Origin of the sequence: Streptomyces sp. NPDC004610, from assembly GCF_040609715.1 — a bacterium.
GTDB lineage: Bacteria > Actinomycetota > Actinomycetes > Streptomycetales > Streptomycetaceae > Streptomyces.
In genome coordinates this window covers 168789-283081 of sequence record NZ_JBEXLA010000004.1, presented here as the reverse complement: position 1 = coordinate 283081, position 114293 = coordinate 168789, and the positions used below count along the sequence as shown (strand labels likewise).

The 114293-nt window shown below is 71.4% G+C and carries 102 protein-coding genes (2 of these 102 cut by a window edge); 44 read left to right on the top strand and 58 right to left on the bottom strand.

Features of this window, described 5'->3' with window-relative positions; genetic code table 11:
* Positions 1-385, top strand: partial view of an enoyl-CoA hydratase-related protein gene (locus tag ABZX40_RS06655; RefSeq protein WP_355748225.1) — the 3' portion only. Its footprint begins 419 nt before the window's first position; 385 of the gene's 804 nt are visible here — the last part of the coding sequence; its start codon lies beyond the left edge, outside the window; the stop codon is at positions 383-385.
* 18 nt (positions 386-403) lie between these two features.
* On the opposite strand, the gene ABZX40_RS06650 is transcribed toward ABZX40_RS06655, so the two are convergent.
* The gene (locus ABZX40_RS06650; RefSeq protein ID WP_355748222.1) at positions 404-991 is read right to left on the bottom strand and encodes a DNA-3-methyladenine glycosylase I; all 588 of its coding nucleotides are present in this window, start codon (positions 989-991) and stop codon (positions 404-406) included.
* Positions 988-1344 carry a DivIVA domain-containing protein gene (locus ABZX40_RS06645; RefSeq protein ID WP_355748249.1) on the bottom strand — a complete coding sequence of 119 codons (357 nt, stop codon included), beginning with the start codon at positions 1342-1344 and terminating at the stop codon, positions 988-990. Before ABZX40_RS06645 ends, ABZX40_RS06650 begins: the two co-directional genes overlap by 4 nt.
* 200 nt (positions 1345-1544) lie before the next feature.
* On the opposite strand from ABZX40_RS06645, the gene folP reads away from it, so the two are divergent.
* Positions 1545-2405, top strand: coding sequence for a dihydropteroate synthase (folP, locus tag ABZX40_RS06640; protein ID WP_355748219.1), 861 nt, complete (start codon positions 1545-1547; stop codon positions 2403-2405).
* A 195-nt stretch (positions 2406-2600) separates the two neighbouring features.
* Here folP and ABZX40_RS06635 read toward each other — a convergent pair whose 3' ends face one another.
* On the bottom strand, positions 2601-3359 hold the full coding sequence (locus tag ABZX40_RS06635) for a TIGR00730 family Rossman fold protein (RefSeq protein ID WP_355748216.1): 759 nt from the start codon (positions 3357-3359) through the stop codon (positions 2601-2603).
* A 177-nt stretch (positions 3360-3536) separates the two neighbouring features.
* Positions 3537-4649 carry a succinyl-diaminopimelate desuccinylase gene (dapE, locus tag ABZX40_RS06630; protein WP_355748213.1) on the bottom strand — a complete coding sequence of 371 codons (1113 nt, stop codon included), beginning with the start codon at positions 4647-4649 and terminating at the stop codon, positions 3537-3539.
* Positions 4650-4776: 127 nt separating this feature from the next.
* Here dapE and ABZX40_RS06625 point away from each other — a divergent pair, with 127 nt between their 5' ends.
* Together ABZX40_RS06625 and ABZX40_RS06620 are read left to right on the top strand one after the other, a co-directional pair.
* A complete protein-coding gene (locus tag ABZX40_RS06625; protein WP_355748210.1) occupies positions 4777-5745 on the top strand; it encodes a heavy metal transporter in 969 nt (322 codons plus the stop codon).
* Between the two features lie 404 nt (positions 5746-6149).
* Positions 6150-6581, top strand: coding sequence for an ATP-binding protein (locus ABZX40_RS06620; RefSeq protein WP_355748207.1), 432 nt, complete (start codon positions 6150-6152; stop codon positions 6579-6581).
* 122 nt (positions 6582-6703) lie between these two features.
* Here ABZX40_RS06620 and ABZX40_RS06615 read toward each other — a convergent pair whose 3' ends face one another.
* Both ABZX40_RS06615 and fdxA read right to left on the bottom strand, forming a co-directional pair.
* Complete coding sequence (locus ABZX40_RS06615) at positions 6704-7798, bottom strand: bifunctional succinyldiaminopimelate transaminase/glutamate-prephenate aminotransferase (RefSeq protein WP_355748204.1); 1095 nt, start codon at positions 7796-7798, stop codon at positions 6704-6706.
* Between the two features lie 90 nt (positions 7799-7888).
* Positions 7889-8209: a ferredoxin gene (gene fdxA, locus ABZX40_RS06610; protein ID WP_003985062.1), complete on the bottom strand. Its 321-nt coding sequence runs from the start codon at positions 8207-8209 to the stop codon at positions 7889-7891.
* A 141-nt stretch (positions 8210-8350) separates the two neighbouring features.
* On the opposite strand from fdxA, the gene ABZX40_RS06605 reads away from it, so the two are divergent.
* Together ABZX40_RS06605 and ABZX40_RS06600 are read left to right on the top strand one after the other, a co-directional pair.
* Positions 8351-9364 (top strand): GNAT family N-acetyltransferase, encoded by a 1014-nt coding sequence (locus tag ABZX40_RS06605; protein WP_355748201.1) that lies wholly within the window; start codon positions 8351-8353, stop codon positions 9362-9364.
* Between the two features lie 5 nt (positions 9365-9369).
* Positions 9370-10284 carry a transglutaminase-like domain-containing protein gene (locus tag ABZX40_RS06600; RefSeq protein ID WP_355748198.1) on the top strand — a complete coding sequence of 305 codons (915 nt, stop codon included), beginning with the start codon at positions 9370-9372 and terminating at the stop codon, positions 10282-10284.
* Between the two features lie 207 nt (positions 10285-10491).
* Here the strand turns inward: ABZX40_RS06600 and ABZX40_RS06595 are convergent, their stop codons facing one another.
* The 4 genes from ABZX40_RS06595 to ABZX40_RS06580 form a co-directional block, all read right to left on the bottom strand.
* On the bottom strand, positions 10492-12609 hold the full coding sequence (locus ABZX40_RS06595; RefSeq protein WP_355748195.1) for a hypothetical protein: 2118 nt from the start codon (positions 12607-12609) through the stop codon (positions 10492-10494).
* Positions 12610-12807: 198 nt separating this feature from the next.
* Positions 12808-13221, bottom strand: a complete 414-nt coding sequence (locus ABZX40_RS06590) for a DUF6113 family protein (protein WP_355748192.1) — start codon at positions 13219-13221, stop codon at positions 12808-12810.
* Positions 13218-14135: an N-acetyl-1-D-myo-inositol-2-amino-2-deoxy-alpha-D-glucopyranoside deacetylase gene (mshB, locus tag ABZX40_RS06585; protein WP_355748190.1), complete on the bottom strand. Its 918-nt coding sequence runs from the start codon at positions 14133-14135 to the stop codon at positions 13218-13220. The genes ABZX40_RS06590 and mshB overlap by 4 nt, the downstream gene beginning before the upstream one ends.
* Before the next feature lie 31 nt (positions 14136-14166).
* Positions 14167-14361: a hypothetical protein gene (locus tag ABZX40_RS06580; RefSeq protein WP_355748187.1), complete on the bottom strand. Its 195-nt coding sequence runs from the start codon at positions 14359-14361 to the stop codon at positions 14167-14169.
* Between the two features lie 191 nt (positions 14362-14552).
* On the opposite strand from ABZX40_RS06580, the gene ABZX40_RS06575 reads away from it, so the two are divergent.
* A complete protein-coding gene (locus tag ABZX40_RS06575; RefSeq protein WP_355748184.1) occupies positions 14553-16673 on the top strand; it encodes a prolyl oligopeptidase family serine peptidase in 2121 nt (706 codons plus the stop codon).
* A 249-nt stretch (positions 16674-16922) separates the two neighbouring features.
* Here the strand turns inward: ABZX40_RS06575 and ABZX40_RS06570 are convergent, their stop codons facing one another.
* The 12 genes from ABZX40_RS06570 to ABZX40_RS06515 form a co-directional block, all read right to left on the bottom strand.
* On the bottom strand, positions 16923-18008 hold the full coding sequence (locus ABZX40_RS06570; protein WP_355748181.1) for a dipeptide ABC transporter ATP-binding protein: 1086 nt from the start codon (positions 18006-18008) through the stop codon (positions 16923-16925).
* Entirely contained in the window at positions 17992-18975 is a 984-nt protein-coding gene (locus ABZX40_RS06565) for an ABC transporter ATP-binding protein (protein ID WP_355748178.1), read from the bottom strand. The genes ABZX40_RS06570 and ABZX40_RS06565 overlap by 17 nt, the downstream gene beginning before the upstream one ends.
* Before the next feature lie 6 nt (positions 18976-18981).
* Positions 18982-19983 carry an ABC transporter permease gene (locus ABZX40_RS06560; protein WP_355748175.1) on the bottom strand — a complete coding sequence of 334 codons (1002 nt, stop codon included), beginning with the start codon at positions 19981-19983 and terminating at the stop codon, positions 18982-18984.
* Positions 19976-20899, bottom strand: a complete 924-nt coding sequence (locus ABZX40_RS06555; RefSeq protein ID WP_355748172.1) for an ABC transporter permease — start codon at positions 20897-20899, stop codon at positions 19976-19978. The genes ABZX40_RS06560 and ABZX40_RS06555 overlap by 8 nt, the downstream gene beginning before the upstream one ends.
* A 6-nt stretch (positions 20900-20905) precedes the next feature.
* Entirely contained in the window at positions 20906-22531 is a 1626-nt protein-coding gene (locus tag ABZX40_RS06550) for an ABC transporter substrate-binding protein (RefSeq protein WP_355748169.1), read from the bottom strand.
* Positions 22532-23083: 552 nt separating this feature from the next.
* Positions 23084-24220, bottom strand: coding sequence for a dipeptide ABC transporter ATP-binding protein (locus ABZX40_RS06545; protein WP_355748166.1), 1137 nt, complete (start codon positions 24218-24220; stop codon positions 23084-23086).
* A 14-nt stretch (positions 24221-24234) separates the two neighbouring features.
* Entirely contained in the window at positions 24235-25296 is a 1062-nt protein-coding gene (locus ABZX40_RS06540) for an ABC transporter ATP-binding protein (RefSeq protein WP_355748163.1), read from the bottom strand.
* A gap of 16 nt (positions 25297-25312) precedes the next feature.
* The gene (locus tag ABZX40_RS06535) at positions 25313-26290 is read right to left on the bottom strand and encodes an ABC transporter permease (RefSeq protein ID WP_355748160.1); all 978 of its coding nucleotides are present in this window, start codon (positions 26288-26290) and stop codon (positions 25313-25315) included.
* A 99-nt stretch (positions 26291-26389) separates the two neighbouring features.
* Positions 26390-28183: an ABC transporter substrate-binding protein gene (locus ABZX40_RS06530; RefSeq protein WP_355748157.1), complete on the bottom strand. Its 1794-nt coding sequence runs from the start codon at positions 28181-28183 to the stop codon at positions 26390-26392.
* Positions 28184-28285: 102 nt separating this feature from the next.
* Positions 28286-29332, bottom strand: coding sequence for an ABC transporter permease (locus tag ABZX40_RS06525; protein WP_355748154.1), 1047 nt, complete (start codon positions 29330-29332; stop codon positions 28286-28288).
* Positions 29333-29866: 534 nt separating this feature from the next.
* On the bottom strand, positions 29867-31783 hold the full coding sequence (gene typA, locus ABZX40_RS06520; RefSeq protein ID WP_355748151.1) for a translational GTPase TypA: 1917 nt from the start codon (positions 31781-31783) through the stop codon (positions 29867-29869).
* Positions 31784-32075: 292 nt separating this feature from the next.
* Entirely contained in the window at positions 32076-34178 is a 2103-nt protein-coding gene (locus ABZX40_RS06515) for an ABC transporter family substrate-binding protein (protein WP_355748148.1), read from the bottom strand.
* 448 nt (positions 34179-34626) lie between these two features.
* Between ABZX40_RS06515 and ABZX40_RS06510 the strand changes: the two genes are divergently transcribed.
* The 5 genes from ABZX40_RS06510 (at position 34627) to ABZX40_RS06490 (ending at position 40051) form a co-directional block, all read left to right on the top strand.
* The gene (locus ABZX40_RS06510) at positions 34627-34914 is read left to right on the top strand and encodes a hypothetical protein (RefSeq protein WP_355748145.1); all 288 of its coding nucleotides are present in this window, start codon (positions 34627-34629) and stop codon (positions 34912-34914) included.
* A 129-nt stretch (positions 34915-35043) separates the two neighbouring features.
* Positions 35044-35802 (top strand): hypothetical protein, encoded by a 759-nt coding sequence (locus tag ABZX40_RS06505; RefSeq protein ID WP_355748246.1) that lies wholly within the window; start codon positions 35044-35046, stop codon positions 35800-35802.
* Between the two features lie 19 nt (positions 35803-35821).
* Positions 35822-37897, top strand: a complete 2076-nt coding sequence (locus ABZX40_RS06500; RefSeq protein ID WP_355748142.1) for a fumarate reductase/succinate dehydrogenase flavoprotein subunit — start codon at positions 35822-35824, stop codon at positions 37895-37897.
* A complete protein-coding gene (locus ABZX40_RS06495) occupies positions 37894-38667 on the top strand; it encodes a succinate dehydrogenase/fumarate reductase iron-sulfur subunit (RefSeq protein WP_355748139.1) in 774 nt (257 codons plus the stop codon). Before ABZX40_RS06500 ends, ABZX40_RS06495 begins: the two co-directional genes overlap by 4 nt.
* Positions 38668-38719: 52 nt before the next feature.
* On the top strand, positions 38720-40051 hold the full coding sequence (locus ABZX40_RS06490) for a hypothetical protein (RefSeq protein ID WP_355748244.1): 1332 nt from the start codon (positions 38720-38722) through the stop codon (positions 40049-40051).
* 131 nt (positions 40052-40182) lie between these two features.
* On the opposite strand, the gene ABZX40_RS06485 is transcribed toward ABZX40_RS06490, so the two are convergent.
* The 8 genes from ABZX40_RS06485 to ABZX40_RS06450 form a co-directional block, all read right to left on the bottom strand.
* Entirely contained in the window at positions 40183-42819 is a 2637-nt protein-coding gene (locus tag ABZX40_RS06485; protein WP_355748136.1) for a SpoIIE family protein phosphatase, read from the bottom strand.
* Positions 42820-43070: 251 nt separating this feature from the next.
* Positions 43071-43478, bottom strand: coding sequence for an ATP-binding protein (locus ABZX40_RS06480; RefSeq protein ID WP_355748133.1), 408 nt, complete (start codon positions 43476-43478; stop codon positions 43071-43073).
* 272 nt (positions 43479-43750) lie between these two features.
* Positions 43751-44161, bottom strand: a complete 411-nt coding sequence (locus ABZX40_RS06475) for a (deoxy)nucleoside triphosphate pyrophosphohydrolase (RefSeq protein ID WP_355748130.1) — start codon at positions 44159-44161, stop codon at positions 43751-43753.
* 1141 nt (positions 44162-45302) lie between these two features.
* Positions 45303-45500 (bottom strand): SPOR domain-containing protein, encoded by a 198-nt coding sequence (locus ABZX40_RS06470; RefSeq protein ID WP_355748127.1) that lies wholly within the window; start codon positions 45498-45500, stop codon positions 45303-45305.
* 401 nt (positions 45501-45901) lie between these two features.
* The gene (locus ABZX40_RS06465) at positions 45902-46654 is read right to left on the bottom strand and encodes a GntR family transcriptional regulator (protein WP_355748124.1); all 753 of its coding nucleotides are present in this window, start codon (positions 46652-46654) and stop codon (positions 45902-45904) included.
* A 146-nt stretch (positions 46655-46800) separates the two neighbouring features.
* Positions 46801-47988, bottom strand: a complete 1188-nt coding sequence (locus ABZX40_RS06460; protein WP_355748121.1) for a DUF4190 domain-containing protein — start codon at positions 47986-47988, stop codon at positions 46801-46803.
* Positions 47989-48201: 213 nt separating this feature from the next.
* Positions 48202-49836 carry a S8 family peptidase gene (locus ABZX40_RS06455; protein ID WP_355748118.1) on the bottom strand — a complete coding sequence of 545 codons (1635 nt, stop codon included), beginning with the start codon at positions 49834-49836 and terminating at the stop codon, positions 48202-48204.
* Between the two features lie 276 nt (positions 49837-50112).
* On the bottom strand, positions 50113-50943 hold the full coding sequence (locus tag ABZX40_RS06450) for an oxidoreductase (protein ID WP_355748115.1): 831 nt from the start codon (positions 50941-50943) through the stop codon (positions 50113-50115).
* A gap of 146 nt (positions 50944-51089) precedes the next feature.
* On the opposite strand from ABZX40_RS06450, the gene ABZX40_RS06445 reads away from it, so the two are divergent.
* Both ABZX40_RS06445 and ABZX40_RS06440 read left to right on the top strand, forming a co-directional pair.
* Positions 51090-52001: a LysR family transcriptional regulator gene (locus ABZX40_RS06445; RefSeq protein WP_355748113.1), complete on the top strand. Its 912-nt coding sequence runs from the start codon at positions 51090-51092 to the stop codon at positions 51999-52001.
* A gap of 282 nt (positions 52002-52283) precedes the next feature.
* Complete coding sequence (locus ABZX40_RS06440) at positions 52284-52778, top strand: NUDIX hydrolase (RefSeq protein WP_355748110.1); 495 nt, start codon at positions 52284-52286, stop codon at positions 52776-52778.
* A gap of 129 nt (positions 52779-52907) precedes the next feature.
* On the opposite strand, the gene ABZX40_RS06435 is transcribed toward ABZX40_RS06440, so the two are convergent.
* Entirely contained in the window at positions 52908-53156 is a 249-nt protein-coding gene (locus ABZX40_RS06435; protein WP_355748107.1) for a hypothetical protein, read from the bottom strand.
* 322 nt (positions 53157-53478) lie between these two features.
* On the opposite strand from ABZX40_RS06435, the gene ABZX40_RS06430 reads away from it, so the two are divergent.
* The 3 genes from ABZX40_RS06430 to ABZX40_RS06420 all read left to right on the top strand — a co-directional run bounded on the left by ABZX40_RS06430 (position 53479) and on the right by ABZX40_RS06420 (position 54935).
* Positions 53479-54087: an SUKH-4 family immunity protein gene (locus ABZX40_RS06430; protein ID WP_355748104.1), complete on the top strand. Its 609-nt coding sequence runs from the start codon at positions 53479-53481 to the stop codon at positions 54085-54087.
* A gap of 322 nt (positions 54088-54409) precedes the next feature.
* Positions 54410-54679 carry a type II toxin-antitoxin system Phd/YefM family antitoxin gene (locus ABZX40_RS06425; RefSeq protein ID WP_019434848.1) on the top strand — a complete coding sequence of 90 codons (270 nt, stop codon included), beginning with the start codon at positions 54410-54412 and terminating at the stop codon, positions 54677-54679.
* Complete coding sequence (locus tag ABZX40_RS06420) at positions 54672-54935, top strand: type II toxin-antitoxin system RelE/ParE family toxin (protein ID WP_099130288.1); 264 nt, start codon at positions 54672-54674, stop codon at positions 54933-54935. The genes ABZX40_RS06425 and ABZX40_RS06420 overlap by 8 nt, the downstream gene beginning before the upstream one ends.
* Before the next feature lie 134 nt (positions 54936-55069).
* On the opposite strand, the gene ychF is transcribed toward ABZX40_RS06420, so the two are convergent.
* Positions 55070-56158: a redox-regulated ATPase YchF gene (gene ychF, locus ABZX40_RS06415; RefSeq protein WP_355748099.1), complete on the bottom strand. Its 1089-nt coding sequence runs from the start codon at positions 56156-56158 to the stop codon at positions 55070-55072.
* A 435-nt stretch (positions 56159-56593) separates the two neighbouring features.
* Between ychF and ABZX40_RS06410 the strand changes: the two genes are divergently transcribed.
* Positions 56594-57046, top strand: a complete 453-nt coding sequence (locus ABZX40_RS06410) for a DUF6542 domain-containing protein (protein ID WP_355748096.1) — start codon at positions 56594-56596, stop codon at positions 57044-57046.
* Positions 57047-57072: 26 nt separating this feature from the next.
* On the opposite strand, the gene ppgK is transcribed toward ABZX40_RS06410, so the two are convergent.
* Both ppgK and ABZX40_RS06400 read right to left on the bottom strand, forming a co-directional pair.
* On the bottom strand, positions 57073-57819 hold the full coding sequence (ppgK, locus tag ABZX40_RS06405; RefSeq protein WP_355748093.1) for a polyphosphate--glucose phosphotransferase: 747 nt from the start codon (positions 57817-57819) through the stop codon (positions 57073-57075).
* A 257-nt stretch (positions 57820-58076) separates the two neighbouring features.
* Entirely contained in the window at positions 58077-59090 is a 1014-nt protein-coding gene (locus ABZX40_RS06400; RefSeq protein WP_355748090.1) for a 4-hydroxy-3-methylbut-2-enyl diphosphate reductase, read from the bottom strand.
* Positions 59091-59199: 109 nt separating this feature from the next.
* Here ABZX40_RS06400 and ABZX40_RS06395 point away from each other — a divergent pair, with 109 nt between their 5' ends.
* The 4 genes from ABZX40_RS06395 (at position 59200) to ABZX40_RS06380 (ending at position 63075) form a co-directional block, all read left to right on the top strand.
* On the top strand, positions 59200-60561 hold the full coding sequence (locus ABZX40_RS06395; protein ID WP_355748087.1) for an APC family permease: 1362 nt from the start codon (positions 59200-59202) through the stop codon (positions 60559-60561).
* Between the two features lie 66 nt (positions 60562-60627).
* Positions 60628-61962, top strand: coding sequence for an exodeoxyribonuclease VII large subunit (xseA, locus tag ABZX40_RS06390; RefSeq protein ID WP_355748084.1), 1335 nt, complete (start codon positions 60628-60630; stop codon positions 61960-61962).
* 10 nt (positions 61963-61972) lie between these two features.
* On the top strand, positions 61973-62215 hold the full coding sequence (locus ABZX40_RS06385) for an exodeoxyribonuclease VII small subunit (RefSeq protein WP_355748081.1): 243 nt from the start codon (positions 61973-61975) through the stop codon (positions 62213-62215).
* Positions 62216-62484: 269 nt separating this feature from the next.
* Entirely contained in the window at positions 62485-63075 is a 591-nt protein-coding gene (locus ABZX40_RS06380; protein WP_355748078.1) for a malonic semialdehyde reductase, read from the top strand.
* 132 nt (positions 63076-63207) lie between these two features.
* Here ABZX40_RS06380 and ABZX40_RS06375 read toward each other — a convergent pair whose 3' ends face one another.
* Positions 63208-63741 carry a DUF4245 domain-containing protein gene (locus tag ABZX40_RS06375; RefSeq protein WP_355748075.1) on the bottom strand — a complete coding sequence of 178 codons (534 nt, stop codon included), beginning with the start codon at positions 63739-63741 and terminating at the stop codon, positions 63208-63210.
* 155 nt (positions 63742-63896) lie between these two features.
* Between ABZX40_RS06375 and glpX the strand changes: the two genes are divergently transcribed.
* Positions 63897-64931 carry a class II fructose-bisphosphatase gene (gene glpX, locus ABZX40_RS06370; RefSeq protein WP_355748072.1) on the top strand — a complete coding sequence of 345 codons (1035 nt, stop codon included), beginning with the start codon at positions 63897-63899 and terminating at the stop codon, positions 64929-64931.
* 356 nt (positions 64932-65287) lie between these two features.
* On the opposite strand, the gene ABZX40_RS06365 is transcribed toward glpX, so the two are convergent.
* Together ABZX40_RS06365 and ABZX40_RS06360 are read right to left on the bottom strand one after the other, a co-directional pair.
* Positions 65288-65665, bottom strand: a complete 378-nt coding sequence (locus ABZX40_RS06365; protein ID WP_355748069.1) for a WhiB family transcriptional regulator — start codon at positions 65663-65665, stop codon at positions 65288-65290.
* Between the two features lie 238 nt (positions 65666-65903).
* Positions 65904-66551, bottom strand: a complete 648-nt coding sequence (locus ABZX40_RS06360; protein WP_355748241.1) for a DUF1707 domain-containing protein — start codon at positions 66549-66551, stop codon at positions 65904-65906.
* Between the two features lie 360 nt (positions 66552-66911).
* On the opposite strand from ABZX40_RS06360, the gene ABZX40_RS06355 reads away from it, so the two are divergent.
* From ABZX40_RS06355 to ABZX40_RS06300, 12 genes are all read left to right on the top strand, one after another.
* Positions 66912-68594 carry a fumarate hydratase gene (locus tag ABZX40_RS06355; protein ID WP_355748066.1) on the top strand — a complete coding sequence of 561 codons (1683 nt, stop codon included), beginning with the start codon at positions 66912-66914 and terminating at the stop codon, positions 68592-68594.
* Positions 68595-69159: 565 nt separating this feature from the next.
* Positions 69160-70098: a hypothetical protein gene (locus ABZX40_RS06350; RefSeq protein WP_355748064.1), complete on the top strand. Its 939-nt coding sequence runs from the start codon at positions 69160-69162 to the stop codon at positions 70096-70098.
* Between the two features lie 232 nt (positions 70099-70330).
* Positions 70331-71479: an FAD-binding oxidoreductase gene (locus tag ABZX40_RS06345; RefSeq protein WP_355737372.1), complete on the top strand. Its 1149-nt coding sequence runs from the start codon at positions 70331-70333 to the stop codon at positions 71477-71479.
* Positions 71480-71607: 128 nt separating this feature from the next.
* Entirely contained in the window at positions 71608-71940 is a 333-nt protein-coding gene (locus ABZX40_RS06340; protein WP_355737374.1) for a (2Fe-2S)-binding protein, read from the top strand.
* Positions 71933-73303 carry an FAD-dependent oxidoreductase gene (locus ABZX40_RS06335; RefSeq protein ID WP_355737376.1) on the top strand — a complete coding sequence of 457 codons (1371 nt, stop codon included), beginning with the start codon at positions 71933-71935 and terminating at the stop codon, positions 73301-73303. The genes ABZX40_RS06340 and ABZX40_RS06335 overlap by 8 nt, the downstream gene beginning before the upstream one ends.
* A gap of 72 nt (positions 73304-73375) precedes the next feature.
* The gene (locus tag ABZX40_RS06330) at positions 73376-74278 is read left to right on the top strand and encodes a dihydrodipicolinate synthase family protein (RefSeq protein WP_355737379.1); all 903 of its coding nucleotides are present in this window, start codon (positions 73376-73378) and stop codon (positions 74276-74278) included.
* Positions 74279-74328: 50 nt separating this feature from the next.
* Positions 74329-75333, top strand: coding sequence for a proline racemase family protein (locus ABZX40_RS06325; protein ID WP_355737381.1), 1005 nt, complete (start codon positions 74329-74331; stop codon positions 75331-75333).
* A gap of 109 nt (positions 75334-75442) precedes the next feature.
* Positions 75443-76147 (top strand): GntR family transcriptional regulator, encoded by a 705-nt coding sequence (locus tag ABZX40_RS06320; protein ID WP_355737384.1) that lies wholly within the window; start codon positions 75443-75445, stop codon positions 76145-76147.
* 253 nt (positions 76148-76400) lie between these two features.
* The gene (locus tag ABZX40_RS06315) at positions 76401-77894 is read left to right on the top strand and encodes a class II fumarate hydratase (RefSeq protein ID WP_355737387.1); all 1494 of its coding nucleotides are present in this window, start codon (positions 76401-76403) and stop codon (positions 77892-77894) included.
* An 86-nt stretch (positions 77895-77980) separates the two neighbouring features.
* The gene (locus tag ABZX40_RS06310; RefSeq protein ID WP_355737835.1) at positions 77981-78691 is read left to right on the top strand and encodes a DUF402 domain-containing protein; all 711 of its coding nucleotides are present in this window, start codon (positions 77981-77983) and stop codon (positions 78689-78691) included.
* A gap of 317 nt (positions 78692-79008) precedes the next feature.
* Positions 79009-81099, top strand: coding sequence for a SpoIIE family protein phosphatase (locus ABZX40_RS06305; protein WP_355737390.1), 2091 nt, complete (start codon positions 79009-79011; stop codon positions 81097-81099).
* Positions 81100-81204: 105 nt separating this feature from the next.
* Positions 81205-82668, top strand: coding sequence for a catalase (locus ABZX40_RS06300; RefSeq protein WP_355737393.1), 1464 nt, complete (start codon positions 81205-81207; stop codon positions 82666-82668).
* Between the two features lie 68 nt (positions 82669-82736).
* Here the strand turns inward: ABZX40_RS06300 and ABZX40_RS06295 are convergent, their stop codons facing one another.
* From ABZX40_RS06295 to ABZX40_RS06280, 4 genes are all read right to left on the bottom strand, one after another.
* Positions 82737-83396: a twin-arginine translocation signal domain-containing protein gene (locus ABZX40_RS06295; RefSeq protein WP_355737395.1), complete on the bottom strand. Its 660-nt coding sequence runs from the start codon at positions 83394-83396 to the stop codon at positions 82737-82739.
* A complete protein-coding gene (locus ABZX40_RS06290; RefSeq protein ID WP_355737398.1) occupies positions 83386-83823 on the bottom strand; it encodes a hypothetical protein in 438 nt (145 codons plus the stop codon). The genes ABZX40_RS06295 and ABZX40_RS06290 overlap by 11 nt, the downstream gene beginning before the upstream one ends.
* 14 nt (positions 83824-83837) lie before the next feature.
* A complete protein-coding gene (locus ABZX40_RS06285; RefSeq protein ID WP_355737401.1) occupies positions 83838-86063 on the bottom strand; it encodes a glycoside hydrolase domain-containing protein in 2226 nt (741 codons plus the stop codon).
* A gap of 216 nt (positions 86064-86279) precedes the next feature.
* Positions 86280-88586, bottom strand: coding sequence for a transglycosylase domain-containing protein (locus tag ABZX40_RS06280; protein ID WP_355737403.1), 2307 nt, complete (start codon positions 88584-88586; stop codon positions 86280-86282).
* Between the two features lie 266 nt (positions 88587-88852).
* Between ABZX40_RS06280 and ABZX40_RS06275 the strand changes: the two genes are divergently transcribed.
* The 5 genes from ABZX40_RS06275 to ABZX40_RS06255 all read left to right on the top strand — a co-directional run bounded on the left by ABZX40_RS06275 (position 88853) and on the right by ABZX40_RS06255 (position 93750).
* Complete coding sequence (locus tag ABZX40_RS06275) at positions 88853-89788, top strand: SPFH domain-containing protein (protein ID WP_355737406.1); 936 nt, start codon at positions 88853-88855, stop codon at positions 89786-89788.
* Positions 89785-90063, top strand: coding sequence for a hypothetical protein (locus tag ABZX40_RS06270; protein WP_355737409.1), 279 nt, complete (start codon positions 89785-89787; stop codon positions 90061-90063). Before ABZX40_RS06275 ends, ABZX40_RS06270 begins: the two co-directional genes overlap by 4 nt.
* Positions 90064-90185: 122 nt before the next feature.
* On the top strand, positions 90186-90710 hold the full coding sequence (locus tag ABZX40_RS06265; protein WP_355737412.1) for a PadR family transcriptional regulator: 525 nt from the start codon (positions 90186-90188) through the stop codon (positions 90708-90710).
* 26 nt (positions 90711-90736) lie between these two features.
* On the top strand, positions 90737-91435 hold the full coding sequence (locus ABZX40_RS06260) for an ABC transporter ATP-binding protein (RefSeq protein WP_355737838.1): 699 nt from the start codon (positions 90737-90739) through the stop codon (positions 91433-91435).
* A complete protein-coding gene (locus ABZX40_RS06255; RefSeq protein ID WP_355737414.1) occupies positions 91432-93750 on the top strand; it encodes an FtsX-like permease family protein in 2319 nt (772 codons plus the stop codon). Before ABZX40_RS06260 ends, ABZX40_RS06255 begins: the two co-directional genes overlap by 4 nt.
* A gap of 829 nt (positions 93751-94579) precedes the next feature.
* Here ABZX40_RS06255 and ABZX40_RS06250 read toward each other — a convergent pair.
* The gene (locus ABZX40_RS06250) at positions 94580-95527 is read right to left on the bottom strand and encodes a LysR substrate-binding domain-containing protein (protein ID WP_355737417.1); all 948 of its coding nucleotides are present in this window, start codon (positions 95525-95527) and stop codon (positions 94580-94582) included.
* A gap of 133 nt (positions 95528-95660) precedes the next feature.
* Between ABZX40_RS06250 and ABZX40_RS06245 the strand changes: the two genes are divergently transcribed.
* Together ABZX40_RS06245 and ABZX40_RS06240 are read left to right on the top strand one after the other, a co-directional pair.
* The gene (locus ABZX40_RS06245) at positions 95661-96215 is read left to right on the top strand and encodes a peroxiredoxin (protein WP_355737420.1); all 555 of its coding nucleotides are present in this window, start codon (positions 95661-95663) and stop codon (positions 96213-96215) included.
* 5 nt (positions 96216-96220) lie between these two features.
* A complete protein-coding gene (locus tag ABZX40_RS06240; protein WP_355737423.1) occupies positions 96221-96754 on the top strand; it encodes an alkyl hydroperoxide reductase in 534 nt (177 codons plus the stop codon).
* A gap of 24 nt (positions 96755-96778) precedes the next feature.
* Here the strand turns inward: ABZX40_RS06240 and ABZX40_RS06235 are convergent, their stop codons facing one another.
* From ABZX40_RS06235 to ABZX40_RS06220, 4 genes are all read right to left on the bottom strand, one after another.
* Positions 96779-98170 (bottom strand): AI-2E family transporter, encoded by a 1392-nt coding sequence (locus tag ABZX40_RS06235; RefSeq protein ID WP_355737426.1) that lies wholly within the window; start codon positions 98168-98170, stop codon positions 96779-96781.
* Between the two features lie 146 nt (positions 98171-98316).
* Entirely contained in the window at positions 98317-99030 is a 714-nt protein-coding gene (locus tag ABZX40_RS06230) for a transglycosylase SLT domain-containing protein (RefSeq protein WP_355737429.1), read from the bottom strand.
* Positions 99031-99449: 419 nt separating this feature from the next.
* Positions 99450-100775, bottom strand: coding sequence for a PhoH family protein (locus ABZX40_RS06225; RefSeq protein ID WP_355737432.1), 1326 nt, complete (start codon positions 100773-100775; stop codon positions 99450-99452).
* Between the two features lie 418 nt (positions 100776-101193).
* Positions 101194-101967, bottom strand: a complete 774-nt coding sequence (locus tag ABZX40_RS06220) for an isoprenyl transferase (protein WP_355737435.1) — start codon at positions 101965-101967, stop codon at positions 101194-101196.
* Between the two features lie 791 nt (positions 101968-102758).
* Between ABZX40_RS06220 and ABZX40_RS06215 the strand changes: the two genes are divergently transcribed.
* On the top strand, positions 102759-103937 hold the full coding sequence (locus tag ABZX40_RS06215) for a winged helix DNA-binding domain-containing protein (RefSeq protein WP_355737438.1): 1179 nt from the start codon (positions 102759-102761) through the stop codon (positions 103935-103937).
* A 16-nt stretch (positions 103938-103953) separates the two neighbouring features.
* Here the strand turns inward: ABZX40_RS06215 and ABZX40_RS06210 are convergent, their stop codons facing one another.
* Positions 103954-104838, bottom strand: coding sequence for a class I SAM-dependent methyltransferase (locus ABZX40_RS06210; RefSeq protein WP_355737440.1), 885 nt, complete (start codon positions 104836-104838; stop codon positions 103954-103956).
* 10 nt (positions 104839-104848) lie between these two features.
* Positions 104849-105724 carry an LLM class flavin-dependent oxidoreductase gene (locus ABZX40_RS06205; protein WP_355737443.1) on the bottom strand — a complete coding sequence of 292 codons (876 nt, stop codon included), beginning with the start codon at positions 105722-105724 and terminating at the stop codon, positions 104849-104851.
* 107 nt (positions 105725-105831) lie between these two features.
* Here ABZX40_RS06205 and ABZX40_RS06200 point away from each other — a divergent pair, with 107 nt between their 5' ends.
* Entirely contained in the window at positions 105832-106242 is a 411-nt protein-coding gene (locus ABZX40_RS06200; RefSeq protein WP_355737447.1) for a DUF192 domain-containing protein, read from the top strand.
* Between the two features lie 9 nt (positions 106243-106251).
* Here ABZX40_RS06200 and ABZX40_RS06195 read toward each other — a convergent pair whose 3' ends face one another.
* The 10 genes from ABZX40_RS06195 to ABZX40_RS06150 form a co-directional block, all read right to left on the bottom strand.
* Entirely contained in the window at positions 106252-106899 is a 648-nt protein-coding gene (locus ABZX40_RS06195; protein ID WP_355737450.1) for an OmpA family protein, read from the bottom strand.
* A 10-nt stretch (positions 106900-106909) separates the two neighbouring features.
* Positions 106910-107488, bottom strand: a complete 579-nt coding sequence (locus tag ABZX40_RS06190; RefSeq protein WP_355737452.1) for a hypothetical protein — start codon at positions 107486-107488, stop codon at positions 106910-106912.
* A 34-nt stretch (positions 107489-107522) separates the two neighbouring features.
* Positions 107523-108119 carry a pilus assembly protein TadG-related protein gene (locus tag ABZX40_RS06185; RefSeq protein WP_355737840.1) on the bottom strand — a complete coding sequence of 199 codons (597 nt, stop codon included), beginning with the start codon at positions 108117-108119 and terminating at the stop codon, positions 107523-107525.
* Positions 108116-108319, bottom strand: a complete 204-nt coding sequence (locus ABZX40_RS06180; RefSeq protein WP_355737843.1) for a hypothetical protein — start codon at positions 108317-108319, stop codon at positions 108116-108118. The genes ABZX40_RS06185 and ABZX40_RS06180 overlap by 4 nt, the downstream gene beginning before the upstream one ends.
* Before the next feature lie 120 nt (positions 108320-108439).
* Positions 108440-109258, bottom strand: coding sequence for a response regulator transcription factor (locus tag ABZX40_RS06175; protein WP_355737455.1), 819 nt, complete (start codon positions 109256-109258; stop codon positions 108440-108442).
* Complete coding sequence (locus ABZX40_RS06170) at positions 109255-110589, bottom strand: histidine kinase (protein ID WP_355737458.1); 1335 nt, start codon at positions 110587-110589, stop codon at positions 109255-109257. Before ABZX40_RS06170 ends, ABZX40_RS06175 begins: the two co-directional genes overlap by 4 nt.
* Positions 110590-110631: 42 nt before the next feature.
* The gene (locus tag ABZX40_RS06165) at positions 110632-111519 is read right to left on the bottom strand and encodes a DUF5936 domain-containing protein (protein ID WP_355737461.1); all 888 of its coding nucleotides are present in this window, start codon (positions 111517-111519) and stop codon (positions 110632-110634) included.
* Between the two features lie 17 nt (positions 111520-111536).
* A complete protein-coding gene (locus tag ABZX40_RS06160; protein ID WP_355737845.1) occupies positions 111537-112481 on the bottom strand; it encodes a type II secretion system F family protein in 945 nt (314 codons plus the stop codon).
* Between the two features lie 68 nt (positions 112482-112549).
* On the bottom strand, positions 112550-113887 hold the full coding sequence (locus tag ABZX40_RS06155; protein ID WP_355737464.1) for a CpaF family protein: 1338 nt from the start codon (positions 113885-113887) through the stop codon (positions 112550-112552).
* A gap of 39 nt (positions 113888-113926) precedes the next feature.
* Positions 113927-114293, bottom strand: partial view of a TadE/TadG family type IV pilus assembly protein gene (locus ABZX40_RS06150; protein ID WP_355737467.1) — the 3' portion only. 11 nt of this gene lie beyond the right edge of the window; only the last 367 of its 378 coding nucleotides appear in the window; its start codon lies off the right edge, out of view; its stop codon occupies positions 113927-113929.

Sequence of the window (114293 nt, the reverse complement as noted above, 5' to 3'; positions counted from 1 at the left end):
GTTCGCGGGTGTCGCCCTGACCGCCGACTCCGGGATCTCCTGGACCCTGCCCAAGGTGGTCGGCCCCGGCCGGGCCGCCGATCTGCTGCTGTTCCCGCGCGGGATCAAGGCACAGGAGGCGTCCGAGCTGGGGATCGCCAACCGGGTGGTGCCCGCCGCCGAGCTGCGCGCCGAGGCGGAGAAGGTGGCCCGCGCGCTGGCCGAGGGCCCGACCGTGGCCTACGCGGCGCTCAAGGAGTCCCTCGCCTACGGCTACTCCCACTCCTTCACTCAGACGCTGGAGAAGGAGGACGAACTCCAGACCCGGGCGGGCGCCTCCGAGGACCACGCCATCGCGGTCCAGGCGTTCGTCAACAAGGAGAAGCCGAAGTACCTGGGCCGCTGAGACCCGTAGGAGGCGCCCCTAGCCCGCGCCCCGGGCGAGGCAGCCCTCCAGATGGTCGTCCACCAGGCCGCACGCCTGCATCAGCGCGTACGCGGTCGTGGGGCCGACGAAGCGCAGGCCCTGCTTCTTCAGGGCCTTGGACAGGGCCGTCGACTCGGGGGTGACCGCCGGGACCTCCCCGACGGTTCTGGGGACCGGGCGGGTGGCCGGGTCGGGGGCGTGGGACCAGATCAGGGCGTCCAGGTCACCCGGCGCCCAGCCGGTGAGCACGCGCGCGTTGGCCATCGTCGCGTCGACCTTGGCGCGGTTGCGGATGATGCCGGGGTCGGCGAGGAGCCGTTCGCGGTCGGCGTCGGTGAAGGCGGCGACCTCGGCGATCCGGAAGTCCGCGAAGGCGGCCCGGAAGCCGGGGCGGCGGCGCAGGATGGTGATCCAGGACAGACCGGACTGGAACGCCTCCAGGCTGAGCCGCTCGAACAGCGCCTCGTCGCCGTGGACCGGGCGGCCCCACTCCTCGTCGTGGTAGGCCACGTAGTCCGGGGTGGACAGCGCCCAGGGGCAGCGCAGCGCGCCGTCCTCCCCCGGGACGGCGGCTCCGTCGCTCACTGGTGGTCCCCGTCGCCGTGCTTGGCCAGGTCGACCTCGGCTCCGCCGGGGCGGGCGCCCGCGAGGGCGGACTCCAGGTCGGCGATCCGGGCGTCCCGCTCGGCCAGCTCGGCGCCGAGCCGGTTCAGGGCGTCGTCCACCTCCGCCATCCGGTAGCCGCGGACGGCCAGCGGGAAGCGCAGGGCGTCGACATCGCCGCGGCCCAGGGGGCGGTCCGGGGGCAGCGGGTCGTGCAGCCGCTCGGGCGGCGCCTCGGGCAGCGGACCGCCGCCGTCGCCGCCGCCGACCACCAGCAGGGTGACCGCGGCGACCACGACGGCGAGCGCGACGACGAGGAAGAGGAACATGACCATCGGGTGAGCCCCCACGCTGGGTGTGGTCGATCTGGGATGTCATCCGCGATGTCATTCGGGATGACATCTGGGGTGTCTGCTCCGATCGTGCCATGCGAGTCTGACAGTTAGGGTCACAGACGGCCGGAAAGGGCCGCGGACCAGGATGAACGCACTCGGCAGCCGGTCGGTGCGAGTCGGCACGAGGAGGGGCGCAGCAGATGCTGAGGCTGGGCGGACGGGAGTTCGCCGCGCACGAGCCGGTGATCATGGCGATCGTGAACCGGACCCCGGACTCCTTCTACGACCAGGGGGCGACCTTCCAGGACGAGGCGGCCCTCGCGCGCGTGGAGCGGGCCGTCGCCGAGGGGGCCGCCATCATCGACATCGGCGGGGTGAAGGCCGGGCCGGGCGAGGAGGTCACGGCCGAGGAGGAGGCGCGGCGCACGGTCGGCTTCGTGGCGGAGGTGCGGCGGCGCCACCCGGACGTGGTGATCAGCGTGGACACCTGGCGGGCGGAGGTCGGCGCCGCGGTCTGCGAGGCCGGCGCGGATGTCCTGAACGACGCCTGGGGCGGGGTCGACCCCGGGCTGGCGGAGGTCGCCGCGCGGTACGGGGCCGGACTGGTGTGCACCCACGCCGGGGGCGCCGAGCCCCGGACCCGGCCGCACCGGGTGGCGTACGACGATGTCGTCGCCGACATCCTGCGGGTGACCGTGGGGCTGGCGGAGCGGGCGGTGGCGCTCGGGGTGCCGCGCGAGTCGGTGCTGATCGACCCGGGGCACGACTTCGGGAAGAACACCCGGCACAGCCTGGAGGCCACCCGGCGGCTCGGGGAGCTGGTGGAGACGGGGTGGCCGGTGCTGGTGTCGCTGTCCAACAAGGACTTCGTCGGGGAGACGCTGGACCGGCCGGTGAAGGAGCGGGTGCTCGGGACGCTGGCGACGACGGCGGTGTCGGCGTGGCTGGGGGCGCGGGTGTACCGGGTGCACGAGGTGGCGGAGACGCGGGAGGTGCTGGAGATGGTGGGGGCGATCGCGGGGCACCGGGCACCTGCGGTGGCTCGGCGGGGGTTGGCGTAGGGGGGTGAGGGGGCGGGCGGGTGAGTGAGCGCCGGTGGGGGCGGCGGCGGGGGGTGTTTCTCGCCCCCGCCGCCCCTACCCGTCCCCTCCCCGTCCCCTCACCGGGGGCTCCGCCCCCGGACCCCCGGGTCGGCCCCGAAAGGGCCTCGTCCTCAAACGCCGGACGGGCTGGTGGGACGGGCTGAACGGGCCGCCCTACCGCCCCGCCTCCTTCGACACCAGCGCGACCGCCTCCTCCACATCGTCCGTGACATGGAACAGCAGGAGATCCTTCTCCGCCGCCTTGCCCTGGGCGATGAGGGTGTTGCGGAGCCAGTCGATCAGGCCGCCCCAGTACTCCGTGCCGAACAGGACGATCGGGAAGCGGGTGACCTTCTGGGTCTGGACCAGGGTGAGGGCCTCGAAGAGTTCATCGAGGGTGCCGAGGCCGCCGGGCAGGACCACGAACCCCTGGGCGTACTTGACGAACATCATCTTCCGGACGAAGAAGTAGCGGAAGTTGAGGCCGATGTCGACATAGGGGTTCAGCCCTTGCTCGAAGGGCAGTTCGATGCCCAGGCCGACCGAGACACCGCCCGCCTCCAGGGCGCCCTTGTTGGCGGCCTCCATGGCGCCGGGTCCGCCCCCGGTGATGACCGCCCACCCGGCCTCGACCAGACCGGTGCCGAGGCGGACGCCCGCCTCGTACTCCGGGGAGTCGGGCCGGGTGCGGGCGGAGCCGAAGACGCTGATCGCGGGCGGGAGTTCGGCGAGGGTGCCGAAGCCCTCGATGAACTCCGACTGGATGCGCAGCACCCGCCAGGGGTCGGTGTGGACCCAGTCGGAGGGGCCGCCCGCGTCCAGCAGCCGCTGGTCCGTCGTGCTGGCCGTCACCTGGCCGCGCCGCCGCAGGACCGGTCCGAGACGCTGCTCCCGAGGCGGCTGCTTCTTGTCCTCAGGGTTGCCGGTGGCCATATGCGCTCCCTCCGATCGGGTCCCGCCCCGGTCGGCGCGGCCGGGGCCGCGGGTCCGGGAAGGGACGTCTTTCCACCTCAGCGTAGATCTACGCCGGTTACGCGCGGGGGACGTCGGCGTGTCCGGGCCGGAGCGGGCGGCCCACGGCCTCCCCGGCGGTCGGCGGGTAACCGACGGTCAGGGGGCGAGCCAGGACCTCAGCCGCTCCTCCGCCGCCAGGATCTTCGCGGTTTCCACCCTTTCGTCCCGCTTGTGCGCCAAGTGCGGATTGCCGGGGCCGTAGTTCACCGCCGGGACGCCCAGCGCGCTGAACCGGGAGACGTCCGTCCAGCCGTACTTGGGCTGCGGGGTGCCGCCGACCGCCTCGATGAACGCCGCCGCGGCCGGATGGGACAGCCCCGGCATCGCCGCGCCACTGTGGTCCACGACCTGGAAGTCCGTCACCCCGCAGTCCGCGAAGACCTCATGGACATGGGCGACCGCCTCGTCCTCCGTACGGTCCGGGGCGTAGCGGAAATTGACCGTGACCACGCACTCGTCGGGGATGACATTGCCCGCCACCCCGCCCGTGATCCCGACCGCGTTCAGGCCCTCGCGGTACTCCAGGCCGTCGATCACCGGGTAGCGGGGCTCGTAGGCGGCGAGGCGGGCGAGGATCGGGGCGGCGGCGTGGATCGCGTTGGAGCCCATCCAGGAGCGCGCCGAGTGCGCGCGCTCCCCCTTGGTGGTGAGCAGTACCCGCAGGGTGCCCTGGCAGCCGCCCTCGACCTGGCCGTCGGAGGGTTCGAGGAGCACCGCGAAATCGGCGGCCAGCCACTCCGGGTAGGCGGCGGCGAGATGGCGCAGTCCGTTGCGCTCGGCGGCGACCTCTTCATTGTCGTAGAAGATGAAGGTCAGATCGCGGTTGGGGGCCGGGACGGTGGCCGCGATGCGGAGCTGGACGGCCACGCCGGACTTCATGTCGCAGGTGCCGCAGCCCCACAGCACGCCCTCGTCGTCCAGGCGGGAGGGGACGTTGTCGGCGATGGGGACGGTGTCGATGTGCCCGGCGAGCACCACCCGCTCGGCGTGCCCCAGGTCCGTCCGGGCGACGACATTGTTGCCGAGGCGGTCGACGGTGAGGTGCGGCAGGGCGCGCAGGGCCTGCTCGATCGCGTCGGCGAGCGGCTTCTCGGAGCCGCTGACGGACGGGAAGTCGACCAGCCGCGCGGTCAGCAGGGCGGCGTCCAGACCGAGGTCCAGGGCGGCGGCCTGCGGGGCGTCGGGGGCGATGTCGGGCGTGTCGGGCATGGTGACGACACTATCGCCGGTCGGGCCACCGCCCCGCCCCCTCCCGGCCCCGCTCTCCCGTCGCCCTTCCGTACATGTTTTCGTCACCCCTCCGAGACCCGCCGGAAGGCTCCAGTACCGTGGACGCGTGTCAGAGCCGTCCCCCTCCCCCAAGCGTCACGGCCGTCTCCTGCGTCTCGGCGCGGCCCTGGTGGTCATGCTCGCCATCGCGGGCTATCTGGTCGTGCAGTACGTCACCGGCGCCTCCGGTTCGCACTGCAAGGTGGTCGCGGGCGACGGACGGGGCGGGACCTACGACTTCACCCCGGAGCAGGCGGTGAACGCGGCGGCCATCTCCGCCGTCGGCACCGCGCGCGGGCTGCCCGAACGGGCCGTCACCATCGCGCTGGCGACCGCGATGCAGGAGTCGGCGCTGCGCAACCTCGACCACGGCGACCGTGATTCGCTCGGCCTCTTCCAGCAGCGGCCCTCGCAGGGCTGGGGCGGCGAGCGCGAGATCATGGACCCGATCTACGCGGCCAACGCGTTCTACGACCATCTGGAGACGGTGGACGGCTACACCGAACTGCCGCTCACCGTCGCCGCCCAGCGCGTCCAGCGCAGCGGCTTCCCCACCGCGTACGCCAAGCACGAGCCGGACGCGCAGCTTCTCGCCGACGCCTTCACCGGCCGGGCCGCGGCCACCCTGACCTGCGGTGGCCGCCCCGACGCCAGCCAGTCACCGGCCCCCGGGCAGACCCGGGCCGCCGGGCCCGACGCGGTGCGCTCCGCCCTGGTGCGGGACTTCGGGCAACTGGAGCAGACCGGCGCCGAGGTGGGCACGCGGGGCGCCCCCGCGCCGGGCCCGAGCGGGGTCACGGCTCAGGCGGTGGGGCGGACGGTGACGGTACCGGTGAGCGCCGACGGCACCGACGGGGGTCCGGTCGGGGAGCAGGGCTGGCGGATCGCGCACTGGGCCGTCGCCAACGCCGCCGACCTGGGCATCGAGAGCGTCTCGTACGCCGGGCGGGAGTGGACCGCCGGGTCCTCCGAGAAGCCCTGGCGGACGACGGACAGCGGCACCGCGGACGCGGTGCGGATCATCACCGTGCGCTAGTGCGAACGTTCCCTCGCGGGGAGTAGCCCGCGGGGCTCGCGGCGCCCGGGGGTGCGGGTTCTTCGCGCGACCACCCGGCCGATCGGCAATTCCCTTGGGAACACAGGGGCGTAAGGATTCAGCAGCGCTTCTCCGACCCTTCCCCACGGGCACCCTTTGCCCACTTTTATCCGCAACCGATAATGCGACGCATTACCAACTCTTTACGTTGGCGCTCCGCAACCTCGATGGGGGGTCGAGCGGTAGTCACTGCGTCCGAGCCCGGACGGTCCACCGCCGAGTCGCCTCGGCCACGTGGTTCTTGGCCACACGGTCAACTCCCGGGCCCGGCAGGACAGTTCACTTCACTGTCCGGTTCGGATCATCAGTCTCTGCCGTACTTTTTCTTCCGTCGAAGGAGCATCATGTCCCTCCCCCTGACCCGCCGGATCGCCCGTGCCGCGCTGCTCGTCGCTGCGGGAGCGGCTGCCGGGGTCGGTGCGGCCGGCTCCGCCAGCGCCGCGCCCGAACTGCCGGCCACCCCGAACCTCGGTGGGCTGACCGCGCTGGACGCCGCGAGCACGGGCAGCACCGTGGACAGCGCCGCGCGCACCACCACCGGGCTGGCCGGTGAGACCGGCGGCAACGCGGTGAAGACGGCGGTTCCGGCCGCGGGCAAGACCACGGGTGCGGCGGCGAAGAAGGCGACGCCGGCCGCGCAGAAGGCGGCGGGGGATGTCGCCGGGGCCGCGGGGGATGTCGTGGGTGAGACCGCGAAGTCGGCGACGAAGGGTGGGCTGCCGACGGAGGGGCTGACCAAGGGCGGGCTGCCGGTGCAGGGGCTTCCGCTGGGCTGAGGTTGCCGTACGGAGTGAGAAGGGGCCCGGGGTTGAACCCCGGGCCCCTTCTTCTTTGGTGATCGGGTGGGGGTAGGTGGGGGGGGCGGTCGCGCAGTTCCTCGCGCCCCCAGAAAAGCGTCCTACCTGAGGCGGTTCACCGCTGCGGCGATGCGTTCGTCCGTGGCTGTCAGGGCCACGCGGATGAAGTGGTCGCCCGCTTCGCCGTAGAAGTCGCCGGGGGCCACCAGGATGCCCAGGTCGGCCAGGTGGGCGACCGTGGTCCAGCAGGGTTCGTCGCGGGTGGCCCACAGGTAGAGGCTGGCCTCGCTGTGTTCGATGCGGAAGCCGTGGGACTCCAGGGCCGTGCGGAGCGCCGCGCGGCGGGTGGCGTAGCGCTCACGCTGGACGCGGACATGGTCGTCGTCGTGCAGGGCCGCCGCCGCTGCCGCCTGGGTCGGGGCCGGGGTCATCATGCCGCCGTGCTTGCGGATCTCCAGCAGCGGGCCCAGGACCGCCGGGTCACCGGCCAGGAAGGCCGCGCGGTAACCGGCGAGGTTGGAGCGCTTGGAGAGGGAGTGGACGGCCACGATGCCCTCGTACGAGCCGCCGTTCACGTCCGGGTGGAGGACCGAGACGGGGTCGGCCTCCCAGCCCAGTTCGAGATAGCACTCGTCGGAGAAGACCAGGATGCCGTGGGAGCGGGCCCAGGCGACGATCCGGGTCAGCTCCTCCTTGGGCAGGACCCGGCCCGTCGGGTTGGACGGGGAGTTCAGCCAGAGCAGCCTCAGGCCCTCCGGGTCGAGGGTGGTCGGGTCGTCGTAGACCTCGTGGTCCGCGCGGGCCAGGCGGGCGCCCACCTCGTAGGTGGGGTAGGCGAGGCGGGGGACGGCGACCCGGTCCCCCGGGCCCAGGCCCAGCTGGGTGGGGAGCCAGGCGACCAGCTCCTTGGAGCCGACGACCGGCAGGACATGGCGGTGGGTGACGGCCCGCGCGCCGAGGCGGCGGGTGAGCCAGCCGGTGATCGCGTCACGCAGTTCGGGCGTGCCCCAGACCGTCGGATAGCCCGGCGAGTCGGCCGCCTCGACCAGCGCCTTCTGGATCACCTCGGGGACCGGGTCGACCGGCGTGCCGACCGAGAGGTCGACGATGCCGTCCGGGTGGGCCGCGGCGGTCTGCTTGAAGGGGGTCAGCTTGTCCCAGGGGAAGACCGGAAGCCGGTCGGTGACTGCGGACACGGGTTCGTGCTCACTTTCGGTTGCGCGCTGGTACGGCGAACGCCCCGGTCCCTGGGGGAACGGGGCGGCGCGAGTGGGTCGCGGGCGCGCTCAGCCGTTCTGCGGCGGCAGCGCGGCGATGAAGGGGTGGTCCCGCTCGATCAGGCCGAGCTTGCTGGCACCGCCGGGCGAGCCCAGCTCGTCGAAGAACTCGACGTTCGCCTTGTAGTAGTCCTTCCACTCCTCCGGAGTGTCGTCCTCGTAGAAGATCGCCTCGACCGGGCAGACCGGCTCACAGGCGCCGCAGTCGACGCATTCGTCCGGGTGGATGTACAAGGACCGGGAGCCCTCGTAGATGCAGTCGACCGGGCACTCCTCGATGCACGCCTTGTCCTTGACGTCGACACAAGGCTGCGCGATGACGTAGGTCACGCTGTCGTTCCTCCTCGATACGGGCGCTGGCGGGCCACCTGGGCTCCGCCGGTCTGGCGCGCGAGAGCGCGGCGTCGTCGATGCCCGCACCTAGTATCTCCGTTCTTGGGCATGATCCGAACAGGAGGGGTGGATTGACCTGTGGAAATCTCGGCGACCGGACGTCTCGTCGTCCGAATCACCGCTGCTGACGTGGGCAAACGGGTGTCGGTGCGGCAGCGTCTCGATCCGCGGGACACCGGGGGTGAATTCACCGACACGGTGGGTGTTCTCACATCCTGGGACAACGGTGTGCTGGCGATCACCCGCCGGGACGGGGAAACCGTCCGGGTTCCGGAATCCGCCCTGGTCGCGGGCAAAGTGGTGCCGACCGCTCCGGCCCGCCGCCGGGGCCCCTCGGCCTCGTACGAGGAACTCGCGCGGGTCGCCGCGCGGGCCTGGCGGCCGGTGGAGAGCGAGCGGCTCGGGGAGTGGGAGCTGCGGGCCGCCGCCGGGTTCACCCGCCGGGCCAATTCGGTGCTGCCGCTGGGCGATCCGGGGCTGCCGCTGGACGAGGCGCTGATGGCGGTCCGGGACTGGTACGGGGAGCGGGGGCTGCCCGCCTATGTGCAGACCGCGACCGGTGCCGAGGGCACGGAGGAGCTGCTGGGCGCGGAGCTGGCGGCGCGGGGGTGGGTGCGGGAGGTCAGTGCCGAGCTGTGGACCGGGGCGCTGGCGCCGGTCGCGGATCGGGCGGAGGGTGCGGGGGTTGTGCTCTCGCGGGGGGTGGATGCCGGGTGGCTGGCGCGGTATCAGCGGCGGGGGGTGAGCGAGGTCGCGCTGCGGGTGCTGGGGAGCGGGGCCTCGGTGTGGTTCGCGAGCGTTCCCGGTGCGGGCGGGGTGCCCGGCGCGATCGGGCGGTGTGTGGTGGACGGGCGGTGGGCCGGGTTCGCGGCGGTGGAGGTCGATCCGGGGCTGCGGCGGCGGGGGCTGGCGACCGAGGTCATGGCCGCGCTCGCCCGGCGGGCGCTGGAGGAGGGCGCGTCGGCGGCCTGGCTCCAGGTCGAGACGGACAACGCGGGGGCGCGGGCGCTGTACGGGCGGCTGGGGTTCGCCGCGCATCACGCCTATCACCATCTCCGGTTCGTGGCCGACCGTGTGACGGACGGGGGGTGAGGGGCGTGCCGTCATCGGCTTTCGGGCCCTCGCCGGGGCCGCGGTCGCCGTCGCCGGAGCGGGTCGCCGAGGTGCGGCGGCGGTTCGCCGAGGAGGCGCGGGCCGAGTCGCCCGATCTGGCCACGCTGTGCCTGCTGATCGGGGCGCAGGCGGACGCGGCGCTGGACGACGCCGGGATCGACGCGGGGCAGCTCGCGCTGGACGAGCTGGCGGGGATGCTGCCGTTCCGTCCCGGTGGGCCGGGGGCGTGGGCGGCTGCCCTGCGGGAGGTGCTCGGGGCGCGGCTGGGGTTCCACGGTTCCCCGGCGGAGTACGGGCGGCTGGAGGCGTCCCTGCTGCACCGGGTGCTGGAGCGGCGGCGGGGGCTGCCGATCCTGTTGTCGGTGGTGTGGGTGGAGGTCGCCCGGCGGGCGGGGGCGCCGGTGCACGGGGTGGCGCTGCCGGGGCATTTCGTGGTCGGGCTCGGTCCGGTGGGGCGGCGGCCGGTGCTGGTGGATCCGTTCGATGGGGGGCGGGTGTTGTCGGAGGGGGAGGTGGAGCGGTTGGTGGCGGGGGCGACGGATGTGGGGGCGACGGGAGTGGGTGCGGGGGCGGTGGGGGGTGGGCTGGGGCCGGGGGTGCTGGCGCCGGCCGGGGTGGTGCAGGTGGTGCGGAGGGTGTTGAACAACGTGGGGGTGTGGGCGCGGGGGCGGCCCGAGCGGGTGGAGGTGGCGTTGTGGGCGGTGGAGTTGGGGTTGTTGTTGCCCTCGCATGCGGCGCGGTTGCGGTATGAGCGGGGGCGGTTGCTGGTGGAGCGGGGGGATTTTGTGGGTGGGGCGGTGGAGTTGGAGGGGTATGCGGAGGTGGTGGAGGGGGTGGATGCGGGGGCTGCGGAGGTTGTTCGGGGGGAGGCTCGGGCGGCTCGGGCGCGGTTGAATTAGGGCGGGGGGTGGGGGGCAGAGGGTTGGGGGCGGGTGCGGGTGTGTGGTCGCTTTTCGCGCAGTTCCCCGCGCCCCTGAGATGGTCGTCCCTGCCCGGTCGGGTGCGGGTTGTGGTCGGTTTTTGCGCAGTTCCCCGCGCCCCTGACAGCAAAAGCCCTGGGGGGCACCCCCCATGTGTGGGTGCCCCCCAGATGACATTCCCCGGGTCTAGCTCGGGTTGGTTTCGATGGTGGCGATTCTGTTGTCCGGGCTCTTCAGGGCGGGGCGTAGGGCGCTGATGACGTCCTGGACCGTTACCGGGGTTTTCTCGCCGGTGCCGCGGGTGATCAGGACGTCGGCGAAGGTGCTGCCGTACAGCTCCTGGAGGGCGGCCTCGTCGTAGGAGTCGACCAGTTTGCCGTCGACGGCCTTGACCTGGAGGAACTTCCAGAGGCTGTTCTCGGGGCTGAAGTCGATGGAGTGACCGGCGTCGGTGCGTACGGTGACCAGGTCGGACATCGCCGGTTCGGCGAACTCCTTCATCATGCGGTCCACCTCGGCGTCGGACACCGTCGGCTCGACCGAGGTCGTCGGCAGTTGGAGCGGGGTCTCGGAGCCGGTCTCGACCTGGGTGCGGTACGCCTCCTCGACGGCGCCCGCGGCCCGGCCGGCGTCGATGCCCTGGCCCTTCTTGCCGTAGACCGGGACGGCCTTGCCCGACTCGAAGGTGATCGTGCCGTCCCCGGCGCCGGTCGCGCCGCCCGCCGCGTCCGTCAGGGCGGCGCGCAGCTTCTCCTCGTCGACCGGCATGACCGGCTCGATGATCCGCTTCTCGCCGAAGAGGGAGCCGATGACGGAGACCGGGTGGTAGTCGCTCTTCGCGGCGGCGGCGACCGTGGCGTCCGCGTCGAACTGGAGGCCCGCCTGGTCCGGCGGGAGGGAGACGGTCTCGCCGTCGACGGAGAGCTTCAGCGGGGTCGCGGTGCGCTCGCCGAGCGCCGCGTCCAGCTTCTTGACGGCGTCGTCGCGAGTGCCGCCGCCGATGTCGACGCCGAGCACGGTGGTGCCCTTGGGGACGTCGGAGTGGTTCATGAGGAGCCCGGCGCCATAGGCGACACCGCCGATGAAGACCAGTCCGCCGACCAGGAGGACCAGCTTGCTGCGGCCCTTCTTCTTGCGGGGGGTGGGGGTGGGGGTGCTCTGCCGCGGCGCCGGGGCCGGGGCGGGTTCGGTGCGCTGGGGCGGGGTCTGGGGGCCGCCGGGGGCGGTGCGGTCGGCGGACGGGACGACGGGGATGCCGCCGGAGAGGGTGTCGCCGGAGACCTTCCCCGCCGGGGGCGGGTAGATGCCGCCGGGGGGCTCGGGGACCTGCACCTGGGGGGTGAGGATCGCCGTGTCGTCGCTGAGGCCGCCGCCGGGGGCCATGGAGACGCCGCCGGGGGCCAGGGGCGGGACGAGGGGGCCGTCGCCGGTGACGGGGCCGCCGGTGGGGCCCGCGGGGCCCTGGGGGCCGCCGTAGCCGTACGGGCCGCCCTGGCCGTTCTGGCCGCCGGGTCCGCCGGGGGCTCCAGCGCCGGGGGCGTGGACCGCGGGGTGGGCGCCCTCGGCGTAGCCGTTCCCGGGGGCGGCGTACGGCAGGTCGTCGCGGTGGGCGGTGCCGCCGTTGCCGTTCTGGGCGCGCTGGCCCGCCGCGAGGGCCTCGGTGACGTCGAAGGAGCCGGTGCCGCCGCCGTGGCCGGGGGCGACCGGGCCGCCGGTCGCGCCGGGCAGGGCGGTGCCGTTGCCGGTGCCCGCGCCGGGGCGGGTGCCGGGTGCCGGGCGGGCGGCCGGTGCCGTACCCGCGACCGGGGTACCGGCCGCCGGGGTGGCGCCCGCACCGGGGCTCTGGGGACCGCCGTTGGCCGCGGCGGGACCGGTGCGAGGGCCGGGGCCCGGCTGGCCGGGCTTGCGCGGCGCGAACCAGTCGCTGGTCTTCTCCCCCGCCGGTCCGCCCGGTCCGCCCGGTCCGGTCGGGGCGCCCGGGGGCGCGGCGGTGTCCGCGCGGCCCTGGGCCGGGGACGGGGGCCGGGGCGGCTCGGTGGCCGTCCGGTCGCCGTCGCCCTCGCCGTCGGCGACGGGTGTGCGCACCACGACCGGCGGGATCGGCCGGGATCCGGGGATGTTGATCCGGACCCGGGTCGTCAGTGTGGTCTCGGTCTTGCGTTCCTCCGGCTGCGCGGCCGAACGGCCCGCGTCCGCACCGCCGTCGGTGGCCGCCGGCGTACCGTACGGCGGCGTCCCCGAGGGGTATGCGGCTCCGCCGTGGCCGGTGGGCCCGGAGGACGGACTGTCAGTTTCACGACTCAAGGCAGGTTCTCCCGGTTGGCTCCGCCGCCCGTTGCGACCTCACTCTGCTTGGGGGTCCCCCCGGGCCCGAACCGAGTCGAGCGGATGGGGAGGATCGGCGGCGCGCACCACCATACTGGCCACTTGACACACGGATCCCCGGACCACTGGGGAAACCCGTACGGGACGCGCACGCGCCGGGGGCGCAGAAGTGGTACGTCACTTGCCAAGTCGGGCGGAGCGGTCGTGCGGTTGCCGCCCGGGGCCAAGGGTGGCGCAGATCACAGCCACGGCCATGCCGCCGAGCAGGAAGAGGTAGGAGCCCGCGCCCGCGGCGAACACGAAGTCCCCTTCCGGGCGGCTGGTGGTGAGCAGGATGACGGTGAGCATCCAGCCCGCCGCGACCGCCACACCCCCGCCGCGGGTTCCGGTGGCGCGGGCCCCGCCGAGGATCGCCCCGGCCGACCCGGCGAGCGCCAGCAGCAGCCCGCCGGGGAACCAGGCGCCCTCCATCAGCGCCCCCGCGATCCCGGTGAGCAACCCGAGGGCGAACAGCCCCAGATACGCGGCGATCCGCCCGGCGGAGGGGCGGGGCAGCGGCTGGGCCAGCAGGGAGCCGCGGTTCTCGCTCACCGGGTGCCCCCGTTCCCCGCGGAGTCCGCAGCGGAGTTCCCGGGCGAGTCGGAGATCCCGGCGGAGTCGGAGATCCCGGCGAACAGATCCCGTTCCACGCCGGGCGCGCGCTCCCCGCGCACCAACTCGTAGGACTCGGCGGTCAGCAGCGGCTGGACGAGGTCGTTGGAGAGCACGAAGTACGGGGGCAGGACGGTGATCTGGGTGGCGTGCGCGGCCATCGCGGCGGCCTTCGCGGTGGCGAATCCGGTGCCGTCGACGGTGGTGGTGATCCGGTCGTCGTCGATCACACCGGGGAGGTCGTCGACGCGGCCGGCCTTCTCGTAGGGCAGGTCGGGCAGATCGGTGGCGAGGCGGGCGAAGGCGGCCTCGGCGGTGGAGCGCGGAATGCGGTTCCAGAAGATCCGGTCGACGCCGATGCCCTCGGCGGTGGCGAGTTCGGCGGCGCGCATCGCGACCCGGTGGGCCTGGATGTGGTCGGGGTGGCCGTAGCCGCCGTCGGGGTCGTAGGTGATCAGGACCTGGGGGCGGACCTCGCGGATCACGGCGAGCAGGGCGGTGGCCGCCCGGTCGACATCGGCCTGCCAGAAGCAGTCCGGGTCGGTGTTGTCGGGCAGGCCCATCATCCCGGAGTCGGTGTAGCGGCCGGCGCCGCCGAGCTGACGGACATCGGTGACACCGAGGGCGCGCATGGCGGCGGCCAGCTCACCGAGCCGGTGCGCGCCGAGGGCGGCACCGGTCAGATGGGCCAGCTCCGGCGGGATGACCTCGCCGCGCTCGCCGAGCGTGCAGGTGACCAGCGTCACCCGCGCGCCCTGTGCGGCGTACGCGGCCATGGTCGCGCCGTTGTTGATCGACTCGTCGTCCGGGTGCGCGTGCACCAGCAGCAGACGACGGGCGGGGTGGTCCGTCATGGCCCCCAGAGTACGGGGGCCAGGACGGACGTCAGAAGTTGATGCTGCCGATCATCCCCGCGATATTGCTCGTCAGCTCGCTGATCGTGGGCGCGATCGTCGAGGACGACAAATAGAACCCCAGCAACATACAGACCACCGCGTGTCCCGCTTTGAGCCCGGACTTCTTGATCAGCAGGAAGACGATGATCGCCAGCAGCACCACCGCCGAGATCGAGAGTGCCATGGCGGTTCACCTCCAAGCAGAGCGGGCGGACTTGCCCATCCGTACAGACCGGTCAATCCATAAGACGCGTAAATCCATGCAGGAGCCAGCAGGTTCATACCCACACAGCGCTAGTGATCATAACTATCCGTGCGCGCGCATCTGTCGGCGCACGGCCGCACAAGGGGGCGCATGGCCAATATCGTCGTGGCATGACGACCGAGCCCGAGTCCTTCCCCCGCCGGCACGCCCGCACCCAGCGATTCACGCTCGGCGCGCCGCGTTCGTTCTCCATCGCTCCGGACGGCTCGCGTGTCGCGTTTCTGCGCGCGCGTTCCGGCCAGCATCGCGCGGGTGCCCTCTGGGTGCTCGATCTGCCGGACGGCGGGGAGCGGGTGGCGGCCGATCCCGGGGTGCTGCTGGGCGGCGCCGGGGAGCGGCTGTCGCCCGAGGAGCGGGCCCGCCGGGAGCGCAGCCGGGAGGGCGGCGCGGGGATCGTCGGCTATGCCACGGACGGGGCGGTGGAGCTGGCCGCGTTCGCCCTGTCGGGGCGGCTGTTCACGGCCGAGTTGCGCGCCGGGACCGCCCGTGAGCTGCCGGTTCCCGGTCCGGTGATCGATCCCCGGCCCTCGCCCGACGGGCGGCACATCGCCTATGTGGCGGCCGGTGCGCTGCGGGTGGTGGGGGCGGAGGGGGCGGACGACCGGGCGCTGGCGGAGCCCGACACGCCGGAAGTGACCTATGGGCTGGCGGAGTTCATCGCGGCCGAGGAGATGGACCGTACGCGGGGGTTCTGGTGGGCGCCGGAGTCGGACCGGCTGCTGGTGGCGCGGGTGGACGACACGCCGGTGCGGCGCTGGTGGATCGCCGATCCCTCGCAGCCGGAACGTGATCCACAACACGTCCCGTATCCGGCGGCGGGGACGCCGAACGCGCTGGTCCGGCTGTTCGTGACGGACCTCGGCGGGGCCCGCACCGAGGTGGCCTGGGACCGGGTGCGGTATCCGTATCTGGCGCGTGTGCACTGGTCAGACGCGGGGGCGCCGCTGATTCTGGTCCAGGCGCGCGATCAGCGCAGCCAGCTGTATCTGGCGGTGGATCCGGACACCGGTGCGACCCGGATGGTGCATGCCGACGAGGACCCGATTTGGCTTGATCTTTTCGGCGGGGTGCCCTGCTGGTCGCCGTCCGGGCAACTGGTGCGGATCGCCGACGAGGGCGGCGCGCGGGTGCTCGCGGTGGGTGAACGGCCTTTGACCGGACCGCAGTTGCAGGTGCGGGCGGTGCTCGATGTCGGGGCCTCGGACGTGCTGGTCACGGCGTCGGCGGGCGAGGAGGCGGGGGCGCCGGAGATCGGCGAGACGCATGTCTACCGGGTGAACGAACTGGGCGTGGCGCGGGTCTCCGAGGAGCCCGGGGTGCATGCGGCGGTCCGGCGTGGCGCGGTGACGGTGCTGCTGTCGGCGACGCCGGGGCGCCCGGGGACGGTGGCACGGGTGCTGCGCGACGGCACTCCCGTGGCGGTGGTCAGGTCGTACGCGGAAACTCCCGGTTTCTCCCCCAACGTGGCCTTGGTCGAGGGGGGCGCACGACGGATCCCGTGCGCCGTGCTTATGCCGCAGGACTACCCCGGTGACACTCCCCTGCCGGTGCTGCTCGATCCCTACGGAGGCCCGCACGGGGCGCGGGTGAGCGCCGCGCACCACGCCCTTCTGACCTCGCAGTGGTTCGCCGACCAGGGATTCGCCGTGGTCGTGGCCGATGGGCGGGGTACCCCGGGCCGCTCCCCGGCCTGGGAGAAGGCGATCCACGGGGACTTCACCCGCACCCTGGACGATCAGATCGAGGCGCTCCAGGATTTGGCGAAGACTCATCCGCTCGATCTCGGCCGAGTGGCCATTCGTGGCTGGTCCTACGGCGGATATCTGGCAGCACTGGCCGTGCTGCGCCGCCCGGACGTCTTCCACGCGGCCGTCGCCGGCGCCCCGGTGACGGACTGGCGGCTCTACGACACCCACTACACCGAGCGCTATCTCGGCGACCCGGCCGCCGCCCCGGCGGCGTACGCGCACAGCTCGCTGGTCACGGACGAGGGGCTGTCGGCCGCCGTTGCCGGACCGCGCCGCCCGCTGATGATCGTCCACGGGCTCGCCGACGACAACGTCGTGGTCGCCCACTCGCTGCGGCTGTCCTCGGCGCTGCTGGCGGCCGGGCACCCGCACGAGGTGCTGCCGCTGTCGGGGGTGACCCATATGACCCCGCAGGAGCAGGTCGCCGAGAATCTGCTGCTGCTCCAGGTGGACTTCCTCCGCCGGGCCCTCGATCTGCCCTGACAGCAAGGCTTCTGCACGAGAGCACCGCAACCATCGATTGAGGAACCACGACGATGCGCCGGCCACGTCCGCGAGAGCGGCGCCGGTTCAGGCGCAAAAAACAGACCGGGGTGACATGGCTCACCCCGGTCTGTTCACGGCACCCGCACGGCCGTACGTTCCTCAGCTTCGCCCGGCCGTATATCGGAGGGGGGTCCGGGGAGTTGCTTGTTTGTTACTGCGATTTCCGGGGCCCCGGTCCGGCCCCGCTCAGCCGGTGGCGTCCTCGGGCGGGACGACCTGTTTCTCCTCCGCGAAATGGCACGCCGAGTCATGGGCGGTGGGTCCGCCGAGCGCGCGGAAGTGCGGCGGGACGGCGAGCAGCGGATCCTCGTCGGTACAGCGCTGCCGGGCCTTCCAGCAGCGGGTGCGGAAGCGGCAGCCGGAGGGGACGGCGGTCGGCGAGGGCACATCGCCCGAGAGGATGATCCGCTCGCGGTGCTCCCGGGCCCCCGGGTCGGGCACGGGGACAGCGGACAGCAGCGCCTGGGTGTACGGGTGGGTGGGGTGGTCGTAGATCTCGGTGTCCTGGCCGGTCTCCACGATCCGGCCCAGGTACATCACCGCGACCCGGTCGCAGATGTGCCGGACGATCGACAGATCGTGGGCGATGAAGAGATAGGAGAGGTCGAACTCGGCCTGGAGCCGTTCCATCAGATTGATGACCTGCGCCTGGACGGAGACGTCCAGGGCGGAGACGGGTTCGTCGGCGACGATGATCTCGGGGCGCAGGGCGAGGCCCCGGGCGATGCCGATGCGCTGGCGCTGGCCGCCGGAGAACTGGTGGGGGTAGCGGTTGAGGTACTCGGGGTTGAGGCCGACGACGTCCAGGAGTTCCCGGACCCGGCGGCGGCGGTCGCCCTTGGGGGCCACCTCGGGGTGGATGTCGTAGGGCTCGCCGATGATGTCGCCGACGGTCATCCGGGGGTTGAGGGAGGTGTAGGGGTCCTGGAAGACCATCTGGATGTTGCGGCGGACGGCTTTGAGCGCGCGGCCGGACAGCCGGGTGATGTCCTCGCCCCGGTAGCGGATGGTGCCGGCCGTCGGGCGTTCCAGGTTGACCAGCATCCGGGCGACCGTGGACTTGCCGCAGCCGGACTCGCCGACGATGCCGAGGGTCTCGCCGCGGGCCAGGACGAAGTCGACGCCGTCGACCGCCTTGACCGCGCCGACCTGCTTCTTGAAGAGGATGCCGGTGGTCAGCGGGTAGTGCTTGACCAGGCCGCTGACCTCCAGGACGGGTTCGGGGGCGGGCGCGGGCGCCGGTACGGGCAGCGGTTCAGCGGCCTGGGCCATCGAGGCACTCCCTCCAGAAGTGGCAGGCGCTCGTCCGGTGGGCGGAGACCTCGTACAGCGGGGGCGGGTCGGTGCGGCAGAGGTCCTGGGCGAGCGGGCAGCGGGGGTGGAAGGCGCAGCCGGACGGGATCGCCAGGAGGTTCGGCGGCAGGCCCTTGATGGCGTACAGCTCCTGGCCCTTCTGGTCCAGGCGGGGGATGGAGTCCAGCAGGCCGCGGGTGTAGGGGTGGGCCGGGGCTTTGTAGATGTCGTGGACGGGGGCGTGTTCGACGATCCGCCCGGCGTACATCACCGCGATCCGGTCGGCGACATCGGCGACCACTCCGAGGTCGTGGGTGATGAGGACGAGGCCCATCCGCAGTTCCCGCTGGAGATCGGCGAGGAGTTCCATGACCTGGGCCTGGACGGTGACATCGAGGGCGGTGGTGGGCTCGTCGGCGATGATCAGGGCGGGTTCCAGGGCGAGCGCCATGGCGATCATGATCCGCTGGCGCATCCCGCCGGAGAACTGGTGGGGGTACTGCCGCACCCGCTCCCGGGCGGCGGGGATCCGTACCCGGTCCATCAGCTCGACGGCCCTGGCCCGCGCGTCCTTCTTCGACATGCCCCGGTGGACGACGAACATCTCGCCGAGCTGGTCGCCGACGGTGAGCACCGGGTTGAGGGAGGACAGCGCGTCCTGGAAGATCATCGCCATCTCGGCGCCGCGCACCTTGCGCCGCTCCTCCTCCTTGAGTTTGAGCAGGTCGCGGCCCTGGAAGAGGATCTCGCCGCCGGTGATCCGGCCGGGCGGCATATCGAGGATGCCCATCACGGCCTGTGCGGTGACCGACTTGCCGGAGCCGGACTCGCCGAGCACGGCCAGGGTCTCGCCCGCGTCGACGGCGTAGCTGACACCGTTGACGGCCTTGGCGATGCCGTCCCGGGTCCTGAACTCCACGTGCAGATCGCGTACTTCGAGCAGCACGGCGGCTCACCTCAGCTTCGGGTCGAGGGCGTCGCGCACCGCGTCGCCGAGCATGATGAACGCCAGGACGGTCAGGGCGAGGGCGCCGGAGGGCCAGAGCAGGGCGTGCGGGGCGTTGCGGATGTAGGGCGAGGCCGCGGAGATGTCGATGCCCCAGGAGACGGTGGGCGGCTTCAGTCCGACGCCGAGGTAGGACAGGGTGGCCTCCAGGGCGATGTAGGTGCCGAGCGCGATGGTGGCGACGACGATCACCGGGGCGACGGCGTTGGGCGCGATGTGCCGCAGCAGCAGCCGGGAGTGGGAGGCGCCGAGGGCGCGGGCGGCCTGGACGTAGTCGTTCTGCTTGGCGGTGATGACCGCGCCGCGGGCGATCCGGGAGATCTGCGGCCAGCCCAGCAGCACCATGAAGCCGATCACGGGCCAGATGGTGTTGCTGGTGACGACGGAGAGCAGGACCAGCCCGCCGAGGACGACCGGGATGGCGAAGAAGATGTCGGTGATCCGGGACAGCACCGCGTCCGATCCCCCGCCGAAGAACCCGGCGAGCCCGCCGAGCACCGCGCCGAGCAGCGCGACCCCGAGGGTGGCGAGGACACCGACGGCGACGGAGGTGCGGGCCCCGTAGACGGTCCGGGTGTAGACATCGCAGCCCTGGCCGTCGAAGCCGAAGGGGTGGCCGGGCTGGGAGCCCTCCTGGGCCTTGGCGAGGTTGCACTGGAGGGGGTTGCCGGAGGCGATCAGGCCGGGCCACAGGGAGATGACGACCAGGAAGAGGATCACCAGACCGGAGACGAGGAAGACGGGGTTGCGGCGCAGGTCGTGCCAGGCGTCGGACCACAGACTGCGGGCCCGCTCCTGGGGTCCGGGTCCGCCGCCGGGCAGCGCTTGCAGGGTCTCGCCCTCGCTGGTCGCCAGGTCCATGGCACCGCCCATGCCGGTCGCCGCGATGGCCCCGTTCACGGGGGTGCGGCCACCACCCGGGGGGCGGGGCGGCTGGGGCTCAGGCATAGCGGATCCTCGGGTCGAGTACGGCGTACAGCAGGTCGACCAGAAGGTTGGCGACCAGGAAGACCAGCACGAGAACGGTCACGAAGCCGACGACGGTCTGGGTGTTCTGGCGCAGGATGCCCTGGTAGAGCTGGTAGCCGACGCCATGGATGTTGAAGATCCGCTCGGTGACGATGGCGCCGCCCATCAGGGCGCCGATGTCGGTGCCGATGAAGGTGACGACCGGGATGAGGGAGTTGCGCAGCAGATGCCGGGTGACGACCCGGTGGCGGGGCAGGCCCTTGGCGACGGCGGTGCGGACGTAGTCGGAGCGGCGGTTCTCGGCGATGGAGGTGCGGGTGAGCCGGGTGACATAGGCGAGGGAGACGGAGGCGAGGACCAGGCCGGGCACGATCAGCTCGTCGAAGGGGGCCTCGGGGGAGACCGAGGGGCGGATCCAGCCCCATTCGACGCCGAGCAGCAGTTGCAGCAGCAGACCGGTGACGAAGGTGGGCACGGAGATCACCACCAGGGTGAGCAGCAGCACGGAGGTGTCGACGGGGCGTCCGCGCTTGAGGCCGGTGATCACCCCGAGGGTGATGCCGATGACGATCTCGAAGAGGATCGCGACGAGGGTGAGCCGGATGGTGACGGGGAAGGCGGAGGCCATCAGCTCGGTGACCGGCTGCCCGTTGAAGGCGGTGCCGAAGTCACCGGTGAAGACATTGCCCATATAGGTCAGGTATTGCTGCCAGACCGGCTTGTCGAGGCCGAACTCCTTGCGGAGCTGGGCGGCCGTCGCCGGGTCGCACTGCCGGTCGCCGCAGAGCCCGGCGATGGGGTCGCCCATCACATTGACCATCAGGAAGATCAGCAGCGTCGCCCCGATGAAGACCGGGATCATCTGGAGCAGACGCCGGACGACATACCGTCCCATGCCGGGTCAGCTCACCTTGATCTGGTCGTACACCGGGACGCTGAACGGATTGAGCTTCACGTCGGAGAGCCGCTCGGAGTAGCCGGCGCTGCCGTTCTGGTACCAGAGCGGGATGGCCGCCATATTGTCCCGGACCACGCCCTCGGCCTGCTGGAACAGCCCGATCGCCTTGGCGGTGTCCGACTCGGCGTTGGCCTGGTCGACCAGGCCGTCGAACTGCCGGTTGGACCACTTGCCGTCGTTGGAGGAGGCGTTGGTGTAGTAGAGCGGCTGGAGGAAGTTCTGGATGAGCGGGTAGTCCATCTGCCAGCCCGCGCGGAAGGGGCCGCTCATCTTGCGCCCGGTGATCTGGTTGCGGAAGTCGGCGAAGGTGCCGACCGGGTTGGCGAGACAGGCGCGGTCGTTGCCGAGGGCGTTGTTGATGGAGTTGCAGACGGCGTCCACCCACTGCTTGTGGGAGCCGGTGTCGGCGTTGTACGTGATGGTCACCCGTCCGCCGGGCAGGCCGCCGCCCTGCTCGATCAGCTTCTTGGCCTCGGCGGCGTCGTACTGGCACCACTCGCCGCACAGCCCCGACTGGTAGCCGCCGTCGGCGCCGAGGACGGGTGAGGTCCAGTCGGTGGCGGGGGTGCGGGTCTGCTGGAAGATCGTCTTGGTGATCTGGTCGCGGTCGATGGCCCGGGACAGGCCCTTGCGGACCAGATCGGACTTCGGTGTGTTCCAGGCGCTGTCGTAGTACGGGAAGGCGAGGGTCTGGATGATGCCGGCCGGGGTGTTGAGATAGCGGTCGCCGAGGTCGCTCTTGACGTTTTTCAGCTGGGCGGCGGGGACATCGTCGACGAGGTCGAGGTTGCCGGCCATCAGATCGGTGTAGGCGGTGTTGTTGTCGGTGTAGACCTTGAGGTCGACGCCGCCGTTCACGGCCTTGTCGTCGCCGGGGTAGCCGTCCCAGGCGCGCAGCGACATCTGGGAGCCCTTGGTGTACGAGTCGACGGCGTAGGGGCCGTTGCCGACCGGTTTGCTCAGCCAGGCGGCGTGATCGTCGAAGAACGCCTGGGGCAGCGGGGCGTACGCGGCGTAGCCGAGGGTGTCGGGGAAGGTGGAGAACTTCTGGCCGAGCTTCACGGTGAAGGTGCGGTCGCCGGTGACCTTGAGCCCGGAGAGGGTGTCGGCGCTCTGGGCGCCGCTCTCGGGGTGGACCCGGTCGTAGCCCTCGATGTAGCCGAAGAAGTAGGCGTTGCGCTGGTTGTTCTTCAGGCTGGCCCCGTAGTTCCAGGCGTCGACGAAGGACTTGGCGGTGACCGCCTCGCCGTTGCTGAAGGTCCAGCCGTCCTTGACGGTGATGGTGAAGTTCTGCGAGTCGGTGGTGTCGATGCTCTGGGCGAGCATGTCCTTGGCCTCGCCGGTGTCCGGGTCGTAGCGCTTCAGCCCGCGGAAGATCATGTCGAGCACCTTGCCGCCCTGCACCTCATTGGTGTTGGCCGGCTCCAGCGGGTTCGCCGGGTCGCCCCAGGAGGCACTGAGCACCGCGTTGCCGTCCCCGCCGCTGTCCCCGCCGCCCCCGCAGGCCGACGCCACGAGAGCGGCCACGGCGGCACCTGCGACCCACTGGGCGTGCCTGGCTCCACGCATGAGGGGCCTCCTCGTCCGTACGCCGGATCCAGCGCCGGGAACGCTGGGCTGTTACCGGATCATATTCCGGCATATCCGACATAACGCACAGTTGTCCCGGGCCATCCGTGTGGCGGGCGGGGGGCGGGGGAACGGGTCGGGGGGCTGGGGTGGGAACGTTGGTGGGTGCGTGTCCGGCGTGCGGGGCGGGAGCGTCGGTGGGCCACGCGTCCGTCGGGCGGGGCGGGTACGCCGGTGGGGCCGGCTGGTCGTGCGGGGCGGGAACGTCGGTGGGCCGCGCCCCCGTCGTCCGGGGCGGGAACGCCGGTGGCCCGCACCCCCGTCGTCCGGGGCGGAAACGCAGGTGGCCCGCACCCCCGTCGCCCGGAACGGGAAACGCAGGTGGCCCGCACCCCCGTCGCCCGGAACGGGAAACGCCCGTGACCCTCACCCCGTCGCCCGGAACAGAAACGCCGGTAGCCCTCACCCCGTCGCCCAGAACAGAAACACCCGTGGCCCGCACCCGGTCCTCCGGGGCGGGCCACAGGCGCAGGGCCGGGCGGCGCGGCTCGTTCAGAGCTTCTTCGGTGCCTCCGCCGCTTCCGCCGCGTCCTCCAGGGCCTTCAGTGCCGGGTCCATCACCACGTCGTGCTCGCGGGCCTCCGTGGTCGGGTCCTCCGGGAAGTGGCAGGCCGTGAGGTGGCGGTCGCGGTTGCCGGAGAGCTGGATCAGCGGGGGCTCCTCCGAGGCGCACTTGTCCTGCGCCTTCCAGCAGCGGGTGCGGAACCGGCAGCCGGACGGCGGATGGATCGGCGAGGGGACGTCACCGGCGAGCCGGATCCGCTCGCGCGGCTCGTCGTCGTCCGTCATCTCCACCTCGGGGACGGCGGACAGCAGGGCGTGGGTGTAGGGGTGGCGGGGCCGGTTGTAGATCGAGTCCCGGTCGCCGACCTCGACCACCTTGCCGAGGTACATCACGGCCACGCGCTGCGAGAAGTGCCGCACGATCGCCAGGTCGTGGGCGATGAAGACGAACGCGATGCCCATCTCCTCCTGGACCTTCTGGAGGAGGTTCACCACCTGGGCCTGGATGGAGACGTCCAGCGCGGAGACCGGCTCGTCGGCCACGATCAGCTTGGGGTTCAGGGAGAGCGCGCGGGCCACGCCGATGCGCTGGCGCTGACCGCCGGAGAACTCGTGCGGGAAGCGGTTGTAGTGCTCGGGGTTGAGACCGACCAGCTCCAGAAGCTCGCGCACGCGCGTCTCCCGGCCGCCCTTCGGGTTGATCCCGTTGACCTCCATCGGCGACTTGATGATCGTGCCGACGGTCTGGCGCGGGTTCAGCGAGGAGTACGGGTCCTGGAAGATCATCTGGATCTCGGAGCGGACCGGGGCCAGCTCACGGCGCGAGGCGCTGGTGATGTCCTGCCCCGCGTAGTTGATCGTGCCGCCGGTGGGCTCCAGCAGCCGGGTGATCAGCCGGCCGGTGGTGGACTTGCCGCAGCCCGACTCGCCGACCAGGCCGACGCTCTCGGCGACCCCGACGGTCAGGTCGACACCGTCCACCGCCTGGACCGCGCCGACCCTGCGTTTGATCGGGAAGCCGCCGTAGATGGGGAAGTGTTTGGTCAGCCCCTTGACCTCCAGGAGGGTCTCCGGGACGGTGTCGGCGGCGCCCTGCTGTGCGGGGAGCGTGAGGTTCTCGCTCATGATGTCGAATCTCCCTAGCGCAGCCGGGGCTGGATCTCGTCGATGAAGATGGTCTGCTTCTGCTCCGCCGTGAGGTGGCAGGCGGAGGCCCGGCCCTCGCCCAGCGCCGGGCGGGTGGTGGTGCACAGTCCGCCCGCGATCTTCTCCGGGTAGGCGCAGCGCGGGTGGAAGGGGCAGCCCGACGGCGGGTTGAGCAGCGAGGGCGGGGAGCCCGGGATCGGCGTCAGATCGACATTGATGTCGCCGTCCAGCCGGGGCATCGAGCTGAGCAGGCCCCAGGTGTACGGGTGCTTGGGGGTGCGCAGCACCTCCCGGACGCTGCCGCGCTCCACGGCCCGGCCCGCGTACATCACCAGCAGATCGTCGGCCATGGTGGAGATCACGCCGAGGTCATGGGTGATGAAGATGATCGCGGAGCCGAACTCCTGCTGGAGGTCCTTGAGCAGATCCAGGATCTGCGCCTGCACGGTCACATCGAGCGCGGTGGTCGGCTCGTCCGCGATCAGCAGATCGGGGTCGCACATCAGGGCCATGGCGATCATCGCGCGCTGGCGCATACCGCCGGAGAACTGGTGGGGGTAGTCGTCGAAGCGCACCTTGGGCTGCGGGATGCCGACCTTCTCCAGCATCTGCACGGCCCGGGCCTTGGCCTCCTTCTTGGAGGCGCCGGTGTGCTTCATGAACGGCTCGGAGAGCTGGCGGCCCACCGTGTAGTACGGCGACAGCGCGGTCAGCGGGTCCTGGAAGATCATCGCCATCTTGTTGCCGCGGAGCTTCTCCAGCTCCTTCTCGCTGGCGGTGACCAGTTCCTTGCCGTCGAGGACGATCTCCCCGTCGACGGTGGTGGAGCGGGGGTTGTGCAGACCCAGGACGGTCAGGTTGGTGACGGACTTGCCGGAACCGGACTCGCCGACGATGCCGAGGGTCTTGCCGCGCTCGACGTCGAAGGACAGTCCGTCGACGGCCTTGACGATGCCGTCCTCGGTGGAGAACTGCACCCGCAGGTCACGGACCGAGAGGAAGCTCTCGGGCCCGGTCGGGGCCGGGGCGTCCTCGGTCTTGGTCAGTGTGGTCACGGTGGTGGGGTTCTTCCTAGGAGAGCCGGACGCGCGGGTCGATCCAGGCGTACACGATGTCGACGAGGATGTTCAGAAGCAGGATGAAGAAGGCGCCGAACAGCATGACGCCCATCGTCAGCGGGAGGTCCTTGGTGGTCGCGCCCTCGACCGCGAGACGGCCGATGCCCTGGAGCGAGAAGGTGATCTCGGTGACCACACCACCGCCGAGCAGGGCGCTGATGTCGATGCCGAGGACCGTGACGATGGGGATGAGCGAGCCGCGCCAGGCGTAGCGGAAGAACACATAGCGCTTGGGCATGCCCTTGGCCCGTGCGGTGCGCACATGCTCCTCGGAGAGCTGCTCGATGAGCGAGGCGCGGGCCATACGGGTGTACTGCGCGGTGAAGATGGTGGCCATCACGATCATCGGGATCCACAGTCCGGCCAGCCAGCCGAAGGGGTCCTCCGTGAACGGGACGTACTTGGGGTCCTCCACCCAGCCGGTGCTGTAGACGAAGATCAGCAGCACGATCGGGCCGAGGAAGTAGATCTGGAACGAGCTGAGCACCATGGACGAGCCGGTGGCGATCTTGTCGACCAGGGTGCCGCGCCGGTACGCGGCGAGCATGCCGGACCCGATGCCGACGGTGAGGAAGACCACGATGGCGCCGAGGGTCAGCGACAGGGTCAGCGGGAAGCGGTCCATGATCGTGTGCCAGACCATGTCGCCGGAGTAGAAGGACTGTCCGAGGCAGGGCGCGGAACAGTGGCCGGTCGGGAAGTCACGGCCGACGACGATGCCGGACATGAAGTCCCAGAACTGCGTGGTGATCGGAAGATTCAGACCGAGGGCGGTTCTGATCTGGTCCAGTCGCTCCGGTGAGCAGTCCTTGCCACAGGCCAGGGAGGCGTAGTCGGACGGCGCGGCGACGAACAGGAAGAAGGTCGCTGCCCCGATCAGGAACAGGGTGACGACGGCACCGACCAGACGCCGGATGATGAACTGAAGCATGGCGGGGAGGCTGCTCTCTGCGGAGACGGTGGGAGGTTTGCGCGGAACCGCGGGAGTGCGCTCCGCCTGGTGCGCACTCCCGCGATCAGCCGTAGAGAGCTACGACTTCAGGAACAGCCGGGTCACGTCGATGTAGCTGGACTCGGTGCTGTAGCGGGCACCACCGATGTTCGAGCCGTAGAGCTGGAACTGCTTGGTGTACCAGAGCGGCGCGGCCGGGTTGATCTCTTCGAGGATGTAGTGGTGCGCCTCGGTCCAGGTCTTGGCGGCCTCGGTCGGCTCCTGGGTCAGGGCCTTGTTGATCAGCTCCTGGACCTTCGGGTCGTTGATGTGCGAGTAGTTCGGCGAACCGTCGGAGATCAGCGAACCGTCGTAGACCGGGGTGACGACCGTACCGGCGGACGGCCAGTCCTGGCCCCAGCCGGAGATGTAGATGTCGTACGGGTTGTCGAGCTTGCCGATCTGCTCGTAGTAGCTCGCCGCGTCGATCTCCTTGGCGACCACCTCGATGCCGATCTTGGTCAGCGCGTCCTCGATGGCGACCTTGCGCTTCTGGCCGGCCTCGCTGTTGGCGTAGGCGAAGACCAGCTTCTTCTCGGCGGCCGGGACGTCCGCGAGGAGCTCCTCGGCCTTCTCGATGTTGCCCTGCGGGGCGGTCAGCCGGCCGTAGGGGTCGTACTTGGCCTCGAAGCCCGGCAGGGTCGGGGCGAACAGGTTCGGGGCGACCTCGCCACCGTAGGCGCCGCCCTCACCCGCGATGAGCGAGTTGGAGTTCACCGCGTGGGTGATGGCGTCCCGGACGGCCTTGTTCTTGACCCGGTCCAGGTTGAAGTTCAGCACCTGGACGTAGGGCTGGTAGCCCTGGATCGTGCGCTTGTTGACCTCGGCGTCGCCGACGACGTCCTGGATCTGGGTGGCCTCGACGCTGCCGGTGAACTGGATGGCGCTCTTGGCGTCGCCCTGGTCGGCGATCAGACGCTTGGTCTGGGTCGACTCGGTGACCCCGAACTGGAAGTCCCAGCCGTCCACGTACTGGTGGCGCACGGAGTCGGAGTTCGGGTCCCACTGGTCGTTCTTGACCAGCTTGAGGGACTTGCCGACCTTGTACTCGGAGATCTTGTACGGGCCGGTGGCGACCGGGGCCTTGTCGTACTGCTCCTTGGTGTCGGTCGCCTCGGGGACGATCGCGTACCCCGGCATGGCCAGCGTCTGGGGCAGGTCCGGACGCGCCTTGTCGAAGTGGAAGACGATCGTCTTGTCGTCCGGGGTCTCCAGGACGGTGTCCGGGAGGTGCTTGTCGCCGTAGCCGCCGTCGGGCAGCTCCTTCTTGTACTCGGCGCCGCTCAGCCAGTTCTGGACGTAGTTCGGGCCGTCGAAGATGAACTCGGCGTAGGTGCGCTCGATGGTGTGGCGGACATCGGCGGAGGTGATCGCCGTGCCGTTCTGGTCCTTGACCCCGTCCTTGAGGGTGAAGGTCCAGGTCTTGCCGTCGTCCGACATCTGACCCGAGTCGGTGGCGAGGTCGCCGACGACCGAGACGCCGCCCTTGCCGTCCTCCTCGAAGTTGGTCAGACCGCGGAAGAGCAGGTTGGCGACCTGGCCGGCGTCCGAGACATAGATCTGGCCCGGGTCCAGGTGGGACAGGCCCGCCTCCTGGTACGCGATGATCGTGCCGCCGGGCTTGGCGCCGGGGACCTCTTCGGCCGGGCCGGTGGAGGCGGCGGCGTCCTCGTAGGTGACCGCCGCCGACTGAGCCGCCGCGTCATCCTGGTTCTGGTCGGACTCGGCGCCGTCGGAGCCGGTGTTCTCCGAGCAGCCCGTGAGCGCGAGCGAGCCGGCCGCGATCGCGACGACTATGGCGCGGCGTGCTCTGCGCGAAGTGAACGTCTTCATAGCGGTGAATGCACCTACCTGTCGGTTGTTATCCATGAGTACTGCCTGACGCGGCCGGCAGGCCGACGCGGGGGCGGCAGTCACCCCCCACCAATGGACGCTTCACCGCCCGGACTTGGGGTCGAAGGCATCCCGTACGGAGTCCCCGAGGAGGTTGAAGCACAGGATGAAGATCACCAGTGCCACACCGGGGAAGAACATGAAGGCCGGGTTCTGCTCCGCGTACTGCGCGCCGGCCGCGAACAGCCGCCCCCAGTCCGGGGTCGGCTCGATGAAGCCCACACCGGCGAAGGACAGGAAGGCGATGGTGAGGATCGTGCTCGGCAGCTGGTACGTGAACTGCACCAGGATCGGCGAGACGACGTTCGGCAGGATCTCCTTGCGGACGATCCGCCAGGGGGAGGCGCCGGAGACCTTGGCGGCCTCCACGAACTCGCGCTCGCGCAGTGACAGCACCGTCGAGCGGACCAGCCGGGCCATGCCCATCCAGCCCAGCAGCCACAGCACGATCAGGATGGCGAGCGCCCGGAAGTAGGTGGGCGTCGCCTCCCGCGGGTCCACGAAGAACGCGGTCACGACCGGCATGAAGGCGATGAAGAACAGCTGCTGCGGGAACGACAGGAAGAAGTCGGTGACCCGGCCGATCCAGTAGTCGGTACGGCCGCCGAAGTAGCCGCCGATCAGACCGATGGTGATACCGGTGACCATCAGCAGGGTGGTCACGCCCAGCGCCATGAACAGCGACGTCCGCATGCCGTAGACCAGCATCGCGAACAGATCACGGCCGTACTGCGGCTCGACACCGAACCAGTGGTCGGCGGAGACACCGCCGAAGTAGCCGAGCGGCAGACCGAAGCTGTCCAGCACGGGCTTGTCGGCGTAGGTGGGGTCCTGGCCGTACAGGGTGTACGGGTTGGTACCGCTGATTCCGGTCAGTACGGGAGCCAGCAGGGCGACGACGAAGTAAAAAATCACTACACCGGCGCAGATCATCCCGGTACGGTCACGCCTGAAGCGCTGCCACATCAGCTGCCCGGGGGAACGGCCCTCAAGCTTGGGCTCGCCCTTGGCGACCTCGGAGGTCGCGTCCAGCTCAGGGTCCAAGGCGACCGCGGACCCCGAGCCCTCGGCCTTGGTTGGACTGGTCATGTGTGTTCTTCCCCCGGGGGGTTGGAGAGTTCAGCGCAGCACAGATACCGGCAGGTTCTGTGGTTTGGGGGAACTTTCGCCAAGTGCATCAACGCGCGTCAAGGGCGGAAGGCATAGGGATCTCCCTACCGTGCATATTTTGAGCAAAAATTGCGAGGATCGACACCTGCGCGCGCTTGACATGTGAGACAGTAAACCGGCGAAATGGACATTTAGGGACGTTTTTTTGGTTTACATGTCCGAAACTTGATCGCTCGCTCACCGATATCCGAACAGTGCTTTAAGGGTTGCCTCGGGTGATCCGGAACGCGCCCGATCGGGGGCTGCGTTCGACCCTTGAAGTGGCCTTCACCACATTGACCGACGGCTCCTCGGTGAGCGTACGGGCTCCCCGGCGACCCGCGGGCGGGAACGCGGAAGAACCCGGCCCTCCGGGCGGAGAGCCGGGCTCCGGGGCCCTCAGGGGGCCCTGTGAGGCGTATACGAGGCCCTAGGGGGCCGTACGGGACCGTACCGGCCCCCGGGACACTCCGGTCAGCCGTGCTTCGCGCGGCTCGCCGCACGGGCCCGCTCACGGGCGTCCAGGTTCACCTTGCGAATGCGAACCGCCTCCGGGGTCACCTCGACACACTCGTCGTCCCGGCAGAACTCCAGCGACTGCTCCAGCGACAGCTTGCGCGGCGGCACGATCGACTCCGTCACATCGGCCGTGGACGACCGCATGTTGGTGAGCTTCTTCTCCTTGGTGATGTTGACGTCCATGTCGTCGGCGCGGGAGTTCTCGCCGACGATCATGCCCTCGTACACCTCGGTGCCCGGCTCCACGAAGAGCACGCCGCGCTCCTGGAGGTTCGTCATCGCGAAGGCGGTGACCGCGCCGGACCGGTCGGCGACCAGCGAGCCGTTGTTCCGGGTCTGGAGCGGGCCGAACCAGGGCTCGAAGCCCTCGTGGATGGAGTGCCCGATACCGGTGCCGCGGGTCTGGGTGAGGAACTCCGTCCGGAATCCGATCAGCCCGCGCGAGGGCACCACGAACTCCATCCGGACCCAGCCCGAGCCATGGTTGGACATGTTGTCCATCCGGCCCTTGCGGACGCCCATGAGCTGCGTGACCGCGCCCATGTGCTCCTCCGGGACGTCCACGGTCATCCGCTCGACCGGCTCGTACGTCTTGCCGTCGACCTCCTTGGTGACCACCTGGGGCTTGCCGACCGTCAGCTCGTAGCCCTCCCGGCGCATGGTCTCCACCAGGATGGCGAGCGCCAGCTCACCGCGGCCCTGCACCTCCCAGGCGTCCGGCCGCTCGGTCTCCAGCACCCGCAGCGAGACATTGCCGATCAGCTCGCGGTCCAGACGGTCCTTGACCTGGCGGGCGGTGACCTTGCGGTCCTTGACGGCCGCCTTGTTGTCCGCGCCCTTGCCGGTGGCGCCGCGGCCGACCATCGGTGAGGTGTTGGTGCCGATCACCATCGAGATCGCGGGCTCGTCCACCGTGATCAGCGGGAGCGGGACCGGGTTCTCGGGGTCCGCGAGGGTCTCGCCGATCATGATGTCCGGGATACCGGCGACCGCGCAGATGTCACCCGGGCCGGCCTTCTCGGCGGGCTTGCGGGTGAGCGCCTCGGTCATCATCAGCTCGGAGATCCGGACATTGGCGATCGAGCCGTCGCGCTTGATCCAGGCCACCGTCTGACCCTTGCGCAGCTCGCCCTGGGCGACCCGCAGCAGGGCGATCCGGCCGAGGAAGTTGTCCGCGTCCAGGTTGGTGACATGGGCCTGGAGCGCGGCCTCCTCGTCGTAGACCGGCGCCGGGATGTGCTGGAGGATCGTGGAGAAGAACGGCTCCAGGCTGTCCGAGTCGGCGGGCACCGTGCCGTTCTCCGGCTTGGTCAGCGAGGCGATGCCGTCGCGGCCACAGGCGTAGACGATCGGGAACTCGATCTGCTCCTCGTCGGCGTCCAGGTCGAGGAAGAGGTCATAGGTCTCGTTGACGACCTCGTCGATGCGCGAGTCGGGGCGGTCCGTCTTGTTGATGCAGAGGATCACGGGCAGCCGCTGCTGGAGCGCCTTGCGCAGGACGAAACGGGTCTGGGGCAAGGGTCCCTCGGAGGCGTCCACGAGGAGGACCACTCCGTCCACCATCGACAGACCACGCTCGACCTCGCCACCGAAGTCGGCGTGGCCGGGGGTGTCGATGATGTTGATCGTGATCGGGTCGCCGCCGTCCTTGGGGTGGTACTTCACCGCCGTGTTCTTGGCGAGGATCGTGATGCCCTTCTCACGCTCCAGGTCGTTCGAGTCCATGACCCGGTCGTCGACCTGCTCAAGCTGATGGGCGGCGAAGGCACCGGCCTGCTTGAGCATGCCGTCGACGATGGTCGTCTTGCCGTGGTCGACGTGGGCGACGATGGCGACGTTGCGGATGTCGTGACGCGTTGCAGTCACAGCCATGGTGCGGCGTACTCCCGGAGTGTGAGGACGGCCTGCGTGTACGTCTGCGTCGACTTCGGTGTCTGCGTCCGTCACACGGGCCATGCCGGGCTTGACATGCCACGGCCTCACCCCATCCTACGTTGCGGTTTCCTCCGGGGTGCACGGAGGGGGTTTGTGCAGGTGGGGACAGCTGAGGGGTGGGTTGCCACTCACCGCGTCGGCGGGGTGCCGAGGCTTTTAGGGGCGCTGGGGGTACCCCCTCTGGGGGAGGAACTGCGCGACCAGCCCCGACGCACCCGCACTCGAACGACTACCCCTTCTTCTTCCCGTCCTTCTTCAAGAACCCCATGTCCTCATAGACCGGCGTCTGGAAGGAGAAGGCCCCCGCGTTCACCAGGGACGTCCTCGTGGCGACGAGCTGAGGCCGCTGGTACAGCGGGATCGACCCCGCTGCCGCCCAGATCCGCCCGTCGGCCTTGCGGAGCAAGGACCGCGTCTCGCCCTCGTTCAGCGTCGAGATCGCCTGGTCGAACAACTGATCGACCTGATCCGTCCCGACCCGCGTGTAGTTCTGCTCCACGTTCAGCGACCCGTCCGCCGCCGGCACCGGCTTCGCGTAGATCGGTCGCGCGTCCGTCGCGGGGTAGGCCGACGCCGGCCACGAGTAGAGCGCCAGATCGTACTCACCGGACGCGATGTGGTCCTTGAAGTAGCTCTCGTCCGAGACCTTCTTCAGCTCCGTCCCGATCCCCACCTCGTCCAGCATCTTCGAGATCCGGTCGGCGACCGCCCGCAGCGTCTCCGACCCCTTCCCCGACGGCACCACGAACCGCAGCGTCAGCGGCTTGCCGTCCTTCGCCAGCGGCCCCCGCGGCGCCTCGGCCGGTGCCGCGGTGCCCTTGGGCGCGTACGCCCCCGGCGCCCCGCCCTGCTTCAGGCCCTCCCCGGCGTACTGCTTGCCGTCCTGCGCGGGGTGCGCCGCGTCCTGCGTGCCCGGTCGGCCGGCGTCGTCGCCGTCGCCCGCCTTGCCGTCCTCGCCGACGATGTAGGTGCCGTCCTCACCGCCCGGCGACTCCTCCTCGCCGTCCTGCGCGGCGCCGTCCTTGGACTCGTCCTCCGGCCCCGCCGCCTTCTTCCCGTCCTTGGCCTTGGCGCCGCCCGGCACCCACCCGGCGTCCGCGAGGAGCGCCTGCGCCTCCTTGGTGTCCTGGTCGCCGAGGGCGCCGCTGTTGTCGGCGTAGGCGGCCTGGCCGGAGAGGGCGAGATGGCTGCCGACCGGCTCGGCCGGCAGGCCCAGCGGCTTGAGGACCAGCTTGGCCAGCGCCTTGCGGTCCAGGGCGCGGGCCACCGCCCGCCGTACCCGCTCGTCGGCCAGCGGGCCGTCGAAGCCGTTCAGCGCGAGCTGGGTGTAGGCCGGCTCCAGGGATCGGCGGATCTCATAGCCCCGCAGCGCCTTCTCCTCGGCGGTGAGCGGGCGGGCCGGGGCCTGCGCCCCCTCAGCGCCCTTCTCCGGCTCGTCGGAGTCCTTCGGCTGCTCCGGGCCCGCCAGCCCCACCTTGCGCGCGCCCGCCGGGTCGACCTCGGCCAGGTCGAGCCGTCCCTCGGTCAGCTCCTGGATCCGCTGCTCGCGCGGGACCGACCGCAGCTCGATCTCGGAGAGCTTCGCCGGCTCACCCCACCAGCGCGGATTGCGGGTCAGGGTGATCCGGTCGTTGTCCCGGTCGATCTTCTTGACCTGGAACGGCCCGGCCATCGCCTTGAGCTTGCGCCGCGCCCCGTCGTTGAAGGCGTCCGGCGTGCCCATGACCTCCTTGGGGTACAGCGGCGAGAACAGCGAGCGCCAGTCGGCGTAGGGGCGGGCGAAGGTGACCCTGACCTCCAGGTCGTTCTTGCCCCGCTCGATCCGCTCGATCCGGTCGTACCCGGCGTTGCGGGCGGTCCAGTAGGCGCTGTCCTTGCCGTTCAGGGCCCGCCACTGGGCGGCGAAGTCGGCGGCGCCGATCTCCCGGCCGTCGCTCCACACCGCCTGCTGGTGGAGCTTGTAGAGGACCACCTGGCGGGGCTCGGTCTTGACCACCTTCGCCGACTCCAGGAAGTCGGTGTTCATCTCGGGGCGGCCCTTGGCGTCCAGCCGGAACATCGACGGCAGCACGGCCTGGGCGACCCGGCCGGTGGTGGCGTCGGCGTCGGACTGGAAGGCGTTCAGGGTCTCCGGGACGGAGTCCACCGCCCAGCGCAGGGTGCCGCCGTCGGCGACCTGGTCGCGGGCGACCGGGGCGATGTCCTGCCCGGCCGACGGCTTGCCGGCGGGGTCGTCCGAGCCGCAGGCGCTCAGAAGCGGCACCGCGAGGGCACCCGCGGTGAGGAAAGCGACCGAGCGCAGCACCGCGCGCGGACCGACGGGGTGGGACATCGCTGCATACCTCCGGGGAGCCGCGGGAGTTATGATCATGAGTGGCCGGAAATTTACCTATATGGAGTTGATCGGATGATTTCTCCATATACGGCCACTGAAGAGGAAAGGGTTCGGCAACAGGGGGCGACACGGCGCCGACACGCGGGAATGTCACCCGGGCGGCTCAGTCGCGAAGGCTGTCGCCGGGACCGTCGCCGGGACCATCGCCGAGGCTGCCGCCAAGGCCGTCACAACGGCCCTCACGACGGCCCTCACGACGGCCGTCACCAAGATCGTCGCCGGGACCGCGCACCCGTGCGCCTCGGCCAACGCCTCGGCCAATCGGTGCACGTCCCTTCCCAGCGGCCGGTGTGACGCGCAACACTCGCAGGCGCATGAACGTCGCCGTCCACGCCGGCCCCGGGCCGCGCCCGACATCGAACGCCGACGGAAATGAGGTCACGTCATGTCCGTGCACGAGGAACTGACGTCGGTCCAGAAGAGCCTCGACGACCTGTCCCGGTCGGTGCGGCGTCTGGAGCAGCAGGTGGGCGACGGGCTCGACGTCCGCCGGGTCCGCACCGACTGCGAGCATCTGCGCGAGAGCGTGGCGCTGCTGCGGCAGGCGGTCGCCGCCCCGGCCGCGCCGAAACGCCCGGAGCTGGTCACCATCCCCGACACCCCCTACGACAACAGCCTGTGGGTGGACACGGACGACGAGGGCCTCGGCGCTCGCGACCGGCGTGCGCCCTGAGAGCGGCCCCCGAACCCCGACCGGAGTCATCCATTGGCAACTGGTACGGAACCTCCCGCCACCCGATCCCATCCGTCCCATCCGTCCGGCGGTGACCGCGGCGGCGTCCGCGGTGCCGGCCGCGCCGCCATCGCCGCCCGCCATCTGCGCACCGACCGCTGGTGGCTCGCGCCGGCCGCCACCGCCGCCGGGCTGCTGGCCTTCATCGCGTACTCGACCTGGCGGGCCTTCGCCAACGCCGACTACTACGCCGCCCCCTATGTCTCGCCCTTCTACTCCCCCTGTCTGGCGGAGAACTGCGAGCCCATGCGCGGCGGCCCCAACTGGGAGATCTTCGGCAGCTGGTGGGGTCTGTCCCCGGCCATCCTGATCCTGATCTTCCCGCTCGGCTTCCGGCTGACCTGCTACTACTACCGCAAGGCGTACTACCGGGGCTTCTGGGCGTCCCCGCCCGCCTGCGCGGTCGCCGAGCCGCACGCCAAGTACACCGGCGAGACCCGCTTCCCGCTGATCCTCCAGAACATCCACCGGTACTTCTTCTACGCGGCGCTGCTGGTCGCCTGCATCCTCACCTGGGACACCGTCCTCGCCTTCCGCGACGAGCACTACGCATGGGGCCACATGGGGCTCGGCACCCTGGTGTTCCTGGTCAACATCACCCTGATCTGGGCGTACACCCTGTCCTGCCACTCGTGCCGGCACATCGTGGGCGGCAAGCTCAAGCACTTCTCCCGGCATCCGGTGCGCTACCGCATGTGGCAGTGGGTGGGGAAGCTGAACGCCCGCCATATGCAGCTCGCCTGGGCGTCGCTGGTGAGCGTGGGCCTCGCCGACTTCTACGTGTACCTGGTCGCTTCCGGCGCCTTCGACGATCCGACCATCTTCTAGTGGATAAAGGGTGTTTCTGATGTCCGTGGTCGACCGGCAGGAGTGGGACGTCGTCGTGATCGGGGCCGGTGGCGCCGGGCTGCGGGCGGCGATCGAGGCGCGCGAGCGGGGCGCCCGTACGGCCGTGATCTGCAAGTCGCTGTTCGGCAAGGCGCACACGGTGATGGCGGAGGGCGGGATCGCCGCCGCCATGGCCAACGCCAATGAGCACGACACCTGGCAGACCCACTTCCGCGACACCCTGCGCGGCGGGAAGTTCCTCAACCAGTGGCGGATGGCCGAGCTGCACGCCCAGGAGGCCCCGGACCGGGTGTGGGAGCTGGAGACCTGGGGCGCCCTGTTCGACCGGACCGAGGACGGCCGGATCTCGCAGCGCAACTTCGGCGGGCACGAGTACCCGCGTCTCGCGCATGTCGGCGACCGCACCGGCCTGGAGCTGATCCGCACCCTCCAGCAGCGCACCGTCGCCCTCCAGCAGCAGGACCACCGCGAGAGCGGCGACTACGAGTCCGGGCTGAAGGTCTTCCAGGAGTGCACGGTCACCCGCATCCTCCAGGACGAGGACGGCCGGGTCGCCGGGGTCTTCGCCTACGACCGCGAGACCGGCCGCTTCTTCGTGCTCCGGGCCCCGGCGGTGGTGATCGCCACCGGCGGCATCGGCAAGTCCTTCAAGGTGACGTCGAACTCCTGGGAGTACACCGGCGACGGCCACGCGCTGGCGCTGCTGGCCGGGGCGCCCCTGCTGAACATGGAGTTCGTGCAGTTCCATCCGACCGGCATGGTCTGGCCGCCGTCGGTGAAGGGCATCCTGGTCACCGAGTCGGTGCGCGGCGACGGCGGGGTGCTCCGCAACTCCGAGGGCAAGCGGTTCATGTTCGACTACATCCCGGATGTCTTCAAGGAGAAGTACGCCGAGACCGAGGCCGAGGCCGACCGCTGGTACGACGACCCGGAGAACCACCGGCGCCCGCCCGAACTCCTCCCCCGCGACGAGGTCGCCCGCGCCATCAACTCCGAGGTCAAGGAGGGCCGGGGCTCCCCGCACGGCGGGGTGTTCCTGGATGTGTCGACCCGGATGTCCGCCGAGGTCATCAAGCGCCGGCTGCCGTCGATGTATCACCAGTTCAAGGAGCTGGCGGATGTCGACATCACCGCCGAGGCGATGGAGGTCGGCCCCACCTGCCACTACGTGATGGGCGGGATCGCCGTCGACTCCGACTCGGCGGCGGCGCGCGGGGTGCCGGGGCTGTTCGCGGCCGGTGAGGTGGCCGGCGGGATGCACGGCTCCAACCGGCTCGGCGGCAACTCGCTCTCCGATCTGCTGGTCTTCGGCCGCCGCGCGGGCTGGCACGCCGCGGAGTACGCGGCCGGGTACGACGCCGGGGCGGACGAACGGCCCCGGGTGCCGGACACCGCCGTGGACCTGGCGGAGGCGGAGGCGCTGCGCCCGTTCTCGGCGACGGAACCCTCCGGGGGTGAACCGGCGGGCAACCCGGCAGGGAGCAACCCGCCTGGGGGCGATCGGGCCGGAGGCAACCCGGCAGGGGGCAACCCGGCAGGGGGCGATCGGGCCGGAGGCAACCCGGCAGGGGGCAACCCGGCAGGGGGCGATCGGGCCGGAGGCCCGCCGGAGAATCCCTACACCCTCCACCAGGAGCTCCAGCAGACCATGAACGACCTGGTGGGCATCATCCGCCGGGAGGGCGAGATGACCCACGCCCTGGAGAAGCTGGCCGAGCTGCGCGAGCGGGCCGGGCGGGCCGGCGTCGAGGGGCACCGCCAGTTCAACCCGGGCTGGCACCTGGCGCTGGACCTGCGGAACATGCTGCTGGTCAGCGAGTGCGTGGCCCGCGCGGCGCTGGAGCGCACCGAGTCGCGCGGCGGCCACACCCGTGAGGACCACCCGGAGATGGACCGCCGCTGGCGCAATGTGAACCTCGTCTGCGCGCTGCACGACCCCGCCGGGACCGGCTCGGTGCACGGCCGGATCGATCTCACCCGGGAGAACACCGAACCCATCCGCCCGGACCTGCTCGCCCTGTTCGACAAGGAGGAGCTGGTCAAGTACCTCGCCGAAGAGGAGCTGTACGAGTGAGCGGCTACAAGGCCCGTTTCAAGGTGTGGCGCGGCGATACCGGGGGCGGCGGTCTGGAGGACTTCGCGGTCGAGGTCAACGAGGGCGAGGTGGTGCTCGACATCATCCACCGGCTCCAGGCCACCCAGGCGCCCGATCTGGCGGTGCGCTGGAACTGCAAGGCGGGCAAGTGCGGCTCGTGCTCGGCGGAGATCAACGGGCGCCCGCGGCTGATGTGCATGACCCGGATGTCGGTCTTCGAGCCGGACGAGACGATCACGGTCACCCCGCTGCGCGCCTTCCCGGTCATCCGCGATCTGGTCACGGACGTCGGTTTCAACTACACCAAGGCCCGCGAGGTCCCCGCCTTCGTCCCGCCGAAGGACCTGGGCCCCGGGGAGTACCGGATGTTCCAGGAGGACGTGGACCGCTCGCAGGAGTTCCGCAAGTGCATCGAGTGCTTTCTGTGCCAGGACACCTGCCATGTGGTGCGTGACCACGAGGAGAACAAGCAGGCGTTCGCGGGCCCCCGCTTCCTGATGCGGGTCGCCGAGCTGGACATGCACCCGCTGGACGCCGCCGAGGACTCCGGCCTCGACCGCGGGACCACCGCCCAGGACGAGCACGGCCTCGGCTACTGCAACATCACCAAGTGCTGCACCGAGGTCTGCCCCGAGGGCATCAAGATCACCGACAACGCGCTGATCCCCCTGAAGGAACGGGCCGTCGACCGCAAGTACGACCCCCTGGTCTGGCTGGGCTCGAAGATCAGAAGGCGCTCCCCCTCCTGACGGCACACCCGGCTCGCGGAGCCGCATACCTCCCCATACGCTCCGAAATGTGATGCGCTCCCTGATCCGGGGCAGGCCCAAGCGGGCCAGGGCCCAGATATCCGCGCGCCTGGCCCAGTCGGCGCTCGGCGTGGTGATAGCGGTGCTCTGGCTGGGCCTGGCGCTCCCGGTCGCCCGGGGCCACCGGGCCGCCCAGCAGGAGGGCACCTCGGCGGCCGATCTCGCGCTGCCGCTGATCGTGGCGGTGGGCGCGGTGGTCGCCGGTACCTACGGCTATCTCCGCCGCACCCGCCGCCTGCACGCCCGTACGACCCCGTCCCCACCACCCGCCAACGCGCCCTCCCCCCTGCCCCGGCTGGACGAGGAGACGAGGGCGCTGCTGGTGGCGGCCGACGACAGTGTCCGCACCAGCCGCGAGGAACTGGAGTTCGCCGCAGCGGGCTGGGACCCGGGCACAGCGGCCCCCTTCCGGCACGCCCTCCAGCACGCCGAGACGGAACTGTCAGCGGCCTTCGCGATCCGCCACCGCTACGACGAGGGCGTACCGGAGGACGAGCCGGCCCGGCGGCAGGCGCTCACCGGGATCGCCGGGCGCTGCGCGGAGGCCGGGCGGCTGCTGGACGCCGAGGCGCCCGCGCTGGACGCGGCCCGCGATCTGGAGGGCGCTCTCACCCCGGCGCTGGAGCGGGCGGAGTCCCGGTTCCGGGAGCTGACCGCGCGGGTGGCCCCGGCCGAGCGGACCGTCCTGGATCTGGCGGAGCGCCACACCCCCGCCGCCACCGCGCCCGTGACCGGCTTCGCCGAGCAGGCCAGGGACCGGCTGGTCTTCGCCGCGCTCCGCCTCAACCACGCCCGCCGGCACGCCGACCGCGACGACCCCGCCGGGGCGGCGGCGCAGCTGAGGGCGGCGGAGGGGGCGGTGTCGCAGGCATCCGTGCTGCTGGAGGCGGTGACCCGGCTGAAGTCGGACCTGGCGGCGGCGGAGGCACTCGTCCGCAAGGACCCGGACACCGAGCCCCCGGCTCCCCCCTACGACCCCCTGGACCTGCTGCGCCGCCGCACGGCATCGCCCCTCCCCGCCCACAGCAGCACGGCGACGACGCAGGCGTACATCACGACCCACCGAGCGGCCATCACCGCGACCCCCCGCACCCTCCTGGCCACGGCACTCCGCCTCCTCCCCACGGACCCGCTCCGGTCAGACACCCTGGCCCTCGATTCCCGAGCCCAGGCAGAACAACAGATCCGCACCCACGGCAACCCCCACCCACCCGACACCCCCCAAGAAGCAGGAACCTCAGGCGCAACCCTGGGAGGCATCCTCCTGGGAGACACCCCACCCAGCTACGGCGGCCCACAAACCCGACAACGCCGCGTCACTTAGCTCTTTCAGGGGCGCGGGGAACGGCACAGCCTTTCAGGGGCGCGGGGAACTGCGCAATCTTTTAGGGGCGCGGGGAACTGCGCGACCAGCCACAACCCCACCCGCACCCACCCCACAACCCCCGAAAACCCCTAGAACAAACTCAACAACGCCTCCGCAGGATCAACAACCCCGCCCTCCCCATCAGGCAACGGCAACTCAAACCACACGGTCTTCCCCCGGGGGGTCCGGCGGGAGCCCCACGCCGCCGACAACAACCCCACCAACTGAAGCCCCCTCCCCCCCTCGTCCGTATCCCGCGCCCGCCGCCGCCGCGGCTGCACCAGCCCGGAGTCCCACACCTCGCACACCAGCGTGCGATCCAGCAGCAACCGCAGCCGGATGTCCCCCTCCCCGTACCGCAGCGCGTTCGTCACCAGCTCACTGACCAGCAACTCCGTCGTATCGACGAGCGGTTCGAGATCCCAGCTCACCAACTGCCCCCGGGCGTACTCCCGCGCCCGCCCCACACTCCGCGGCTCACGCGGCAGCGTCCAGTCGCCGACGGAGTCGGACGGCAGGCCCTGCACCCGGGCCATGAGAAGGGCGATGTCGTCCTCGCCGTGATGGGTGTCGAGGGTGGTGAGGACGTGGTCGCAGACGTCCTCCAGGGGCCGGGAGGGGTCGGTGAGCGCTCCGACGAACGCCTGGAGCCCCTCGTCCAGCGGATGGTCCCGGGACTCGACCAGTCCGTCCGTGTAGAGCGCGAGCAGCGCGCCCTCGGGGAGCTCGACCTCGACCTCCTCGAAGGGTTCGCCGCCGACGCCGAGCGGCATGCCGGGCGGTACGTCGAGCATCAGCGCGGTCTCGCCGGGTTCGACCAGGACCGGTGGGAGGTGACCGGCGTTGGCGAAGGTACATCGGCGGGTCACGGAGTCGTACACGGCGTAGACGCAGGTCGCGAGGTAGACCTCGGAGAGATCCGCCTCGCGGGGGCGGCGGGCGGCGCGGGTGGCCTGCTGGATGCCGCCGGGGGTGCCGAGGCCGCGGGCGATCTCGTCCAGCTGGGAGAGCACCTCGGCGGGTTCCAGGTCGAGCTGGGCCAGGGTGCGCACGGCGGTGCGCAGTTCGCCCATGGCGACGGCGGCGCGCAGCCCGCGGCCCATGACATCGCCGACGACCAGCGCGGTGCGGTGGCCGGGGAGTTCGATGACGTCGAACCAGTCGCCGCCGACCTCGCTGGGGCGGCCGGTGGAGGCGTTGCCGGGGCGGTAGCGGCAGGCGATGTCGAGTCCGGAGGCGACGGGGTCGCCGGGCGGCAGCAGAGACCGTTGCAGTATCAGCGCGCGCTCGTGCTCGCGGCGGTAGAGGCGGGCGTTGTCGATACAGACGGCGGCACGCGCGGCCAGTTCGACGGCGAGTTCCCGGTCCCGGTCGCCGAACGGCTCGCTGCCCTTGGTCCGGGAGAACTGCGCGAGTCCGACGACGGTGTCGTGGGCGACCATCGGCACGGCGAGGGTGGACTGCACCAGGCCGCCCTCCTCGGGCGGGACGTACCGGGTGCGGGCGGTGCGCAGGGCGTCGGCGTGCGGGGAGTTGAAGGAGAAGTGGTGGACCGCGCCGACCGGGACGGGGGTGGTGGTGCCGGTGAAGGGGAGGTCGGCGACGGCACTGGCGTAGGCGACCCGGCGCAGTTCGGCGCTGCCGTCGGCGAGGCCGGGCGGGGTCTCGTCACCGGCCAGCAGGCCCTGGTAGAGGTCGACACTGGCGAGGTCGCAGAAGCCGGGGACGGCGACGTCGAGGAGTTCGCGGGCGGTGGTCTCCAGGTCCAGGGAGTTGCCGATGCGGGCACCGGCCTCGTTGAGGAGGGCGAGGTTGCGGCGGGCGGCGGCGGCCTCGCGGGCGGCGGCGCGGCGGGCGGTGATGTCGGTGCCGACCCAGGCGATGCCGATGGGGCGGCCGGTGCCGCTGTGCACGCGGTAGAGGTTGACGGACCAGTGGCGGCGGTCCTCGGAGCCGGGGACATGGCCGGTGATGTGCATATCGGTGATGGACTCACCGGTCTCCAGCACCCGGCGCAGGGTGGCGAGGACGCGTTCGGCCTCGGGGCGGGGCAGATAGTCGTGGACGCTGCGGCCACGGTGGTCGTCGGGGACACCGCCGAAGACGGAGGCGAACCGGGCGTTGGCGCGGCGCACCCGCAGCTCGGTGTCGATCAGCACGAAGCCGAACGGAGATTGGCCGAAAATCGACTGCGAGGCGGCGAGATCGGTCTCGATCCGGCGGAGCACCCGGACATCGACGACGATGCACAGCGCCGCTCTCTCCCCGCTCTCGGCCCGGGTCGGCATGACGTAGACCTCGGCGAGCCCTTCCTCGCCGGGGGTGCCGTCGGAGAGCGCCGGTGTCCGGAAGGGGACGAGGCCGGTCCACTCCCGGCCGTCGAGGATCTCGGCCATCTTGCGCTGGCCGCGCTCGCGCAACTCGGGGTCGATGAACGCCTCGATGGGGTCCATGCCGACGGCCCGCGCGGCGGGGATGCCGAAGAGCTGCTCGGCCCGCAGGCTCCACTGGTCGACCAGTCCGTCGGGGCCGACGGAGAACGAGGCCACTTTGATGTAGTCGTAGAGGGAGCCGGGCGGGCTGCTCTGCCACAGGGCGTCACCGGGCCGCGCCTCGCCCAGGGCGAGGGCGCCGCCCATCGCGCGGGCGGGTGCCTGTGCGGCAGTCCGCCTCGCTCGGCCCAACGGGTCCTCGGACTCCGTGGCCTTCGCTGGTATCTCGCTCACGCGAACCGTCCCCTCCAGCTCACCGCGCCCGGCACCGGTCACCGGGTGGCGGCTGCCCGCAGTATCCAGCACTACGGGGCCGCACAACACGGTGTTCACGATCACAGCACGGTCCGGGTGCATTTCGGCCCGCGCTGCGAGAACACAACCAGTCTTCTAACCAGCGGACACGGCGTCGAATCACCTTCGGAGGCTGGCGCCAGTGGCCTGAACCATCCGCGGGACAGGGGCACCCCGGCTGTACACCCGATTCACCCCGGTACCGCCAATTCGAACCACACCGTCTTGCCGCTGTCGTCCGGTCGTGTGCCCCAGCGGTCGGCCGAGGAGGCGACCAGAAGCAGACCCCGGCCGCTCTCGTCCTCGGGGTCGGGCGCGCGCTCGGTGGGGAGGTCGGGGAGCGAGTCGGAGACCTCCACGAGCAGCATCCCGGGCAGCCCACCGCGCCGGCTCAGACGCAGTCCGACCGGGCCGGTGGCATGCCGCAGGGCATTGGTCACCAGCTCGCTGACCAGCAGCGCCGCGAGATCGCTGAGGTTCTCCAGGGACCAGGCCCGGAGCTGCTCACGGACCTGGGCGCGCGCGGTGCGCACGGCCCCCGGATCCGCGGGAAAGGTCCACTCGGCGCAGTCACCTTCGGTGTCGATCACACCGATCACTTCCCAGACCGCGAGCCCACAGATGTCTTGTTTCGTGGGATTAATACCGACATACCCGCCATGAGGAGGGCTCTATCGCCGTCGAATCTGAGACTCGGGTAAGGAAGACCCTGGGCGCACCGAGGCACCCAGGGCGTACGCAGCGCGTGACCAGGGGGGCGGGGAGGGGATTGTGCGCCGGTGGATGCGCTGGGTCCGGACGGATGTGCGCGGGGGCACCGGCCGCTCTTTCTCTTACCTTCGACGGGGTTCAGCCCGGGTTCAGCCCGGGGTCAGCCCGCGCCCCGCTCACCCTGCGTGACCACCGCGCGGACGGCGGGCACATCCTGGTCCAGCCAGTCGACGTCCCAGATCTCGTGCGGGTCGAGCCAGCGCAGATCGTCATGGTCCTCCAGCGGCTCGGGCGCCGGGGAGCCGGGCCGCAGCCGGGCCGTCCAGACCTGGAGCACATAGGGCCCCGTGAGGGGCCACTCACCGGGGACCCGGGCGACGGTGTCGGCCTCGACGCCGAGTTCCTCGCGCAACTCGCGCACCAGCGCGGCGCCGGGCCGCTCCCCGGGCTCCACCTTGCCACCGGGCAGCTCCCACCGCCCGGCCGCGTCGGGCGGCGCACTACGACGAGCAGCGAGCAGCCGGGACCCGTCGAACAGGGCGGCTCCGACGACGAGGATGCGTTCACTCATGCGGGGAGCCTAATCGGGGGTGGTGGGGGGTGTGCGGGGCCGGTCGGAGAGGCGGGGCCGGTCCGGAGGGGGCGGGGCCGGTCGGAGGGGGCGGGGTGGGGCGGAGGGGGCGGGGTGGGGCGGTGGGCTCCGGTGGCCGCCAGTCGGGCCGGTCGGCTCTGGTGGGGGCGGTGCGGTGCCGGTGGCTCCGGCCGGGCGGGGCGCCGCCCGTCGGTCCCCGGTCAGCCTGGGTCGCTCGCCACCCGTCGGTTGGGGCGGCGCGAGTGGGCTGGGGGGGCGGCAGCGAGCCGGGGCGCACGGGGGGTGCTGGTGGGCCGGCCGGCAGCAGCGCGCAGGGCAGTGCCGGGCGGCAGGATCGGCGCGAGTGGGTCGGGTCGGCAGCAGCCCGTAGGGCAGTGGCGGGTCGGCGCCGGGCGGCGGCAGGATCGGCGCGAGTGGGCTGGGGGAGGCGGCAGCCAGCCAGGGCGCACGGAGGGGGCTGGTGGGCCGGGTCGGCAGCAGCCCGTAGGGCAGTGCCGAGTCGGCGCCGGGCGGCAGGATCGGCGCGGGTCGGCCGGATCGGCGCGGGTCGGCCGGATCGGCGCGGGTCGGCCGGATCGGCGCGGGTCGGCACCGGGCGCCGCCGGTACGCCGGGCCGATGCCCGCCACCCGCGGCTGGGGCCGCGCCCATCACGCCGGGTGCCGAGGCGGCCCCGGTCGCCCGCCGGTCGGCCGGAGCGACACCGTTCGCCGCCGAGGGCCTGGGCGGCAGCAGTCAGCTGGGACAACACCTGTCACCGGGCCCCAGCCAAGCCGCCGAGTCGGCGCCAGCAAGCCGGGCCGCAGCCGGTCTGTGGTGTCGGCGCCAGCCACCACGGGTCAGCCGAGGCGCAGCCAGTCGGCTCAGTCGGCGCCAGCAGCCAGGGCGCCCGCACCGGTCAGCCGGGGGAGCGCCAGTCGCCGCCGGGGGCCAGCGCAGCAGTCAGCCGGAGCACCACCCGTCAACCGGGCCGAGCCAACGCGGCAGAGTAAACGTCAGTCACCGCCGAACGCCGGGACCGCAGAGCCGACGCCGGTCGGCCAGGGCGGCGCCGGTCACCCCCGGCAGGACAGCGCGGCGGCCCGCCGCCCCGCATCGGTCTTGGAGGGAGCCGACCCCGGTCACCCCGAACCGTCGGGGTCCTCGTCAGGGCCGTCGATGCGTTCCACGAAATAGAGCTGTTTGTGGCCCCGGCTGTCGAGGCTGTCGGCTATCTGCTCGGCCTCGGCGCGGGTGGCGTACCTCCCCACGCGGTAGCGGTTGCCGTTGTCGTCCTGCCGTATCACGAGCCAGGGAAGTACGACCGTGCTGTCGTTCATCGCGTCCCTCCGCTCCTTCCCGCCCCGACGCGCCGCGTCCCCGGCCGAGCCCCACCCGATAAGGAAACCGCAATCCGCATATGCCCGAGCCTACGCCTTACCTTCACGCAGCGAATACGACTTTTCACAAAGAGGCACGCAACCAGCCAGTACACAGGGGGCGCGCGCCAGCGAACGCGCCGTCCGCGCACTCCCGCGCATCCAACGCCCGGCGCCGCCCGCCCCACCCCGGCGACCTGCGACGACACCCCACCCCCCGCCACCCGCACCCCACCCCCGGCCCACCGGCGACCGAGAAGGACTTGCGCGACGGCGCGCGCTGGCTCACACGGAGCGCACTTCGACACAGGGAGCGCGCCCCCTGCGGACCAGCGCCCGGAGCCGCCGGTCAGCCCCGCGCGCTACCGCACCGGCAGGTGATACGCCACCCGGTACCGGTCCGCCGGGATGACCACATCGGCGGTCTCGACGGGCCGCCCGGACGCGTAGAACGTGCGCTGGACGACGATCACGACATGGCCGGGAACACCCCCGAGAGCGAGCAGCTCCTCCGCCAGTCCGGGGCGGGCGCCGACCTCCTCGGTGACGTTGTCCACCACGATGTCGATGGCGGCCATCCGCTCCACCACCCCCATCCCCCCGAGCGGCCCCTCCTCGGGCAGCATCACCGGCGTGCGCCCCGTGACGGCGAGGGGTTCCCAGGAGGTGGAGAGCATCATCGGCTCCCCCGCCTCCCGGAAGACGTACCGGGTCCGCATCACGCGCTCCCCCGGCTTGAGGCCGAGCCGCTCCGCGATGGCCCCGCCCGCCTCGGTCTGGCCGCTGCCCGACTCCCAGGTGCCCCGCGCCCCGGCGTCGGCCTGCTCCTGCCGGAACGGCGTCGCCCCGCTCCCCACGCGGTATCCGGAGCGGGCGATACGGCGGGGCACCGGCCGCTCCCGCACATACGTTCCCGACCCGGAGCGGCCCTCGACCAGGCCCTCGGCCATCAGCACCTTGCGCGCCTCCAGCGCCACCGTGTCCGAGACGCCGTACTCCTCGCGGATGCGGGCCTGGGAGGGGAGCCGGGTGTGCGGCGGGAGCTGCCCGTCGACGATCTTCTTGCGGAGATCACCCGCGACACGCAGGTACGCCGGCTGCTCACCGAAAGTCACTGGCCGCTCCCATCAGGTTGTACAGACAGCAACAGCGTCGCAACCGTGGGTTGTGCGGTGCAAGCAAAGGCCAGAGAATCACTCGATGTGATGACACGGGGTCGGGAATGCGCTATGCAGGCACGTTCTCCCCGCTGGAGCGCCGCTCACACGTCGACACCGCCGCCCGTGGAGCCGCCCTCCGACGGAGCGCCCTCGTCGTCGTAGCTGTAGGGCGGGGTCGTCTCCAGGTCCAGGGCCTCGCGCGAGGGCACGGACCGCTCGGGGTCGGTCATCACGAACCCCTTGTCCATATGGATGTAGTAGGTGTCGGCGTCGGTGGCGTCCGCCGCCTCGCCCCAGGCCGTGCGGGCCTCCTCCAGGTCCTCGACCAGGTCGCCGACCTGGTCCTCGGCGCCGGACGGCCAGGTGTGCCCGTCCAGGATCGCGATCTGCTCGCCGAGCGCGCCCTCGATCTCGCGCGCCCACTCCTGGTGACCGGGCAGGTCGTCCTCGACGTACTCCTCCTCGGGTACGGCGTCCATGGCCTCGTTCAGGAGCTGCTCGGCCGTCAGAAAGAGGACCTGGTCCTCGTCCAGGGTGGTCTCGTCGGCGCGCAGCGAGCCGGTGAGCATGGCGCCGGTGTCGACATGGCCGAAGAAGCAGGTGATCTCCCGGTCCCCGAAGTCCCAGCTCTCCCGCATCGGGACCAGGTAGTAGACGTCCACGTCGTCCCGGACGGCCCAGGTGTCCATGGTGTACGCGTCGGTCAGCGCGTAGCAGCGCTCGTCGGCGATGTCCGTGACGCGGGCGTCGCCGGGGAAGTCACCGTCGGGCAGGGTGACGGTGGCGAACACCTCGCCCTCGTGCTCGGTCGCGCAGGGCACCTGCTCGACGTCGTACGCCACCCCGCCGTCGGCGGTGCCGTCCGGGATGTCGAAGCAACTGCCCTTGGGGACGTCGAGGTCGCTGCTCTCCCGGACGCCCTCCTTGACGCCGTCCCAGAACTCGCCGGAGGCGCCCGTGGTGAAGAACAGGGTCAGCAGCACCAGGCCGACCGTCGACAGCGCCGCCCCGGCGATCGCCATGCCCTTGCCGCGCTCGCCCCTGCGCCGGATCTGGGCCAGCGCCACCAGCCCGAGGACCAGTCCGACGCCGGGCAGCAGACACAGGATGCCCAGCACCAGCGCGGCCACCGCGAGCGCGTTCAGCGACGGCCGCTGCGGCGGGTACGGGGTCCAGGGCTGCTGCGGCGGATAGGGGCCGGGTGGCGGGGGCGGCGGATAGCCGTAGCCGTGGCCACCGCCGTACGGCGGCTGCTGCTGGGGGTCCGGGGGCGGCGGGGGTATGGACACGGGTGCCGTGCTCCTGGCGGGGGCGAGTCGGGGGGTCCGCGGCGATCCGCGCGGGTCCCGGCATCGTACGTGCCCCGCCCCCGCGGTGGACCGGGTGACCGGTGACCGTCCGCGGGGGCGGGGTGCGGGATGCGTTCATCAGGGGCGTCAGGGGCATCAGGGGCCGTCAGAGACCGTCAGAGGCCCTCGGCGCGCGCCGGTGCTGTGCCGGGGTCAGAACTGGAGCGCCCAGGCGTCGATCCGGCCGGTGTCGGCGTTGGCGTTGTCGCTGACCCTCAGCTTCCAACTGCCGTTGGCCACCTCGGAGGAGGCGTTGACGGAGTAGGTGGTGTCGATGTTGTCGGCGCTGCCGCCCGTCCCGTACGCCTTGAGGGTGTACGCGGTGCCGTCCGGGGCGATCAGCTGGACCTGGAGGTCGCCGATGTAGGTGTGCACGATGTGCACCTCGACGGAGAGCGCGGCGGGGGCGTTGCCGGTGACGCCGGAGACGGTCACCGGGGACTCGACGGTGGTGTTGTCGGCGATGGCGTAGTCACCGGTGTTCTCGAACCGGGGGCCGGGCGGGTTGGGGGTGCCGCCGCCCACGTACAGCAGCCGGTTCGGGGAGCCGGTGCCGGGGCCGGTGACGACATTGGGGGTGGCCGCGGTGGTCAGCGCCGTGGAGACCTGGGCCGGGGTGGCGGTCGGGTTGGCGGCCAGGTGGAGCGCCGCCGCGCCCGCCACGTGCGGGGTGGCCATCGAGGTGCCGTTGATGGTGCTGGTGGCGGTGTCGCTGGTGTTCCAGGCCGAGGTGATCGACGAGCCCGGCGCGAACAGGTCCAGGACGGAGCCGTAGTTGGAGTAGGTCGCCTTGGCGTCGGTGGAGGTGGTGGCGCCGACCGTGATCGCCTCGGTGACCCGGGCGGGCGAGCGGGTGGAGGCGTCGGTGGACTCGTTGCCGGCCGCGACGGCGAAGGTGACGCCGGAGGCGATGGCGTTGCGGACGGCGGTGTCGAGCGCGGTGTCGGCGCCGCCGCCGAGTGACATGTTGGCCACGGCGGGCTTGACCGCGTTGCGCGCCACCCAGTCGATCCCGGCGACGACCTGCGCGGTGGTCCCCGACCCGGAGTTGTTCAGCACCCGGACACCGACGATGTTCGCCTTCTTGGCGACACCGTACGCGGTGCCCGCGGCGGTACCGGCGACATGGGTGCCGTGGCCGTGGCCGTCCTGGGCGGTGTTGTCGTTGTCGATGGCGTCGTAGCCGTAGCTGGCCCGGCCGCCGAAGTCGCTGTGGGTGATGCGGACCCCGGTGTCGATGACGTACACGGTGACGCCCTGCCCGGCGTGGTCCGGGTAGGTGTAGGAGTTGTCCAGCGGCAGATTGCGCTGGTCGATGCGGTCCAGGCCCCAGGAGGGCGGGTTGGGCTGGGTGGCGGCGATGGTGAAGGTGCGGTCCTGGACGACGGAGGCGACGGCCGGGTCGGCGGCCAGACGCTTGGCCTCGGCCTTGGTGGCCTCGATGGCGTAGCCGTTCAGGGCCTTCTTGTACGTGCGCTCGATGCCGACGCCGTACTTGTCGGTGATCGCCTTGCCCGCGGCGGTGCCGGCGCGGGCGTGGTCGGCCTTCAGGGTGACGATGAAACTGTCGGCGACGGCGTTCGCCGCGCCCTCGTACTGGATGCGCCCTTCGGCCGCGGGCGCCGCTCCGGCCGGGAGGGCGGATATGAGACCGGCGGCGAGGGCCGCCGAGGCGAAGACGCTGATCGCCGTCAGTCTTCGCCGGGTGGCGCCGGAGTGGGGGGAAGCGTGGGGAGAGGCATGGGGGGAAGCGTGGGGGGAGGCGTGGGGAGTACGCATCACTGCCATCCGAGGGATCCTCCTCATCGGTGGTGCGTCGGTGTGTGGGGGTGGTGCGGTACGCGGATCCGGGCAGACCGGACCCATTTATGACAGGTCCATGTCAATCCAGAGCGCGCACCGGTGTGTCAGCCGAAAGATTGATGCCTCCACAGGATTTGCACAAGAGGCCCCGCACGGTCGTCACGTTCGCGCCACACCCCCGACATGCCCGCGCGGCACGGCCTGACGGCCCTTCTACTGACCGTTGCATCAGCAGAAGGGCCGTCAGACCCTGCCCCTCCGCTACTCCTCCAGCGCGGTGTCCCGGGTCCGCTTCTCCCAGGCCGTCACCTCCGCCCGCACCTGGTCCGCGTGGGCCAGTACGGCACTCACCGCGTCCTCGCCCAGCGGCAGCCGCAGCGGGGCGTCCGGCGCCGCCAGCGCCGCCAGCACCAGGGCCGCCGCCTTCGCCGGGTCGCCGGGCTGGCTGCCGTCCCCGGCGGCGACCATCTCCCGGGTGCCGGTGACCGCCGGATAGTGCCCGCCGTCCGCGCTCGCCCCGGCCGTGCCGCCCTTGAACAGCCCGGTCCGAAAGGCCCCCGGCTCCACGATCAGCACCCGCACCCCGAACTCCCGCACCTCGTCCGCCAGCGCCTCCGACAGCCCCTCCAGGGCGAACTTGGTCGCGCTGTACGCCCCGAAGCCCGCGAAGGAGAGCTGCCCGCCCATGCTGCTCAGCTGCACGATCGCGCCCGACCGGCGCTCCCGCATGGCCGGCAGCACCGCCCGGGTCAGCGCCGCCGGACCGAAGACATGCACATCGAACAGCGCCCGCAGCTCGTCGTCCGTGGTCTCCTCCACGGCCCCCACATGCGTCCGCCCGGCGTTGTTGACCAGTACATCGATCCGCCCGTGCCGCGCCAGCACATCCGCGACCGCCGCCTCGGCGGCCCGCGTGTCGGTGACATCCAGCGCCAGCGCCTCCACCTGATCCGGATGCGCCGCCACCAGATCGTCCAGCGCCGCCGCGCGCCGCGCGGAGCCGATCACCACATCGCCGTCGGCGAGCGCGGCCTCGGTGATCGCCCGCCCGAACCCGCTGCTCGCGCCCGTCACGAACCACACCTTGTTCATCACGCCTCCCGGCTGTCGTCTCCCCTGCCATTTCCCGTCCCCACCAGCCTCGCCGTGGCGCGCGACGGGGTCCAAGATCTAGCCTGATAACCGATGGCTATGACACGGGACGACGACGATCCGGGCACCGAGGCGGTCCGACGACCATGACCGCGACACCGGACGTACACGCCAGGGATCTGCGGTACTTCATCGCGGTCGCCGAGGAACTGCACTTCACCCGGGCCGCCGAGCGGCTCTACGTGTCCCAGCCCGCGCTGAGCAAGCAGATCCGGGCGCTGGAGCGGCAGCTCGGTGTGGATCTGTTCCGGCGGGATCCGCGGGGCGTCACCCTCACCGCCGCCGGGGACGCGCTGCTGCCGCACGCCCGCCGGGTGCTGGCCGCCTGGGAGCAGGGCGCGGCGGCCGTCGAGGAGACCCGGGCCGCCCGGCGCGGCACGCTGGTGGTCGGGCTGAGCACCAGTCCCGGCCGGGGCGGGCTGCTCCCCGCGATCCGCTCCCGGTTCTGCGCCGCGCACCCCGAGGCGACGGTCCGGCTGCGCCCGATCGGCTGGGACGACCCGACGGCCGGACTCGCGGACGGCGGCACGGACGTGGCCTTCGTCTGGCTCCCGCTCACCGAGCCCGAACGGTACGACTGGACGGTGGTCGCCGAGGAACCCCGCCTGGTCGCCCTCCCCGACCACCACCCACTCGCCACCCGCACGACAATCGACTTCACCGACCTGACCGACGAGCCCTTCCTCGCCCTCCCGCACAGCGCGGGCCGCCTCCGCGACCACTTCCTCGGCCTCGACGCCCGTACCGCCCCACCCCGGATCGGCGCGGAGATAGCGGGCACGGAGGAGACGTACGAGGCCCTCGTCGCCGGGCTCGGCATCTGCCTGGTCGCCTCCGGCAACGCCCCGCTGATCACCCTGGGCGGGGTGACCGTCCGACCGGTGACGGGGCTGGGTCCCAGCCAGTACGTCCTGGCCTGGCGCCGGGGCGAGGAGCAGCACCGGGCCTTGGTACGGGGGTATGCGGGGGCGTGCCGGGAGGTGACGGGGCGGTCATGACCCTGACGGATGGGGGGGGCGGGGCAACGCGCTCACCGACTTCGACCGCGGGCCGGAGAGCGAGCCACCGGCCTGGGAGGTGATGGCCCGGTCATGACCCTGAGGGACGACGGGCGGGGCAAGGCACTCACCACCTTCGACCGCGGGCCGGAGAACGAGCCACCGGCCTGGGAGGTGACGGCCCGGTCATGACCCTGACGGACGGGGGCGGGGCAACGCGCTCACCACCTTCGACCGCCGACCGGAGAGCCAGCCCCCAACCCGGGAAGCGACGGCCCGTTCATGACCCTGGCCGACGACGGGCGGGGCAACGCGCTCACCGACTTCCTCCGCTCTCCGGAGAGCGAACCCCCGGCCGACGCGCCGCTGCCGCTGGCCCTGGTCGCCCTCTGGCAGGCCGACCGGGTGCTGCTGGTCCTCCACCGGGTCCGGCGCGCCTGGGAACTGCCCGGCGGACTGATCGACCCCGGCGAGAGCCCGCGCGAGGCGGCCGTCCGCGAGCTGTGGGAGGAGTCCGGCCAACGGCCCGCCGGGGCCCTGCGGTTCACGGGCTACGCCCGCTTCGTCCTGGCCCCCGAGGGACGCACGGAGTACGGAGCCCTGTTCACCGGGGAGGCCGCCCAGAACCCTCCGGGCATGTTCCGGCCCAACGTCGAGACCATGGCCGTCCACTGGTGGGACGTACGGGAGCCGCTGGGGGCGCCGCAGGAGGCGCTGCTGGGGGCGCCGATCCAGCCCTTGGATGCCTGTCTGGCGGAGCTGACGAGAGGCGGGTAGGGAGCGGCGGAGATCCCTCGGAAGCGTTCTGGGGCGGAGGTGGAGACGGCGGAGGGCGGGGGCGGCTTGTGGGGTGTTTTTGGCGGCTTATGGGGTGTGAGAGGGAGGAGCCTAACTCCGGTCCACCGCCTAGCTGTTACGGATCGCGTGGACCAAGGTCCAGGCCGTGACGAGCAGCGTCATGGCCAGATAGAGCGAGGCAACAAACGCGAGGACGCATCCTTTCCTGACCCGGTCCACTTCCGACTTCCTGATGTGCTGGGCGTTGAGCGCGAACACCACCACACCGAAAAGCAGAAACGCGCCGGATATCCACACTTCGGAGAAGGTGACCTCGTCGGGGCCCACGACTTCCCTCGCGGCGAGGGTGCGCCTCACGCCGTCCCCCTTCATCAGCGTCCTCTCCCGCTCCGGCGTACGCGTCACGCACGGCACGGGCCGGGCGGGCCCCCTCGTAGCGGCATCGAGCCCCGACTCCCGTTCGGCCGGGTGCAGGCACACCAGTGCGTGGCCCGTTCATCGAATCGGAATGTCGAGCACGGTACAGGCACAGGCGGGCGAGACGAAGGGGGCGGAATGGAACCGGATTCACCAAAAGCGCCACGCCCGATCCCCGACACTGTCATGGCGCCCCTGTCCCTCCACTGATCCGGGCCACAGCGCCCATGCCGCCACCGCAGCCGAATTCGGAGTTCCGGCCGTGCTTTTCGACATCACCCGCAGCGAACTCGCCGGCTTCTTCGTCGAGGAACGACTCGCGTCCCTGCCCGCCGCCGCCTTCCCGCCCGCCGCCGCGGACACCGAGGGCGCCCGCCTCCTCCAGACCGTCGGCGTCCCCACCGGAACGCTCCGGTTGCGCGAGCCCGACGAGAACTCCGGCCGGCTGCCCCTCGTCCAGGACGTCCTCGACACCGAGGACTTCGCGGACGCCTCGCCGGACATGACCGCCTGGCCCGTCATCGGCTGGCTGCTCAACGCCCACCTCGCCCTGGACCCCGATTCCGGCACGGTGTACGCCTTCGACGCCGACGAGGAGAGCGTGACCGGACTCCACACGGACGTCTCTTCCCTGATCCAGGTCACCGTCCGGTTCCAGCGACTGCTGGAGGAATTCACCTTCGGCGACGACGAGGAGGCGGGCTTCGAGCGACTGGAACGCGAGGTCGAGCGCATCGGCCGGGAGACGACGGACATCGACCCCCTCCCCTTCCAGGACGACGAGACCGCCTGGTCGGTGATCGGCGAAGAGATCGCGGCGGGCCAGCGGTTCAAGGGCGACAGCCCGGGGGGCCGGGCGCTGTACGGGTGAGGGCCACCCCGAAGGCCGTAGGTGGCTGAACAAACCCTCACACCCGCGACTGCCAGGCGGGGGCGCGCACGGTCTGGTGGCCGGCAAGGTGATCTTCACCCGGGCTGGTGCGTCACCCGCACGCTCATACCGATACGTGCCCTGCACATTGAACCGGAACTTTCAGCGCGGAGCTATGACCTGCGAAAACGCGGTACTGGAAGCGGCCATCCAGCACCAATCCAGCACCGTGCGGGTTCGCCCAGCACGCACGTCCGCGGCGAGGGCGGGTCACCCGCCCGCGACATTGTGTACACATGGAACACTCGGTACGCTTGAGCGCATGACGCAGCCACTGCCCATAGAGTCCATTCGCGACGTGCGCGCACATCTGGCCGAGGTCGTGGAGCGCGCGGACCGCGACGACGTACCCACGGTGATCACGCGCCGGGGCAAGGAAGTCGCCGCCGTGGTGTCCATCGAGGTGCTGCGCAAGTACCAGGAATGGGAAGAGCGCGAGATCAATCGGATCATCGACGAGCGCATGGCCAACCCAGCACCCGGCATCCCGATCGAGGACATCATGCGGGAGACGCTGGCGCGCGGTGAGTGAGTACCGAACCGTCTTCCGCCCTGAGGCGCAGGCCGAGCTTCGGAAGATCCCCCGCGACATGGCGCTGCGCATCCTGGCCAAGCTGACCGAGCTGGAGACCGACCCTCTCGGCTTCAACACCACCGCGCTCGTGTCACAGCCAGAACGCCGTCGCCTGCGAGTGGGCGACTACCGCGTCGTCTACACGATCGACAACGGCGAGCTGGTGATCTGGGTCGTTCACGTGGGACACCGGTCCACCGTTTACGAGACCTGATTGCTCGCTGACTCCACGTCAGAATATCCAGCACCCATCCAGCACGGTGACGACGAAGGGGTCGGACTCGACAGAGTCCGACCCCTTCTGAGCTGCGCACTCGACCAATCACGTCACATGCAGTAAGTCCATGACTACACGTTGAAACGAAACTCCACCACATCCCCATCCCGCATCACATACTCCTTCCCCTCCATCCGGGCCTTCCCCTTCGCCCGTGCCTCCGCCACCGAACCCGTTTCCACCAGGTCGGTGAAGGAGATGACCTCCGCCTTGATGAAGCCCTTCTGGAAGTCCGTGTGGATGACGCCCGCAGCTTCCGGGGCTGTCGCGCCCTTCTTGATGGTCCAGGCTCGGGATTCCTTGGGGCCGGCGGTGAGGTAGGTCTGGAGGCCGAGGGTGTTGAAGCCGACGCGGGCGAGGGTGGCGAGGCCCGGTTCCTCGGCGCCGACGGATTCCAGGAGTTCCATCGCGTCCGCCTCGTCCAGTTCCGCGAGGTCCGCCTCCAGTTTGGCGTTCAGGAAGATCGCCTCGGCGGGGGCGACCAGGGCGCTCTGGGCGGCCTTGAAGGAGTCGTCGACCAGTTCGTCCTCGTCCACGTTGAAGACGTAGAGGAAGGGCTTCGTGGTGAGGAGGTGCAGGTCGTGCAGGGGGGACGCCTTCTCGCTGCCCTGGACGATGCCGTGCGCGAAGAGCGTGTCGCCGCGCTCCAGGATCTCCTTGGCCTCCTCGACCGCCGCCACCTTCGGCGCCAGGTCCTTCTTGATCCGCGCGTCCTTCTGGAGGCGCGGCAGGACCTTCTCGATCGTCTGGAGGTCGGCCAGGATCAGTTCGGTGTTGATCGTCTCGATGTCGTCCTTGGGCGAGACCTTGCCGTCGACATGGACCACGTTCTCGTCCTTGAAGGCGCGGATGACCTGGCAGATCGCGTCCGACTCCCGGATGTTCGCCAGGAACTTGTTGCCCAGGCCCTCACCCTCCGACGCGCCGCGCACGATGCCCGCGATATCCACGAAGTCGACCGTCGCCGGCAGCACCCGCGCGGAGCCGAAGATCTCCGCCAGCTTGGTGAGCCGGGGGTCGGGGACGCCGACCACACCCACGTTCGGCTCGATCGTGGCGAACGGGTAGTTGGCCGCGAGCACGTCGTTCTTGGTCAGGGCGTTGAACAGGGTCGACTTGCCGACATTCGGCAGACCGACGATTCCGATCGTGAGCGACACGTTGACGTCTTCCCGTGGGTGAGAGGGACTGGAGGGTGAGCCGGGAGGGGCGATGCGGTGCCTCTCACCGAACCGGTCCCGCCGAACTGGTCCCGCCGAACCGGCCGAACCGGCCGATCCACCAGTCTACGGGGTGGTCCCTCCCCCTCCGACGGCCCGTTCGAACGGCGGGCCAAGCTCTCCCCACCGGCGTGTCTGTCGGCCTATTCGGCACATAAACCGACCTAAGTTGGTCCAGTGGAGCAACACAGGGCGAGCCAGGGTGGCCAGAGCCGTCGCAGCGGTCAGGTACGGCAGGGCGGGGGCGGTGGGGCGCGGCGAGTGACGCCCGTGCCGCCGCAGGGCCGGGCCGGGCGGGTGGGGGTGGGCGTGCCGGGAGCGGGTGAGCAGGGAGCGGGGCGGGGGGGTGGTGCTGCGCGGCGTGCCGTTTCCCCGGTGGCCGCGCCGACCCGACCGCCGGGGCGTCGGCTGCCCGGTCCCCGACTCACCGGGCTCGGCGGCGGGCTGTTCTGCGTGGGCGTCATGCTCGTCCTCGCCCTGCTCATCGGGCTGCTCTTCGGCGGCTCGGTGACGGTCTACGGCGTGCTGTTCCTGCCGGTGTGCGCGCTCACCGCGCTCTGGGTGCGGCCCGGCGATCTGGTCACCGCACCCGTCGTCGTACCGATCGCCTTCGCCGTCGGGCTGCTGCCGATCGCCGAGGGGGACGGGATCCTGGACCGGCTGATGGGGCTGTTCACCGCCCTCGCCACCGAGGCCGGGTGGCTCTACGGGGGCACCCTGGTCGCCGGGTCCATCGCGACCGTACGGAAGATGCGGGACATGGCCCGGCGGCGGGCCATGTCCCAGGGGCCGACCGCGCGGCGACGGGCCTCGGCGCGGCAGTCCTGATCGCAGGGGTCCCCCCGGGGCGCCCCCTACTCCGCCTTCGCCGCCCTCATCGCCGCCCCCACGATCCCCGCGTTGTTCTGGAGCTGTGCCGGGACGATCTCCGCCTGGATGCCCTCGATGAAGTGCAGGAACTTGTCGGACTTGCGGCTCACCCCGCCGCCGATGACGAACAGCTCCGGCGAGAAGAGCATCTCCACATGCGCGAGGTACTTCTGCACCCGGTGCGCCCAGTGCTCCCAGGTCAGCTCGTGGTCCTCCTTGGCCTTGCTGGAGGCGCGCTTCTCGGCGTCGTGGCCGTGCAGTTCCAGATGGCCCAGCTCGGTGTTGGGGACCAGGACGCCGTCCACGAAGACGGCGCTGCCGATGCCGGTGCCGAAGGTCAGCAGGATCACCGTGCCCGCCCGGTCGCGGCCGGCGCCGAAGGCGATCTCGGCGACGCCCGCCGCGTCCGCGTCATTGACCACCGTCACCGGCAGCCCGCCGAGCGCCCCGCTGAACAGGGCCCGCGCGTCCGTGTCGATCCAGCTCTTGTCCACATTGGCCGCCGTACGGACCGTGTGGCCGCCGGTGACGACGCCCGGGAAGGTCAGCCCGACCGGGCCCGTCCAGCCGAAGTGCTCCACGACCTGCCGTACCCCGTCGGCCACGCCGTCCGGTGTCGCCGGGTGCGGGGTGAGCACCTTGAAGCGCTCCTCGGCCAGGTCGCCCCTGTCGAGATCCACAGGGGCGCCCTTGATGCCGGATCCGCCGATGTCCACGCCGAAGATCTGCATGGCTCCACGTTACGACGGACCACTGACGGTCACTCCCCGGAACCCGTGAAGCGGCTGCCCACGGGTGCGGCCCACGGCGGCTGCTCCGCTTCCCCGGAGACAGGCAGGGGGCTGCCCACAGCTGGTGCTACTGCGCCACCCCGAAAGCCTCCAGGCCGACGCCGTCCCCCCTACCCGGCTGCCCCGAAACCCATAGGGCAGCCGCCGCCCCTACCCCGCCGCCCCCGAACCCGTACAGCAGCCGCCCACCACCGCTACTACTCCCCCGCCCCCGCCCCGCCCCGCTCCGCGACCAGCGTCGCCGCCTCCTCGCGCAGGTCCCGGCGGAGTTCCTTCGGCAGGGAGAAGGTGATCGACTCCTCGGCGGCCTTGACCAGCTCCACATCCGCGTAGCCTCGCTGCGACAGCCACTCCAGGACCTCTTCGACCAGCACCTCCGGCACCGACGCGCCCGAGGTCACGCCGACCGTGGTCACCCCCTCCAGCCAGCCCTCCTCGATCTCGCTCGCGAAGTCGACCAGATAGGAGGCGCGGGCGCCGGCCAGCTTGGCGACCTCGACCAGGCGCACGGAGTTGGACGAGTTGCGGGAGCCGACCACGATCACCAGCTCGGCCTCCTCGCCCATCTGCTTCACGGCGAGCTGGCGGTTCTGCGTGGCGTAGCAGATGTCGTCGCTGGGCGGCGAGATGAGCTGCGGGAACTTCTCCTTCAGCGCGTCGACGGTCTCCATCGTCTCGTCGACGGAGAGGGTGGTCTGGGAGAGCCAGACCACCCGGGACTCGTCCCGCACCTCGACCTTGGCGACATCGGCGGGGCCGTCCACGAGCTGGATGTGGTCGGGGGCCTCGCCCGAGGTGCCGATGACCTCCTCGTGCCCCTCGTGGCCGATGAGGAGGATGTCGTAGTCCTCGTTCGCGAAGCGGACGGCTTCCTTGTGGACCTTGGTGACCAGCGGGCAGGTGGCGTCGATGGTGGCGAGGCGGCCCCGCGCGGCCTCGTCGTGCACGACGGGGGCCACTCCGTGCGCGGAGAACATCACGATGTTCCCCTCGGGGACCTCCTCCGTCCGCTCGACGAAGACGGCGCCCTTCCGCTCCAGGGTCTGCACGACGTACTTGTTGTGCACGATCTCGTGCCGGACATAGATCGGGGCCCCGTACTGCTCCAGGGCTTTCTCGACGGCGATCACCGCGCGGTCCACGCCCGCGCAGTAGCCCCTGGGGGCGGCGAGCAGGACACGGCGGCCAGTCGAAGCAGTCATGCCTCCCATCGTACGGGCGTCATCCGGGCCGGCTCGGCGGGTCTCGGCGGCATCGGGGGACGAGCGGCGGAGACTGGGCCCGCGCCAGCCCGCACGCGGAGGATCAGCGGAGGATCAGATGTCCGAGTCCGGCACCACCGCTCCGCCGGCCGACGAGCGGCACCGGCTGGCACGCAGTCTGGGCTTTCGGGATCTGGTCGTCTACGGGCTGCTGTTCATCGCCCCCATGGCCCCGGTCGGCATCTACGGCACCCTGGACGCCCGCTCGCACGGCGCCGTCGCGCTGGTCTACCTCGTCGCCACGGTGGCGATGGCCTTCACCGCGTTCAGTTACGCGCAGATGGTGCGGGTGGTGCCGCTGGCGGGCTCGGTGTTCGCGTACGCGCGCGCGGCGCTCGGCAGGGAGGCCGGGTTCATCGCCGGGTGGATGGCGATGCTGGACTATCTGCTCATCCCGGCGGTGGCCTATCTCTTCTCCGGGATCGCCATGGAGGCGCTGGTCCCGGAGGTCTCGCGCTGGGTCTGGACGGCCATCGCCGTGGTGATCACCACCCTGCTCAATCTGTGGGGCGTACGGGCCGCCGCGCGGGTGGGGTTCCTGGTGCTGGCGATGGAGATCGTCGTGCTGCTGGTGTTCGTGGTGGCGGCGATCGTGGTGCTGGTGCGGGACGGGGCCGAGCGGGGGTGGCTGTCACCGCTGACCGGGGACGGCTCCCAGGGGGCGTTCGCGCTGTCGGCCGTCCTGGGGGCGGTGTCGGTGGCGGTGCTGTCGTATCTGGGCTTCGACGCCATCGCGTCGTTCGCGGAGGAGGTGACGGGGGGCTCGGCGAAGGTGGCCCGCGCGGTTCTGTTCTGTCTGGCGCTGGCGGGGTTCCTCTTTGTCGCGCAGACCTATCTGGTGGCCCTGCTGGAGCCGGTGACCAGCGCCGAACTGGCCGCCGACCCCGGCCGGCAGGGCACGGCCTTCTACGACGCCGTGGACACCTCGGTGGGGGGCTGGCTGCACGATCTGGTGGCGGTGAGCAAGGCGATCGGGGCGGCGTTCGCGGCGCTGGCCGGACAGGCGGCGGCGGGACGGCTGCTCTTCGCGATGGGACGCGACCGGCGCCTGCCCCGCGCCCTGGCCCGCACGGACTCCGGGGTGCCCCGGGTGGCGCTGCTGTGCGCGGCGGTGATCACCCTGGTGGCGGCGGTGTGGGCGGCACGGGCGAGCGACGGCATGGACCATCTCGTCTCGGTCGTCGACATCGGCGCGCTGACCGCCTTCACCCTGCTGCACGCCAGCGTGGTGGCCTGGTTCGCGGTCCGCCGCCGGGGCGGCCCGGTGAGCTGGTGGCGGCATGTGCTGATGCCGGTGATCGGCGCGGCGATCACCATCGCGGTGATCGTGGCGGCGAGCGGCACGGCCCAGGTGGTGGGCGCGATCTGGCTGGCGGTGGGGGTGGGGGTGCTGGTGGTGCAGCGGGGGCGGGCGGATTGACGCCGGGGGGACCCCGTCAAAGGGACGACCCCGCCCACTGTCACCCCCTCCCACTACCCTCACCGCATGGCAGCAATTTCCTCCGCCGAGACCCCCCTCCCCGTGGGCGAGGTCTCCCGCCTGATCGGCGGCTGGATCGACCGGCTCGGCGCGGTGTGGGTCGAGGGGCAGATCACCCAGCTGTCCCGCCGCCCCGGCGCCGGCGTCGTCTTTCTGACCCTGCGCGATCCGTCCCACGACATCTCCGTCGGCGTCACCTGCTACCGCCAGGTCTTCGACGCGGTCGCCGATGTCGTCACGGAGGGCGCCCGCGTCGTCGTCCTGGCGAAACCGGAGTGGTACGCCCCGCGGGGCCAGCTGTCGCTGCGGGCCACCGAGATCCGCCCGGTCGGCGTCGGGGAACTCCTCGCCCGGCTGGAGCAGCTGAAGAAGAAGCTCGCCGGTGAGGGACTCTTCGCCGCCGACCGCAAGAGGCCCCTCCCCTTCCTCCCCCGTCTCATCGGCCTGGTCTGCGGCCGTGCCTCCGCCGCGGAGCGCGACGTGCTGGAGAACGCCCGGCACCGCTGGCCCGCCGTCCGCTTCGAGGTGCGCAACGTCCCGGTGCAGGGGGTGCACGCGGTCCCCCAGGTCGTCCAGGCCGTCAAGGAGCTGGACGCGCACGCGGAGGTGGATGTGATCGTCGTCGCCCGCGGCGGCGGCAGCGTCGAGGATCTGCTCCCCTTCTCCGACGAACAGCTGGTGCGCGCGGTGGCCGCCTGCCGCACCCCGGTGGTCTCCGCGATCGGCCATGAGCCCGACACCCCTCTCCTCGACTACGTGGCCGATCTGCGGGCGTCCACCCCGACCGACGCCGCCAAGAAGGTCGTCCCGGACGTGGGCGAGGAGCTGGAGCGGGTGGAGCAGCTGCGCGCCCGCGCCCGGCGCTGTGTGGCGGGGTTCGTCGAGCGCGAGGAGCGGGGGCTGGCGCAGGCCCTGGCCCGGCCGTCGATACAGGATCCGCACCGGATGGTCGACGAGCGCGCCGGTCAGCTCGACGCGCTGCTCGCCCGGAGCCGCCGCACCCTCGGCCATCTCCTGGACCGCGCCGACTCGGAGCTGACCCACACCCGCGCGCGGGTGGTGGCCCTCTCCCCCGCGGCGACCCTGGAGCGCGGCTACGCGGTGCTCCAGAGGGCCGACGGCCATGTCGTGCGCAACCCCGCCGAGGTCACCCCCGGCGAACCCCTACGGGCCCGGGTCGCCGAGGGCGAGTTCCCGGTACGGGTGGACGCCGATACCGAGTCCGGGGCCGGGGCCGGGGCTGAGTCCGGGGCCGGTGCCGAAGCCGGAACCGCAATCGGAACCGACCCCGAAGCCGGTGCCGATACCGAAGCCGGATCCGATGTCCGAGGCGATGTCTAGGGTGGGCGGCATGAGCAGCAGCAAGGTGGACGAGACGCTCGGCTACGAGCAGGCGCGCGACGAACTGATCGAGGTCGTACGACGGCTGGAGGCGGGCGGTACGACGCTGGAGGAGTCGCTCGCGCTGTGGGAGCGCGGCGAGGAACTGGCCAAGGTGTGCCGCCGCTGGCTGGAGGGCGCCCGCGCCCGGCTGGACGCGGCCCTCGCGGAGGAGGACGGGACGACGGCCCCGGAGACGGACCCGGACCGCTAGACGGACCAGGACCGGTAGACGGACCCGGACCGGTAGACGGACCCGGACCGGTAGACGGACCCGGACCGGGTAGACGGACGCACTCGGGCCAGCAGAGGCACCCCGAGGCACCCCATCAGCAAGACGGACCGCGGTCCGTTTCTGTGAAGCGGATCACGTCACCCCGCTTTTGGTTGAAGCTTGAAACTTCTACGGCGTAACGTCTTCCGCGTCAGCCGGTTGAACCCCCCGAAGCCAGCCGGACCCCCCGTACAGGAAGTGCCCCCGCCATGTCCCTCGTTCTTGACCCCACCGCCCAGGACCTGCTGTTCCGCGAGGCCCGCACCGCGAACAGCTTCACCGACGAGCCCGTCACCGAGGAGCAGGTGCAGGCGATCTACGACCTGGTCAAGTTCGGCCCGACCTCCATGAACCAGTCCCCGCTGCGGGTGACCCTGGTCCGCTCCCCCGAGGCCCGCGAGCGCCTGGTGCGGCACATGTCCGAGGGCAACCGGAACAAGACCTCCGCCGCCCCGCTGGTCGCGATCCTCGCCGCGGACAACGAGTTCCACCAGGAGCTGCCGCAGCTCTTCCCGCACTTCCCGCAGGCCAAGGACGCCTTCTTCGCCGACCGGGGCGTCCGCGAGGACCAGGCCGCGCTGAACGCCTCCCTCCAGGCCGCGTACTTCATCATCGGTGTACGGGCGGCCGGGCTGGCCGCCGGCCCGATGACCGGCTGCGACTTCGAGGGCGTCCGCAAGGAGTTCCTGGACGACGACCACACCCCGCTGATGGTGGTCAACATCGGCAACCCGGGCCCCGACGCCTGGTTCCCGCGCTCCCCGCGCCTGTCGTACGACGAGGTCGTCACGACCGTCTGAGGCGACGCCCGTAGCGCGCACACAGGAACGGAGATGGCCCCCGGTATCCGCCGGGGGCCATCTCCGTTCCTGTCTACCTGTCCGTCCTGTCTACCTGTCTAGCCATCGACCTGTCGACCTGTCCCGGCCCGGTCAGTCCAGCTTCAGCGCCTGCGCCATCGTCGCCAGCTGGCCGAAGGAACCCGTGCCGATGACCATCGTGGTGGAGCCCGCCGAGCCGTCCGCCCCGTCCAGGACGAGCGCGCTGTAGCGGCCTCCGGTGTACTGGATCCAGGTGCGACCGGCGATGTCCCGGGTGACCTCGGTCTCGCTGCCGCCCCGGCTGATGTCGTCGATGAACCGGGCGCGGGCCTGAGTGGACTGGGCGATGGCCACGTACTCGCCGTCGGGCGCGTGGAAGCCGAGGTGCCAGGTCTCGCCGTCCTGCCCCTGGTAGCGGACCGAGGTCGGCTTCCAGGTGTCCGGCAGTCCCTCGGGCGCCGCCACCGGATAGGACGCCGCGCGCTGGGCCGTCAGCAGCTCCACCCGGTAGTCCACCGGCTTGGGGTCCTGCTCGGTGTCGTCGTGCGGGATGAAGAGATAGATGACGTATGCCGCCAGCACGATCAGGCCCAGGGAGAGAATCATGTCCCGGACCGTCTTCTGCTTGCCGTTCGTACCTGCCACGTCCTTATCGTCGCAGGTGCCCGGTCCGCCCCCGCCCGCACCCCCCCACTCCGCTCATCCGAAGGGTGGCCTGCTCATTTTGTCGGCCTGGGGATAGAGTCGACGCCGAAACCCTCATCCGGCCGTCGTCGTATCAGTCAGAAAGGTGCGTTCCGATGACCGAGCAGCATCACATGCCGTCCGAACTCGATGTGCCCTCCGAAGCCCCCGACCGCAACCTCGCCCTCGAACTGGTCCGGGTGACCGAGGCCGCCGCGATGGCCGCCGGCCGCTGGGTCGGGCGCGGCGACAAGAACGGCGCCGACGGTGCCGCGGTGCGCGCCATGCGCTCGCTCGTCTCCACCGTGTCGATGAACGGCGTCGTCGTCATCGGCGAGGGCGAGAAGGACGAGGCGCCGATGCTCTTCAACGGGGAGCGGATCGGCGACGGCACCGGCCCCGAGTGCGATATCGCGGTCGACCCCATCGACGGGACGACGCTGACGGCCAAGGGCATGCCGAACGCCATCGCCGTGCTGGCCGCCGCCGAGCGGGGCTCGATGTTCGACCCGTCGGCCGTCTTCTATATGGACAAGCTGGTCACCGGGCCGGAGGCGGCCGAGTTCGTGGACATCGACGCCCCGGTCGCGGTCAACATCAAGCGGATCGCCAAGGCGAAGCGGCGCCAGCCCGGGGATGTCACGGTCGTCATCCTGGACCGGCCGCGCCACCAGGGGCTGATCAAGGAGGTCCGGGATGCGGGTGCGCGCATCAAGCTGATCTCCGACGGCGATGTGGCGGGCTCGATCTACGCGCTGCGCGAGGGCACCGGGGTGGATCTGCTGCTCGGGGTCGGCGGTACGCCGGAGGGGATCATCTCGGCCTGTGCCGTGAAGTGCCTCGGGGGCACCATCCAGGGCAAGCTGTGGCCCAAGGACGACGAGGAGCGGCAGCGGGCGATCGACGCGGGCCACGATCTCGACCGGGTGCTGACCACGGACGATCTGGTCTCCGGGGAGAACGTCTTCTTCGTGGCGACCGGGATCACGGACGGGGAGTTGCTCCAGGGGGTGCGGTACCGGTCGGAGACGGCGACCACCGAGTCGATCGTGATGCGGTCCAAGTCGGGGACCGTACGGAAGATCGACTCCGAGCATCAGCTGCGCAAGCTGCGGGCGTACAGCGCGGTCAATTTCGAGCGGGCGCAGTAGCGCCAGCCGGTCCGCGGGAGCGATCGGGGCAGGGCCGGACGGCCGGGCCCCGGTTGCCGGTTTTACGGCCGGGCCCCGGTTGCCGGTTCTACGGCCGGTGCCGGAGCCGGATTCGGCGGCCGGACTCGACGGTCGGGCTCGATGGCCGGACTCGACGGTCGGGCCCGGTTGCCGGTTCTACGGCGGTTCGCCGGAGCCGGACCCGACGGCCCGGCGGTCCCGGCAGCCCCAGCGGTCCGGCAGCCCCGGCGGCTCATGAGACTCGGGAGCGTCCCCGGTGCGGTGGGGGCGCTCCCCTCGTTCTCGCCCGGCTGACCGGCGTCCGCCCTCCCGCCCGGCCGCCGACCGGGCGCCGGTCAGCCCGCCTGCGCTATGCGGCCCGTCGTCCGCGACGCCTTCTTCAGCTCCATCTCCCGGCGGCGGCGCCGGGCCAGGACCACCCGGCGCTCGGCGGCGGTGAGCCCGCCCCAGACGCCGTAGGGCTCCGGCTGGAGCAGGGCGTGTTCCCGGCACTCGACCATGACCGGACAGCGTGCGCAGACCCGCTTGGCGGCCTCCTCGCGGGAGAGCCGGGCGGCGGTGGGTTCCTTGGAGGGGGCGAAGAACAGGCCGGCCTCGTCGCGCCGGCACACCGCTTCGGTGTGCCAGGGGGCGTCTTGGTCCCTGTCCCGCGCTGGCTCCCGCTGGGCCGGCACAGCAGCGACCTGCAAGGACGAATGCGGCGGTTGCAGCACGGTCTACTCCTGACGACGGCTTCGCGAGCGAGAGACGATGCAGCAAGGTCTACCCGCTGTGCGCGCGCCTATGCAGGGAGTTCCCAACCCCGGGGATCCTGGCGGTTCTTGAGCGGTACGGCATCCGGAAGCATCCGTTTCGGCACGGGAATTCACGACCGGCAATGATCGGATACGCCATCGCAAACCCCCGACCGGCCCCCGACTGACCTCCGACCGACCCCCGACCGGCGCCGGGTCACAGGTACTTGCGCTGGATCTTCTCCACCTTGCGCTGCACCTTGTCGACGATGTCCGTGACGAACTTGCCGCGCTTGGGCCGGGCCTCGACACTGCCCAGCACCGCCCAGCCGTCCACGAAGACCACCGGGGCCTGCGGCTCGCCGGAGTCCAGGGTGCGCACCTCGAAACTGCCCAGCACCCCACCGCCGTTGCCGCGCAGCGAGACATTCTCCGGGACCCGGATCTCGACGCTGCCGAAGAGCGAGAACGCCTTGATCACGATCTGCTGGTACTCGAAGAGGGCCTCACTGAGGTCGATCTCCACACTGCCGAAGACCGCGTAGGCGTGGACCCGGCGGCCGACGCGCCAGCGGCCCTTGCGGACCGCGCTGCTGAACACCGCGACGACGTTCTCGTCGGCCTCGTCCGGGATCGCTCCGGCGCTCGGGCGGGACGGGGCGGCCCGGTAGGCGCTCGCGCTCGCGGCGGGCTCCTGGTGGGCGCCGGGCAGATCGCGGATCAGCGGCTCCAGCTCGCCGACCGTCTTGGCCCGGTAGACGCCGTCGATGCGCTCGGCGTGCTCGTCGGCGGTCAGCCGCCCCTCGGCCATGGCCTCGCGCAGGATGTCCGCGATCCGGTCGCGCTCGGCGTCGGAGGCGCGCAGCTCGGCGGCCGGGGCGGCGGGCGCCTGGGCGGGAGGCGCGGGCGCGGGGGACGGGCCGGGACGGGGGCTGGGCTGCTTCTCAAGGTCCACGACAGCAGCGTACCCAAACACGATAGATCGCGACACCCCGCCCGCACGCCGACCGACTCCCGGACCCATCGGCCGAATCCCGGACCCATCGGCCGAATCCCGGGCCCATCGACCGAGTCCCGGGCCCATCAGCTGAGTCCCGGGCCCATCGGCTGGGTCCGATCGGCTGAGGCCAACCTCACCGACACGTTGTCGGTGGCACGTCCTACGCTGGGGGACGCTGCCAATGGATGCCAGCCGCCGTCTGCTTTGAGTGAGGAATGGGCCGAAATGCCTGAGTTCGCGTACACCGATCTGCTCCCCATGGGAGAGGACACCACCCCGTACCGGCTGGTGACCGCCGAGGGTGTCTCCACCGTCGAGGCCGACGGGCGCACGTTCCTCAAGGTCGAGCCGGAGGCGCTGCGCCGGCTGGCCGCCGAGGCCATCCATGACATCCAGCACTATCTGCGCCCCGCCCACCTCGCCCAGCTCCGCCGGATCATCGACGATCCGCAGGCGTCCGCGAACGACAAGTTCGTCGCCCTGGACCTGCTGAAGAACGCGAACATCGCGGCGGCGGGGGTCCTGCCGATGTGCCAGGACACGGGCACGGCGATCGTGATGGGCAAGCGCGGGCAGAACGTGCTGACCGAGGGCGGCGACGAGAAGGCCCTCTCGCACGGCATCCACGACGCCTACACCCGGCTCAACCTCCGCTATTCGCAGCTCGCCCCGCTGACCATGTGGGAGGAGAAGAACACCGGCTCCAACCTCCCCGCCCAGATCGAGCTGTACGCCACCGACGGCGGCGCGTACAAGTTCCTGTTCATGGCCAAGGGCGGCGGCAGCGCCAACAAGTCGTTCCTCTACCAGGAGACCAAGGCCGTCCTCAACGAGGCGTCCATGATGAAGTTCCTGGAGGAGAAGATCCGCTCCCTGGGCACGGCGGCCTGTCCCCCGTACCACCTGGCGATCGTCGTCGGCGGCACCTCGGCCGAGTACGCGCTGAAGACCGCGAAGTACGCCTCCGCGCACTATCTGGACGAGATCCCGGCCGAGGGTTCGCCGCTCGGGCACGGCTTCCGGGACAAGGAGCTGGAGGAGAAGGTCTTCGAGCTGACGCAGCGGATCGGCATCGGGGCGCAGTTCGGCGGCAAGTACTTCTGCCATGACGTCCGGGTCGTGCGGCTGCCCCGCCATGGCGCCTCCTGCCCGGTCGCCATCGCCGTGTCCTGCTCGGCGGACCGGCAGGCGGTCGCGAAGATCACGGCGGAGGGCGTCTTCCTGGAACAGTTGGAGACGGACCCGGCGCGGTTCCTGCCGGAGACGACGGACGAGCACCTTGAGGACGCGGCGGAGGCTGCGGACGTGGTCCGGGTCGATCTGCGCCGCCCGATGGACGACATCCTGGCCGAGCTGACGAAGTACCCGGTCAAGACCCGCCTCTCCCTCACCGGCCCCCTGGTGGTGGCCCGGGACATCGCCCACGCCAAGATCAAGGAGCGGCTGGACGCGGGCGAGGAGATGCCGCAGTACCTGAAGGACCACCCGGTGTACTACGCGGGCCCCGCGAAGACCCCGGAGGGCTACGCCTCAGGCTCCTTCGGCCCCACCACGGCCGGGCGGATGGACTCCTATGTCGAGCAGTTCCAGGCGGCAGGCGGCTCCAAGGTGATGCTGGCCAAGGGCAACCGCAGCAAGCAGGTCACCGACGCGTGCGACGCGCACGGCGGCTTCTACCTCGGCTCCATCGGCGGCCCGGCCGCCCGCCTCGCCCAGGACTGCATCAAGAAGATCGAGGTCGTGGAGTACGAGGAACTCGGCATGGAGGCGGTCTGGAAGATCGAGGTCGAGGACTTCCCGGCGTTCATCGTGGTCGACGACAAGGGCAACGACTTCTTCCAGGACCCGGCACCGGCACCGACGTTCACGTCGATCCCGGTACGGGGGCCGGGGCTGGGGCTGGGCTGACGGAACAGGGCCGACGCCCGCCGTACCGACCCGAGGGAGCCTCCGGCCATGCGCCGGGGGCTCCTTTCCCTTGGCCACGAGGTTTTTGCCCACGGGATGGTTGCCCACAGGGTATTGCCCACGGGATATTGTCGCGGCGATTTAAATCCCCCGTGGGAAATCCCTGGCAGATCCCTGAGTACCCCCTGAGGAACACTTGAGAATCCCTGAGAAATCTTGAGAAACTCTGAGAAACTCCTAGAAACCTTTAAGGAAATCGCGGAGGGAATCTCCGGGGCCGCTCGGGACTTCAGCGAGGAATCTATCAATTACCTGTCGGAAACAATCGACTCACCCCCCTTTCTCCCGGCAACGCCGGGCACGTCCACCGCACCGCCACCCGACCATCCCGTTACTCCTGAGCAGCAACAACGGGGCTGCCCCCGTAACGGATTCGGGTCCCCCGGCACCAACGGACCACTGAATTCAGGGCAGTTGTCGAATACCTGTCGCCACCGTCCCGCCGGATTTCCCGTGGCAAGGTGATCGCGTCACCGAAACACTCCCTCGCACGACTGGAGCGGTAATGCCCCGCCTGTCAAAGACCGTCCGCGGCGCCGTGGTCGCGGTATCCGCCGCCGCGCTCACCATGACCAGTTTCACCGTGGCGTCGGCCGCCACCCCGACAGCCGCCGCGTCGGCCGCCGGATCGACGGCCCCGAAGGTGCATGTGATGGCCAGCTTCGACATCGGCCAGATGCAGCAGCCCGACAACATCGTGCTGGAGAGCGGCGGCTCCGCCGTGGTGAGCCTGCTCTGGTCCGGGCAGGTCGCCCGGGTCCTCCCCGACGGCACCGTCACCGTCCTGGCGAGCTTCGACGGCGGCACGGCGGCCGGCATGGTGCGCGGGGCCGACGGAAACCTGTACGTCCTGCACCGCGGCGGCAACGACCCCAACGGCCTGTACCGCATCGTCCCCGGCAACAGCACGCCCCAGTTGTACGCCGCGCTGCCGGACGTGGCCGTCCCCAACGGGCTCGCGGTCGACGGTGATGTCTTCTACGTCACCGACTCCTCCAGCGGCGTCATCTGGACGGTCGAGGACGGCACCGCGGCCCCGTGGCTCAGCTCCCCCACCCTGGCACCCGCCACTCCGGAGGGCTTCGGCGCCAACGGCATCCACGTCAAGGAGGGCGCCGTCTGGGTCTCCCAGGCGGAGGCCGGCCTCCTGGTCCGCGTCCCCCTGCAGCAGGACGGCTCGGCGGGTGCCGTCGAGATCAAGGCGACCGGCCTCGCCGGCATCGACGACTGGGTGTTCACCGGCGACGGGGACGAGATCCTCGCCGCGATCAACCGGCAGAACAAGGTGGTCGTCGTGCACCCGGACGGCACCAACACGACCTATCTGGACGGGATCAACAGCCCGACCTCGGTCGCCCTGAAGGGCAACAAGGTCTACATCAACAGCGCCGACCTGGTGAACGACCTGGACCCGAAGCTGCTCGTGGCGAAGCGGACCTTCTAGCCACGGCGAGGGCGTCGGCCGACGCCCGCCCCGGAGGAGGGAGGGGGCGCCGTACCGGTGGGGTACGGCGCCCCCTCCCTCCCGTGTTCCCTCCCTCCCGTGTTCCCTCCGTCCCGTGTTCCCTCCGTCCCGTGTCCCGTGTTCCCTCGGCCCCACCGCGTTCCCCCACCGGCTCTCGTTTCCCTCCTCCCGCCCCATTCCACTCCCCTGTGGTGTGTGACATATTACTGCCATGCGCAAGCAACTCACCTGCGACGTCGTGGTCGTGGGAGCGGGCATGGTCGGTGCCGCCTGTGCGTACTACGCCGGGCGGGCCGGGCTGGACGTGGTGGTCGTGGACCGGGGTTCCGTGGCCGGCGGGACCACCGGGGCCGGGGAGGGAAACCTGCTCCTCTCCGACAAGGAACCCGGCTCCGAGCTGGAACTCGCCCTGCTGTCCGCCCGATTGTGGGGCGAGGTCGCCGAGGAGTTCGGGGCGGCGATCGAGTACGAGGCGAAGGGCGGGGTCGTCGTCGCCCGGGACCCCGGAGGGCTCGCCGCGCTGGAGGCGTTCGCCGACACCCAGCGGGCCTGCGGGGTGCGGGCGGAGAGCGTCGGCGGCGATCGGCTCCGGGAACTGGAGCCGTACCTCACGCCGGATGCCGTCGGGGGCGTGCTCTATCCGCAGGACGCCCAGGTCATGCCCGCGCTGGCCGCCGCGCAGTTGCTGCGGGCCTCCGGCGCGGAGGTGCACATCGGGCGGACGGTCGTGGGCGTCCTGCGCGGCCCCGGCGGAGCCGTGCGCGGGGTCCGTACCGACCGGGGGGACCTGCACGCCCCTTGCGTCGTCAACGCCGCCGGGACCTGGGGCGGGGAGGTCGCCGCTCTCGCCGGGGTGCCGCTGCCGGTCCTGCCGCGCCGGGGATTCGTGCTGGTCACCGAGCCGTTGCCGCCCCGCCGGATCCGGCACAAGGTGTACGCCGCCGACTATGTCGCCGATGTGGCCAGCGACTCGGCCGCGCTCCAGACCTCGCCGGTCGTCGAGAGCACGGCCGCCGGTCCGGTGCTGATCGGGGCCAGCCGCGAGCGGGTCGGCTTCGACCGGTCGCTGTCCCTGCCGGTGCTACGGGCGCTGGCGGCCGGGGCGACCCGGCTCTTCCCGTTCCTCGACCGGGTGCGGGTGCTGCGGACGTACCTCGGTTTCCGGCCGTATCTGCCGGACCATCTGCCCGCCGTCGGGGCCGATCCCCGGGTGCCGGGCCTGTTCCACGCCTGCGGGCACGAGGGCGCCGGGATCGGGCTCGCCACCGGCACGGGGCTGGTGATCGCCGACCTGATGACCGGCCGCCGCCCCGAACTCGATACGCACGCCCTGCGCCCCGACCGATTCCCGGAACCGTGACGAGGCCATGACCGAAGGCCGTGCAGCAGGGATGAAGCGATGCCCGAAGGCCGTACAGCAGCAATAAAGCGATGCCCGAAGGCCCGTGCAGCAGCGATGAAGCGATGACGGAGGCCGGTGAAGAAGCCATGACCCGAGACCGCGAACCAGCAACCACCACCACCGCCCCTCTCTCCCTCACCCGAGCCCACCCCCACACCCCCTTCACCATCACCTTCGACGGCCGTGAGCTCCCCGCCCTGCCCGGTCAGACCGTCGCCGCCGTGCTGTGGACGGCCGGGATCGTCTCCTGGCGCACCACCCGGGAGCGGGGCGCCCCGCGCGGTGTCTTCTGCGGGATCGGGGTCTGCTACGACTGCCTCGTCACCGTCGACGGCCGCCCCAACCAGCGTGCCTGCCTCGCCCCGGCCGCGCCCGGCGCCGAGATCCGTACCCAGGAGGGGACGGGCCACGATGGCTGACCTCGACCTCGACCTCGACCTCGCCGTGATCGGGGCGGGCCCCGCCGGGCTGGCCGCCGCCCTCGCCGCCGCCGCGCGGGGTGTCCGGGTCACGCTCCTCGACGCCGCGCCCGGCGCGGGCGGGCAGTTCTACCGGCAGCCCGCGCCCGGTCTCGGCGCCCGCCGTCCGCAGGCCCTGCACCACCAGTGGCGCACCTGGGAACGGCTGCGCGACGGACTCGCGCGGGAACTGCGGACCGGGCGGATCCGGCATCTGACCGAGCACCAGGTCTGGTCCGTCGAACCGCGCCCCGACGGCGGCTTCACCGTCCACGCGCTGCGCGGCCCCGGCCGGGACGAGACCGCCACCCACCCCACCGACGCCGTGCTCCTGGCCACCGGGGGCTACGAACGCGTCCTGCCCTTCCCCGGTTGGACCCTGCCGGGGGTGGTCACCGCCGGAGGGGCGCAGGCCATGCTCAAGGGCGGGCTGGTGCTGCCGGGCCGCACGGTCGTCGTGGCCGGGACGGGGCCGCTGCTGCTGCCGGTCGCCACCGGGCTCGCGGCGGCGGGTGCGCGGATCGCCGCGCTGGTGGAGTCGGCGGATCCGCGTGCCGTACTGCGGGAGGCCCGCGCGCTGGCGCCCAAGGCGCCGGAGGCCGCCGGGTACGCCGCCGCGCTGCTGCGCCGCCGGGTCCCGGTCCTGGCCCGGCACACCGTCGTCGCCGCGCATGGCCGCGACCGGGTCGACGCGGTCACCGTCGTCTCCCTCGCCACCGGCGCCACCCGCCGGATCCCCTGCGACACCCTCGCCGTCGGCCACGGCATGCTGCCGCACACCGATCTCGCCGGGGCCCTCGGCTGCTCCCTCGACGGCGACCGCGTCCAGGTGGACGACGAGCAGCGCACCGATGTCCCGGGCGTCTGGGCCGCCGGGGAGACCACCGGAGTCGGCGGTGCCGCCCTCGCACTCGCCGAGGGGCATCTCGCGGGCCGTTCCGCAGCCGCCCGCCTCACCGGCACCGCGCCGGACCCCCACCCGGCCGCCGTACGCGCCCGGAACCGGATGCGCCACTTCGCCACCGCCCTCGAACGGGCCTACGCCCCGCCCCCCGACTGGCCGACCCGAGTCACCGACGACACGATCGTGTGCCGCTGCGAGGAGGTCACGGCCGGAACGGTCCGAGAAGCCGCCGCCACACTGGGCGCCGGGGACCTGCGCACGGTGAAGCTGCTCACCCGCGCGGGAATGGGCTGGTGCCAGGGCCGAATCTGCGCCCCCGGCGTAGCCGCCATCACCAACTGCGCCCAAACCCCCACCCACCACTTCCTGCCCCACCCCATCCCCCTGGGCACCCTGGCCACCCCAACGGACCCGACCTGACAGGGGCGCGAGGAACTGCGCGACCAGCCCCCACGCACCCGCACCCGCAATCCCAACCCCAAAGGAGCCCCCATGCCCACAACCCCCACCACCCACCCCTGGCACGGCGTACTCGTAGCCACCGCCCTCCCCCTGACCCCCGATCACCTCACCATCGACCACGCCAGGTTCGCCGACCACTGCACCTGGCTCCTCGAAAACGGCTGTGACGGCGTGGTCGTCAACGGCTCACTGGGCGAGTACCAGGTCCTCACCCCCGAAGAGCGCGCCGCGGTGGTGGAGACCGCCGTCGCAGCCGTGGGCCCCGCCCACGTCATCCCCGGCGTGGGGGCGTACGGCTCGGCGGAGTCCCGCCGCTGGGCCGAGCACGCCCGGGACGCCGGCTGCGAAGCCGTGATGCTGCTGCCCCCCAACTCCTACCGCGCCGACGAACGCTCCGTGCTGGCCCACTACGCCGAGGTGGCCCGCGCCGGCCTGCCCGTCGTCGCGTACAACAACCCGATCGACACCAAGGTGGACCTCGTACCGGAGCTGCTCGCGAAGCTGCACGCGGAGGGGCTGATCCGCGCGGTGAAGGAGTTCACCGGCGATGTCCGGCGCGCGTACCGGATCGCCGAACTCGCGCCCGGCCTCGACCTCCTGGCCGGGGCGGACGACGTCCTGATGGAACTGGGCCTCGCCGGCGCCAAGGGCTGGATCGCGGGCTACCCCAACGCGCTGCCGCAGGCGTCCGTACGGCTGTACCGCGCCGCCGTCGCCGGGGACCTGGACACCGCGCGCGAGCTGTACCGCGCCCTGCATCCGCTGCTGCGCTGGGACACCCGGGTGGAGTTCGTACAGGCCATCAAGCTGTCGATGGACATCGCCGGACGGTACGGCGGCCCGTGCCGCCCGCCGCGCATGCCGCTGCTCCCGGAGCAGGAGGCGGCCGTGCGGACGGCGACCGAGAAGGCCCTCGCCGCCGGACTGACCTGAAACCGGTACCCCGACCCTGCTCCCCGCTCCCCCTCCCCGAGAGGAACGACATGCGCAGCAAGCTCGTCCTGCACGCCGTCGACTCGCACACCGAGGGCATGCCGACCCGGGTGATCACCGGCGGCATCGGCATCGTCCCCGGCGCGACCATGAACGAGCGGCGGCTGTACTTCCGTGAGCACCGCGACGACCTCAAGCAGTTGCTGATGAACGAGCCGCGCGGGCACTCCGCGATGAGCGGCGCGATCCTCCAGCCGCCGACCCGCCCCGACTGCGACTGGGGGGTGATCTACATCGAGGTCTCCGGCTATCTGCCGATGTGCGGGCACGGCACGATCGGCGTGGCGACCGTCCTGGTGGAGACGGGAATGGTGGAGGTCACCGAGCCGATCACCACCATCCGGCTGGACACCCCGGCGGGGCTCGTCGTCGCCGAGGTGGCCGTCGAGGGCGGCCGGGCGCGGAATGTGACGCTGCGCAATGTGCCGTCGTTCGCGGTCGCCCTGGATCTCAAGGCGACCCTCGCCGACGGGCGGACGGTGACCTACGACCTGGCCTACGGCGGCAACTTCTACGCGATCCTGCCGCTGGCCGAGTTCGGGCTGCCGTTCGACCGGGCCCGCAAGGACGACATCCTGGCGGCAGGGCTGTCCCTGATGGACGCCGTCAACGGCGGGCCGGAGCGACCGGTGCACCCCGAGGACCCGTCGATCCACGGGGTCCACCACGTCCAGCTTCTCGCCCCCGGCTCCGACGCCCGGCACTCCCGGCACGCGATGGCCATCCACCCGGGCTGGTTCGACCGCTCCCCCTGCGGCACCGGCACCAGCGCCCGGATGGCGCAGCTGCACGCGCGCGGGGAGCTGGCGCCGCACACCGAGTTCGTCAACGAGTCGTTCATCGGGACCCGGTTCACCGGGCGGCTGCTCGGCACCACCGAGGTCGCCGGCCGCCCGGCGGTACTGCCGAACTTCACCGGCCGGGCCTGGATCACGGGGACGGCCCAGTATCTGCTGGACCCGGACGACCCGTTCCCGTCCGGGTTCGTACTCTGAACGGTCTGAACGGTCTGAACCACCAGATCGACCCGAACCGCCAGATCGGCCCGACCAATCCGAACAGCACGACCGGGACATCCGGGATGTCTTCGAGGAGCGCCACCCCATGACCCCGCAGCCGCCCCCACCTCCGCCTCCGCCCCCTCCCCTGCCCGCCCTCGGCGCTACCCGGGCGGCCAGTTACCGCGAGCGGGTCGCCGACGCGCTGCGGTCCGCGCTGATCGCCGGTGAGCTGCGGGCCGGTGAGGTGTACTCGGCGCCCGCGCTGTCCACCCGTTTCGGGGTGTCGGCGACGCCCGTGCGCGAGGCGCTGCTCGATCTCGCAAAGGAGGGCCTGCTCGAACCCGTCCCGAACAAGGGCTTCCGGGTGACGGCGGTGTCGGAGCGGCAGCTCGACGAGTACACCCGGATCCGCGCGCTGATCGAGATCCCGACGACGGCCGAGCTGGCGGCCGGGGCCGACCCGGCGGAGCTGGAGGCGCTGCGCCCGGTGGCCCGGGAGATCGTCACCGCCGCCGCGGCCGGAGATCTGATCGCGTACGTCGGGGCCGACACCCGCTTCCACCTGGGCCTGCTGGCGCTGGCGGGCAACGCCCATCTGGTGGAGGTGGTCCGGGACCTGCGGGGCCGGGCCCGGCTGTACGGGCTGACGAGGCTGGCCGCGCAGGGCCGCCTGGAGGCGTCCGCCGAGGAGCACCTGGAACTGCTGGACGCGCTCCTCGCCCGCGACGAAACCGCCGTTCGGGCGATCATGACCCGGCACCTGGGGCACGTACGGGGCATATGGGCGGACCCGGCGCACGGCTGCTGACCCAGCCGAAACCGGGCCACGGCGAACCACCCGGAGAGAAGCCGCGGGGAACCACCCGGAGGGAAGCCGCGGGGAACCCATGGAGGGAAGCCGCAGGGAACCCCCGGAGAGAAGCCGCAAGGAACCCCCGGAGGGAAACCGCAGGAAAGCCCCCGAAGGCAAGCCCCTGGAAATCTCCCGGAGGGAATACGCCCCCGCCCCCCACGCGCTCCCCCAGCGGGGCCCGCACCGCACTCATGGAGGAACCAGCACGATGACCACGACCGCCGCCGGAGACAACCAGCACAACGCCCAGAGCACCCAGAACGCCCAGGCCGCTCAGAACGCCCCGCACTCCCCGGGCTCCCCGGAGATCCCGGGCTCCCCCGCCTACCGCATCGAGCACGACTCGATGGGCGAGATCCAGGTCCCCACGGACGCGAAGTGGCGGGCGCAGACCCAGCGCGCCGTCGAGAACTTCCCGATCTCCGGGCAGCGCATCGAGCGGGCGCACATCGAGGCGCTGGCCCGGATCAAGGGGGCCGCGGCCAAGGTGAACGCGCGGCTGGGGGTGCTGGACAAGGACATCGCGGAGGCGATCCAGGAGGCGGCCGGTGAGGTCGCCGAGGGGCGCTGGGACGCGCATTTCCCGATCGATGTGTTCCAGACCGGCTCGGGCACCTCGTCCAATATGAACACCAACGAGGTGATCGCCACCCTCGCCACCGAGCGGCTGGGCCGGGCCGTCCACCCCAACGACCACGTCAACGCGTCGCAGTCGTCCAACGATGTCTTCCCGTCCTCGATCCACATCGCCGCGACGGCGGCCGTCACCCGTGATCTGATCCCGGCGCTGGAGCATCTGGCCGCCGCGCTGGAGCGCAAGGCGGCGGAGTTCGCGGATGTGGTGAAGTCGGGCCGGACCCATCTCATGGACGCCACGCCGGTCACCCTCGGGCAGGAGTTCGGCGGCTACGCCGCCCAGGTCCGCTACGGCGCCGAGCGGCTCACCGCCTCCCTGCCGCGCCTCGCGGAGCTGCCGCTGGGCGGTACGGCGGTCGGTACCGGCATCAACACCCCGCCCGGCTTCTCGGCGGCGGTGATCGAGGAGGTCGCGCGGGCCACCGGGCTGCCGCTGACCGAGGCCCGCGACCACTTCGAGGCGCAGGGCGCCCGGGACGGCATCGTGGAGACCAGCGGGCAGCTGCGCACGATCGCGGTCGGGCTGACGAAGATCTCCAACGATCTGCGCTGGATGGCGTCCGGCCCGCGCACCGGCCTCGCCGAGATCGCGCTGCCCGACCTCCAGCCCGGCTCGTCGATCATGCCGGGCAAGGTCAACCCGGTGATCCCGGAGGCCGTGCTGATGGTGTCGGCGCAGGTCATCGGCAACGACCTCACGGTCACCACGGCGGGCGCGGCCGGCAACTTCGAGCTGAATGTGATGCTCCCGGTGATCGCCAGGAACGTCCTGGAATCGATCCGGCTGCTGGCCAACGCCTCCCGGCTGCTGGCCGACCGCACGGTCGACGGCATCACCGCGAACCGCGAGCGGGCCCGCGAGTACGCCGAGTCGTCCCCGTCGGTGGTCACCCCGCTGAACAAGTACCTCGGCTACGAGGAGGCCGCCAAGGTCGCCAAGAAGGCCCTCGCCGAGCGGAAGACCATCCGCCAGGTGGTGCTGGAGGGCGGCTATGTGGAGCGCGGCGACCTCACCGAACGGCAGCTCGACGAGGCGCTGGACGTGCTGCGCATGACCCGTCCCTGACCCGGGGACGGCCCGCGCGTCCGGCCGTAGGGTGAACCGTGACCGGGACCGCAGCGTCCTATGCCGTCGGCACCTACTATCTGCCCATGGCGGACGACGACGAGCAACCGGTGGCGGACCCGACGGCGACAGCGGCGGCGCCCGGCGGTACCGCGTACTGGCCGCCGGGCAGCCGGATCCTGTGGCGGTACCGGGAGAACGGCGGGCCGGGCATCCACATCGCCCGGCCGGTCACCGTGGTGCGCGACGACGCCGAGCTGCTGGCCGTATGGCTGGCGCCGGGCACGGACTGCGTCAAGCCGGTGCTGGCCGACGGCACCCCGGTCCACCGGGAGCCGCTGGACTCCCGCTACACCAAGCCGCGCGCGATACGGCGGGACCGCTGGTTCGGCACGGGGGTGCTGAAGCTCGCCCGGCCGGGCGAGGCCTGGTCGGTGTGGCTGTTCTGGGGGCCCGGGTGGCAGTTCAAGAACTGGTACGTCAACCTGGAGGAGCCGCTGTCCCGTTGGGAGGGCGGAGTGGACTCCGAGGATCATTTTCTGGACATCTCCGTGGACCCGGACCGGTCCTGGCGGTGGCACGACGAGGACGAGTTCGCGCAGGCCCGGCGGGACGGTCTGGTGGACGCGGCGCTGGCCGGGCGGGTGCGGGCGGCGGGCCTGGCCGCGATCGAGGTGATCACGGCCTGGGGTCCTCCGTTCGCCGATGGCTGGCAGCACTGGCGCCCGGACCCGTCCTGGGGGGTACCGTCATTGCCGGACGACTGGGACCGTACGCCCGCGCATGTGTCCTCATGAGACCCTTGATGCGCCCCCGGGCAAGAAACGTAGGATCGTCCTCCGCCAGGAAGCTTGCGCGACAACTGCCGGAGCGTGCACGGAGTCTGACCAGATGTCACCGAGGGGCGGCAGGACGTGAGCGAGCGGGACGAGGGCACGGGGCGTGCGGGCCGCGAGCGGTCGGCCACCAGCACAGGAACAGCCGCTGACCACCCGGATTTTCCGTTCCTGGGACACGTATTCCGGGTATCGGGACTTCTGCGGGACGAACACGCGCGGCGCGCATGCCCCCGGCGAGCGCGGCGCACGGCCCCCGACGGACGGATGCGACACGCGTGACGGAGAACCCCACCTCCTATGAACGCCCTCAGCCGGGCGTCGACCCCGTGGACCCCCGCGGGGCGCTTCTGCACACCCCGACACCACCGCCCGGCGATCCCGCGCGTCCGGTGCCGGCCGCGGAGAGCGCGCCGGGCCTGCCGGCGGTGCCCCAGAGCGGGGCGGACGCCGAGCACTCCCAGCCGTCCGCCGACGAACCGCTGGTGGCGCCCCCGGCCCGGGAGAAGCCCGGCGACGGCGACCATCCGGCCGAGGACGGCGATCCCCGGCGGCGCCCGCCACAGGACGGCATCCCGGTCCAGCCGGACGCGGGCCGCACGGCGGCCCCGGAGCGGCGCAGCGGTCAGGGCGGTTCCCTGCCGGGCGGCAAGCCGACCCCGATGCGGCGCGACGGCGACCGGCTGCGGTTCGTGGGCGCGGCCACCCGGCGGATCGCCCGCGGTATGGACCTGGACGAGATCGTGATGGGTCTGTGCCGGGCGACCGTGCCGACGTTCGCGGACGCGATCCTGGTCTATCTGCGCGATCCGCTGCCGGTGGGCGACGAGCGGCCGACCGGTCCGGTGGTGCTGCGGCTGCGGCGCACCGACCGGATCCCGGAGGAGCGGGACACCGAGGGCGGTTTCCTGCCCGCCCAGACGCCGGAGCCCAGCGAGCTGTCCGCGGTCACCGCCGAACTGTGCGAGGTCCGGCCGGGCGGCGCGCTCGCCGAGGTGCTGCGCGGGGTACGGCCGGTGTTCGCCGACGCGCCCGCGGCCCGCGCCGCGCTGCCCGAGCTGCTCGGCGACGACGCCGAACTCGTCGTCCCCGCAGGTCAGCGGGCGATTCTGGCGCCGCTCAGGGGCCGTCGCCGGGTGATCGGGGCGGCGGTGTTCCTGCGCCGCCCGGAGCGCCTGGCGTTCGAGCCGGACGATCTGCTGGTCGCCGCGCAGCTCGCCACCCACAGCGCGCTGGGCATCGACAAGGCGGTGCTGTACGGCCGTGAGGCGTACATCGCGGACGAGCTCCAGCGCACGATGCTCCCGGAGACCCTGCCCCGCCCCACCGGCGTCCGGCTGGCCTCCCGCTATCTCCCGGCGGCGGAGACCGCCCGGGTCGGCGGCGACTGGTACGACGCGATCCCGCTGCCCGGCAGCCGGGTCGCCCTGGTCGTCGGGGATGTCATGGGCCACTCCATGACCTCGGCGGCGATCATGGGCCAGCTGCGGACGACCGCGCAGACCCTCGCGGGGCTGGATCTGCCGCCGCAGGAGGTGCTGCACCATCTGGACGAGCAGGCCCAGCGGCTGGGCACCGACCGGATGGCGACCTGTCTCTACGCCGTCTACGACCCGGTGTCGCACCGGATCACCATCGCGAACGCCGGGCACCCGCCGCCCGTACTGCTGCACCTCGGTGGCCGGGCGGAGGTGCTGCGGGTGCCCGCGGGCGCCCCGATCGGGGTCGGCGGGGTGGACTTCGAGGCGGTCGAGCTGGACGCGCCCGCCGGGGGCACGCTGCTGCTCTACACCGACGGTCTGGTGGAGTCCCGGCTGCGCGATGTCTGGACCGGCATAGAGCAGCTGCGGGAGCGGCTCGCCGCGACCGCCCAGCTCACCGGCCCCGACCATCCGCCGCCCCTGGAAGCCCTGTGCGACGAGGTGCTCGACATGCTCGGGCCGGGCGACCGGGACGACGACATCGCGCTGCTCGCCGCCCGCTTCGACGGGATCGCGCCCAACGACGTGGCGTACTGGTTCCTCGAACCGGAGGACGCGGCGCCCGGCAAGGCGCGCAAACTGGCCCGCCGCGCACTGGACCGCTGGGGCCTGCAAGACCTCACGGACTCGGTGGAACTGCTGGTCAGCGAGGTGGTGACCAACGCCGTACGGTACGCGTCGCGGCCGGTGACGCTACGGCTGCTGCGCACCGATGTGCTGCGCTGCGAGGTCGGCGACGATGTCCCGCAGCTGCCCCGGCTGCGGCAGGCGCGGGCCACCGACGAGGGCGGGCGCGGACTGTATCTGGTGAACCGGCTGGCCCGGCGCTGGGGCGCGACCCGGCTCAGCACCGGCAAGGTGGTGTGGTTCGAACTGAACCAGACCTAGGCTATCGCCAGTCCTGGACCGTATCCAGAAGTTGCCGATGTAGGTGGGGCGGAGTTCAGTGGATGGGGTGAGCGAGGCGACCTGACGACCTCAAGGAGGACGCTCATGACGCAGACGCCCCCACGCGTGCCGTACACGACGAACAACGCCGGGATCCCGGTGGAGAGCGACGAGCACTCGCTCACCATCGGCGACACCGGGCCGATCCTGCTCCAGGACCATTATCTGATCGAGAAGATGGCCCAGTTCAACCGGGAGCGGGTCCCCGAGCGGGTGGTCCACGCGAAGGGTTCGGGCGCGTACGGCACCTTCCAGGTGACCAATGACGTCCGTCAGTTCACCAAGGCGGATCTCTTCCAGCCCGGCCGCAGCACCGAGATGCTGGCCCGCTTCTCCACCGTCGCCGGTGAGCAGGGCTCCCCCGACACCTGGCGCGACCCCCGCGGCTTCGCGCTGAAGTTCTACACCGACCACGGCAACTACGACCTGGTCGGCAACAACACCCCGGTGTTCTTCGTCCGCGACCCGCAGAAGTTCCAGGACTTCATCCGCTCCCAGAAGCGGCGTCCGGACAGCGGACTGCGCGACAACGACATGCAGTGGGACTTCTGGACCCTGTCCCCCGAGTCCGCGCACATGGTGACCTGGCTGATGGGCGACCGGGGCATCCCGCGGACCTACCGGAACATGAACGGCTACTCCTCGCACACCTATCTCTGGGTCAACGGGGGCGGCGAGCGGTTCTGGATCAAGTACCACCTCAAGACCGACCAGGGCATCGAGTTCCTCACCCAGGCCGACGCCGACCGGCTCGCCGGGGAGGACGCCGATGTGCACCGCCGGGATCTGTTCGACGCGATCGACCGCGGCGAGCATCCGTCCTGGACGATGTATGTGCAGGTCATGCCGTTCGAGGACGCGGCGGACTACCGGTTCAACCCGTTCGACCTCACCAAGGTGTGGCCGCACGGCGACTATCCGCTGATCGAGGTCGGCCGGATGACCCTGAACCACAACCCGGAGGACTACTTCGTCCATATCGAGCAGGCCGCGTTCGAGCCGTCGAATCTGGTGCCGGGGATCGGGCCGTCACCGGACAAGATGCTGCTGGGCCGGCTCTTCTCCTACCCCGACACCCACCGCTACCGCATCGGGCCCAACTACGCCCAGCTCCCGCCGAACCGCGCCCACTCCGATGTCCGCTCCTACGCCAAGGACGGGCCGATGCGCTACGAGCCGGCCCGCACGGGGGCGCCGTACGCGCCGAACTCGTACGGCGGACCGGCCGCCGATGTCGACCGGTTCGGGGACATCGCCGGGTGGTACGCGGCCGGGGAGATGGTGCGGGAGGCGTACGCGCTGCACCGGGAGGACGACGATTTCGGGCAGGCCGGGACGATGGTGCGGGAGGTGCTGGACGGGGCGGCTCGGGAGCGGCTCGCGTCCAATGTCACCGGGCATCTGCGGAACGGGGTGTCGGCGGCGGTGCTGGAGCGGGCGCTTCAGTACTGGCGGAATGTGGACAAGGGGTTGGGGGATCGGATCGCGGGTGAGTTCAACGGTGGGTAGTGGGTGATGTTCGGTGGTGGGGCGCGGCACAGTCCCGCGCCCCTTGGGGCATCTGGGTCGCCCGGTGACTACAAGGGACTGTTCCAGTTCCAGGTGCGGAGTTTCTGTGCCGTCACCGGGACGCGGGGGTCGTCCGGGCCCACCGCGAGGTAGAAGAGGGACTCGTCAGGGTGTTTGTCGTGGCCGCCCCAGGCCAGGACGCCGTCGCAGTCGGTGAGGATCGACTCGATGGTGGTGAGCTGGTTCGGGAAGTAGCCGCCCTTCGTGCCGGAGGGGTAGTGGCCGGGGCGGATCTGGACGGCCGTGCCCGATGCCTGGTTGGACTCGGGCAGGCCCTTGCGGACCGTGGACGGGCTGCGCCAGCCGGTGAGGTCGTCGGGGCGCAGTTCGTCGATCTCGTAGTGGAAGCGGCGGACGGCGTGGACGAGGATCGTCTCGGCGTCGCCCATCCGGACCTGGACCCCGCGGACGGGGGTGCCGGGGACGGGTCTGGTGTAGATGTGGCCGTGGTCGTCGGCGGTGCGTTCCATCTCCCAGCCGTTGGTGGACGGAGTGCCGGTCAGTTGGCGCCTGTTGCGTTCCTGGGCGGCGCGGACGGCCGCGCGGAGCTTGTCGGGGTCGGTGGCCGCGGCGGCGGGGGACGACAGGAGCGGGGAGCCGAGTGCCACACCGGCGGCCACGAGGGCCGTGCGCCGCAGCACCCCGCGGCGGGACAGTTCACTGGTCACGGGACGATGTCCTTCTGTGATGAGCGAGGGCGATACCGGTCAGGGCCAGCGAGCAGAGGGCCAGCGCGGCCAGGGCCGGATTGAGGTAGGAGGGGATGACGGCCTCGACGATCTGTCCGTCGCCGGTCCGGCATCCGAAGCGCAGCGGGAGGAAGGCCGGGTCGTAGCCGGTGAGCCGGTCGCCGACCGCGTCGTTGCACGCCTGGGCCTGGCCGTGGTCGTCGGTGAGGAGCAGATGGAGCAGGCCCCAGACGTAGAGCGCGGCGGTGGCGGACCAGGACAGCAGTGCGGCGCCGGTGCGGGGCGAGGACGCCCGCAGGCGCCGGACGCCCTGGACCACGAGGATCAGGACGGCCGTGCCGGTGGCCAGGAGCAGGATCAGCAGCAGCGCGCCGTTGTGACCGGCGTAGGGCTCGTCTCCCGACATGAGGGGCTCCCCTGCTAGTAGTTCCGGGAGATGGAGTTGTACTTCTCCATGACGTAGTAGAGGCCCATCCGCTTCTTGGCCTCGGTGAACGCGGGCTCGCCCGGTCCCTGGTAGCGGCGCAGGACCTCGTAGATCTCGGTGTCCGTGTAGTCGAGGCCGGGGGCGCGCAGGGCCGGGGAGTCGTCGTCGCCGCCGGGCTTGCCGTCGATGTCCCAGCGGTGGATGAGGGCGACGCTGGTGAGGGCGTACCGCTCGTTGTCGTAGGCCTGCTTCCAGGCGTTGTACTTGTCCTCGTCCACCGCGGTGTCCCGGCGGGGCTGGTCGGAGCCGTAGCCGCGGTCCAGGGCGTGGTTGTGGGCGCCGATCAGGGTGATGGCGCGCTGCTTGGCGATGCCGGTGGAGGTGTCGCGGATGTACTGGCCGGTGGTGTTGAAGGCGGTGATGACGGCGAGCCAGGCGGCCTCGTCGTCGGGGGCGATGTGCCGCATCTCCCAGTAGGCGGTGGTCTGGATGAGGGCCTTGCGCATCGAGTGGCGCTGGGAGAGTTCGGTGATCAGGTCGTCATGGGCGGTGACGGTGCGCTCGAAGCACTTCCAGTGCTGGTAGCTGCGGACGCCGCCGTCCAGGGGGAAGCCCAGGGACTCCATGTACTTGCCGACGTCGATCTGCATGGCGTTCTGGACGTCCGGGTGCAGTCGGGTGTCCGGCTTGACGGTGCGGGGCGGGTTGAAGGAGCCCTGGCCGGTGTCGCGGCCGGAGGTGATGTTGACATCGATGTTGATGGCGCCCGCGCCGGTGCCGACGGTCTTGGTGACGATCTGGTCGTAGGCCCAGTTGGCGGGCAGCGGGTAGCCGAAGTTCCCGGAGAAGCCGGAGGACATGTCGGAGACGAAGGACGCGGAGGCGTGCCCGGCGTCGGAGACGCGGGTGCAGACGTTGCGGGGGCCGTAGACGCCGACGGTGTAGCGGTTGCCGTCGTCGCGGATGGCGTCCTCGATGCCCTTGAAGTGCGGGAGAACGTTGTCAGTGACCTCGTAGTCGTAGGCGTCGAAGTCGACCGCGAAGAAGATCCGGCTGCCGGTCTTGAAGCCGTGGTCGAGGGCGGCGTTGATGGCGGCCTGTCCGGCGGCCCGGCCCAGCGGGTAGCTGAAGTCCTCGGCGCCCCGGCCGAAGGTCTGGTAGATGGGGAAGCAGCGCATGCCCTGGTCGGCGATGGTCTGGAGTTCGCCGGGCTGGATGGTCTTCTCGGGGACCTGGCCGCCGCCGGGGATGGCGTTGGTGAGATAGCGGCCGACGATGGTGATGCCCTCGGCCTTGAGGGTGGCGGCCCGGTCCGGGGTGATCCGGGTGACGCCGTCGCAGGCGGCGCCCTTGCGGGTCTGGTCGCCGTAGGAGACCAGGAGCGAGGCCCAGGTGGGGTAGTCGCCCCGGCCGGTCACCGGGAGGGCCACGAACGACTGGAAGGCGCGGACCTCGGCGGCGTGCGCCTCGGTGAAGGTGCCGGCGAAGGTGACGGGCCGGGCGTTGAGCAGCATCCCGGCGGTGAACAGCTGCACCCAGGTGCCGGACGAGCCGACCGAGAGGGTGTTGGACTTCAGGCCGGCCTGGGTGCCGGGGCCGAAGTTGCCGTTGGCGGTGCCGTCGGCCATGCCGATCGTGTACTGGACGGCGTACAGCATCGCCTGGGCGACGGTGCGGGAGTGGCGGCCGTCGCAGGCGACGATGAAGAAGTCCCGGCGCTGGATGAAGGTGCCGTTCATCCAGCGCTGCACGGCCCGGATCTGCTCGGTGCCGGTGCCGACCGTGACATACGGGTCCATGTTGAGCAGGCCCTTGAAGACCTTGGGGGTGACCATGGTGCCGGGGAAGGCGAAGTCGACGCCCATGTCGGTCTTGAGCTTCGTCACGGCGGCCTGGACGCGGGCGTCGTAGACCCCGTCGATCTCGCCGCCGTCGTAGCCCTTGCAGTACAGGCCGGACTGGACGATCCGGACGATGTTCGCGGGTGACCCGGAGCCGATGCTCGGGTGCTTGGTCTGGAGGGTGGAGAGGGTGGTGGGTCCGAAACTGTCGGACAGGGCGGCGATGCCCAGTTCGTACTGGAGGGCCCTGGTGAGGGCGTACATGACGGTCCAACTGGTCTCACCGTTCTCGGTGAGCCGGGATATCCCGAGTTTGGCACCGTTGTCATAGGTGACGTTGATGAACATCTGCGCTCTGCGCACCATCGCGTCGGCCATGGATGTGGCGCTCCTTCATGGGGTTTCATGGGGAGTTGCACACGCGACGGCCCCGCCGGTGGGCGGGGCCGGATCACGACGTGATCACCATAGGCACGGGGTGTTCGGCAGGGGAAAGGGCCGTCGTCAGAGTGGCCGAAAGTCTCCCCTGCCACCGCGATCACGGGCGAACGGGCGCCCCTTGAGAGCCCTTTGCTCCGCGACCGGCCGGGTTCGCTACTCCTGACCGGGGTTGTCGGGGTTCGCCGGTGGTTCGGTGCTGGGACCGGTCGGGGTGCCGCTGGTCGGGGTCTGCGACGGGGGCTCGGTGGTGGGCTCCTCGGTCGTCGGTTCCTCGGTCGGCTCCTCGGTGGTGGGCTCCGGGGTCGTCGGCTCCTCGGTGGGTTCCTCGGTGGTCGGTTCCGGGGTCGGCTCCTGGGTGACCGGCTCCTGGGTCTCGGTGGGCGTCCAGGACGGCTGGACGGCCGCGCCCTGGTCGGTGTCCAGGTCGAACTCGGTGACCTCGCCGGTGGCGCCGAAGGTGTACTGGGCCCAGATCAGCGCGGGGAGGCCACCGCCGTTGACGCGGCCCTTGCCGGGCAGGGTGCCGGTGGCGCCCGCCATGTTGACCTGCTCGCCGGACTCGGCGTCCTCGCCGAACAGGCCCACCGAGGTCACCAGGTCCGGGGTGTAGCCGGTGAACCAGGCCGAGCGGCCGAAGTCGGAGGTACCGGTCTTGCCGGCCACCTGCTGGCCGTCGCGCTCCGGGTTGTCCCGCACCGAGGTGCGGGCCGTGCCGTCGTCGACCACGCCGGTGAGCACCGAGGTGACGGTGTCGGCGGCCTCCCGGCTGATGACCTGACCGCCGATCGGGTCGGGCAGATCGACCACGGTGTCCTTGTGCGCGGCGGAGGCGAGGATCGCCGGGGTGACCTTCTTGCCGTGGTTGTCGAGGGTGGCGTAGATCCCGGCCATCTCCAGCGGGCTCGCGCCCATCGAGCCGAGGGTCTGCGCGGGCACCGACTCCATGCCGTCGGTGTCCATGCCGAGCAGCCCGGCGACCTCCATCACCTTCTCCATCCCGACATCCACGCCCATCTGCGCGAACACCGAGTTGACGGACCTGTTCATGGCGGTCTGCACGCTGACATCGCCGTAGTCGACATCGTCCTGGTTGGGCGGGTTGAAGCCGACCTCCTCGCCGTCGGCCAGCACCTCGCGCTCGCTGTCGCCGCCGTAGACGGTGTCCGCGGTGATCGGGTCGCCGTCCTGGGTCTCGGAGCCCTCCTCCACGGCCGCCGCCAGGATCACCGGCTTGAAGGTGGAGGCGGCCTGGTAGTCCCGCCGGGTGGCGTTGTTGCGGTAGTGCTCGACGTAGTCGGCGCCGCCGTACATCGCGACGACCTTGCCGGTCTTCGGGTCGACGGAGACCGCGCCGGGCTGGATGTCGGCGTCGACCGGGCGTTCCTCGGCGTCCAGCTTGCCGATCAGCTGGTCCTCGGCCGCCTGCTCCAGCTGCTGCTGCTTCTTCTTGTCGATGTTGAGGGTGATGTTCCAGCCGCCGCGCTTGACCATCGCGACCGCGTCGTCCTCGTTCTCCGCCGTGCCCTGGGCGACGAGCTGCCGGGCGAGTTCGTCGTTGGCCGCGTCCACCAGATAGCCGGTCTGGCCCTGGAGCCCGGGGTTGCCCTGGACGTCCTCGGGCACCGGGAACTCCATGCCCTCCCGGTCACCGGCGTCCAGCCAGCCTTCCTCGACCATGTTGTCCAGGACATAGTTCCAGCGGCCCTGCACCAGCTTCTTGCTGGTCTGCGAGGCCACCGCCCAGTCGTACTGGCTGGGCGCCTGGAGCAGCGCCGCGAGATAGGCGCCCTGCTCCACGCCGAGGTCACCGGCGTCGACCCGGTAGTACGCCTGGGCGGCGGCCTGGATGCCATAGGCGTTGCGGCCGTAGTAGCTGGTGTTGATGTACCCGGCGAGGATGTCGTCCTTGGAGGTCTCGCGGTCGACCTTGAGGGAGATCACCAGCTCCTGGAGCTTGCGGGTGACCGTCTGTTCCTGCGTCAGGTAGTAGTTCTTGACGTACTGCTGGGTGATGGTCGAGCCGCCCTGGGTGCCGTTGCCGGCCAGGGTGTTGTACAGGCCGCGGGCGGTGCCCCTGAGGTCGACGCCCGAGTCCTCGTAGAAGGTCTTGTTCTCGGCGGCGACGAAGGTGCGCTGGACGTCCTTGGGGACCTGGGCCAGATCGACGATCTCCCGGTTGGTCTCGCCCTGCCGGGTCAGGACCGAGCCGTCGCTGTACTCGTAGACATTGCTCTGCTCCTGGGCGACCGCGTTGCCCTCGGGTATGTCGATCACGAGGTAGAGCACGATGAACGCGCCGATGCCCAGCAGGCAGAAGCCGAGGAACGTACCGAGGATCTTCCGCCAGGTGAGGAACCGGCGTATACCGGTGCGGCCCTGGCCGCCGGACGGACGGCCGCCCCTCGCCGCACGGCGGCGGCCACCGCGCTGCCGCGCTCGTCTCTCTTCCGCTCGCCCCATGTGTCCGTCTGCTCCGCTTCGGTCTCGTCTGTCACATCCGTGTCATCTCGGGTCGGCTCAGAAGCTAACACCGTCGTCTGTGACGAAGTGCGCATGATCCGGCCTATTACGGACGTGACAATCCGCACGTGTCCTGACCTGGCCCACTGAAACCGACGTCCGGAGGGGGGTTGGGGTTGCGGTGTGAGGATAATCTGTTATCAGTTAGATAGAAGCCAGCTAGCGGCTCCCGCACGGGGAGTCCAGGCAGAGAAACGGGGGGCACCATGTCCACATCCGAGAGCGCGGCCGTCGCCGACGCCCCGCAGATGCCCGAGCCCAGGGTCCGGGAGTTCGCCGCGCACAGTGTCGGTGGCGGTCCGGCGCTGATATTCGGCCTGATCGGGCTGTTCGGCGGGGTGGGCATCGCGGTGTCCGCGGTCGCCGTCACATCGAGCGGCGGCAAGGCCGCGCTGATCGTCGGCGGCTGCGCGCTCTCGCTCGCCGCCTTCATCGCGATGTGCGGGCTGAACACGGTGGCGCCGGGCGAGGCCCGGGTGGTCCAGCTCTTCGGCCGCTACCGGGGCACCATCCGGCAGGACGGACTGCGCTGGGTGAACCCGCTCACCGACCGGGCGAAGATCTCCACCCGGGTCCGCAACCACGAGACCGCCGTCCTGAAGGTCAACGACGCCTACGGCAACCCGATCGAACTCGCCGCGGTCGTGGTGTGGCGGGTCGAGGACACCGCGCAGGCCACCTTCGAGGTGGACGACTACATCGAGTTCGTCTCCACCCAGACCGAGGCCGCCGTCCGCCACATCGCCATCGAGTACCCCTACGACGCCCATGAGGAGGACGGCCTCTCGCTGCGCGGCAACGCCGAGGAGATCACCGAGAAGCTGGCCGTCGAGCTGTACGCGCGGGTCGAGGCGGCCGGGGTGGAGATCATCGAGTCCCGCTTCACCCATCTCGCTTACGCCCCCGAGATCGCCTCGGCGATGCTCCAGCGGCAGCAGGCCGGCGCGGTGGTCGCGGCCCGGCGGCAGATCGTGGACGGGGCGGTCGGGATGGTCGAGGCGGCGCTGGCACGGATCACCGAGCAGGACATCGTGGAACTGGACGCCGAGCGCAAGGCGGCGATGGTGTCCAACCTGATGGTGGTGCTCTGCGGGGACCGCTCGGTCCACCCGGTCATCAACACCGGGACGCTCTACCAGTGACCGCCCCGTCCGGGGGCGCCGGCCCCGAGCGCCGGCCGCAGCGGCAGCGCAAGCAGGTGCTGCTGCGGCTGGATCCGGCGGTGTACGACGCGCTCGCCCGCTGGGCGTCCGACGAGCTGCGGTCGGCCAACGCCCAGATCGAGTTCCTGCTCCGCCGGGCACTGGCGGAGCAGGGCCGGCTGCCGGGCGACGCGGGGCCGATCCCACGGCGGGGGCGCCCGCCGGGCCCTCCGCCGGGAACCTCGGACTCCGGCAGCGAGCAGCCGCCCCCCTGAGCCCCGCAACCCCGTCGCCGAACCGTGACAATCGGCCCTGACCTGTACATTCACCCTCCCCTCCATGATCTACACACCCCGCGTATACATAGTGGGTATACCCCGTGTGTAGAGTGCTCCGCATGTCCATCGGTCACACCCTTCTGGGTCTCCTGGAGTCCGGGCCGCGTCACGGCTACGACCTCAAGCGGGCCTTCGACGAGAAGTTCGGTCAGGACCGGCCGCTCCACTACGGCCAGGTCTACTCCACGATGTCCCGCCTGCTGAAGCACGGACTCGTGGAGGTCGACGGCATCGAGCCCGGCGGCGGCCCCGAGCGCAAGCGGTACGCGATCACCGACGCCGGGATCACCGACGTCCAGGAGTGGCTCGCGACCCCGGAGAAGCCGGAGCCGTACCTCCAGTCGACGCTCTACACCAAGGTCGTGCTGGCGCTGCTGACCCGGCGTGACGCCGCCGGCATCCTCGACACCCAGCGCTCGGAGCATCTGCGGATGATGCGGATCCTCACCGATCGCAAGCGCAGGGGCGATCTGGCCGACCAGCTGATCTGTGACCACGCCCTGTTCCATCTCGAAGCCGATCTGCGCTGGCTGGAACTGACCGCCGCCCGTCTCGACCGACTCAAGGAGGCGGTGGCACCATGACCTCTTCCGCCACGACCCCTTCCGCCATGACCCGTTCCGCCATGCCCCCCGGCTCACTGCTCGCCGCGCACGAACTGCGCAAGGCATACGGCCCCACCAACGCCCTGGACGGCGCCGGGTTCTCCATCCACCCCGGCGAGGTCGTCGCCGTGATGGGCCCCTCCGGGTCCGGCAAGTCGACCCTGCTGCACTGCCTCGCCGGGATCGTCACCCCCGACTCCGGGTCGATCACCTACAACGGCCGTGAGATGACCGCGATGAACGACGCCCAGCGCAGCGCCCTGCGGCGCACCGAGTTCGGGTTCGTCTTCCAGTTCGGCCAGCTGGTGCCGGAGCTGACCTGTGTGGAGAACGTGGCGCTGCCGCTGCGACTGAACGGCACCTCCCGCAAGGCCGCCGAGCGCACCGCCCTCGCCTGGATGGAGCGGCTGGAGGTCGACGATCTGCGGGCCAAGCGGCCCGGCGAGGTCTCCGGCGGCCAGGGCCAGCGGGTCGCGGTGGCGCGGTCGCTGGTGACCGGGCCCCGGGTGCTGTTCGCCGACGAGCCGACCGGCGCGCTCGACTCGCTCAACGGCGAGCGGGTGATGGACCTGCTCACCGAGGCCGCCCGCGCCACCAACGCGGCGGTCGTCCTGGTCACCCACGAGGCCCGGGTGGCGGCCTACTCCGACCGTGAGGTCGTCGTCCGGGACGGGCGTTCGCGGGACATGGAGCGCGCGGTATGAACGCTCGTCAGTGGGCGCGCGATCTCGCCATGGGCGCCCGGTTCGCCTTCTCCGGCCGCGGCGGGCTGATCCGGGCGGGGCTCACCGCGCTGGGCGTCGGTCTCGGGGTCGCCCTGCTGCTGCTCACCACCGCCATCCCGAACGCGCTGAACGAACGGCACATCCGCGAGGAGGCCCGCCAGGACTACACCTTCGATGTCGTGCCCCTGCCGAAGACGGACGCGACCGTGCTGGTCGCCGACAAGGACACCACCTTCCGCGAGAACGACATCCGGGGCCGCCAGGTGCAGCCGGAGGGCGCGAAGGCGACCCCGCCGCCCGGGGTGGCCGAGTTCCCGGCGCCGGGCACGATGGTGGTCTCGCCCGCGCTGAAGGAGTTGCTGGAGTCGCCCGAGGGGGCGCTGCTGCGCGAGCGGCTGCCCGACCCGATCGCCGGCACCATCGCCGAGCCCGGTCTGATCGGCTCGCACGAACTCGTCTTCTACCAGGGCGCCGAGGGCCTGGAACGGCATCTGGGCGACGAGTCCCGCCGGATCGACGCCTTCGGGCGGGACACGGCCACCGACCCCTGGGACCCGGTGCTGCTGCTGCTGATCCTGGTGGTGTTCGTGGTGCTGCTGATGCCGGTGGCGGTGTTCGTCGCCGCGGCCGAGCGGTTCGGCAGCGACGGCCGCGACCGGCGGCTGGCGGCGCTGCGGCTGGTGGGCTCGGACAGTCATATGACCCGCCGGGTGGCGGCCGGTGAGGCGCTCGCCGGGTCCGTGGTCGGACTGCTCTTCGGCACCGGCTTCTTCCTGATCGGCCGCCATCTCGCGGGCTCCGCCGCGCTCTTCGACTTCAGTGTCTTCCCCAGCTATCTGAACCCGACGCCGCTGCTCGCGGTGCTGGTCGCCCTGCTGGTGCCGGCCGCGGCCGTCGCGGTGACCCTGTTCGCGCTGCGCGGGGTGGTGATCGAGCCCCTCGGTGTGGTCCGCGCGGCCAAGCAGCGGCGGCGCCGGCTGTGGTGGCGGCTGCTGCTGCCGCTGGCCGGACTGGCGATGCTGTACCCGATGCTGGGCCAGGGCAGGGGCGAGGGCGAGTTCAACCAGTACCTGGTCACCGGGGGTGTGGTGCTGCTGCTGGTCGGGGTGACCGCGCTGCTGCCCTGGCTGGTGGAACGGTTCGTCGGCCGCCTCGGCGGTGGCCCGGTGGCCTGGCAGCTCGCCGTCCGCCGCCTCCAGCTCAGCAGCGGTACGGCGGCCCGGACGGTCAACGGGATCGCGGTGGCGGTGGCCGGTGCCATCGCGCTCCAGATGCTGTTCACCGGCGTCGAGGGCGACTTCACCAGGGACACCGGGCGCGATGTGCGCAGTGTGGAGATGCAGGTCGGCCTGTCGAGCGGCACCGGCCCCGAGCGGGCCGTCGAACTCCTCGGCGCCACGGAGGGCGTCCGCACGGTCCAGGGGTACGCGGAGGGCTACGCGGCGGAGCGGGGCAAGAACCCGGAGCGGGGCACTTCGGTGACCGTCGCCGACTGCGCGGTGCTGCGCAAGGCCGCGAAGCTGCCGTCCTGCACGGACGGGGACGTCTTCGCCGTCACGGACGCCGACTACGACCCGGACACCGGCGCCCTGGCCAAGCAGGGCCGCACGCTGTACTTCGATCCGTCCTACGACGACCAGCCGGGCGACGAGGTCCCCTGGACCCTGCCCGCCATCAAGCCGGCCGAGGCCAGCAGCGTGCTGACCGGCACCGAGTGGGGCGGTCTGTTCGTGACCCCGAAGGCGCTGCCCGCTCAGCTGCGTCCGGAGCTGACCGGGCAGGTGTATCTGACCTTCGACCGGACCGTGCCGGACGCCTTCGATCTGGCCCGCAACGCCGTCGCCGAGGTCGATCCGCTGGCCAGCGCGATGATGTGGGTCGCCGAAGAGCGCGCCAAACGCTTCGAGGCCATCCGCACGGGCCTGTTCGTCGGCGCCACGGCGGTGCTGATCCTGATCGGGGCGAGTCTGCTGATCTCCCAGCTGGAGCAGCTCCGCGAGCGCAGGAAGCTGCTGTCGGTGCTGGTCGCCTTCGGCACCCGGCGCGGCACACTCACCCTGTCGGTGCTGTGGCAGACGGCGATCCCGATCGTCCTCGGGCTGATCCTGGCCAACGCGGTGGGCCTGACCCTGGGCGCGATCCTGCTCCGGATGTCGGACGCCCCCATCGGCGTCGACTGGCCCAGCGTCCTGACCATGACCGGCATCGGCGCGGGCGTGGTCCTGGCGGTAACGGCCCTGAGCCTGCCCCCACTACTCCGCCTGATGCGCCCGGACGGCTTGCGGACGGAGTAGGCGGGGGGGGGATGGTGCCGGGGGCGTCCGCGGGGGGGGGTGGTGCCGGGGGCGTCCGCGGGGGGGGTGTCGGGGGCGTCCGCGGGGGGGTGTCGGGGGCCTGGGCGGGGACAACGCCCGGTCCCCCGGCCGGGTTTCTTCCGGGGCGCGAGGGTGCTGGGGGCTTGGCCGGGTTTGCAGGGCACGAAGGCGCCGGGGCCCGGCCGGGTTCTTCGGGGGCGCGGGGGTGCCAGGGACCTGGCCGGGTCTTTCCGGGCACGAAAGCGCCGGGGGCCCGGCCGGGTTCTTCGGAGGCGCGGGGGTGCCAGGAACCCGGCCGGGTCTTCCGAGGCGCGAGGGTGCCGGAGGCTTGGCCGGGTTTGCAGGGCACGAAGGCGCCGGGGGCCAGCCGGGTTCTTCGGAGGCACGGGGATGCCGGGGGCTTGGCCGGGTTCTTCGGGGCAGCGAAGCGCCGGGGGCCTGGGCGGGACAACACCCGGTCCCCCGGCCAGGTCTCTCAGGGGCGCGACGGTGCCGGGGGCTTGGCCGGGTCTTCAGGGGCGCGACGGTGCCGGGGGCTCGGCCAGGTTCCTTGGAGGCGCGCAGGCGCCGGGAACCCGGCCGGGTTCCTCGGAGGCACAGGGGTGCCGGCGGCTCGGCCAGGTCATTCAGGGCACGAACGCGCCGGGGACCTGCCTAGGTTCTTCGGGGGCACGCGGCGCCACGAGCCGTCGGGGGCCAGCACCCGGCCCCCACCCCCAGGCCTTTCAGGGGCGCGGGGAACCGCGCACAGTACTCACACCGACCGAACCCGAAATCACCGGCAAGATCAACGCCCCCCTCCCCCCGCTCACCGAACCACCCGCACCGGCAACTCCCCCATCCCCTCCCGCAACACCCCCGCCAACTCCACGTACTCCGCGGAGCGCACCGCGCTGGTCCGCATGGCCAGAGCGACCCGGCGCCCCGGCGCCGCGGCGAACGACGTCGTGAGCAACCGCCCCGACCGCCCCGCCTCCACCCCCACCGCCGTACGCGGCAGCAGCGTCACCCCGAGACCGCCGGCGACCAGCTGCACCAGCGTGCCCAGCCCCGCCGCGGTGGTCGTCGCGGGCACGCCCCCGCGACCGGCCTCCCGGCAGATGTCCAGCGCCTGGTCCCGCAGACAGTGCCCCTCGTCCAGAAGCAGCAGCCGCAGCTCGCGCAGCACCTCGCGCGAAACGCCCTCCCGGCCGCCGAGCGGATGCCCCAGCGGGGTGACCAGGACGAAGTCCTCGTCGAAGAGCGGGAGTTCGGTGACCCCGGGGACACCGAGCGGCACGGCGAGCAGCAGCAGGTCCAGCCGCCCGCCGGTGAGGCCGTCGAGGAGGCTCGCGGTCAGCTCCTCGTGCACCTGGAGGTCCAGGTCGGGATAGCGCTCGTGCACCAGCCGCAGCACCGTCGGCAGCAGATAGGGCGCCACGGTCGGGATCGTGCCGAGCCGCAGCGTGCCGGTGAAGGGGGCGCGGACCGCCTCCGCCTCCTCCAGCAGCGCGCCCATCTCGGCGAGGACCGCCTTGGCGCGGACGGCGAGCCGCTCACCGGCCGGGGAGAGGAGCACCCTGCGGGTGGTGCGCTCCAGCAGGGTGACGCCGAGGGTCTCCTCCAGCGCGGCGACCGCCCCGGACAGCGCGGGCTGGCTCATCCCGATGGCCGCCGCCGCGTCCCGGAAGTGCAGATGCTCGGCGACCGCCGTGAAGGCCCGCAGCTGGGCCAGGCTCGGCTGTCTCCGCCGCCCCGTCGAGTTACTCACAGTCACTGATAACCTCTTCCGATCAACCCGCCCGAGTGTAGCTATTACCGTAATCAATCCAGCGTATGAAAGCATCGAGCACGTCCAACCCATGGGGGGCACCCGCGTCCGAGGTGTCTCCTCGCTGCAAGGAGAGTTTGTGCTCACTGTCGGTGACAAGTTCCCCGAGTTCGAGCTGACCGCCTGTGTCTCGCTGGAGAAGGGCCGGGAGTTCGAGCAGATCCACCACAAGTCCTACGAGGGCAAGTGGCTCGTGGTGTTCGCCTGGCCGAAGGACTTCACCTTCGTGTGCCCGACGGAGATCGCCGCGTTCGGGAAGCTGAACGAGGAGTTCGCCGACCGTGACGCCCAGATCCTCGGCTTCTCCGGCGACTCCGAGTTCGTCCACCACGCCTGGCGCAAGGACCACGACGATCTGCGCGATCTGCCCTTCCCGATGCTGGCGGACTCCCGGCACGAGCTGATGCGGGACCTGGGCATCGAGGGCGAGGACGGCTTCGCGCAGCGCGCGGTGTTCGTGGTCGACCCGAACCGCGAGATCCAGTTCACGATGGTCACCGCGGGCTCCGTCGGCCGTAACCCCAAGGAGGTCCTGCGGGTCCTGGACGCCCTCCAGACGGACGAGCTGTGTCCCTGCAACTGGACCAAGGGCGACGAGACCCTCGACGCGGGCACCCTGCTCGCCGGAGAGTGAGCCCCATGTCCCTCGACTCCCTCAAGTCCCGCATACCGGACTACGCCAAGGACCTGAAGCTCAATCTGGGCTCGGTCATCGGCAACTCCGAGCTGCCCGCCCAGCAGCTGTGGGGCACGGTCCTGGCCACCGCCATCGCCGCCCGCTCCCCGCTGGTGCTGCGCGAGCTGGCGCCGGAGGCGAAGGCGAACCTGACGCCGGAGGCGTACACCGCCGCCCGGTCCGCCGCCGCCATCATGGCGATGAACAACGTCTTCTACCGCACCCGCCATCTGCTGTCGGACCACGAGTACGGCACCCTCCGCGCGGGTCTGCGGATGAACGTCATCGGCAACCCCGGTGTCGACAAGGTCGACTTCGAGCTGTGGTCGTTCGCGGTCTCCGCGATCAACGGCTGCGGGCTGTGCCTGGACTCGCACGAGCAGGTGCTGCGCAAGGCGGGCGTGGAGCGCGACACCGTCCAGGAGGCGTTCAAGATCGCCTCGGTGATCCAGGCGGTCGCGGTCACCCTGGACGCGGAGGCGATCCTCGCCGAGTGACCCCGTGCCGTACGAGGGCCCCGCTCACCCCTGGTGGGCGGGGCTTTCCGTGCCGGTGCCGCCGCCGTCGTCGTCGGCCCGGGGCGCCGGCGCCCCGCCGTCGCCCACGGCCACCGCCGAGTCCTCCACGGGCGGCCGGGCCGCGACGACCTGCCCGGCCCTGCCGTCGTACCGCCCGTCGGAGTAGGCCCGCAGATAGCCGGCGACGGTGTTGGTGACCGCCACCAGCGGGACCGCGACCACCGCGCCGCCGATCCCGGCCACCAGGCCGCCCGCCGCGACCGCCAGCACCACGGCCAGCGGATGCACCCGCACGGCCCGGCCCAGGATGAACGGCTGGAGGATATGGCCCTCGATCTGCTGCACCGCGAGCACCACGACCAGCACCATCACCCCGGTGAACACCCCCTGGGTGACCAGCCCGACGACCACCGCGAGCGCGCCGGAGATGACCGCGCCGACCAGCGGGATGAACGCGCCGAGGAAGATGAAGACGGCCAGCGGGACCGCCATCGGGACATCCAGGACATAGATGCCGAGCCCGATGAAGATGGCGTCGATGAGGGCGACCACCACCGTGCCCCGCACATAGGCGGTCAGGGTGCGCCAGGCGCGCGGACCGGCGCCCGCGACGCCGGGCCGGGCGGCGGCGGGGACCAGCTTCAGCGCCCACTCCCAGATCCGCCGGCCGTCGTAGAGCAGGAACAGCGTGCAGAACGCGGCGAGCGCGATACCGGTCAGCGCCTCCACGATGACCGTGACCCCCTCCAGTCCGGCGGAGGTGATCTCATCGGTGTTGGCGCCGACCGCGTCGCGGAGATTGCCCGCGATGTCGTTGATCTGTTCCTCGGTGACATGGAACGGGCTGTTGAGCAGCCAGCGCCGCAGTTCCTCGATGCCGTCCTGGACCTGGTGGGAGAGGGTGTCGATGTTCTCCATCACCTGCCAGGTGACGAACCAGCCCATCAGGCCCATCACCACGAACCCGAGGATCGCGGTGAGCGCGGTGGCCGGTCCGCGCGGCACCCCGTACCGGCGCAGCCGCGCCACGGTCGGCTGGAGCAGCGCGGTCATCAGCAGCGCGGCCACGAACGCGAGCACGACCAGCTGTACGGCGCTGATGACCCGCATCAGCACCCATAGGGTTCCGGCCAGCACCAGCAGCCGCCAGCTCGCCTCGGCGGCGACGCGCATCCCCCACGGCACGGCGTGCGCCGGGTCGGGGCGGGTGGTGGACACCGCCGGTGGATACGAGGGCGGGGGTGGTACCCGCTCGCCCTTGCCGCCGGGACCCGGGCCCGCATCGGTGTCGTCGTCGTCCGCGGCGGCCCCGGCGCGGCGGCGCTCGTCCAGCCGCTGGCCCATCTCGGTCAGCCCGGCACCCATCCGGCTCAGCCACCCTGGCACTCGCGACATGATCCGTCCTCTTCCCCCGTCCTTCCCCACTACTCCCCCCTGGAGCCCGTCGTGTCAGACCGTACAGGGCAAAAGCCCCTCCCCCTAGGACGGGGAGGGGCTTCACGGGGTTGAGCGCAAGGGCGCGGCGGGGGCCGGCCGGGGCTCTAGTACCAGTTGTTGGCCTGCCAGAACGTCCAGGCGTCACAGGGACTGCCGTAGCGCTCGTTCATGTAGTTCAGGCCCCACTTGATCTGGGTGGCCGGGTTGGTCTGCCAGTCGGCACCGGCGGAGACGTACTTGCCGGCGGGCAGCGCCTGGAAGAGACCGTAGGCGCCCGAGGAGGGGTTGACGGCCTTGTAGTTCCAGTCGGACTCGTGGTCCACGATGTTGCTGAAGCACGTCCACTGGCCGGAGGGCACCATCTGGCGGGCCATGGCCTGGATCTGCGCGACGGTGTAGGAGCTCTGGACGCTGAAGCTGGAGGCGTCGCTGACGGACTCCGACTTCTCGCGGCTGGCCTTCTCCTCGGCCTCCGCCCGCTCCTTGGCTTCCTTCTCGGCCTTCGCCCTGGCCTCGGCGTCCTTCTTCTTCTTGATGGCGGACTTGGCCGCCGCCTTGCGGGCCGCCGCCTCGGCGTCCTTCTTGGCGCTCGCGTCCGCGGCGATGGCCTGGACGTTGGCCTGCTGCGTGAGAGAGGCGATCTGTACCTTGGCCTGCTGGCCGGTGGGTATGTCCGCGAGAAGCGTCAGGTCGGTAGCCGCCGCTTCGGCGTCGTTGTTCTGTGCGGTGCTGCCCGAGGCAACGCCGACAACGCTACCGACGGCGGTGACCGCGGTGGCCGAGGCCACTGCGAATCCCCGGACCGAGATCCGGCTCACACGGTTTCCTTCCAGCATCGCCCGCTTCGGTGACCCTGGCGGACGCTGATCGTGCCCCTGACGCTGGCCTCCCCTACTGCGCGGTCACGGGAGGCACGGGCCCGGTGGGCAACTCCCCTGCGGGGAGCGCCGCGAGATGCTCGGGCGGCATACGGCGTCGCTGTTGAGTTTGCGGTGGTGCGTTGTGGTGCCGTACCCCTCGGGGTACACGAGTGCCGTATGCGGGGCCTGACAGGAACGAGACTCTGCCGCAACCCGGCGCCGGGTGGCAATTCTGTGTTGCGTGTGAAAGCTCACACCCCGCGCGGCCCGGGGGATTTCGGGAAAGGGCGGCGCACGACAGCGCCGCCCGGCTAGGGTCTCCCCTTTGCCGGGCGGCGCCAACTGCCGGATATTCGCCCCGTCGTAGGACGTCCGGGTCAGATCTGTCCGTCCTCCAGCATTTCGGTCACAAGGGCGGCGATCTGGGACCTCTCGGACCGGGTGAGGGTGACATGCGCGAAGAGCGGATGCCCCTTCAGCTTCTCCACCACGGCCACGACCCCGTCGTAGCGGCCGACCCGGAGATTGTCCCGCTGGGCCACGTCATGGGTGAGGACCACCCGTGAGTTGGCGCCGATCCGGGAGAGCACGGTCAGCAGGACGTTCCGCTCCAGCGACTGGGCCTCGTCCACGATCACGAAGGCGTCGTGCAGCGAGCGGCCCCGGATGTGGGTGAGCGGGAGCACCTCCAGCATCCCGCGCGCGGTGACCTCCTCGATGACCTCACGGCTGGTAACCGATGACAGGGTGTCGAAGACCGCCTGTGCCCAGGGGCTCATCTTCTCGGCCTCGGTGCCCGGCAGATAGCCCAGCTCCTGCCCGCCCACCGCGTACAGCGGCCGGAAGACCATGATCTTCTGGTGCTGACGGCGCTCCAGCACCGCCTCCAGGCCCGCGCACAGCGCCAGCGCCGACTTTCCGGTGCCGGCCCGGCCGCCCATCGAGACGATCCCGATGTCCGGGTCGAGCAGCAGATCGAGCGCGATGCGCTGCTCGGCGCTGCGGCCCTTGATGCCGAACGCCTCCCGGTCGCCGCGCACCAGCCGGACGCTGCCCTCCGGGGTGACCCGGCCGAGCGCCTTGCCGCGCTCGGACTGGATGGTCAGCCCGGTGTGCACGGGCAGCGAGGCCGCCTCGGGCACATACACGTGTCCTTCCTCGAAGAGGATGTCCACCTGTTCGGCGGGCAGCGCGAGTTCCGCCATCCCGGTCCACCCGGAGGAGTCCGTGATGGCCAGTTCGGCCCGGTACTCCTCGGCCAGCAGACCGACCGAGGACGCCTTGATCCGGAGCGGGAGGTCCTTGGACACGACGGTGACGTCGAACCCCTCCGCCTGGAGGTTCCGGGCGACCGCGAGGATGCGGGAATCGTTGTCCCCCAGGCGGTAGCCGGTGGGCAGCACGCTGGGGTCCGAGTGGTTGAGCTCGACACGGATGGTGCCGCCCAGCTCCCCGGTGGGGATGGGGGCGTCGAGGCGGCCGAACCGGACCCTGAGATCGTCCAGCAGGCGCAGGGCCTGCCGGGCGAAGTAGCCGAGCTCCGGATGGTGCCGTTTGGCCTCCAGCTCCGTCACGACCACGATCGGGAGCACGACCTCGTGCTCGTCGAAGCGGCTGAGGGCATTGGGATCGGCCAGCAGGACGCTGGTGTCGAGAACATAGGTGCGCCGGTCGGGCTTGTGGCGCTTTGTGCTGGTCACCACGGAAGGACGTACCCCCTCGGATGAGGTCGGGGAGCGACGGAGAGGAGCTGGACCGGTCCTCGGCCCCGTGGCACCACGGGCCGGGAACCGGCCCTCCGCGGCTTCATCCGTGCCGAGACCGCACGGTCGGGCTGGTGCAAAGGGCCTCCCGGGCGGACGGCCCCGTGCCGTCCGCTGAGATCGAGACATCCGTGGTTCGGACGTCGACCTGTCTGCGTTATGCCCTCGAACGAGCGCGGCCATGCCAGGGCATATGACGGCGCTCCGATGAACTCCGCGTTAAGCGGGGTACGTCCGGGTCACATCTGCTATGAGGGAGTACGTCACCTTTGTGTGACCCCGGTGACCGGGGCGGGCGCGGTGCCCGCCGCCTGACCTGCCGTCGGACGGGCGGCGCGGCGGCATCCCGCGCCGGCGGTCAGCCGCCGAAGCGCCGACCGCGCAGGGCGTAGTCGCGCAGCGCGCGCAGGAAGTCGACCTTCCGGAAGGCGGGCCAGAAGACTTCGCAGAAGTAGTACTCGGAATGGGCCGTCTGCCACAGCATGAATCCGGACAGCCGCTGCTCGCCGCTGGTGCGGATGACGAGATCGGGGTCGGGCTGGGCGCGGGTGTAGAGATGGCGGCCGATCATCTCGACGTCGACGGCCTCGGCCAGCTCCTCCATCGTCGTGCCCTTGTCATGGGCCTCCAGCATCATGGAGCGGACCGCGTCGGCGATCTCCTGCCGGCCGCCGTAGCCGATGGCGACATTGACCACTATGCCGTCGATGTCGGCGGTGGCCGCCTCCGCCTCCTTCAGGGTGCGCTGCATCCCGGCGGGCAGCAGATCGGGGGTGCCGACATGGTGCACCCGCCAGCGCCCGTCGGCGCCGAGGCTGCGCACCACGTCCTCGATGATGCCGAGGAGCGGGACCAGCTCCTCCTCGGGGCGGTCGAAGTTGTCGGTCGACAGCAGCCAGAGGGTGACCACCTCGACATCGGTCTCGGTGCACCAGCCGAGGAACTCCCCGATCTTCTCCGCGCCGGCCCGGTGTCCGTGCAGCGTGGGCGAGCCGGAGGCTTTGGCCCAGCGCCGGTTGCCGTCCATGATGACGCCGATGTGCTTGGGCACCTGAGCGTGGTCCAGGTGGCCTTCCACCCGGTGCGCGTACAGCCTGACGAGCAGGCTCCGCAGCGTGTCGCGCAGGTTCACGTGATTGTCAGCCCCTCCGGTACGGATCGGACGGCCCGGCCGAGTGCGGGTCCGGTCCGAGTGGCGGTCCCTTGAGGGGTGTGAGCCTACCCCCGTTCTACGACGGGTCCCCCAAGGGGTGTTGGGGGTGCGGCTGCCTGTGCGGGGCGGGACTCGGGGCGGGGCCGGTGGCCCCTGTCCGGCGGCGGCGCGGGGGCGGGGGGCGCGAGCCGGGCGCATCGGGGGGCGGTCGGGAGAGGGCAGAAAAACGGGCCGGTCCGTGGGGGGGATACGGACCGGCCCGAGGGGGGGCTTCCACCATAACCCTTCGTAAGTGATGCTGCGTGCATCGGCGTGCCACAACTACTCTCCGAAGTCGTCCGGCAACGCCTCGGCACCCGCGGAATGCCCGCTGCACAGGGAATGCATGGCTGATTCTCAGCGTTCGGAGTCCGGCCGGGCGAATCGCCGGAGATCCCTCCGACGGCCTAACCACCGGGCGAACACGCACGCGCGACGGTCCAATCGCCGGGCGAACACGCACGTGGCGCCCCGGGCGAACGGGCACGGCACCGCGCAGCCCCCTCCACCGCGCGGTGCCTACCGCGCAGCTTTGCTCACGCGAATTACCTTGGTCCGAACTTACGCGACGCTCACACCAGATGCGAATCGCCTGCGATAACAATGTGGAGAACCCGTGAACTGACGGACCAGCAGTTTGACTTTTGCCCCGCTTCAGGCGATTTGCCACCTTCCACCCCTCCCGACCAAGAGGTCGGAATCCGTCCTAGTGCCGCCCTACGGTCGCTCCCATGACCATGGCGATCACCTGGCGTGCCGCGAGCGCCCGCAGACTCGACCGACAATTCCTGGCCAATCCTGCGCCGGAGGACATCGGAGTGGCCCGGATCGCGTCCGCGATGCTCGGCGCGCACGCCCAGGTGCTGTCCGCGGCCGAGCTGTCCCTCGGCCTCCGCACCACCGGACGGACCCGGGCCGACGTACGGGCGGCGCTCGCGCCGACGGGCGGCACCGGGCCGGGGAGCCCCGCGCCCGCGGACCCCACCCTGGTGAAGACCCACGGCCCGCGCGGCACCGTCCATCTGCTGCCCGCCGCGGAACTGCCCCTGTACTGCGCCGCGCTGACCGCCGTACCGGCCGGGCCGAATCCGACCGGGCTCACCGGGGAGCAGACCGAGCGGGTGATCGCGGCGGTCGCGGCGGCCCTCGGCGAGCGGGGGCCGCTGACGGTGGACGAGCTGAGCGACGAGGTCGTGGCCCGCACCGGGCCGTGGGCCGGGGAGCGGGTGATGCCGGCGTTCCAGGACATGTGGCCGCGCTGGCGGTCGGTGCTGCACCGGGCCGGGCAGTCCGGCGCGCTGTGCTTCGGCCCGAACCGGGGGCGCAAGGTCACCTATGTCCGCCCGCCCCGCTTCACCCCGCTGGACGCGGACACCGCGCTCGCCGCCCTGGTCCGCCGCTACCTCCACGCCTACGGCCCGGCCACGCCCCGGCACTTCGCGAAGTGGCTGGCGGCACCGGCGGGCTGGGCGACCGGTCTGTTCGGCCGGCTCGCGGCGGCCGGGGAGATCGAGGAGGTCCGTTTCGAGGACGGCCCGGCCTGGCTGGCGGCCGGCGACACCGACTTCCCCGACGCCCCGCCGCGCGGGGTACGGCTCCTCCCCTACTTCGACGCCTACGCCATCGCCGCCCAGCCCCGCGAGCTGCTCTACCCCGGCCCCGCCCACCGCCGGGCCCTCGCGGGCGGACAGGCCGGGAACTTCCCCGTCCTGCTGGTGGACGGCGCCGTCGCGGGCGTCTGGCACCAGCGCCGCCAGGGCCGTCGTACGACGGTCACGGTCGAGCCGCTGAGCCCGCTCGGGGCGCGCCGGACACGGGAGCTGGGCGAGCGGGTGGAGCGCGTGGGCGAGGTGCTGGAGGCGCGGGCGGAGCTGGTGGTGGGCACGGTGACGGTGGGACCGCACGCCTGAGCCCGGAGGGTCCCTGTCAGGGGGTGGTGGGCCTGCGGGCCTCGACGAGCTGGCGGGTGCTGTGGGCGACGAAGGGGCCGTCGGAGCGGAGCCGCGCGTGCAGGGCGCGCAGCTCCGGCTCGTACGCCTCCACGGTGAAGCCGGGGACCATCCAGACGACCTTGCGCAGAAAGTGCACGACGGCGGCGAGGTCATGGAACTCCATCCGCAGCCGCTCCGCGCGCAGGGCGACGATCTCCAGCCCGGCGGCCTCGGCGTCCGCGCGCTCCCGGTCGGGGTGACGGGCGGAGCGGACGGCCTCCGGCTGGGGGCCGAGGAAGTACTCGACCAGCTCGAAGACGCTGGCGGGGCCGACATGCTGGGCGAAGTAGGTGCCGCCCGGGGTGAGCACGCGGGCGATCTCGGCCCAGTGCGGGCGCACCGGGTGGCGGCTGGAGACCAGATCGAAGGCACCGTCCGCGAACGGCAGCGGGGCGTCCTCCGGGGAGGCGACGACGGGGACGCCGTGCGGGCGCAGGAGGGCGGTGGCCCGGTCGACGTTGGGCGGCCAGCCCTCGGTGGCGACGGTGAGGGCCTCGGGGCGGGCGCTCGCACGGCCGAGGGCAAAGGCGAGCACCTCGCCGCCGCCGGTCTGGAGATCGAGCGCGGCGGTGGCACGGCCGAGCCGTCCGGCGAGGGCGAGGGCGTATCCCCAGGAGGGCCGCGCCTCGGTGGCGCGGCCCTCGAACCAGGAGAAGTCCCAGCCGTCGGTGGGGACGGCGAGCGCTTCGGCGACGAGCTCTTCGAAGGTCTGGGTGGTCTTGGGGGTCTTCAGGGTCTCGGAGGTCTCGGGGATCTCAGGGGTCTCGGGGATCTCAGAGGTCTCGGGAGTCTCGGGGGTGGGGTGGTGGTGCGGGTGCATGAGGGGTGGCCTAGGGGATCAGGGGGCGGACTTCCTCGGCGATGAACCGCAGGAAACCCTCCGGGTCGGGTTCGTCGCCGGTGGACTGGAGGATGACGGCGTCGGCACCGGCCCCGGCGAGCGCGCGTACGGCGGCGGCCACGGTGGCGGCGTCGCCCGCGACCCCGCGCGCCGGGTCGTCGGCCCGGCCCTCGGCGGCCAGCTCGGCGCGCACCCGCTGCTCGGCGCCGGGGCCGGTGGCGGCGAGAAGATAGACGACGACCCGGTGGGCGTCGCCCGTGCGTCCGGCGGCGCGGCGGCCCTCCTCGACCGCGGCGAGGGCGCGGCGCAGATCGTCCGGGGTGGTGCCGCTGGTGAGCACGGTCCCGTCGGCCGCCTCACCGGTGAGCCGGAGGGTACGGGGGCCGGTGGCCCCGGCGAGGATCGGCACGGGGCGGGCCGGGGGCCAGTCCAGGGTGACATCGTCCAGGGCGACATACCGGCCGGTGACGGCGAGGGTGTCACCGGCGAGGAGGGCGCGCAGGGCGGTGAGGTGCTCGCCCAGCAGGGTGAGCGGGGAGGCGACGCGGGCGCCGACCTGGCCCATCCAGTCCTGGACCCCATGGCCGACGGCGACGACGGCACGGCCCGGGAACATCCGGTCCAGGGAGGCGACCTCCATGGCGGTGAGGGCGACATTGCGCAGCGGCACGGGGAGCAGTCCGACGCCGACCCGCACCCGCTCGGTCCAGGCGAGGGCCGCGGCGGCGGTGGAGATACCGCCCTCGCGGAAGCAGTCCTCCCAGAGCCACAGCTCCTCGATCCCGGAGTCGTCGGCGAGCCGGGCGAGGGCCCGGAGGCGCTCGGGGGGCAGTTGCGGACGGAACACCACGCCGAGGGTTGTCATGGGGTCTTCCTATCCGGGGGTGGCGTTCGGGACAACTCCTTTGCGGGGGGGGGTGCGAGCGGTGCGGGTGTGGTGGGGTGGGGTGGGGTGGGAGGGGGTGGTCCGGCATGGGTCGGTCGTCGCGGTGGCGGGACGGGGTGGGGGTGCTGGTGGTGCCGGGGGAGGTGTCGGGTTCGGTCCCCTTGCCCGTGCCCGTGCCCGTGCCGGTGCCGGTGCCGGTGGAGATCGCCCGTTCTTATCGCGCCCGGACGAAGGGGCTGCTGGGGCGGGACGGGATCGAGGGGGCGCTGCTGCTGACACCGGCGGGGAGTGTGCACACGTTCGGGATGCGGTTCGCGATCGACGTGGCGTATCTGGACCGCGGGCTGCGGGTCCTCGCCGTCCGCACGATGCCCCCGGGCCGCCTGGGCCTGCCCCGCCTCCGCTCCCGGCATGTCCTGGAGGCGGAGGCGGGGGCGATGGAGGGGTGGGGGGTTCGGGTGGGGGTGCGGGTGGAGGTGCGGGTGGAGGGGAGTTGAGGGGGGTGGTTATCCGGTGCGGGGGAAGGTGACCTCGACGCGGCGGTTCTTCTTGCGGCCGGTCTCGGTGTCGTTGGAGGAGATGGGGTAGTCCTCGCCGTAGCCGCGGACCTCGAAAGTGACGCCGGGGTCGTTCAGCTCCGAGTCGAGGATGTCGTGGACGGCGTTGGCGCGCTCCTTGGACAGGGCGTCGCCGCTGGCGGCGGAGCCGAGGTTGTCGGTGAAGCCGAAGACGCGGACGGTGGTGGCGCCCTGCGTCTCGATCTCGGCGGCGATCGTGGCGATCCGGGCCTTGGCCTCGCCGGTGAGGATGGCGCTGCCCTTGGGGAACAGCACCTCGGCCTGGAGGGCGAACTTGACGTCGGCGTTGGTGTCCTCGCGGCGTTCGTCGCCGCTCTGCTCCTCGACGACGGTCTTGATGTCCAGCACCTTGGGCTCCGCCAGGGTGGCGCCCTCGGGGAGTTTGAGGTCGGGGTCGTTGGGATCGACGTCGACGGGGGCGGAGGCGCTGGGTTCGGTACCGGGCGGCACGCTGGGGTCGTCGTCGGCGTGGGCGGCGGTGCCGGAGAGCAGGAGGAGGGTGGCTGTGGCCAGGGCTAGGGGGGTGGTGAGACGGGGGCGGGTGAGGGGGCGGGGGCGGGTGGAGGTAGGGGTCATGGTCGGGGCCTCATCCGGAGATCTGGATGGGGGCGGCGGCGAAGGTGGGGAGTTGGAAGGTGACTTCGGAGGAATCGGAGGTCGGTGCAGGGAACTGCATGAAGACGGGAATCGAAGCGCCGGCCTTGATCTGGGGCATGTCCGTGGTGGTCAGAGGACGGCCGTCCGTGTCGCGGAGCACGTAGTACCGCTTCTTGGTCCCGGAGTCCACAAGCGTCGCCCCGCCGAGCGACTCGCCGTGCCGCACGATCTCGGTCTCGTCACCACGTGTCTGGATCGGGATCCGGATCGAGTCCGAACCGTCGTTCTTGATCTCTCCGCTCACGGTGACGAATCCACCGGCGTCCCTGACAGCGGACGTGATCGTCAGGATCAGCCCGTCCTCGCCCCGCACCTCGGCAAGTGGTGTGTCCGTGCCTTCCTGGGTGTCGAGGCCGGAGCTGTCACGCTCGGAAGCGGATGCGGATGCCTCCGGCTTCGCGTCGTCTCCGCCACCGCCGCCGCAGCCGGTCACGCCGAGGACCAGTCCAGCCGCAACGGCCAGCGCAGCCATCCCCCTGCGAGCCTTCGCCGTGCACCGAATACTCATGACTCCGCTTCCTTCTCAACTCGTCGTTCGCTTGTCAGTCGGCCAGGTGGACATCGAAGAGATCCTCGGGGCCCGGCAGGTCGATGGGTTCCTCCGGATCCAGCTCCCAGTTCTCTCCGTCACACGAGAGGTCGGGCAGCGCTTCCTCACCGGCGTCCTCACCGGGAAGCTCGAACTCGCAGCGCGGATCGATCACGGCCCGCGCCCGCGCGGTCGCGTGCTTGCCCTCCGTGCCCGGCACGATGGAGTCACCGACGGGCTCGGTGGTCGTCGCCTCGACCACATACGCGAGGAGACCGTCGGCCGTGCAGTCGGCTTCGGCATCGTTCATCGACGCGAGTTCGTAGGCACGCCAGCAGCCCGATTCGATGCCTGCCGCGTTGCCGTCGAAGATCGCCCGCCATTGGGCCGGATCCAGCAGGTCGTCCAGCCAGGCGCCGGTGAGGTCGTCCCGTGTCTCCTGGGCCGCTGCCAACGCGGCGGCGTCTGCCGCGGTCTGGGCGTCGCTCCGGTTGACCGCCGCCTGGCCCACGGCGACGAACGCGAACGCGAGAAGGAGCAGGCCCGCCACCACCGTGATGTAGATGGGAAAGGCCTGCCCCGCGTCACCGGATCTACGAGCGTGGGTCAGCCAGTCAGTTCGTCGATCTGCTCGATGATGGCCTCGTAGATCGCCGAGCCGATGTCCGTCCCCGTGATCGCCAACACAATAGCCACCACCACCGCGATGATCCCCAGGTACTCCACCGCCGTCTGCCCCCGGTCGTCGTCCCGGGCGACGCGGTCCCGATCCCTGACGTACGAGATCGCGGAGTTGATCCAGTTGCCCATGACGCACCCCTCCAGGGTCACCGTGGCCGGTGCCGCTTCCGACGCGGCCACCGTAGTGCCGTGTGGCCTGTCTGCCCCAGGGTCCACGGGCCCAATCCCGGGCCCAGAGCGGGCGCCGGGTCATCGGGCGCCCCACTGGTCGTCGGGAGCCGTTCCCAGCCACTTGGCGGTCGCCTCGGAGCGGGTGTCGCTCTGGAGTTTGGCGAAGATGCGGTTGATGTGGTTCTTGACGGTCTTCTCGGTGATGAAGCACAGCGCGGCGATCCGCTGATTGGTCATCCCGGATGTGATCAGGTCCATGATCTCCGCCTCCCTCGCGCTGAGCCGGAACCTCGCCCGTGCCGCCGATGGCACGGCCCCTGGGGAAGACTGTGCCATAGGAGATTGCATTCGCGAAAGCTGTTTGGGGGAAGAAGTGCCATCGGTAAGGGGGAATTCGTCAGTTGCGTGTGCAGTCGCATCGTAGTCGCGCAGGAGCGCTTCCGTTGCGGTCGGCGTCAGGTGCCGGCGGCCCGCCGTGATGTCGCGGACCGCTGTGACCAGTTGCTCCACCGTGAACTCGCCGTGCACCAGATACCCCCGCGCCCCCAGCCGCAGCGCCTCCCGGACGATCTCGGGTTCGCCGCTGTACGTCAGCATCATGACCGGTGCGCGGGGGGCCAGGTACGGAAGTGCCGAAATGCCGTCCACACCAGGCATCCTGACGTCCAGCAGGACCACGTCCGGCCGGTGCCGGTCCACCGCCTCGCACGCCTCGCGGCCGTCCGCCGCCTCCGCGACCACCGTGAGGTCCGGGCGGCCGGACAGCAGTGCCGTGAGGCCCGCGCGGACCACCGGGTTGTCGTCGGCCACCACCACCCGCAGGCCCCTGACCGGCGGTGGCGAGGGCAGCTCCCCGCGGGGCAGTCCCTCGTACGGGATCGTTCGTGTGCCGGTCATGTGTCTCTCCTCCACACCCTCAGCGGGACGTCCAGCCTGACTTCCGTGCCGCGGGCGCGCTCCCCGCGGCCGATCCGGATCCGTGCCCCGATCGCCGCCGCCCGCTCGACCATGCCGACCAAGCCGAAATGGCCGGATCCACTCAGTTCTTCCAGGGTTGTGTCCGGGGGGAGGCCCCGGCCGTCGTCGGCCACGGTGAGGCGGAGTCGGTCGCCGTGGACCTCGACCGCCGTCTCCACCCGGTCCGCGTGCGCGTGGCGGTACGCGTTCTCCAGCGCCTCCGCCGCCACCGCGAGGACCTGGCGGGCCACCCCGGCGGAGGTCCGGGGGAGCGTCGGTGCGCCCACGTAGGGCGCCGCCAGGCCCGTGCGGGCCGTGAACTCGGCCAGAGTGGCGCGGAGTTCGGGGAGGATGTCCGTGCCGGTCGGTGCGGCGGGGTCGGTTCTGAGGTCGCGGAGGAGTTCGCGGGACTCCGCCGCCGCCCGGCGGGCCGAGCGGGCCACCAGGTCCGCCTGGCGGCGGATCAGCGCCGGGTCGGCTCCGTCGCGGGCCGCGGTCGCCGCCAGGCCCTCCGCGGCGAGGGCGACGCCGTGCAGGGTCTTGGCGACCGAGTCGTGCAGTTCGCGGGCCAGCCGGGCGCGTTCCGCGGCCACCGCCTCCGTGGCCGCGAGCCGGGTGCGGACCTCCGTCAGGGCCTGGGTCGCGGCGCCGAAGCGGAGCATCAGATTGCGCAGGGTCGAACCGACCGCGCCGACGATCACACAGAGGCCGGGCAGGAGCAGGGACTCGGCGAGGGTGGTCGGCCGGTCGCGGTTCAGGGTCGCCTCCACCAGCCACAGGATCAGACCCTGGAGCGAGGCGAACACCGCCGCCGCCCGCCAGCCGTACACCAGGCCCGCCAGCAGCGGGGTGCAGACGCTGACATAGGCCAGGGTGCTGTCCGGGCCCGCCGAGATCAGCAGCAGGGAGCCGAGGGCGGTGTCGGCGGCCAGCAGGGCGGGGTGGCGCAGCAGCAGCGGTCCGAAGCGCTCCCAGTCGCGGAAGAGGACGTACGACACCATGAACGTGGCGACCACCGCCGCGCCGACCAGGGGGGCGCCGAGGCCGGGGCCCGCGTTCAGCAGGGCGGCGGGGGCGGCCACCGCGATCATCGCCAGCCGGAAGCCGAAGACCTGGCGGCACAGCGCCTGGAGGGCGTTCACCTGGAGCGGGATGGCCGGTTCGGGGGCGGGGTCCCGGGGGGCGGCGGAGAGCGGGGGGCGCCGGGTGCCGGGGAACCGCCATCGGCCCCGGGCGGGTCTGGTCGCCCGTGGTGTCGGCAGCGTGGTCATCCGCGTTCCCCGTCCCTACTTCTTTCTGCTGGTTCCTGTGGCCTACTCGCCGGTGAGGGTGCCGAAGTCGGTGCCCGAGCCGAGGAGCAGGCCGGCGGCGAGCAGGAGCATGGTGGCGGGGACCATGAACGTGGTGATCATCATGGTGGCCTTGGGGACCGCGCGGGCCGCCTTGCGGCGGGCGTTCTGGGCGTCCGTGCGGCGCATGTCGCGGGCGAGCGCGACCAGGGTGTCGACGATCGGGGCGCCGAGTTCCTCGCCCTGCTGGAGGGCGGTGACGAACATGGCGACCTGTTCGGAGTCGTTGCGGCGGCGCAGTTCGGCGAACGCCTGGCGGCGGCTCATGCCGAGGTCCATCTGGCGCAGGGTGATCCGGAGTTCGTCGGCCCAGGGGCCCTCGTACTTGGACGAGACCCGGTCCAGGGCCTGGCGGAAGCCGAGGCCGGCGCTGACCACGACGGCGAGCACGTCCAGGAAGTCGGGCAGGGTGCGTTCGATGACGTCCCTGCGGACCCGGATCGCCGACCAGATGCCGACCTCCGTCCAGAACGCGCCGAAGGCGAGGAGGAGGAGGGCTACGAGGTAGTCGCCGCGCAGGAGGAAGACCAGGAAGCCGGTCGCGCCGAGGACACCGTAGACCGCGCGGCGGGCGGCGTAGCGGTCGATGGTGAGGCCGCCGGGGTTGCCGGCCAGGTCTATGCGGCGGCGGTATCGGGCGACCTGTTTGGGGCCCATCAGGCGCAGGACGGCGGGGGCGTAGCGCATGCCCATGCGGTCGACGACGGAGTCGACGGCGCCGGTGCGGGTGGCGCCGACCTCCAGGGCGAGCTGGAGATCGGGCGGGAGCTTGACGTCGGCGCGGTACATCCGGATGCCGGCGAAGACGCCCCAGACGCTGAGGGCGGCGAGGGCCGCGAGGAGGAGTGCCATGGTCGTCGTCGCCTCCCCTACACGTCGATCCGGGACAGGCGGCGGATGAGGAGGAAGCCGATGGCGTAGAGGCCGAAGGCGATGATGACGGCGGCCTGGCCGTAGGGGGAGCCGGTCATCCGGTCCAGGGCTCCCTCCCTGACGCCGTTCATCAGGAACAGGGCGCCGACGCCCATCGCGGGGACGGCGTAGGAGGTCATGCTGACCTGGGAGAGCTGGGTGCGGATCTCGCGGCGGGTCTCCTTGCGCTCCTCCAGGGTCTCGGTGAGGTTGCGCAGGGCGCCGACGACCTGGCCGCCGGCCCGGTTGGCGAGGACGAGGGTGGTGACCAGGACGACGAGTTCGCGCGAGGGCAGGCGCCGGGCCATCTCGTCGAGGGCGTCGTCCAGGGAGGCGCCCAGGGCGAGCTGGTCGGCGACCTTGGCGAGTTCCTCGCCCGCCGGGGCCTCCAGTTCCTCGGCGGCCATGCCGATGGAGGTGCGCAGGGCGAGTCCGGCGTTGGTGGCGTTGGCGAGGATGCGGGCGAGTTCGGGGAGCTGGTTGATGAACTTCTCGATGCGTTTCTGGCGCTGCCAGTTGAGGAACTGGAGGGCGGCGCCGACGCCCAGCAGCCCGGCTATGGGGCCGAAGAAGGGGGCGAGGGCGGCGTGGCCGACCAGCCAGAGTCCGGCGACGGCGACCAGCATCCCGGCGGCGAACTCGCCGGGGGTGATGTCCAGGCCGGTCGCCGCGAGCCGGAGTTCCAGGCGGCGGCCGAGGCCGGTGCGGCGCAGTCGCCGGTCCAGGTCGCGGAAGTGGCGGCGGCGGCCGGTGTCGGGGGCCTGGCCGGTGGCGGTGAGCCGGTCCACCAGGGCGCGGCGCTGGGCGCGTCCGGCGGCGTAGACGTGCACGCCGGCGACGGCGAGCAGCAGGGTGAGGAGGGTGACGCCGATGGTGAGCGTCGTGAGGTTCTCCAGGTTCAGGTTCAGGTTCATGGTCATCGTCATGGTCATGTTCATGGCGGCGGTGGTCGTGGGCATGGCGGCGGGTCCTACCTGGCTTCTCGGGTGGCGAGCATGTCCTCGGTGAGGGCGATGCCGAAGGCCTGCGGGATGGGCTGGCTCGCCATGTAGAGGCGGTCGGCGGTGCGGCGCGGCAGCGGGAAGTAGCGGAAGACGCCGTGGATCCGGCCGTCGGAGGCCATCGGGCGGGCGTCGAAGCGGGCCACGCTCACCAGCCGGTACGGCTCCCCGCCATGGCTGTCGAGGAGGGCGATCTCGGTGATCCGCCGGGTGCCGTCGGCGAACCGGGCGAGCTGCACGATCACATCGACGGCGCTGTTGATCTGGTCGTGCAGGGCGACGAAGGGGATCTCGACGTCGGACATGGAGGCGAGGGTCTGGAGCCGCATCAGGGCGTCCTCGGCGCTGTTGGCGTGGACGGTGGCGAGCGAGCCGTCGTGGCCGGTGGACATGGCCTGGAGCATGTCGAGGGACTCGCCGCCGCGGACCTCGCCGACCACGATCCGGTCGGGCCGCATCCGCAGGGAGTTGCGGACCAGGTCGCGGATGGTGACATGGCCCTTGCCCTCGACGTTGGGCGGGCGGGACTCCAGGCGGATGACGTGGGACTGCTGGAGCTGGAGTTCGGCGGAGTCCTCGATGGTGATGATGCGCTCACCACCGGGGATCAGTCCGGACAGGGCGTTGAGGAGGGTGGTCTTGCCGGTGCCGGTGGCGCCGGAGACGATCACATTGAACTTGGCCTGCACCAGCCCGGCGAGCAGATACAGCATGTGCTCGTCCAGCGAGCCGAAGCCGATCAGCTCCTGGAGGGTGAAGGAGCGGGGGAAGCGGCGGATGGTGAGGGTGGGGCCGGTCAGGGACAGCGGCGGGATGATGACGTTGACGCGTTCGCCGGACGGGAGGCGGGCGTCGACCATCGGGTTGGACTCGTCCACCCGGCGGTTGACGGTGGAGACGATCCGTTCGATGGTCTGCATCAGCTGGTCGCCGGAGGCGAACCGGATCGGGAGCTGCTCGACCCGGCCGCCGCGCTCCACGAAGATCGCGTCGGGGCCGTTGACCATGATCTCGGTGATGGAGGCGTCCTCCAGGAGGGGTTCGAGGATGCCGAGGCCGAGGGCCTCGTCCACCACCCGCCGGATCAGCTGGGACCGTTCGACGGTGGACAGCACCGGGCCCTCGCGGCTGATGATGTGCCCGAGGACCCGCTCCAGCCGGGCGCGGCGGTCGGCGGCGGCCAGTGAGCCCATCTCCGCGAGGTCGATCTCCTCCAGCAGCTTGGCCCGGTAGGAGGCGACCAGATGGCCGTCCTCGCCCCGGCTGCCCTGCTCCTCCGGGGAGTTGATGCGTGCCCTCAGACTCATCGCGGGCCCCCTCTCTCGGTCGCGCTGTCAGTCGGTCTGTCAGTCGCTGTGGTCGATCGGCATGACGGCGGTGCGGGTGGCGGGGCCGAAGTCCCAGCCGGGGACGAGGGACGGGATGTCGACGGTGGCGGTGACCTCGACCTCGTCGCCGAGCCGCCCCTCGGAGCAGGCGGCGTCGAGCCAGTCGCTCACGGCGGCGGTGCAGCCCTGCTGGGCGCCGAGGTCGAGCGAGGCGGCCCGCGCCCCGGCCCGCGCCGCGGTCCCGGCCTGCTGTCCGGCGTAGGCGATCAGCCCGAGCTGGACGGTGCCGAGGGCGACGAGCAGCAGGATCGGCAGGAATCCGAGGTACTCGATGGCGACCTGCCCCCGGTCCCCTGCCCGGTCCCGGCGCCGTCCGGACGGTGAT

What these genes read in the sequence shown, in the direction of transcription:
- ppgK (WP_355748093.1), bottom strand. Translation starts at nt 57,819, where the DNA reads ATGCAGATCTTCGGCGTGGACATCGGCGGATCCGGCATCAAGGGCGCC.
- ABZX40_RS06510 (WP_355748145.1), top strand. Translation starts at nt 34,627, where the DNA reads ATGTCCGTGCACGAGGAACTGACGTCGGTCCAGAAGAGCCTCGACGAC.
- ABZX40_RS06235 (WP_355737426.1), bottom strand. Translation starts at nt 98,170, where the DNA reads ATGTCGCGAGTGCCAGGGTGGCTGAGCCGGATGGGTGCCGGGCTGACC.
- ABZX40_RS06515 (WP_355748148.1), bottom strand. Translation starts at nt 34,178, where the DNA reads ATGTCCCACCCCGTCGGTCCGCGCGCGGTGCTGCGCTCGGTCGCTTTC.
- ABZX40_RS06195 (WP_355737450.1), bottom strand. Translation starts at nt 106,899, where the DNA reads ATGACCCCTACCTCCACCCGCCCCCGCCCCCTCACCCGCCCCCGTCTC.
- ABZX40_RS06265 (WP_355737412.1), top strand. Translation starts at nt 90,186, where the DNA reads ATGTCCATCGGTCACACCCTTCTGGGTCTCCTGGAGTCCGGGCCGCGT.
- ABZX40_RS06450 (WP_355748115.1), bottom strand. Translation starts at nt 50,943, where the DNA reads ATGAACAAGGTGTGGTTCGTGACGGGCGCGAGCAGCGGGTTCGGGCGG.
- ABZX40_RS06395 (WP_355748087.1), top strand. Translation starts at nt 59,200, where the DNA reads ATGTCCGAGTCCGGCACCACCGCTCCGCCGGCCGACGAGCGGCACCGG.
- ABZX40_RS06290 (WP_355737398.1), bottom strand. Translation starts at nt 83,823, where the DNA reads ATGTCGGGAGACGAGCCCTACGCCGGTCACAACGGCGCGCTGCTGCTG.
- ABZX40_RS06400 (WP_355748090.1), bottom strand. Translation starts at nt 59,090, where the DNA reads ATGGGAGGCATGACTGCTTCGACTGGCCGCCGTGTCCTGCTCGCCGCC.
- ABZX40_RS06175 (WP_355737455.1), bottom strand. Translation starts at nt 109,258, where the DNA reads ATGACCGGCACACGAACGATCCCGTACGAGGGACTGCCCCGCGGGGAG.
- ABZX40_RS06490 (WP_355748244.1), top strand. Translation starts at nt 38,720, where the DNA reads ATGCGCTCCCTGATCCGGGGCAGGCCCAAGCGGGCCAGGGCCCAGATA.
- ABZX40_RS06165 (WP_355737461.1), bottom strand. Translation starts at nt 111,519, where the DNA reads ATGGCACTCCTCCTCGCGGCCCTCGCCGCCCTCAGCGTCTGGGGCGTC.
- ABZX40_RS06455 (WP_355748118.1), bottom strand. Translation starts at nt 49,836, where the DNA reads ATGGCAGTGATGCGTACTCCCCACGCCTCCCCCCACGCTTCCCCCCAT.
- ABZX40_RS06545 (WP_355748166.1), bottom strand. Translation starts at nt 24,220, where the DNA reads ATGAGCGAGAACCTCACGCTCCCCGCACAGCAGGGCGCCGCCGACACC.
- ABZX40_RS06310 (WP_355737835.1), top strand. Translation starts at nt 77,981, where the DNA reads ATGGCGGACGACGACGAGCAACCGGTGGCGGACCCGACGGCGACAGCG.
- ABZX40_RS06445 (WP_355748113.1), top strand. Translation starts at nt 51,090, where the DNA reads ATGACCGCGACACCGGACGTACACGCCAGGGATCTGCGGTACTTCATC.
- ABZX40_RS06340 (WP_355737374.1), top strand. Translation starts at nt 71,608, where the DNA reads ATGACCCGAGACCGCGAACCAGCAACCACCACCACCGCCCCTCTCTCC.
- ABZX40_RS06205 (WP_355737443.1), bottom strand. Translation starts at nt 105,724, where the DNA reads ATGACAACCCTCGGCGTGGTGTTCCGTCCGCAACTGCCCCCCGAGCGC.
- xseA (WP_355748084.1), top strand. Translation starts at nt 60,628, where the DNA reads ATGGCAGCAATTTCCTCCGCCGAGACCCCCCTCCCCGTGGGCGAGGTC.
- ABZX40_RS06215 (WP_355737438.1), top strand. Translation starts at nt 102,759, where the DNA reads ATGACCATGGCGATCACCTGGCGTGCCGCGAGCGCCCGCAGACTCGAC.
- ABZX40_RS06525 (WP_355748154.1), bottom strand. Translation starts at nt 29,332, where the DNA reads ATGACCAGTCCAACCAAGGCCGAGGGCTCGGGGTCCGCGGTCGCCTTG.
- ABZX40_RS06300 (WP_355737393.1), top strand. Translation starts at nt 81,205, where the DNA reads ATGACGCAGACGCCCCCACGCGTGCCGTACACGACGAACAACGCCGGG.
- ABZX40_RS06575 (WP_355748184.1), top strand. Translation starts at nt 14,553, where the DNA reads ATGACGACCGAGCCCGAGTCCTTCCCCCGCCGGCACGCCCGCACCCAG.
- ABZX40_RS06320 (WP_355737384.1), top strand. Translation starts at nt 75,443, where the DNA reads ATGACCCCGCAGCCGCCCCCACCTCCGCCTCCGCCCCCTCCCCTGCCC.
- ABZX40_RS06200 (WP_355737447.1), top strand. Translation starts at nt 105,832, where the DNA reads ATGGGTCGGTCGTCGCGGTGGCGGGACGGGGTGGGGGTGCTGGTGGTG.
- ABZX40_RS06335 (WP_355737376.1), top strand. Translation starts at nt 71,933, where the DNA reads ATGGCTGACCTCGACCTCGACCTCGACCTCGCCGTGATCGGGGCGGGC.
- glpX (WP_355748072.1), top strand. Translation starts at nt 63,897, where the DNA reads ATGACCGAGCAGCATCACATGCCGTCCGAACTCGATGTGCCCTCCGAA.
- ABZX40_RS06500 (WP_355748142.1), top strand. Translation starts at nt 35,822, where the DNA reads ATGTCCGTGGTCGACCGGCAGGAGTGGGACGTCGTCGTGATCGGGGCC.
- ABZX40_RS06325 (WP_355737381.1), top strand. Translation starts at nt 74,329, where the DNA reads ATGCGCAGCAAGCTCGTCCTGCACGCCGTCGACTCGCACACCGAGGGC.
- ABZX40_RS06285 (WP_355737401.1), bottom strand. Translation starts at nt 86,063, where the DNA reads ATGGCCGACGCGATGGTGCGCAGAGCGCAGATGTTCATCAACGTCACC.
- ABZX40_RS06425 (WP_019434848.1), top strand. Translation starts at nt 54,410, where the DNA reads ATGACGCAGCCACTGCCCATAGAGTCCATTCGCGACGTGCGCGCACAT.
- ABZX40_RS06620 (WP_355748207.1), top strand. Translation starts at nt 6,150, where the DNA reads ATGTCCCTCCCCCTGACCCGCCGGATCGCCCGTGCCGCGCTGCTCGTC.
- ABZX40_RS06580 (WP_355748187.1), bottom strand. Translation starts at nt 14,361, where the DNA reads ATGGCACTCTCGATCTCGGCGGTGGTGCTGCTGGCGATCATCGTCTTC.
- ABZX40_RS06555 (WP_355748172.1), bottom strand. Translation starts at nt 20,899, where the DNA reads ATGGGACGGTATGTCGTCCGGCGTCTGCTCCAGATGATCCCGGTCTTC.
- typA (WP_355748151.1), bottom strand. Translation starts at nt 31,783, where the DNA reads ATGGCTGTGACTGCAACGCGTCACGACATCCGCAACGTCGCCATCGTC.
- ABZX40_RS06355 (WP_355748066.1), top strand. Translation starts at nt 66,912, where the DNA reads ATGCCTGAGTTCGCGTACACCGATCTGCTCCCCATGGGAGAGGACACC.
- mshB (WP_355748190.1), bottom strand. Translation starts at nt 14,135, where the DNA reads ATGACGGACCACCCCGCCCGTCGTCTGCTGCTGGTGCACGCGCACCCG.
- ABZX40_RS06345 (WP_355737372.1), top strand. Translation starts at nt 70,331, where the DNA reads ATGCGCAAGCAACTCACCTGCGACGTCGTGGTCGTGGGAGCGGGCATG.
- ABZX40_RS06155 (WP_355737464.1), bottom strand. Translation starts at nt 113,887, where the DNA reads ATGAGTCTGAGGGCACGCATCAACTCCCCGGAGGAGCAGGGCAGCCGG.
- dapE (WP_355748213.1), bottom strand. Translation starts at nt 4,649, where the DNA reads ATGCCCGACACGCCCGACATCGCCCCCGACGCCCCGCAGGCCGCCGCC.
- ABZX40_RS06380 (WP_355748078.1), top strand. Translation starts at nt 62,485, where the DNA reads ATGTCCCTCGTTCTTGACCCCACCGCCCAGGACCTGCTGTTCCGCGAG.
- ABZX40_RS06635 (WP_355748216.1), bottom strand. Translation starts at nt 3,359, where the DNA reads ATGGCCACCGGCAACCCTGAGGACAAGAAGCAGCCGCCTCGGGAGCAG.
- ABZX40_RS06550 (WP_355748169.1), bottom strand. Translation starts at nt 22,531, where the DNA reads ATGCGTGGAGCCAGGCACGCCCAGTGGGTCGCAGGTGCCGCCGTGGCC.
- ABZX40_RS06330 (WP_355737379.1), top strand. Translation starts at nt 73,376, where the DNA reads ATGCCCACAACCCCCACCACCCACCCCTGGCACGGCGTACTCGTAGCC.
- ABZX40_RS06645 (WP_355748249.1), bottom strand. Translation starts at nt 1,344, where the DNA reads ATGGTCATGTTCCTCTTCCTCGTCGTCGCGCTCGCCGTCGTGGTCGCC.
- ABZX40_RS06260 (WP_355737838.1), top strand. Translation starts at nt 90,737, where the DNA reads ATGACCCGTTCCGCCATGCCCCCCGGCTCACTGCTCGCCGCGCACGAA.
- ABZX40_RS06470 (WP_355748127.1), bottom strand. Translation starts at nt 45,500, where the DNA reads ATGAACGACAGCACGGTCGTACTTCCCTGGCTCGTGATACGGCAGGAC.
- ABZX40_RS06530 (WP_355748157.1), bottom strand. Translation starts at nt 28,183, where the DNA reads ATGAAGACGTTCACTTCGCGCAGAGCACGCCGCGCCATAGTCGTCGCG.
- ABZX40_RS06275 (WP_355737406.1), top strand. Translation starts at nt 88,853, where the DNA reads ATGTCCACATCCGAGAGCGCGGCCGTCGCCGACGCCCCGCAGATGCCC.
- ABZX40_RS06350 (WP_355748064.1), top strand. Translation starts at nt 69,160, where the DNA reads ATGCCCCGCCTGTCAAAGACCGTCCGCGGCGCCGTGGTCGCGGTATCC.
- ABZX40_RS06180 (WP_355737843.1), bottom strand. Translation starts at nt 108,319, where the DNA reads ATGGGCAACTGGATCAACTCCGCGATCTCGTACGTCAGGGATCGGGAC.
- ABZX40_RS06560 (WP_355748175.1), bottom strand. Translation starts at nt 19,983, where the DNA reads ATGCCTGAGCCCCAGCCGCCCCGCCCCCCGGGTGGTGGCCGCACCCCC.
- ABZX40_RS06170 (WP_355737458.1), bottom strand. Translation starts at nt 110,589, where the DNA reads ATGACCACGCTGCCGACACCACGGGCGACCAGACCCGCCCGGGGCCGA.
- ABZX40_RS06440 (WP_355748110.1), top strand. Translation starts at nt 52,284, where the DNA reads ATGACCCTGGCCGACGACGGGCGGGGCAACGCGCTCACCGACTTCCTC.
- ABZX40_RS06315 (WP_355737387.1), top strand. Translation starts at nt 76,401, where the DNA reads ATGACCACGACCGCCGCCGGAGACAACCAGCACAACGCCCAGAGCACC.
- folP (WP_355748219.1), top strand. Translation starts at nt 1,545, where the DNA reads ATGCTGAGGCTGGGCGGACGGGAGTTCGCCGCGCACGAGCCGGTGATC.
- ABZX40_RS06210 (WP_355737440.1), bottom strand. Translation starts at nt 104,838, where the DNA reads ATGCACCCGCACCACCACCCCACCCCCGAGACTCCCGAGACCTCTGAG.
- ABZX40_RS06385 (WP_355748081.1), top strand. Translation starts at nt 61,973, where the DNA reads ATGAGCAGCAGCAAGGTGGACGAGACGCTCGGCTACGAGCAGGCGCGC.
- ABZX40_RS06570 (WP_355748181.1), bottom strand. Translation starts at nt 18,008, where the DNA reads ATGGCCCAGGCCGCTGAACCGCTGCCCGTACCGGCGCCCGCGCCCGCC.
- ABZX40_RS06240 (WP_355737423.1), top strand. Translation starts at nt 96,221, where the DNA reads ATGTCCCTCGACTCCCTCAAGTCCCGCATACCGGACTACGCCAAGGAC.
- ABZX40_RS06280 (WP_355737403.1), bottom strand. Translation starts at nt 88,586, where the DNA reads ATGGGGCGAGCGGAAGAGAGACGAGCGCGGCAGCGCGGTGGCCGCCGC.
- ABZX40_RS06535 (WP_355748160.1), bottom strand. Translation starts at nt 26,290, where the DNA reads ATGCTTCAGTTCATCATCCGGCGTCTGGTCGGTGCCGTCGTCACCCTG.
- ABZX40_RS06475 (WP_355748130.1), bottom strand. Translation starts at nt 44,161, where the DNA reads ATGAGTGAACGCATCCTCGTCGTCGGAGCCGCCCTGTTCGACGGGTCC.
- ABZX40_RS06190 (WP_355737452.1), bottom strand. Translation starts at nt 107,488, where the DNA reads ATGAGTATTCGGTGCACGGCGAAGGCTCGCAGGGGGATGGCTGCGCTG.
- ABZX40_RS06255 (WP_355737414.1), top strand. Translation starts at nt 91,432, where the DNA reads ATGAACGCTCGTCAGTGGGCGCGCGATCTCGCCATGGGCGCCCGGTTC.